This is a genomic window from Microbispora rosea (assembly GCF_044460045.1).
GTDB classification, from domain to species: domain Bacteria; phylum Actinomycetota; class Actinomycetes; order Streptosporangiales; family Streptosporangiaceae; genus Microbispora; species Microbispora rosea.
This window is the reverse complement of record NZ_JBITJO010000003.1, coordinates 890,992-1,000,947: the sequence shown is the minus strand read 5'-3', so window position 1 is coordinate 1,000,947 and position 109,956 is coordinate 890,992. Positions and strand designations below refer to the sequence as shown.

At 72.2% G+C, this 109,956-nt stretch carries 111 protein-coding genes (1 of these 111 only partly in view); 68 read left to right on the top strand and 43 right to left on the bottom strand.

What is annotated here, in order from left to right; translation table 11 throughout:
* Positions 1-47 precede the first annotated feature (47 nt).
* The 7 genes from ACIBK1_RS16855 (at position 48) to ACIBK1_RS16825 (ending at position 6,642) form a co-directional block, all read left to right on the top strand.
* Positions 48-977, top strand: a complete 930-nt coding sequence (locus ACIBK1_RS16855) for an RNA polymerase sigma-70 factor (protein ID WP_396735845.1) — start codon at positions 48-50, stop codon at positions 975-977.
* A gap of 276 nt (positions 978-1,253) precedes the next feature.
* Positions 1,254-2,663, top strand: coding sequence for an MFS transporter (locus ACIBK1_RS16850; protein ID WP_396735842.1), 1,410 nt, complete (start codon positions 1,254-1,256; stop codon positions 2,661-2,663).
* 102 nt (positions 2,664-2,765) lie between these two features.
* The gene (locus ACIBK1_RS16845; protein ID WP_036406584.1) at positions 2,766-3,320 is read left to right on the top strand and encodes an RNA polymerase sigma factor; all 555 of its coding nucleotides are present in this window, start codon (positions 2,766-2,768) and stop codon (positions 3,318-3,320) included.
* Positions 3,317-4,237, top strand: coding sequence for an anti-sigma factor family protein (locus tag ACIBK1_RS16840; RefSeq protein WP_396735838.1), 921 nt, complete (start codon positions 3,317-3,319; stop codon positions 4,235-4,237). Before ACIBK1_RS16845 ends, ACIBK1_RS16840 begins: the two co-directional genes overlap by 4 nt.
* Positions 4,238-4,268: 31 nt before the next feature.
* Positions 4,269-4,958: a hypothetical protein gene (locus ACIBK1_RS16835; RefSeq protein ID WP_030508141.1), complete on the top strand. Its 690-nt coding sequence runs from the start codon at positions 4,269-4,271 to the stop codon at positions 4,956-4,958.
* Entirely contained in the window at positions 4,955-5,755 is an 801-nt protein-coding gene (locus ACIBK1_RS16830; protein WP_396735835.1) for a hypothetical protein, read from the top strand. Before ACIBK1_RS16835 ends, ACIBK1_RS16830 begins: the two co-directional genes overlap by 4 nt.
* Before the next feature lie 20 nt (positions 5,756-5,775).
* Positions 5,776-6,642 (top strand): ABC transporter ATP-binding protein, encoded by an 867-nt coding sequence (locus ACIBK1_RS16825; protein WP_396735832.1) that lies wholly within the window; start codon positions 5,776-5,778, stop codon positions 6,640-6,642.
* 384 nt (positions 6,643-7,026) lie between these two features.
* Here ACIBK1_RS16825 and ACIBK1_RS16820 read toward each other — a convergent pair whose 3' ends face one another.
* Positions 7,027-7,452 carry a VOC family protein gene (locus tag ACIBK1_RS16820; RefSeq protein ID WP_197042623.1) on the bottom strand — a complete coding sequence of 142 codons (426 nt, stop codon included), beginning with the start codon at positions 7,450-7,452 and terminating at the stop codon, positions 7,027-7,029.
* A gap of 281 nt (positions 7,453-7,733) precedes the next feature.
* On the opposite strand from ACIBK1_RS16820, the gene ACIBK1_RS16815 reads away from it, so the two are divergent.
* Positions 7,734-8,303 (top strand): HIT family protein, encoded by a 570-nt coding sequence (locus ACIBK1_RS16815; RefSeq protein ID WP_396735829.1) that lies wholly within the window; start codon positions 7,734-7,736, stop codon positions 8,301-8,303.
* A gap of 66 nt (positions 8,304-8,369) precedes the next feature.
* Here ACIBK1_RS16815 and ACIBK1_RS16810 read toward each other — a convergent pair whose 3' ends face one another.
* On the bottom strand, positions 8,370-9,101 hold the full coding sequence (locus ACIBK1_RS16810) for a dienelactone hydrolase family protein (protein WP_396735827.1): 732 nt from the start codon (positions 9,099-9,101) through the stop codon (positions 8,370-8,372).
* Positions 9,102-9,613: 512 nt separating this feature from the next.
* Here ACIBK1_RS16810 and ACIBK1_RS16805 point away from each other — a divergent pair.
* Positions 9,614-10,969 (top strand): nitroreductase/quinone reductase family protein, encoded by a 1,356-nt coding sequence (locus ACIBK1_RS16805; protein ID WP_396735824.1) that lies wholly within the window; start codon positions 9,614-9,616, stop codon positions 10,967-10,969.
* A gap of 121 nt (positions 10,970-11,090) precedes the next feature.
* Here ACIBK1_RS16805 and ACIBK1_RS16800 read toward each other — a convergent pair whose 3' ends face one another.
* Entirely contained in the window at positions 11,091-11,567 is a 477-nt protein-coding gene (locus ACIBK1_RS16800) for a MarR family winged helix-turn-helix transcriptional regulator (protein ID WP_396735821.1), read from the bottom strand.
* 41 nt (positions 11,568-11,608) lie between these two features.
* Here ACIBK1_RS16800 and ACIBK1_RS16795 point away from each other — a divergent pair, with 41 nt between their 5' ends.
* Positions 11,609-12,568: an alpha/beta hydrolase gene (locus ACIBK1_RS16795; RefSeq protein WP_396735818.1), complete on the top strand. Its 960-nt coding sequence runs from the start codon at positions 11,609-11,611 to the stop codon at positions 12,566-12,568.
* A 35-nt stretch (positions 12,569-12,603) separates the two neighbouring features.
* On the opposite strand, the gene ACIBK1_RS16790 is transcribed toward ACIBK1_RS16795, so the two are convergent.
* Positions 12,604-13,839 (bottom strand): MFS transporter, encoded by a 1,236-nt coding sequence (locus ACIBK1_RS16790; RefSeq protein WP_396735815.1) that lies wholly within the window; start codon positions 13,837-13,839, stop codon positions 12,604-12,606.
* A gap of 196 nt (positions 13,840-14,035) precedes the next feature.
* On the opposite strand from ACIBK1_RS16790, the gene ACIBK1_RS16785 reads away from it, so the two are divergent.
* Positions 14,036-14,923: a LysR family transcriptional regulator gene (locus ACIBK1_RS16785; protein WP_396735812.1), complete on the top strand. Its 888-nt coding sequence runs from the start codon at positions 14,036-14,038 to the stop codon at positions 14,921-14,923.
* A gap of 57 nt (positions 14,924-14,980) precedes the next feature.
* Complete coding sequence (locus ACIBK1_RS16780; protein ID WP_396735809.1) at positions 14,981-15,748, top strand: group II truncated hemoglobin; 768 nt, start codon at positions 14,981-14,983, stop codon at positions 15,746-15,748.
* A 13-nt stretch (positions 15,749-15,761) separates the two neighbouring features.
* Here the strand turns inward: ACIBK1_RS16780 and ACIBK1_RS16775 are convergent, their stop codons facing one another.
* Both ACIBK1_RS16775 and ACIBK1_RS16770 read right to left on the bottom strand, forming a co-directional pair.
* A complete protein-coding gene (locus ACIBK1_RS16775; RefSeq protein WP_030508129.1) occupies positions 15,762-16,181 on the bottom strand; it encodes an ester cyclase in 420 nt (139 codons plus the stop codon).
* A 220-nt stretch (positions 16,182-16,401) separates the two neighbouring features.
* Positions 16,402-17,094: an SDR family oxidoreductase gene (locus tag ACIBK1_RS16770; RefSeq protein WP_156080913.1), complete on the bottom strand. Its 693-nt coding sequence runs from the start codon at positions 17,092-17,094 to the stop codon at positions 16,402-16,404.
* 167 nt (positions 17,095-17,261) lie between these two features.
* On the opposite strand from ACIBK1_RS16770, the gene ACIBK1_RS16765 reads away from it, so the two are divergent.
* The 5 genes from ACIBK1_RS16765 (at position 17,262) to ACIBK1_RS16745 (ending at position 22,028) form a co-directional block, all read left to right on the top strand.
* Entirely contained in the window at positions 17,262-18,191 is a 930-nt protein-coding gene (locus ACIBK1_RS16765) for a helix-turn-helix transcriptional regulator (RefSeq protein WP_036406581.1), read from the top strand.
* Positions 18,188-19,021, top strand: coding sequence for a phosphotransferase enzyme family protein (locus ACIBK1_RS16760; RefSeq protein WP_396735805.1), 834 nt, complete (start codon positions 18,188-18,190; stop codon positions 19,019-19,021). Before ACIBK1_RS16765 ends, ACIBK1_RS16760 begins: the two co-directional genes overlap by 4 nt.
* A gap of 276 nt (positions 19,022-19,297) precedes the next feature.
* The gene (locus ACIBK1_RS16755; RefSeq protein ID WP_396735802.1) at positions 19,298-20,245 is read left to right on the top strand and encodes a DUF2218 domain-containing protein; all 948 of its coding nucleotides are present in this window, start codon (positions 19,298-19,300) and stop codon (positions 20,243-20,245) included.
* A 152-nt stretch (positions 20,246-20,397) separates the two neighbouring features.
* On the top strand, positions 20,398-20,862 hold the full coding sequence (locus ACIBK1_RS16750) for a ribosomal protein L7/L12 (protein WP_051761737.1): 465 nt from the start codon (positions 20,398-20,400) through the stop codon (positions 20,860-20,862).
* 53 nt (positions 20,863-20,915) lie between these two features.
* Entirely contained in the window at positions 20,916-22,028 is a 1,113-nt protein-coding gene (locus ACIBK1_RS16745; protein ID WP_051761750.1) for a tyrosine-type recombinase/integrase, read from the top strand.
* Between the two features lie 8 nt (positions 22,029-22,036).
* Here ACIBK1_RS16745 and ACIBK1_RS16740 read toward each other — a convergent pair whose 3' ends face one another.
* Positions 22,037-22,591 (bottom strand): GyrI-like domain-containing protein, encoded by a 555-nt coding sequence (locus ACIBK1_RS16740; RefSeq protein ID WP_396735798.1) that lies wholly within the window; start codon positions 22,589-22,591, stop codon positions 22,037-22,039.
* A complete protein-coding gene (locus ACIBK1_RS16735) occupies positions 22,588-23,445 on the bottom strand; it encodes a MerR family transcriptional regulator (RefSeq protein WP_231513887.1) in 858 nt (285 codons plus the stop codon). Before ACIBK1_RS16735 ends, ACIBK1_RS16740 begins: the two co-directional genes overlap by 4 nt.
* 112 nt (positions 23,446-23,557) lie before the next feature.
* Here ACIBK1_RS16735 and ACIBK1_RS16730 point away from each other — a divergent pair, with 112 nt between their 5' ends.
* From ACIBK1_RS16730 to ACIBK1_RS16720, 3 genes are all read left to right on the top strand, one after another.
* Positions 23,558-23,965, top strand: coding sequence for a YciI family protein (locus tag ACIBK1_RS16730; protein WP_030508120.1), 408 nt, complete (start codon positions 23,558-23,560; stop codon positions 23,963-23,965).
* On the top strand, positions 23,962-25,107 hold the full coding sequence (locus ACIBK1_RS16725) for an RNA polymerase sigma factor (protein WP_396735793.1): 1,146 nt from the start codon (positions 23,962-23,964) through the stop codon (positions 25,105-25,107). Before ACIBK1_RS16730 ends, ACIBK1_RS16725 begins: the two co-directional genes overlap by 4 nt.
* 108 nt (positions 25,108-25,215) lie before the next feature.
* Positions 25,216-25,974 (top strand): MerR family transcriptional regulator, encoded by a 759-nt coding sequence (locus ACIBK1_RS16720; RefSeq protein WP_396735790.1) that lies wholly within the window; start codon positions 25,216-25,218, stop codon positions 25,972-25,974.
* Between the two features lie 82 nt (positions 25,975-26,056).
* Here ACIBK1_RS16720 and ACIBK1_RS16715 read toward each other — a convergent pair whose 3' ends face one another.
* Together ACIBK1_RS16715 and ACIBK1_RS16710 are read right to left on the bottom strand one after the other, a co-directional pair.
* The gene (locus ACIBK1_RS16715; RefSeq protein WP_363536269.1) at positions 26,057-26,503 is read right to left on the bottom strand and encodes an SRPBCC family protein; all 447 of its coding nucleotides are present in this window, start codon (positions 26,501-26,503) and stop codon (positions 26,057-26,059) included.
* On the bottom strand, positions 26,500-27,033 hold the full coding sequence (locus tag ACIBK1_RS16710; protein ID WP_396735787.1) for an ArsR/SmtB family transcription factor: 534 nt from the start codon (positions 27,031-27,033) through the stop codon (positions 26,500-26,502). The genes ACIBK1_RS16715 and ACIBK1_RS16710 overlap by 4 nt, the downstream gene beginning before the upstream one ends.
* Before the next feature lie 97 nt (positions 27,034-27,130).
* Here ACIBK1_RS16710 and ACIBK1_RS16705 point away from each other — a divergent pair, with 97 nt between their 5' ends.
* Positions 27,131-27,868, top strand: a complete 738-nt coding sequence (locus ACIBK1_RS16705; protein ID WP_396735784.1) for an HAD family hydrolase — start codon at positions 27,131-27,133, stop codon at positions 27,866-27,868.
* Between the two features lie 16 nt (positions 27,869-27,884).
* Here ACIBK1_RS16705 and ACIBK1_RS16700 read toward each other — a convergent pair whose 3' ends face one another.
* From ACIBK1_RS16700 to ACIBK1_RS16675, 6 genes are all read right to left on the bottom strand, one after another.
* Positions 27,885-28,679, bottom strand: a complete 795-nt coding sequence (locus tag ACIBK1_RS16700) for a GNAT family N-acetyltransferase (protein WP_396735781.1) — start codon at positions 28,677-28,679, stop codon at positions 27,885-27,887.
* An 8-nt stretch (positions 28,680-28,687) separates the two neighbouring features.
* The gene (gene purB, locus ACIBK1_RS16695; RefSeq protein WP_396735778.1) at positions 28,688-30,115 is read right to left on the bottom strand and encodes an adenylosuccinate lyase; all 1,428 of its coding nucleotides are present in this window, start codon (positions 30,113-30,115) and stop codon (positions 28,688-28,690) included.
* Positions 30,116-30,262: 147 nt separating this feature from the next.
* A complete protein-coding gene (locus ACIBK1_RS16690) occupies positions 30,263-31,300 on the bottom strand; it encodes an RNA polymerase subunit sigma-70 (protein ID WP_396735775.1) in 1,038 nt (345 codons plus the stop codon).
* 71 nt (positions 31,301-31,371) lie between these two features.
* Complete coding sequence (locus ACIBK1_RS16685) at positions 31,372-32,700, bottom strand: MFS transporter (protein WP_396735772.1); 1,329 nt, start codon at positions 32,698-32,700, stop codon at positions 31,372-31,374.
* Positions 32,697-33,326, bottom strand: a complete 630-nt coding sequence (locus ACIBK1_RS16680) for an ArsR/SmtB family transcription factor (RefSeq protein ID WP_030508110.1) — start codon at positions 33,324-33,326, stop codon at positions 32,697-32,699. The genes ACIBK1_RS16685 and ACIBK1_RS16680 overlap by 4 nt, the downstream gene beginning before the upstream one ends.
* 84 nt (positions 33,327-33,410) lie before the next feature.
* Positions 33,411-36,692: an efflux RND transporter permease subunit gene (locus tag ACIBK1_RS16675; RefSeq protein WP_396735769.1), complete on the bottom strand. Its 3,282-nt coding sequence runs from the start codon at positions 36,690-36,692 to the stop codon at positions 33,411-33,413.
* Positions 36,693-36,803: 111 nt separating this feature from the next.
* Here ACIBK1_RS16675 and ACIBK1_RS16670 point away from each other — a divergent pair, with 111 nt between their 5' ends.
* From ACIBK1_RS16670 to ACIBK1_RS16660, 3 genes are all read left to right on the top strand, one after another.
* Positions 36,804-37,373 carry a MarR family winged helix-turn-helix transcriptional regulator gene (locus ACIBK1_RS16670; RefSeq protein WP_396735766.1) on the top strand — a complete coding sequence of 190 codons (570 nt, stop codon included), beginning with the start codon at positions 36,804-36,806 and terminating at the stop codon, positions 37,371-37,373.
* 45 nt (positions 37,374-37,418) lie between these two features.
* Positions 37,419-38,192 (top strand): SDR family NAD(P)-dependent oxidoreductase, encoded by a 774-nt coding sequence (locus tag ACIBK1_RS16665; RefSeq protein ID WP_396735763.1) that lies wholly within the window; start codon positions 37,419-37,421, stop codon positions 38,190-38,192.
* 193 nt (positions 38,193-38,385) lie between these two features.
* Positions 38,386-38,844, top strand: coding sequence for a hypothetical protein (locus tag ACIBK1_RS16660; RefSeq protein WP_396735760.1), 459 nt, complete (start codon positions 38,386-38,388; stop codon positions 38,842-38,844).
* A 245-nt stretch (positions 38,845-39,089) separates the two neighbouring features.
* Here ACIBK1_RS16660 and ACIBK1_RS16655 read toward each other — a convergent pair whose 3' ends face one another.
* The gene (locus tag ACIBK1_RS16655; protein ID WP_076434223.1) at positions 39,090-39,701 is read right to left on the bottom strand and encodes a TetR/AcrR family transcriptional regulator; all 612 of its coding nucleotides are present in this window, start codon (positions 39,699-39,701) and stop codon (positions 39,090-39,092) included.
* A 144-nt stretch (positions 39,702-39,845) separates the two neighbouring features.
* On the opposite strand from ACIBK1_RS16655, the gene ACIBK1_RS16650 reads away from it, so the two are divergent.
* Positions 39,846-40,580 carry an SDR family NAD(P)-dependent oxidoreductase gene (locus ACIBK1_RS16650; RefSeq protein WP_076434222.1) on the top strand — a complete coding sequence of 245 codons (735 nt, stop codon included), beginning with the start codon at positions 39,846-39,848 and terminating at the stop codon, positions 40,578-40,580.
* Positions 40,581-40,613: 33 nt separating this feature from the next.
* A complete protein-coding gene (locus tag ACIBK1_RS16645) occupies positions 40,614-41,237 on the top strand; it encodes an NADPH-dependent F420 reductase (RefSeq protein ID WP_396735757.1) in 624 nt (207 codons plus the stop codon).
* Positions 41,238-41,380: 143 nt separating this feature from the next.
* Here the strand turns inward: ACIBK1_RS16645 and ACIBK1_RS16640 are convergent, their stop codons facing one another.
* Entirely contained in the window at positions 41,381-41,683 is a 303-nt protein-coding gene (locus ACIBK1_RS16640; RefSeq protein WP_396735754.1) for a hypothetical protein, read from the bottom strand.
* Between the two features lie 374 nt (positions 41,684-42,057).
* Positions 42,058-42,516, bottom strand: coding sequence for a MarR family winged helix-turn-helix transcriptional regulator (locus ACIBK1_RS16635; RefSeq protein ID WP_357318054.1), 459 nt, complete (start codon positions 42,514-42,516; stop codon positions 42,058-42,060).
* A gap of 85 nt (positions 42,517-42,601) precedes the next feature.
* Here ACIBK1_RS16635 and ACIBK1_RS16630 point away from each other — a divergent pair, with 85 nt between their 5' ends.
* Positions 42,602-42,982, top strand: coding sequence for an ester cyclase (locus ACIBK1_RS16630; RefSeq protein ID WP_030508101.1), 381 nt, complete (start codon positions 42,602-42,604; stop codon positions 42,980-42,982).
* Between the two features lie 18 nt (positions 42,983-43,000).
* Here ACIBK1_RS16630 and ACIBK1_RS16625 read toward each other — a convergent pair whose 3' ends face one another.
* The 3 genes from ACIBK1_RS16625 to ACIBK1_RS16615 form a co-directional block, all read right to left on the bottom strand.
* The gene (locus ACIBK1_RS16625) at positions 43,001-43,744 is read right to left on the bottom strand and encodes a hypothetical protein (protein WP_030508100.1); all 744 of its coding nucleotides are present in this window, start codon (positions 43,742-43,744) and stop codon (positions 43,001-43,003) included.
* 164 nt (positions 43,745-43,908) lie between these two features.
* Entirely contained in the window at positions 43,909-44,868 is a 960-nt protein-coding gene (locus ACIBK1_RS16620) for a zinc-binding alcohol dehydrogenase family protein (RefSeq protein ID WP_396735750.1), read from the bottom strand.
* Positions 44,865-45,149: a hypothetical protein gene (locus tag ACIBK1_RS16615; RefSeq protein ID WP_156080912.1), complete on the bottom strand. Its 285-nt coding sequence runs from the start codon at positions 45,147-45,149 to the stop codon at positions 44,865-44,867. Before ACIBK1_RS16615 ends, ACIBK1_RS16620 begins: the two co-directional genes overlap by 4 nt.
* Positions 45,150-45,231: 82 nt before the next feature.
* On the opposite strand from ACIBK1_RS16615, the gene ACIBK1_RS16610 reads away from it, so the two are divergent.
* The 4 genes from ACIBK1_RS16610 to ACIBK1_RS16595 all read left to right on the top strand — a co-directional run bounded on the left by ACIBK1_RS16610 (position 45,232) and on the right by ACIBK1_RS16595 (position 49,496).
* Positions 45,232-45,864, top strand: coding sequence for a TetR/AcrR family transcriptional regulator C-terminal domain-containing protein (locus ACIBK1_RS16610; RefSeq protein WP_396735746.1), 633 nt, complete (start codon positions 45,232-45,234; stop codon positions 45,862-45,864).
* Positions 45,865-46,020: 156 nt separating this feature from the next.
* Positions 46,021-48,081 carry a cellulose binding domain-containing protein gene (locus tag ACIBK1_RS16605; protein WP_396735743.1) on the top strand — a complete coding sequence of 687 codons (2,061 nt, stop codon included), beginning with the start codon at positions 46,021-46,023 and terminating at the stop codon, positions 48,079-48,081.
* A 60-nt stretch (positions 48,082-48,141) separates the two neighbouring features.
* Positions 48,142-48,519 carry a MerR family transcriptional regulator gene (locus tag ACIBK1_RS16600; protein WP_030508096.1) on the top strand — a complete coding sequence of 126 codons (378 nt, stop codon included), beginning with the start codon at positions 48,142-48,144 and terminating at the stop codon, positions 48,517-48,519.
* A complete protein-coding gene (locus ACIBK1_RS16595) occupies positions 48,516-49,496 on the top strand; it encodes an aldo/keto reductase (RefSeq protein WP_396735740.1) in 981 nt (326 codons plus the stop codon). Before ACIBK1_RS16600 ends, ACIBK1_RS16595 begins: the two co-directional genes overlap by 4 nt.
* A gap of 205 nt (positions 49,497-49,701) precedes the next feature.
* On the opposite strand, the gene ACIBK1_RS16590 is transcribed toward ACIBK1_RS16595, so the two are convergent.
* Positions 49,702-50,529 carry an SCO6745 family protein gene (locus tag ACIBK1_RS16590; protein ID WP_396735737.1) on the bottom strand — a complete coding sequence of 276 codons (828 nt, stop codon included), beginning with the start codon at positions 50,527-50,529 and terminating at the stop codon, positions 49,702-49,704.
* 259 nt (positions 50,530-50,788) lie between these two features.
* On the opposite strand from ACIBK1_RS16590, the gene ACIBK1_RS16585 reads away from it, so the two are divergent.
* Complete coding sequence (locus tag ACIBK1_RS16585; protein ID WP_396735734.1) at positions 50,789-52,144, top strand: FAD-binding oxidoreductase; 1,356 nt, start codon at positions 50,789-50,791, stop codon at positions 52,142-52,144.
* 9 nt (positions 52,145-52,153) lie between these two features.
* Here the strand turns inward: ACIBK1_RS16585 and pdxR are convergent, their stop codons facing one another.
* The 3 genes from pdxR to ACIBK1_RS16570 form a co-directional block, all read right to left on the bottom strand.
* Entirely contained in the window at positions 52,154-53,629 is a 1,476-nt protein-coding gene (gene pdxR / locus ACIBK1_RS16580; RefSeq protein WP_396735731.1) for a MocR-like pyridoxine biosynthesis transcription factor PdxR, read from the bottom strand.
* Positions 53,630-53,773: 144 nt separating this feature from the next.
* Entirely contained in the window at positions 53,774-54,517 is a 744-nt protein-coding gene (locus ACIBK1_RS16575) for an alpha/beta fold hydrolase (RefSeq protein ID WP_396735728.1), read from the bottom strand.
* Positions 54,514-55,104: a LysE family translocator gene (locus ACIBK1_RS16570; RefSeq protein ID WP_396735725.1), complete on the bottom strand. Its 591-nt coding sequence runs from the start codon at positions 55,102-55,104 to the stop codon at positions 54,514-54,516. The genes ACIBK1_RS16575 and ACIBK1_RS16570 overlap by 4 nt, the downstream gene beginning before the upstream one ends.
* 255 nt (positions 55,105-55,359) lie before the next feature.
* Between ACIBK1_RS16570 and ACIBK1_RS16565 the strand changes: the two genes are divergently transcribed.
* The 3 genes from ACIBK1_RS16565 (at position 55,360) to helR (ending at position 59,135) form a co-directional block, all read left to right on the top strand.
* Positions 55,360-55,824, top strand: a complete 465-nt coding sequence (locus tag ACIBK1_RS16565; RefSeq protein ID WP_076434208.1) for a GbsR/MarR family transcriptional regulator — start codon at positions 55,360-55,362, stop codon at positions 55,822-55,824.
* 9 nt (positions 55,825-55,833) lie between these two features.
* Positions 55,834-56,646 (top strand): class I SAM-dependent methyltransferase, encoded by an 813-nt coding sequence (locus ACIBK1_RS16560; RefSeq protein WP_030508088.1) that lies wholly within the window; start codon positions 55,834-55,836, stop codon positions 56,644-56,646.
* Positions 56,647-56,987: 341 nt separating this feature from the next.
* Complete coding sequence (gene helR, locus ACIBK1_RS16555; RefSeq protein ID WP_396735720.1) at positions 56,988-59,135, top strand: RNA polymerase recycling motor ATPase HelR; 2,148 nt, start codon at positions 56,988-56,990, stop codon at positions 59,133-59,135.
* A 42-nt stretch (positions 59,136-59,177) separates the two neighbouring features.
* Here the strand turns inward: helR and ACIBK1_RS16550 are convergent, their stop codons facing one another.
* Complete coding sequence (locus ACIBK1_RS16550; RefSeq protein WP_030508086.1) at positions 59,178-59,921, bottom strand: SDR family NAD(P)-dependent oxidoreductase; 744 nt, start codon at positions 59,919-59,921, stop codon at positions 59,178-59,180.
* 196 nt (positions 59,922-60,117) lie between these two features.
* Here ACIBK1_RS16550 and ACIBK1_RS16545 point away from each other — a divergent pair, with 196 nt between their 5' ends.
* On the top strand, positions 60,118-61,047 hold the full coding sequence (locus ACIBK1_RS16545) for an RNA polymerase sigma-70 factor (RefSeq protein ID WP_396736005.1): 930 nt from the start codon (positions 60,118-60,120) through the stop codon (positions 61,045-61,047).
* A gap of 8 nt (positions 61,048-61,055) precedes the next feature.
* On the opposite strand, the gene ACIBK1_RS16540 is transcribed toward ACIBK1_RS16545, so the two are convergent.
* Positions 61,056-62,063: a helix-turn-helix transcriptional regulator gene (locus tag ACIBK1_RS16540; protein WP_396723301.1), complete on the bottom strand. Its 1,008-nt coding sequence runs from the start codon at positions 62,061-62,063 to the stop codon at positions 61,056-61,058.
* A gap of 70 nt (positions 62,064-62,133) precedes the next feature.
* Between ACIBK1_RS16540 and ACIBK1_RS16535 the strand changes: the two genes are divergently transcribed.
* The 3 genes from ACIBK1_RS16535 (at position 62,134) to ACIBK1_RS16525 (ending at position 64,856) form a co-directional block, all read left to right on the top strand.
* The gene (locus ACIBK1_RS16535; RefSeq protein ID WP_030508083.1) at positions 62,134-62,913 is read left to right on the top strand and encodes a DeoR/GlpR family DNA-binding transcription regulator; all 780 of its coding nucleotides are present in this window, start codon (positions 62,134-62,136) and stop codon (positions 62,911-62,913) included.
* 397 nt (positions 62,914-63,310) lie between these two features.
* Positions 63,311-64,531, top strand: coding sequence for an MFS transporter (locus ACIBK1_RS16530; protein WP_396735717.1), 1,221 nt, complete (start codon positions 63,311-63,313; stop codon positions 64,529-64,531).
* A 64-nt stretch (positions 64,532-64,595) separates the two neighbouring features.
* Entirely contained in the window at positions 64,596-64,856 is a 261-nt protein-coding gene (locus ACIBK1_RS16525; protein WP_030508081.1) for a GntR family transcriptional regulator, read from the top strand.
* Between the two features lie 27 nt (positions 64,857-64,883).
* Here the strand turns inward: ACIBK1_RS16525 and ACIBK1_RS16520 are convergent, their stop codons facing one another.
* From ACIBK1_RS16520 to ACIBK1_RS16510, 3 genes are read right to left on the bottom strand one after another with little or no spacing between them, the layout of a single operon-like run.
* Positions 64,884-65,489, bottom strand: a complete 606-nt coding sequence (locus ACIBK1_RS16520) for a GNAT family N-acetyltransferase (protein WP_051761729.1) — start codon at positions 65,487-65,489, stop codon at positions 64,884-64,886.
* Entirely contained in the window at positions 65,486-66,958 is a 1,473-nt protein-coding gene (locus ACIBK1_RS16515) for an APC family permease (protein WP_357325824.1), read from the bottom strand. The genes ACIBK1_RS16520 and ACIBK1_RS16515 overlap by 4 nt, the downstream gene beginning before the upstream one ends.
* Positions 66,959-66,988: 30 nt before the next feature.
* On the bottom strand, positions 66,989-67,630 hold the full coding sequence (locus ACIBK1_RS16510; RefSeq protein WP_197042612.1) for a GOLPH3/VPS74 family protein: 642 nt from the start codon (positions 67,628-67,630) through the stop codon (positions 66,989-66,991).
* Between the two features lie 515 nt (positions 67,631-68,145).
* Here ACIBK1_RS16510 and ACIBK1_RS16505 point away from each other — a divergent pair.
* Both ACIBK1_RS16505 and ACIBK1_RS16500 read left to right on the top strand, forming a co-directional pair.
* Positions 68,146-68,685: a hypothetical protein gene (locus tag ACIBK1_RS16505; protein ID WP_063754610.1), complete on the top strand. Its 540-nt coding sequence runs from the start codon at positions 68,146-68,148 to the stop codon at positions 68,683-68,685.
* 60 nt (positions 68,686-68,745) lie between these two features.
* The gene (locus tag ACIBK1_RS16500) at positions 68,746-68,946 is read left to right on the top strand and encodes a DUF3072 domain-containing protein (protein WP_396735712.1); all 201 of its coding nucleotides are present in this window, start codon (positions 68,746-68,748) and stop codon (positions 68,944-68,946) included.
* Between the two features lie 218 nt (positions 68,947-69,164).
* Here ACIBK1_RS16500 and ACIBK1_RS16495 read toward each other — a convergent pair whose 3' ends face one another.
* Positions 69,165-70,028: an SDR family oxidoreductase gene (locus tag ACIBK1_RS16495; RefSeq protein WP_396735709.1), complete on the bottom strand. Its 864-nt coding sequence runs from the start codon at positions 70,026-70,028 to the stop codon at positions 69,165-69,167.
* A 135-nt stretch (positions 70,029-70,163) separates the two neighbouring features.
* Here ACIBK1_RS16495 and ACIBK1_RS16490 point away from each other — a divergent pair, with 135 nt between their 5' ends.
* From ACIBK1_RS16490 to ACIBK1_RS16445, 10 genes are all read left to right on the top strand, one after another.
* Positions 70,164-71,753, top strand: coding sequence for a pentapeptide repeat-containing protein (locus ACIBK1_RS16490; RefSeq protein WP_396735706.1), 1,590 nt, complete (start codon positions 70,164-70,166; stop codon positions 71,751-71,753).
* A gap of 82 nt (positions 71,754-71,835) precedes the next feature.
* Positions 71,836-72,720, top strand: coding sequence for an ABC transporter substrate-binding protein (locus ACIBK1_RS16485; RefSeq protein WP_030508073.1), 885 nt, complete (start codon positions 71,836-71,838; stop codon positions 72,718-72,720).
* A complete protein-coding gene (locus ACIBK1_RS16480; protein ID WP_357327687.1) occupies positions 72,711-73,664 on the top strand; it encodes an amino acid ABC transporter permease in 954 nt (317 codons plus the stop codon). Before ACIBK1_RS16485 ends, ACIBK1_RS16480 begins: the two co-directional genes overlap by 10 nt.
* Before the next feature lie 17 nt (positions 73,665-73,681).
* Positions 73,682-74,434 carry an amino acid ABC transporter ATP-binding protein gene (locus ACIBK1_RS16475; protein WP_076434325.1) on the top strand — a complete coding sequence of 251 codons (753 nt, stop codon included), beginning with the start codon at positions 73,682-73,684 and terminating at the stop codon, positions 74,432-74,434.
* Entirely contained in the window at positions 74,431-76,056 is a 1,626-nt protein-coding gene (locus ACIBK1_RS16470) for an amidohydrolase family protein (protein ID WP_396735703.1), read from the top strand. The genes ACIBK1_RS16475 and ACIBK1_RS16470 overlap by 4 nt, the downstream gene beginning before the upstream one ends.
* 13 nt (positions 76,057-76,069) lie before the next feature.
* Positions 76,070-76,915, top strand: coding sequence for a serine hydrolase (locus ACIBK1_RS16465; RefSeq protein WP_396735700.1), 846 nt, complete (start codon positions 76,070-76,072; stop codon positions 76,913-76,915).
* Positions 76,916-77,020: 105 nt separating this feature from the next.
* On the top strand, positions 77,021-78,274 hold the full coding sequence (locus ACIBK1_RS16460; protein WP_396735697.1) for an NAD(P)/FAD-dependent oxidoreductase: 1,254 nt from the start codon (positions 77,021-77,023) through the stop codon (positions 78,272-78,274).
* Between the two features lie 91 nt (positions 78,275-78,365).
* A complete protein-coding gene (locus ACIBK1_RS16455; protein ID WP_030508067.1) occupies positions 78,366-79,316 on the top strand; it encodes a sigma-70 family RNA polymerase sigma factor in 951 nt (316 codons plus the stop codon).
* An 81-nt stretch (positions 79,317-79,397) separates the two neighbouring features.
* Entirely contained in the window at positions 79,398-80,309 is a 912-nt protein-coding gene (locus ACIBK1_RS16450) for a LysR family transcriptional regulator (RefSeq protein ID WP_030508066.1), read from the top strand.
* Between the two features lie 43 nt (positions 80,310-80,352).
* The gene (locus tag ACIBK1_RS16445; RefSeq protein ID WP_396735693.1) at positions 80,353-81,504 is read left to right on the top strand and encodes an NAD(P)/FAD-dependent oxidoreductase; all 1,152 of its coding nucleotides are present in this window, start codon (positions 80,353-80,355) and stop codon (positions 81,502-81,504) included.
* A gap of 82 nt (positions 81,505-81,586) precedes the next feature.
* Here ACIBK1_RS16445 and ACIBK1_RS16440 read toward each other — a convergent pair whose 3' ends face one another.
* Positions 81,587-82,054, bottom strand: a complete 468-nt coding sequence (locus ACIBK1_RS16440) for an SPW repeat protein (protein ID WP_051761727.1) — start codon at positions 82,052-82,054, stop codon at positions 81,587-81,589.
* 229 nt (positions 82,055-82,283) lie between these two features.
* Between ACIBK1_RS16440 and ACIBK1_RS16435 the strand changes: the two genes are divergently transcribed.
* Positions 82,284-83,201 carry a DMT family transporter gene (locus tag ACIBK1_RS16435; protein ID WP_051761726.1) on the top strand — a complete coding sequence of 306 codons (918 nt, stop codon included), beginning with the start codon at positions 82,284-82,286 and terminating at the stop codon, positions 83,199-83,201.
* On the opposite strand, the gene ACIBK1_RS16430 is transcribed toward ACIBK1_RS16435, so the two are convergent.
* Positions 83,113-84,237: an MGDG synthase family glycosyltransferase gene (locus tag ACIBK1_RS16430; protein ID WP_051761725.1), complete on the bottom strand. Its 1,125-nt coding sequence runs from the start codon at positions 84,235-84,237 to the stop codon at positions 83,113-83,115. The two genes, ACIBK1_RS16435 and ACIBK1_RS16430, sit on opposite strands and share 89 nt — an antisense overlap.
* Before the next feature lie 47 nt (positions 84,238-84,284).
* Between ACIBK1_RS16430 and ACIBK1_RS16425 the strand changes: the two genes are divergently transcribed.
* From ACIBK1_RS16425 to hpnH, 7 genes are all read left to right on the top strand, one after another.
* Positions 84,285-85,055 carry a polysaccharide deacetylase family protein gene (locus ACIBK1_RS16425; RefSeq protein WP_030508061.1) on the top strand — a complete coding sequence of 257 codons (771 nt, stop codon included), beginning with the start codon at positions 84,285-84,287 and terminating at the stop codon, positions 85,053-85,055.
* 172 nt (positions 85,056-85,227) lie between these two features.
* Entirely contained in the window at positions 85,228-86,079 is an 852-nt protein-coding gene (gene hpnC / locus ACIBK1_RS16420; protein ID WP_051761724.1) for a squalene synthase HpnC, read from the top strand.
* 139 nt (positions 86,080-86,218) lie between these two features.
* Entirely contained in the window at positions 86,219-87,100 is an 882-nt protein-coding gene (locus ACIBK1_RS16415) for a phytoene/squalene synthase family protein (RefSeq protein WP_231513891.1), read from the top strand.
* The gene (hpnE, locus tag ACIBK1_RS16410) at positions 87,097-88,479 is read left to right on the top strand and encodes a hydroxysqualene dehydroxylase HpnE (protein ID WP_396735687.1); all 1,383 of its coding nucleotides are present in this window, start codon (positions 87,097-87,099) and stop codon (positions 88,477-88,479) included. Before ACIBK1_RS16415 ends, hpnE begins: the two co-directional genes overlap by 4 nt.
* Positions 88,476-90,434: a squalene--hopene cyclase gene (gene shc, locus ACIBK1_RS16405; RefSeq protein WP_396735684.1), complete on the top strand. Its 1,959-nt coding sequence runs from the start codon at positions 88,476-88,478 to the stop codon at positions 90,432-90,434. Before hpnE ends, shc begins: the two co-directional genes overlap by 4 nt.
* The gene (gene ispH / locus ACIBK1_RS16400) at positions 90,431-91,993 is read left to right on the top strand and encodes a 4-hydroxy-3-methylbut-2-enyl diphosphate reductase (RefSeq protein ID WP_231513882.1); all 1,563 of its coding nucleotides are present in this window, start codon (positions 90,431-90,433) and stop codon (positions 91,991-91,993) included. Before shc ends, ispH begins: the two co-directional genes overlap by 4 nt.
* Positions 91,993-92,997, top strand: a complete 1,005-nt coding sequence (gene hpnH / locus ACIBK1_RS16395) for an adenosyl-hopene transferase HpnH (RefSeq protein ID WP_030508055.1) — start codon at positions 91,993-91,995, stop codon at positions 92,995-92,997. Before ispH ends, hpnH begins: the two co-directional genes overlap by 1 nt.
* Positions 92,998-93,014: 17 nt before the next feature.
* Here the strand turns inward: hpnH and ACIBK1_RS16390 are convergent, their stop codons facing one another.
* Positions 93,015-93,779 carry an SDR family NAD(P)-dependent oxidoreductase gene (locus ACIBK1_RS16390; protein WP_030508054.1) on the bottom strand — a complete coding sequence of 255 codons (765 nt, stop codon included), beginning with the start codon at positions 93,777-93,779 and terminating at the stop codon, positions 93,015-93,017.
* Positions 93,780-93,878: 99 nt separating this feature from the next.
* On the opposite strand from ACIBK1_RS16390, the gene ACIBK1_RS16385 reads away from it, so the two are divergent.
* Both ACIBK1_RS16385 and ACIBK1_RS16380 read left to right on the top strand, forming a co-directional pair.
* A complete protein-coding gene (locus ACIBK1_RS16385) occupies positions 93,879-94,112 on the top strand; it encodes a ribbon-helix-helix domain-containing protein (RefSeq protein WP_030508053.1) in 234 nt (77 codons plus the stop codon).
* Positions 94,109-94,558, top strand: a complete 450-nt coding sequence (locus ACIBK1_RS16380) for a hypothetical protein (protein ID WP_030508052.1) — start codon at positions 94,109-94,111, stop codon at positions 94,556-94,558. The genes ACIBK1_RS16385 and ACIBK1_RS16380 overlap by 4 nt, the downstream gene beginning before the upstream one ends.
* Here ACIBK1_RS16380 and ACIBK1_RS16375 read toward each other — a convergent pair.
* Genes ACIBK1_RS16375 through ACIBK1_RS16360 form a run of 4 tightly spaced genes read right to left on the bottom strand, consistent with a single transcriptional unit; the run spans position 94,555 to position 97,652 of the window.
* On the bottom strand, positions 94,555-95,151 hold the full coding sequence (locus ACIBK1_RS16375; RefSeq protein WP_030508051.1) for a response regulator: 597 nt from the start codon (positions 95,149-95,151) through the stop codon (positions 94,555-94,557). The two genes, ACIBK1_RS16380 and ACIBK1_RS16375, sit on opposite strands and share 4 nt — an antisense overlap.
* Positions 95,151-96,248 carry a sensor histidine kinase gene (locus ACIBK1_RS16370; protein ID WP_030508050.1) on the bottom strand — a complete coding sequence of 366 codons (1,098 nt, stop codon included), beginning with the start codon at positions 96,246-96,248 and terminating at the stop codon, positions 95,151-95,153. The genes ACIBK1_RS16375 and ACIBK1_RS16370 overlap by 1 nt, the downstream gene beginning before the upstream one ends.
* Before the next feature lie 4 nt (positions 96,249-96,252).
* Complete coding sequence (locus ACIBK1_RS16365) at positions 96,253-96,942, bottom strand: ABC transporter permease (RefSeq protein ID WP_030508049.1); 690 nt, start codon at positions 96,940-96,942, stop codon at positions 96,253-96,255.
* A complete protein-coding gene (locus tag ACIBK1_RS16360) occupies positions 96,939-97,652 on the bottom strand; it encodes an ABC transporter ATP-binding protein (RefSeq protein ID WP_030508048.1) in 714 nt (237 codons plus the stop codon). The genes ACIBK1_RS16365 and ACIBK1_RS16360 overlap by 4 nt, the downstream gene beginning before the upstream one ends.
* Before the next feature lie 133 nt (positions 97,653-97,785).
* On the opposite strand from ACIBK1_RS16360, the gene ligD reads away from it, so the two are divergent.
* On the top strand, positions 97,786-98,754 hold the full coding sequence (ligD, locus tag ACIBK1_RS16355) for a non-homologous end-joining DNA ligase (protein ID WP_030508047.1): 969 nt from the start codon (positions 97,786-97,788) through the stop codon (positions 98,752-98,754).
* Between the two features lie 20 nt (positions 98,755-98,774).
* Here the strand turns inward: ligD and ACIBK1_RS16350 are convergent, their stop codons facing one another.
* Positions 98,775-99,800: a hypothetical protein gene (locus tag ACIBK1_RS16350; protein ID WP_156080911.1), complete on the bottom strand. Its 1,026-nt coding sequence runs from the start codon at positions 99,798-99,800 to the stop codon at positions 98,775-98,777.
* Positions 99,787-100,020 carry a hypothetical protein gene (locus tag ACIBK1_RS16345; protein WP_030508045.1) on the bottom strand — a complete coding sequence of 78 codons (234 nt, stop codon included), beginning with the start codon at positions 100,018-100,020 and terminating at the stop codon, positions 99,787-99,789. Before ACIBK1_RS16345 ends, ACIBK1_RS16350 begins: the two co-directional genes overlap by 14 nt.
* A gap of 180 nt (positions 100,021-100,200) precedes the next feature.
* Here ACIBK1_RS16345 and ACIBK1_RS16340 point away from each other — a divergent pair, with 180 nt between their 5' ends.
* Positions 100,201-101,394 carry a sensor histidine kinase gene (locus ACIBK1_RS16340; protein WP_396735674.1) on the top strand — a complete coding sequence of 398 codons (1,194 nt, stop codon included), beginning with the start codon at positions 100,201-100,203 and terminating at the stop codon, positions 101,392-101,394.
* The gene (locus tag ACIBK1_RS16335) at positions 101,391-102,086 is read left to right on the top strand and encodes a response regulator (protein ID WP_396735671.1); all 696 of its coding nucleotides are present in this window, start codon (positions 101,391-101,393) and stop codon (positions 102,084-102,086) included. Before ACIBK1_RS16340 ends, ACIBK1_RS16335 begins: the two co-directional genes overlap by 4 nt.
* 68 nt (positions 102,087-102,154) lie before the next feature.
* Here the strand turns inward: ACIBK1_RS16335 and ACIBK1_RS16330 are convergent, their stop codons facing one another.
* Complete coding sequence (locus tag ACIBK1_RS16330; protein ID WP_396735668.1) at positions 102,155-103,243, bottom strand: enolase C-terminal domain-like protein; 1,089 nt, start codon at positions 103,241-103,243, stop codon at positions 102,155-102,157.
* Positions 103,244-103,346: 103 nt separating this feature from the next.
* Between ACIBK1_RS16330 and ACIBK1_RS16325 the strand changes: the two genes are divergently transcribed.
* From ACIBK1_RS16325 to ACIBK1_RS16315, 3 genes are read left to right on the top strand one after another with little or no spacing between them, the layout of a single operon-like run.
* Positions 103,347-105,113: a thiamine pyrophosphate-dependent enzyme gene (locus ACIBK1_RS16325; protein ID WP_396735665.1), complete on the top strand. Its 1,767-nt coding sequence runs from the start codon at positions 103,347-103,349 to the stop codon at positions 105,111-105,113.
* Between the two features lie 4 nt (positions 105,114-105,117).
* Positions 105,118-108,120: an FAD-binding and (Fe-S)-binding domain-containing protein gene (locus ACIBK1_RS16320; RefSeq protein WP_396735662.1), complete on the top strand. Its 3,003-nt coding sequence runs from the start codon at positions 105,118-105,120 to the stop codon at positions 108,118-108,120.
* Positions 108,117-108,584 carry a MarR family winged helix-turn-helix transcriptional regulator gene (locus tag ACIBK1_RS16315; RefSeq protein ID WP_396735659.1) on the top strand — a complete coding sequence of 156 codons (468 nt, stop codon included), beginning with the start codon at positions 108,117-108,119 and terminating at the stop codon, positions 108,582-108,584. The genes ACIBK1_RS16320 and ACIBK1_RS16315 overlap by 4 nt, the downstream gene beginning before the upstream one ends.
* Before the next feature lie 19 nt (positions 108,585-108,603).
* Here ACIBK1_RS16315 and ACIBK1_RS16310 read toward each other — a convergent pair whose 3' ends face one another.
* On the bottom strand, positions 108,604-109,644 hold the full coding sequence (locus ACIBK1_RS16310; protein ID WP_030508038.1) for a family 2 encapsulin nanocompartment cargo protein polyprenyl transferase: 1,041 nt from the start codon (positions 109,642-109,644) through the stop codon (positions 108,604-108,606).
* Positions 109,645-109,870: 226 nt separating this feature from the next.
* On the opposite strand from ACIBK1_RS16310, the gene ACIBK1_RS16305 reads away from it, so the two are divergent.
* A protein-coding gene (locus tag ACIBK1_RS16305; protein ID WP_030508037.1) for an aldo/keto reductase crosses the window boundary here: on the top strand, positions 109,871-109,956 show its 5' portion. It continues 850 nt past the right edge of the window; only the first 86 of its 936 coding nucleotides appear in the window; the start codon lies at positions 109,871-109,873; the stop codon falls past the right edge of the window.

The following is a 109,956-nucleotide window of genomic DNA, read 5'->3' as shown; positions in this document are numbered from 1 at the left end:
GATCGTATGCAGGCAACGGTCGAGAACCAGCAGACAGGAACCGGTCAATGAGCGAGAGACCACCGGACGCGCCCGGACCGTACGCCCGCGGCGGCCGGACGCAGCCCGCCGTGGACCCGGCCACCGAGGCGTTCGTCGCCCATCGCAATCTGCTGTTCACCGTGGCCTACGAGATGCTCGGCTCGGCCGCCGACGCCGAGGACGTGCTGCAGGAGACCTGGCTGCTGTGGGCGGGCGTCGACCTCGACGCCGTACGGGACCAGCGCGCCTACCTCGTGCGCATCACCACCCGCCAGGCCCTGAAACGACTCCGCACACTCGGCCGCCGCAGGGAGTCCTACGTCGGGCCGTGGCTGCCCGAGCCGTTGCTGACCGCGCCGGATGTGGCCGAGGACGTCGAGCTGGCCGAGAGCGTGTCCATGGCGATGCTGCTGGTGCTGGAGACGCTGTCGCCGACCGAGCGGGCGGTGTTCGTGCTGCGCGAGGTGTTCGACCTGGACTACGACGAGATTGCCGTAGGCGTCGGCAAGAACGAGGCAGCCGTCCGCCAGATCGCCCACCGCGCACGCTCACACGTCGCCGCCCGCCGCCCCCGCGACGCCGTCTCCCCGGACCAGACCCGCAACGCCCTCCACGCATTCCGGCAGGCGGTCGAGACCGGCGACCTCCAACACCTGCTCGACATCCTCGCCCCCGACATCGTCTTCCTGGCAGACGGCGGCGGACTCAAGCAGGCCGCCCTGACCCCCATCGTGGGAGCCGACCACGTGGCCCACGTGCTGAGCAGGATCAATCCCACGGCCTCGCTGGAGCCCGCACACGTCAACGGCCACCCCGCACTGATCGCCCGGGTCGACGGCCACGTCGACACCGTCATCACCGTACGCATCGACGACGGCCTCGTCACCGGCCTCTACGCCGTACGCAACCCCGAGAAGCTGTCACGCATGGAGCAGGAGACCACGGTGACCCGCTGAACCCGGCGCTCCGCCCACCCTCGGCGGCCGTTTCCCGCAATTTCGCCACTGGACAAATCCCGCTCGATATGGCCACGCACCGGCGAGCACGGAGACATTCATCTCATTGCACGGAGCGCCATTTCATGGCCTCCCCATCGTCACCCCGTCTGACCTGCGACGAGACACATCGGAAGCAATTTTCCCGGCTTTTCGAGCGCCCACGGCAGGCCATTAGGGTGCCCAGTCATGGAATCGACCGAACAACCGCGCCGAGAAGGTATCCACGTAAAAGCGTTGCTCACCCTGACCTGCACAGGCCAGTTCATGGTGCTGCTCGACAACACGATCGTCGGCGCCGCCCTGCCCGACATGCAGCAGCGGCTCCACACCGGACTGACCGGCCTGCAGTGGATCGTCGACGCCTACGTGCTGCTGGTCGCCATGCTGCTGCTGTCGGGCGGCGTCTTCGCCGACCGGTTCGGCCGCAAGCGGGTGTTCCTGGCCGGGGTGGCGGTGTTCACGGCCGCCTCGGTGGTGTGTTCGCTCGCACCCTCGATCGGCTGGCTGATCACCGGGCGGGTGCTGCAGGGCGCCGGGGCCGCGGCGCTGAGCCCCGCCTCGCTGGCGCTGCTCGCCGCCGCGTATCCCGCCCCGAGGGAGCGCGTCAGAGCGATCGGGTTGTGGGCCGGGCTCAGCGGCATCGGCCTGGCCGCCGGACCGCTGGCGGGCGGAATCCTGGTGGAGGCCTTCGGCTGGCCCGCCATCTTCCTGGTCAACGTGCCCATCGGGGCGGTCCTGCTGCTGGCCGGGCTGCGCGTGCTGGGGGAGTCCCGCAACCCGAGCGCGCCGCCGATCGACGTCCCCGGCACGGTCCTGTCCGTCGCCGCCGTGGGCACCGTGACCTACGGCCTGATCGAGGGCGGTTCCCGAGGCTGGACCTCCCCGGTGATCCTGGGCGGCTTCGCCGCCGGACTGGTGCTCCTCGCCGCGTTCGTCGTCGTCGAGAGTCATGTGCCGACGCCCATGCTGCCGCTGCGGCTGTTCCGCCGGCGACTGTTCACGGCGTCCAACACCGCGATGGTCGTGGTCGGGTTCGCACTCATGGGGTCGTCGTTCTTCTTCTCCCAGTTCTTCGTCTACGTCCAGGGCACCTCGATCCTGGTCGCCGGGCTGCGGACCCTGCCCACCTCACTGGCCATGGTGATCGTCAGCCCGTACGCGGGCCGCCTCGCGGCCAGGTACGGCTTCCGGGCCGTCGCCGCCGTCGGCCTGGCGCTGGCCGGGCTGGGACTGCTCGCGCTGGGCTTCGTCCACGCCGACACCGGCTACGGGAACGTGTGGTGGCGGCTGGCCGTCGTCGGCACCGGATTCGCACTCACCATGTCACCGCTGACCGGGGCCGCCATCCAGGCGGTCAGCCCACAGGAGGGCGGCCTCGCCTCGGGCGTCAGCAGCACCACCCGCCAGATCGGCGCGGTGCTCGGCGTGGCCGTGCTCGGGGCGATCGTCCACACCCGGGAGTCCGGCGGCGCCTCCTTCGAATCCGGCCTCAACAGCGCCTTCCTCACGGCCGGTGCCGTGACGCTGGCCTGCGCCGTGTTCACCGGCCTGTGGCTGACCGCCTCCGTCCGGTCCGAACAACCAGCAGACCAGGTAGTCAGTGAGCCGCCGCTCACAGCCCCTCCCAGCCGTCTCACGTCATGAGCCACCCCGTGTAGGCACCCGCACCCGAAGCAACCGGACATGGTGAGGGGTATCACACCGACTAGCGCCGAACCCCGCGGCCCGGCACAGTACCCACACACGATGGACGACACGGACCTCCCGCTGCTGCGCCTGGTCGCCGCAGGAGACGAGCACGCCTTCGAACTGCTCTACACCCGGCACGCCCACGCCCTGCTCGCCTACGCCGAAGGACTGCTCCGCGACCGCGGCGCCGCAGAGGAGGCCCTCCAGGAAACCTTCATCGCCCTCTGGCGCTCGGCCCGAACCTACGAAGGCCGCTCCACCGTCCGCACCTGGCTGTACGGCATCTGCCGCCGCCAAGCGCTCAAACGCATGAACGGCGGCCGCCCCGCCCCCCGCCCCCTCGACGAGGCCGCCCACCTCCCATCCACAGAACCCGACCCCGAAGTCGTGACCCTCGCCCGCGCCGACACCGCCGCCGTCGCCGCCGCGCTCACCGCACTGCCCGCCACCCACCGCGAAGTCCTCACCCTCGCTCTGTCCGCCGGACTGTCCCACGCCGAGATCTCCCAAATCCTGGACATCCCCGTCGGCACGGTCAAAAGCCGGCTGTTCACCGCACGCGCCGCCCTGGCCAGAGCCTTGCCCGTCGAGGTCGAGGGGAGACCACGATGACCCACCCCACCCACCAACTGCCCGCCTACGCCGCAGGCCACCTCACCGGCGACGACGCCGCCGCCGTCACCGCCCACCTGGCCGGCTGCCCCGCCTGCGCCACCCAGGCCCGCGCATGGCACGCCACCGCCACCGCCGTACACGACACCACCGCACGCGTCGCCCCACCATCCCCGGACATCCTCACCGCCATCCGCCGCCGCCTCACAACCACCCCCGACGCCACGCGGCCCGTCCCCACCTACCGGCGCGACATCGGCACCCGGCCCCTCCACCGCGCACTCGGCATCCTCACCCGCCAGCGAACCCTCATCCGATGGCCCGTCTGGGCACTCGCCGCCGCACTCATCGCCGGCGGCGCCATCCTGGCCGCGCTCGCCCCCACCAGGCACGCCGCACAGATCCTCGCCATGACCGTGCCACTCGCGGCAGCGCTCGCCGTCGCCGGAGCCTGCGGAACCGACAACGACCCGCCCGCAGAACTCGCCGCCGCCCTGCCCACCCCACCCCGCGTGGTCCTGCTCGCCCGGCTCACCCTCGTGCTCACCGCCACCGTCACCGCCGGCCTGCTCGCCACCCTCGCGCTGACCGCACTCACCCCCGGCGGGGGAGCGGCCGGACTGGTCACCGCCTGGTTCGGCCCCCTCGTCCCCCTGTCGGCGACCAGCTTCGCCCTCTCCGTCCTCTACCGGCCCTCCGCCGGCGTCACCACCGCCCTCGCACTCTGGCTGGCCCGCGCCCTGTCGACCGGCCAGACCGCCCCGACCGGCCTCAGCCCGGCCGTACTCCGCCTCGTCGACCCCCTATGGACACCCGGCCCCGCCGTACTGACCGCGGCCGCCGCCGTCGTGGCCACCACATTCCTGCTCAGCCCGCGCCTGCCCCGATCCCGGCACGCCCGACACATCTGGCGATGAACCTTCACACCCCAGCCGGTACCAACCCCCCGTGAAGCACCTACCCCTGTGGCGGCACGAACTGCGCCGCGCCGGCTGGACCGCGTGCGCGGCCCCCGCCGCCGCACTCGCCGCCACCCTCGCCCTCACCGCGACCGCCGCGGCCTTCGGCACCACACGCCCCCAACTCGAACGCATCCTGCTCACCGGACTCGAAGCACTCATCCCGCTGTCCGCCGGCATGGCCGCCGTCGCCGTCGTCTCCCGCGACCCCAGCCGCGAACTCCAGCTCACCCTGCCCACCCCGTACACCACGACCCTCGGCCGCCGCCTGGCCGTCCTCGGCATCCTCAGCGCCGCCCTGTCCATCGCCCTCTCCGCCGCACTCGCCGTCGGCGGCTGGTGGAACGGGCCCGGCCTGCCGTACGCGCCCCTCGTCTGGGCCGCCCCACTCCTGTGGCTCACCGGGCTCGCCCTCCTGATCGCCGCACTCGGACGCAGCGTCGTACTCGCCACCACGACCGTCGCCGCCGTATGGCTCGGCGAACAACTGTTCGCCACGTCCTTCGCCACCACCCCCGGGCTCCGCCCGTTCTTCCTGTTCATGACCACCCGCATCGGCGTCCCCGCCGACTGGAACGCCAACCGCGCGGCGCTGGCCACCTCTGGGGCACTGCTCGCGGCCCTCGCCCTGATCCTGCTGCGCCGCCCCGAACGCCTGCTCACCGAGGAGGAGACATGACCACCGTGCGACAGACGTGGGCGGTGACCCGCTACGAGTTCCGCATGCAGATCCGCAAACGATCCCTGTGGATCACCACCGCCACCCTCGCCGTCGTCCTCACCCTCACCCAGGGCGACCGCGGACCACGCCACCTGCCCCTCGGCACCCCACCCCGCGAGGTGATGGCGGGCTGGGCCCTGCTGATGTCCATCCTCCTGCCGATCGGCTTCGGAATGGTGCTCGCCGACCGCCTCACCCGCGACCGCCGCCTCGGCCTGGCGTCCCTGCTCGAAAGCCTCCCGACCGGCCGGGGCGCGCTCGCCGCCGGCAAGTACCTCGGCGGCCTGACCTCCACCGCGGTCCCCGCCGCGCTGGTCCTCCTCACCGCCGCCGCCGGCGAGACCGCCCACCGGCACGACCCCGCCCTGTTCGCCTGGGCGGCCGTCGCCTTCGCCGTGATCACCCTCCCCGGGCTGGCCTTCGTGGCCGCCTTCGCCCTCGTCTGCCCGTTGTTGACGACCGCCCCGCTGTTCCGGGTGCTGTTCGTCGGCTACTGGTTCTGGGGCAACATGCTCAACCCCGACCTGTTCCCCTCACTGACCGGGACCCTGCTGACCCCCCTCGGCGACTACCCGGCGAGCTGGCTGATGGGGGAGCGGGCCCTGTACGCGGGCACCGACGGCTGGCTGGAGTTCCTGCGCCCCGAGCCCGGCGGCGCGACGGCCGTCGTCGCCATCGCCCTGCTCCTCCTGCTCAGCCTCCCACCCCTCGCCCTGGCCCCACCGCTGCTGCGCCGCAGAAACCTGTCCGCCTGACCTCCAGAAAGACACCTCGCATGGACATCCAGATCTCCGGGCTGCGCCGCACCTTCGGCAAGGTCACCGCCCTCGACGGACTCGACCTCACCGTCCCCGGCGGCATGTACGGCCTGCTCGGCACCAACGGCGCGGGCAAGACCACGCTCATGCGCGTGCTCGCCGGAGTCCTGCCGCCCACCGCCGGCACCGTACGCGTCGGCGGCCACGACCTCACCACCAGGACCGGCCGCCTGGCCGTACAACGCCGGCTCGGCTACCTGCCTCAGGACCTCGGTCTCTACCCCGATCTGTCGGCCCGGGAGTTCCTCGACTACGTCGGCCTGCTCAAGGGGCTCGACGACACCGCCGCGCGCCGCCGCCAGATCGGGGAGCTGCTCGACATGGTCGGCCTGGCCGACGCCGCCACCCGCAAGCTGCGTGGCTTCTCCGGCGGCATGCGCCGCCGCGTCGGCATCGCGCAGGCCCTGCTCGGTGACCCCGCGCTCGTCGTGGTCGACGAACCCACCGCCGGGCTCGACCCCGAGGAACGCATCCGCTTCCGCACGCTCCTGGCCTCCATCGCCGCCGGCCGCACCGTGCTGCTCAGCACCCACATCGTCGAGGACGTCGCCCAGACCTGCCGCGACACGGCCGTGATGGCCCGCGGCAGGGTCGTCTTCAACGGCCAGGTCGCCGACATCGTCCAGCGGGCCGAAGGCGTGACCTGGGAACTGGTCGGCCAGGGACCGCCCGCCACCGGCGTCGTCGTCTCCGCCGTGAGCCGCTCTGACGGCACCCACTACCGTCTCGTCAGCTCCTCCCGGCCCGACCCCCGCGCCGTACCGGTCCAGCCCTCGCTGGAGGAGGGGTACGTCGCGCTCATGCACGCGGGCACGAACGGCTGAACAGCGGGGGAGAGGCGCCCGATTACCGAGGGTAATCGGGCGATCGGCCACACACGCGGGCGGGGGATCCGCTGATCTGCCGCCGAGCGCACCGTACGGTCCCGGTGCCTTCACGCGCCACACCCGCCGGTCCGTCGCCCGCGTACGACCGGTCCGGTCCCGAGTCGCTCAATGTCGAGTGCGCGAGCACCGAGGCAGGCTCGCACTCGGAGGGAGCCGTCCGGTCCTACACGGGCAACGGACCGGCGGGAGGAGTGGTCGAAACTAGCCAACTTGACATAATGTTCATTATCGAGCAATGGCGGAAGGTGCTGAGAGGGGGTGGTCGGCAGGTATTCGTAACGCCCTTCAATGTGCGCATACGCCGTCTCCACGACGAGACCGTCAGCCGACCTCCTCGGCCAGCGCGACGACGATTCCCTCGGGCCCACGGATGTAGCAGAGCCGGTACGCGTCCTCGTACTGCACCACCTCGCCGACGAGTTCGGCGCCGTGGGTGCGCAGGCGCGCGATGACCTCGTCCATGTCGTCGACGGCGAACATGATGCGGCGAATGCCCAGCGTGTTCGCCGGGGCGTCCTCCGGCACGCCGCCGATCGCCGCCGGCGTGTGGTACTTCGCCAGCTCGATCCGCCCGTGGCCGTCCGGGGTCCGCATCATCGCGATGTCGACTCGCTGGTCGTCGAGCCCGACGAGGCGTGCCGCCCAAGGGCCCTCGATCAGCGCCTTTCCCTCCAGCTCCATGCCGAGTTCCACGAAGAACGCAACGGCGGCCTCCAGGTCGTCGACCACGATGCCGACGTTGTCCATCCGCTGAATCGTCATGGTGATCCTCCTTTGTCGCGGCCCGTCATGGCCGCCCGCAGACCTGGGACGGAGCCGGTGCCGCATTCTCGACACCCGGGTCCCAGGATCTCGCCTGTGGCCGTCACCGCCGGGCGTCCACCCTTCCTCAGGTATGACAAAAGCCCCTATTCATTCCCATACCGGACAGAAGGTGAATTCTGTCTTGTATAAGACGCAATGTCCGCTCTTTCCGTCGGTGACCGGACATTCGCCAATCAGCCTTAGCGCCACCTACGGTGGCGGCCATGAGCGTGCATCCCTCCGATGAGGACCTTCCCGCCCTGGCTCGCGAAGGTGATTTGTCGCCCCGGCGGAAAGAGCCGTTCGATCTCGCCGGGTACGTTCGCCGCACCAAAGGCGGCCCCTGCTTCATCTGCGCCATCCTGGCGGGCGCTCCCGGCTACGACCTTGAGCAGATCGTTTTCGAGGACGAGTACCACGTCGCTTTCCTGGACCGCTACCCCACGATTCCCGGCAAGGTCCTGGTGGCGCCCAAAGCCCACGTCGAGCATGTCGTACGGGACCTTGGCGAAGACGCCTACCTCCGGCTGATGCGTACGGTTCGCCGAATCGCCCTGGCGGTCGAGGCGGTCGTCCCCTCCGAACGCACCTACCTGTTCTCCCTGGGCAGTCAGCAGGGCAACGCCCACCTGCACTGGCATGTCGCTCCCCTGCCTCCAGGAACTCCTTACGAGCAGCAGCAGTACCACGCTCTGATGACCGAGAACGGCGTGATCCCCTGGTCGGCGCAGCAGGCCGTCGAGCTCGCCGACCGGCTCCGCACGGCCCTGTCTGTGGTCGGCGACGACAGATGACCGGAGAGCCGCACGTCGTGCTCCCCCGCACGCCGGCCCGGCTCACCCGTGGCGTGGCCGACGGCCTCAACCGAGGTGCCGCTGGAAGAACCGCAGCGAGCTGTCGGCCTCGAACGCGGGGAGCTCCCCGTGCCTGCCGGGGTTGGCGTGCAGCGTCTTGCCGGCTGAGGCCAATGCGTCGAACAGCGCCAGCCCCTGGGCCCTCGGCACCCGTTCGTCGTCCCACTGCAGCAGGAACCGCACCGGGACGGTGATCCGCGCGGCGGCCTCGGCCGATGCCAGGGCCCCGCCCAGGCCCAGCACCGCCGCGCGGACCCGGGGTTCGGCGGCGACGAAGGGAACGCCGAGACCGCACCCCAGCGACACGCCCCAGTAGCCCACCGGCCCGGTGCCGACGTGCTCGAGTCGCTGGAGTTCCCGCAGCACCGCCCGCCATTCCGGGACGGTCTGGCGAGCCACGAGTGCCTGGAAAGCGGCGATCAGCGGAGCCGGCTCCTCCCCTGCCGTGACACGGGCCTGGTTCTCGGTCGCGATCGTGTCGTACCTCTCGTCCTTGGGGCGGTCGCCGTGGCCGGGGACGTCCACGGCGGCGACCGCGAAGCCTCCCCCGGTGACGAAGCGGCGCGCGCGGGCCACGACGTCGGGGTCCTTCTTGTGCCGGCCGCCACCGTGGCCCATCAGGATGAGAGGACGGGCGCCTGCGGCGTTTTCCGGTGTCCAGAGCACACCGGGGATCTCACCGAGGACGAAGAGTTGTTCGGTGACGCCGTCGGACGACGCCTGGGAAATGAAGCGCACAGCGTTTCACGCCTTTCGGATGCCTGCCTGCTGCGGGCACTCCCCTAGGCCATGTGAGGGAGGGAGTCCCGACCTGTCACAGCGTTGATCGGTCTCACCTCCTCGGTTCGCGGCGGCGCGCGGTGACGGCGAACGTATCACGGACCGCGCAGGACGGGCCCGCCCCCGCGATGTCACAAATGGGTACAGATGCGGTGTTGCCGCATTCCTGAGGTGGCGATAGCGTGAGCGCCGTGACTGCCGGGTCGGCCATGGGCCACAAGCGAGTGAGGCACCCGGCCACAGCGTGAGGGCCGGGCGGGCGCGAGGCCCGCCGCGATTTCGACCTCGTGATCTGAAATTCTTCCTCCCGCGTATCGGCGCGGCCCGCGGTGTCGGCGAAATCGCCGTCATGCCGCCCCTTTGCCGCCGCGCGCGTTTCCGCCATTCCTTCGCAACCGCCTGCCCTTATGTGGCGAGGCGGTCGATTCGCCATGCCCTGACCGAGCAAGCCCCGATCAAGAAAGCAGAGAATGCCGTACGACTTCAATGAGCAGATCATCCAGGAGTTCCGCGCCAATCGGGGAAAGGTGGGCGGCCCTTTCGAGGGGGCCAGGCTGCTCCTCCTGACCACCACCGGCGCCCGTTCGGGAGTCCGTCGCACGGTTCCCCTGGGCTACCTGAATGATGAGGGGGGCCGCATGCTGGTCATCGCCTCGGCCGGCGGCGCGCCGCACCACCCGGCCTGGTATCACAATCTGCGTGCCGATCCCCGCGTCACCGTGGAGACCGGGGTCTTCACGATCGAGGCCGAGGCCGCCGTTCTGGAGGGCGAGGAACGCGAGCGGCTGTTCGCCCGCGCCGTGGAGGCCGACTCCGGATGGGCGGACTATGAGGCGCGGTCCGGCCGCGTCCTGCCGGTCGTCGCGTTGACTCCGCACTCCGTGTCCTTCCCGGACCTGCCGGAAGGCGCCTCTCCCCCGCTGCACGCGGATCGTCTGGACGCCACGCTGGTCCCGGCCACCTCAGACGATCGTGCGGCCGTGATGGCCGCGATCAGGTCCCTGCTCGCCGGTGCTCCGGCGCTCGGCGCCGACGTGACACCCGCGCTTGCTCACACCGGAGGCGTTCCTGGAGTGTGGGTGAGCGCCGCGGGAGGGTCGGCCACCGGTGACGGCGTCACCCTGTATGTGCACGGAGGCGGTTTCGAGCACGCCCAGCCGGCGCTGGAGCCGCTCATGGCCTGCCGCCTGTCCGAGGCCACCCGGCGTCCCGCGTTCAAGGTGGACCAGCGTCTGGCCCCTGCCCATCCCTATCCCGCCGCCCTGGACGACGTCGTGGCCGTGTATCGGAGCCTGCTGGAGCAGGGGGCTCCGTCCGATCGCGTCATCGTGTGCGGCGAGTCGTCGGGCGGCACGCTCGTCCTGTCGGCGTTGCTTGCGCTCAAGGAAGCGGGCGATCCCCTGCCCGGTGCTGCCGTGGCGATTTCCCCGCTGACCGATCTGACCCTGTCCAGCCGCTCCCTGGACGTCGACGACGGCCGGGATGTGATCAGTCGCCGGGTCGCCGAGCACGTCACCGCTCAGTATCTGGCCGGAGCTCCTGCCGATCAGGCTCCTCAGTCTCCGCTGCACGGCGACCTGAGTGGCCTGCCCCCGCTCCTGCTCGTGGCCGGGACCGCGGAGGTGCTGCTGGACGACACGCGGCGTTTCGCGGCAGCCGCCTCGGCCGCCGGTGCCGAGGTGACCCTCGACCTGTACGAGGACATGCCGCACGCCTTCCACGCGAGCGTGATGGCACAGGATCCGCCTGCCGTCGCCATGACGTTCCTGCGCCGCCTCGCGGACTGGGTGGCTGAATCCCGGGCGAGGGGCCGGAGGCGGTGCTGATGCATCCGTAGACGCCTCTGATCGCGCGAGCGGAGCAACCGGCTGAGCGTCCCGTCCCGAGGGAGACGACCGGGCTTCGCGGTTGATCGGGCGGTCGCCTCGGGGCTCACGTCTCTCGCGGTCAGCCTGTGGGCGTGCCGACCTGGTCGCGTTCGAGCAGGGAGCGCAGCGTGGAGACGACCTGCCGGGTGGCCGCCCCAGGGGGACCGTCGAGTGCGTCTCCGATCAGCTCGGCCAGTGCGTCGGTGACGGTCGCCTCCGCCGCGTCGACGAGTTGCGAGCCGTCGTCGGTCAGGGCCAGCAGGGAGGATCGGCGATCGGCCGGGTTCGGCCGGCGGACGGCCCATCCGTGCTTTTCGAGGCGGTCGATTCCCTTGCTGGTCGCGCCGATGCCGATGGCGAAATCGGCGGCGAGGTCCGCCACGCGGGATCCGGGGTGGTCGCGCAGGTAGCGCAGCGCCTCGAACTGGGAGGTGACGATGCCGTGCCGTTCACGCAGACGGTCGTTGAGGGCGTTGTACAGGCGCGTCTCGCATCGGACGAGATCGGCGAAGAAGCTCTGGAGGCCGGCCGCCTCCCCGCTCGATTTAGATGCCATGGCATATAGTGTACTGGAATCTACTTACGGCGGGAGTACGTATGAGCAAGGAACAGCGCGCCCGAGTCGACGCGTTGCTGCGACAGCCACGGCCCGAGGGCCCCCGGTCGGTCGAGGCGCTCCGAGCGGGCTTCGAGGCGCTGATGACGCAGATGATCGTGCCTGACGCCCTTCGCCTGACGCGGACGACGCTCGGCGGCCGGCCCGCTCTGCATGTCGAGCCGGACAACGGGCGCCGCGCCGGGACGATCCTGTACTTCCACGGCGGCGGCTGGGTTTACGGATCCCCCGAGACCGCCCTGTCGCTGACGGGAAACCTGGTGGCCAGGACCGGCTTCGAGGCCTACTCGGTGGACTACCGGCTTGCCCCCGAGCATCCGTTCCCCGCCGCGATCGAAGACACCGTGGGCGCCTATCGCGCTCTTCTCGACAGCGGCGTGGACCCGTCGGCCGTCGCGTTCGCCGGGGAGTCCGCCGGCGGCGGCCTCGCGGTCACCACCTGTCTCGCCGCGCGCGACGCTGGTCTTCCGCTGCCCGCCGCGGTCGTGGCGTTCTCCCCGGGGCTGGATGCCACGCGGACGGGCGAGAGCATGGACACAAAGGAAGGCGTGGACCCGATTTTCACCCGCGAGGCCGTCGAACGCACCGGGGTCATGTATCTCGCCGGGGCCGACCCGCACCAGCCTCTCCTCAGCCCGGCCGTCCTCGCCGATCTGACGGGTTTCCCTCCGATGCTGCTCCAGGTGGGCACCAACGAGCTCCTGCTGGACGACTCCACCCGCTTGGCCGCGCGCGCCCGGGCGGCCGGAGTGGATGTCATCCTGGACGTCACCGCCGGCGTGCCGCACGTGTTCCAGTCGTTCGCCGGCGTGCTGGACGAGGCGGACGAGGCGCTGGACCGCGCGGCTGTCTTTCTCGGCCAGCGGGTCGGCGGGCGCGTTCGCGCCGGGAGAGCGGCGCGCGCGTCCTCCCCCGCCGAGAACCGCTCGGCCGAGTGGTGATCGGTCTCGCCGGGGGTTTCCCGCGCCTCGGCTGCTCACGCCCGGTCGGCCGGCTGCGTGCGGGTGGGTGCCGGCGTATCGCCGGGGAGGGCGTGTGAGGTCTGCCGGCGGGTGCCGACGGTGAGGAGCAGCGAGGCCGCTGTCAGCGTCACACCGAACCAGACGACGCTCGTGACGCCCAGGTGATCGGCGAACAGCCCGCCGAACAGCGCGCCGAGTGCGATGGACGTGTTGTACGCCATGGTGTTGAGTGACATCGCGGCTTCGAAGGTGTCGGGTGCGGCGGCCTGCGTCATGGTGATCTGGGAGAGCTGGACGACGCCGAAGGAAACGCCCCAGACAGCAAGCGCGATGATCGATCCGGCCTCCCCGTGAGCGATCGTGAGCAGCAGCAGCAAGGACGTCACGAGTCCCGCGCAGCCGACGACGAAGCTGCCCCTGGGGTTTCTGGTCACCGTGTGTCCGGCGACGAAGTTTCCTGCCGCGCCTCCCGCGCCGTAAGCCATCAGCGCCGCGGTGATGAAGAAGGGTGTGGCGGCCGCGCTGTGCTCCAGGTAGGGGCGTACGAACGTGTACGCGCCGAAGTGGCCGAGCACGAAGAGCACGACGGTGAACAGCACCAGGCGCAGCGGCACGTTCTTCAGCGGGAGGCCGAAGACTTCCCGCACCGAGACCGCGTTCGTCGACGGCAGCGACGGGATGACGGTGACGACCGCGAGGAACACCAGCACGCTGAGGCCGGCCCAGATCAGGAAGGTGGTTCGCCAGCCGGTGAGGCTTTCCAGGAGTGTTCCCAGTGGTATGCCGACGACCGCGGCGATCGAGATGCCGGACATCACGATCGCGGCCGCCCTGCTCGCGTGGCGTTCCGCGACGAGGCGCATCGCCATGCTCACGCCGATGGCCCAGAACACCCCGCTGGCGAAGCCCATGATGAGCCGTGTCGTCAGGACCAGTGGATAGTTCGGGGAGATCGCGGTGATCGTGTTTCCCAGGGTCAGTATCGCCAGCAGCGTGGACAGCAGGACGCGGCGGTTGACGCGCCTGGTCCATGCCACGATGAAGGGCACGCCGAGCCCTGCCGAGACGCCGTACAGGGTGACCATCAGCCCGGCGGCGCCTACGGATATGCGCAGGCTGGTGCTCATCGGGGTGAGCAGGCCGACGGGCATCAGCTCGGTCGTGAGGAAGACGAAGAGGCTGGCGGTAATCGCCGCGACGCCGAGCCATGACCTTACGGTCGCATGCGGGTGTGTGCCGTGAGTGATCATTGGTGTTCTTTCCGGTGGTTGATCGTCCGCCGACGGCATGCGGGCTCGGCCGGCGGAAGGAGCCGGCGGCGGAGGGCGTGGTGGGGGACGTGGTGGAGGGCGTGGTCGAGCCGTCGTCATCAAGGGTGCGCGATCAACGATTGATGAGTCCAACACATACTTTTCATCGATATCGATCGTGGTTCATCATGGGTGAGTGGAGCTGCAGCAGCTGAGGTATGTCGTGGCGGTCGCAGAGACCAGGAACTTCACCCGGGCGGCCGAGCGCTGCCGTGTGGTGCAGTCGGCGCTCAGTCATCAGGTCGCCGCTCTGGAGCGGGAGCTGGGCGCGCGGCTGTTCGAGCGGACCAGCCGGCGGGTGCGGCTGACGCCGGCCGGGGAGGCGTTCCTCGCCGCGGCCCGGGAGTGTCTGGAGGCCGCGGATCGCGCGCGGGCCGAGGTCGCGGCCTCCGCCGGGGAGATCCGGGGACGGCTCGCCGTCGGCGCCATCCCCACGGTGACGGCCGTCAACCTGCCGGTCGCCTTGCGGGACTATCGCCGGCGTTATCCGGGGGTGCACATCACGCTCACCGCGGCGGGTAGCGATGAGCTGATCGAGCGGGTCCGGCAGGGTGGTGTCGACGTCGCGTTTCTCGGCCTGCCGGCGCGTGCGGAACCCAAGGGCGTCCAGAGCCGCCGCCTCGGCGGGGGCGAACTGGTCGCGGTGGTCGCGCCCGATTATCACCGGACGGAGACCGAGGTGGACCTGCGGGGGCTGGCGGACGAGCCGTTCATCGACTTCCGTGTCGGTGCGGCCGGTCGGGCGCAGTCGGACGAGGCGTTCGCGGCGGCAGGGGTGCGGCGGGAGGTGCCCTTCGAGGTGTCGTCCGCCGATCTCATGGTCGATTTGGTGCGGCAGGGCCTCGGCGTGGGCATGCTTCCCGCCGCCTATGCGCCGCGCTTCGCCGACCTGCGTGTCATTCGTCTTCGCGATGCTCCCACGCGGGTGGAGCACCTGATCTGGGACAACCGGCGGTCTCCGGCGGCCACGGCATTTCTTGAGCTGATTCACGCCGATCATGCCGACCCGGCGACCATTACATGATTACAATGCAATCATGATCCTATTTTCGAGAGGCGCAGCCCCCGGGACGGTGCTCACGTGATCGTCGAGTACATCCGCTACCGGATCGACCGGCAGGACGCGGATGCGTTCGAAGCCGCCTACGAGCGTGCCGCGGTGTCCTTGGCGGCCGCGCCCCAGTGCGTGGACTACGAGCTGTCCCGGTGCGTGGACGAGCCCGAGTCGTACATCCTGCGCATCACGTGGACCTCGGCCGAGGATCACCTGCAGGGTTTCCGGGGTGGCGAGCACTTCGGGGCGTTCTTCTCCGCGATCAAGCCGTACGTCCGGCAGATCGAGGAGATGCGGCACTACGAGCGCACCGCGGTGCGCGGCACCGGATCCTCCGTGCCGAGCCTGTACGACTGGGCGGGCGGCATCGAGGCGTTCGAGCGGCTCACCGAGACGTTCTACGAGCAGGTTCTCAAGGACGACCTGATCGGTCCTCTGTTCGCCCACATGGACCCGGGACACCCGAAGTATGTCGCGATGTGGCTGGCGGAGGTCTTCGGCGGGCCGTCCCGCTACACCGACGAGCGGGGCGGCTACCACCACATGCTGGTCCAGCACCTCGGCAAGGCCATCAGCGAACCTCAGCGCCGCCGCTGGGTCGAGCTCCTCATGAACGCCGCCGACGTGGTCGGCCTGCCCGCCGACCCCGAGTTCCGTGCCGCCTTCGCGAGTTACATCGAGTGGGGCACCCGCCTCGCCTTCGCCAACTCCCAGCCCGGTGCCCGTCCCCCGCAGCAGGCTCCGGTCCCCCGCTGGGGCTGGGGTGTGGCGCCGCCCTACTCCCCCACGTCGTGATCTCGGCGGCGGGTCACCCGATCGGCTCGCCGAGCTGGGACAACAGCTCCAGCTGGTCGAAGTAGAGGCGCATGCTGACGATCAACCCGTTCTCGATCGCGCAGATGTAGCAGCATCGGAGGTTGAGGGGGCGGCCCGTCGGCGGGATGACCCTGCCGGCTGGTCCCAGGTATGGCCCCTTGTGGGTGCCGATGAGCACGAGCTCGTCGACCGTCGTGTCGTCGATGTCGAGCGACTCCAGGAGCACCGTGTGCACGTCGGGGAAGGCCGCCCAGAACTCCTCCAGGTAGGAGCCCAGCTCCTCGCGGCCCTCGGCCACGCCTTCGGGGGTGAGGAACGTCCCGTCAGGGCTGACCGTGCCGAGCAGCGCGTCAATGTCATGCGCATTGAACGCTTCGTTGTATCTGTCGCGCACGCGGCGGGCTTCGCCCACGATGTCGGCCCTCCCCTATCGATGAATGCCCTCCGTACGCGGCGGTGTGTCCCTCGCGCCGCAGTTTTTTGCCGAGGTCTGTTCATGGCCGCCTGCTGGGGTCGTCCTCGTCCCGTACGGTGAAGCCGCCGCCACCGTCGAAGATCACCGTTCTGCGGGGTTGTGCGGGGGTCATACCTCATCGTCAGAGTGAGGGGCGTGGCGTGACAACCGGGCATGGTCAGACGGGCTGGCCCATGGGCCGGACGGTCAGGGTGTTGAGGTCAACGCCTGCCGGCTGGTCGAGGGCGAAACGGATGGCCTCGGCGATAGGCTGGGGAGGCAGGGCGAAGGGAGGAACGCCGGCGCCTTGCCAGAACGCGGTGTCGATCATGCCGGGGTTGACAAGAGTGACACCGACGCCGCGGGTCGTGGCGTGCAGGCGCAGGTTCTCGGCGAGTCCGGTGACAGCCCACTTGGTGGCCGAGTAGAGATTGCCGGGAGAGTTCTTCAGCCCGGCGACGCTGCCGACGAGCACCAGCCGTCCGCCAGTGGCCTCAAGGTGGGGCAGGGCGGCATGGGCCAGCAGGGCGGGGCCGAGGACGTTGGTGAGCACCATCGGCGCCCACGACGCCGGGTCACCGGCCCCGATGGAGTCACCGGTCATGAATCCGGCGTTGGCCACTGCGGCGTCAAGGGCACCGAAATGCTCCACGGTGCGGGTCACGACCGACTCGGTGGCGGGCCAGTCCGCCGCGTCCGCGACCAGACCCAGCAGCCGGTCGGGGTGGCCGGCCTCGTCGAGGAAAGCCTTCAGTTTACTCTCGTCGCGTCCGGTGACCGCCACACGGTGGCCGCGGTCGAGGAGCAGTCGCGCGGTGTGGGCGCCGATACCGCTGGTCGCGCCGGTGATCAGTACGGTCTTGCTGGACATGGTCATGCTCCTGAGGTGTGAAGGGGGACGGCGGACGGCGCTGAAGGAGCGCCGCTCACGTCCGCCGACTCCATGGAACCGGCGCCGTCTAAGGCGGGCAAGGTCGCGTTTATGGGGGGTATAAACACAACCTCTCTACCGGCCGCACCATGGGTACTGTTGAACGGATGGAACCTCTGTCCGGAAAACACACCGGTGATCCCACCGACAACCGCTCGGACATCCGCGACTTCCTGACCAGCCGGCGCGCCAAGCTCGCCCCGGAGCGGGTCGGCCTGCCCGCCAGCGGACGCCGACGGGTTCCTGGACTACGGCGCGAGGAGGTCGCGGCCCTCGCCGGCGTGAGCACCGAGTGGTACACGCGGCTGGAGAAGGGCCACATCGGCGGTGTCTCCGAGAGCGTGCTGGAAGCGGTCGCGCAGGCGTTGCTCCTCAATGAGGACGAGCGCACCTACCTGCTCGATCTGGCCAGAGCGGCTCGCCCCGCCCGCCGCAGGTCGCCGCGCCGCAAGGACGTCAAGATCCCGTCTGCCGTCCAATGGATGGTGGACTCCATGACCATGGCCCCCGCCTTCGTGCGCGACGGCCGTTTGGACGTCGTCGCGAGCAACGCGCTGTGCAGGGCCCTGTACTCACCGATGTTCGACAGCGACACCACCGGCGACCGGGGCTGCGCCAATTTCGCCCGTTACTTCTTCCTCGACCCCGGCTCCGCTGACTTCTTCGTCGACTGGGAGGAAGGCGCCAGGGCCACGGTCGCAGTGCTCCGCGCCGAAGCCGGACGTGAACCTCACGACCGGGCCCTGCGTGAGCTCGTCGGCGAGCTGTCCACGCTCAGCCCCGACTTCCGCACCATGTGGGCCAGTCACGACGTCCGAGTCCGTCACGAAGGCGTCAAGCGGCTGGACCATCCCGACGTCGGCCGTCTGGAGATGACCTTCCGCTCCCTGAACCTGCCCCTGCCTCAACAGGCCGTCCACGACCTCATCATCTACACGGCCGAGCCGGGCACCCCCTCGGAGGACCGTCTCAAACTCCTCGCCAGTTGGACAGCACCGCAGACCTCCCTCACGGAACAGATCCGTTCAGGCGGGTGAGCGTGGCCGTTCCGGAGCGCGGGGAGGAGGAACTGACCGGGGGCGGGGTCAACCGCGTCGTCCGGGTCGGGGGCACGGTGCGCCGGCCGGCCCGCAGGTGGACGCCGGCGGTGCACGCCCTGCTGGACCATCTGGCGGAGGTGGGGTTCGGCGGCGCGCCCAGGGCGTACGGGTGCGATGGCGAGGGCCGGGAGGTGCTGGATTTCGTCCCGGGTGAGGTGCCGGACTATCCGCTGCCCGCGTACGTGATGACGGATGAGGCGCTGGCCGGGGCCGGGGTGTTGCTGCGGGGCTACCACGACGCGACGGTGGGCTTCGCGCCGCCGGAGGCCGCCGAGTGGTATTTCCCGCCGCGCGCTCCGGCGGAAGTGGTCTGCCACGGTGACGTGGCGCCGTACAACTGCGTCTTCCGGGAGGGGCGGCCGGTGGCGTTCATCGATTTCGACACCGCGCATCCGGGGCCGCGGGTGTGGGATGTGGCCTATGCCGCCTACCGGTTCGTGCCGTTGCATGATCCCGGCCGTGACGAGAGTGCTCCCGGGGTGGAGGAGCAGGCGCGTCGGCTGCGGGTGTTCGCCGGCGCGTACCGGCTCGGTGTGGAGGACGGGCAGGCGCTGACGCGGACGGCGCGGGCGCGGCTGGGGCATCTGGTGGCGCATATGCGTGCGGAGGCGGCGGCGGGTCATGCGGCGTTCGCCGCTCATGTCGCCGAGGGGCACGATCTGCTCTATCTCACCGACAGCGCGCATATCGCGCGTCATGAGGCGGTGTTGCTGGCGGCGCTTTCGCCGGAGGGGCGGGGCGGCGGGGCGGGGATGTCGGCGGGGTAGAGCGAGAGCGGCAGCCCGTACGGCTCGCCGCGGGGGGGCGGGGCGTGCTCGGCCTGGCCGGGCCGGGAGCATCGCCGGAAGCCGCGGCTGACCAGGGCGAGGGTCTGTTCGGTGCCGCCGCGTACGTGCCGGGTGCCGGCGAGGCGGACGATGCCGGCTTCGCGCAGGACGCGGACGTGGTGGCCGACGGTGCCCTTGGCGGCCTGCAGTGCCGCAGAATTGCCGGGCCGGAAGCGTTGGAAATCTCGACGCTTGATGCGTCACGTGGAGGAAGCCATGCCTCATTCGACGGCGTACGTCGTCACCGACAGACCCGAGCGCTACATCAAGCAGCTCGTTTCCCACATGGGTCACAAGGCGGAGGCCGCGCTCGGCGGCGACGGCCGGGCGGTCATCGAGTTGTCGTCCGGGCGTTGCGTGCTGCGGCCCCGCGGCGGATTGGAGCTGATCGCGACCGCCGCCGACGCGGAGTCGTTGCTCGGCGTGCGGGATGTCGTCACCCGTCACCTGCTGCGGTTCGCCGCCCAGGAGGAGCTGGTGGTCGACTGGTCGCCGCCGGTCGCGGGCGACGCGGCGTGGACGGTGTCCCCCGTCGTGGACGACTACCTGCTCACGCACTGCTCCCCCGCGGACGAGGTGCTGAACGACCTGGTGGTCAGGACGCGGGAGGAGACGGGCGGCGCGGCCGGGATGCAGGTCTCGCACGACGAGGGCGCCCTGCTGACGATGCTGGTGCGGATGTCGGGCGCCCGACTGGCCGTGGAGGTGGGGGTGTTCACCGGCTACTCCTCCATCTGCATCGCCCGGGGGCTGCCGCCGGACGGGCGGCTGCTGGCGTGCGACGTGAGCACGGAGTGGACGTCGATCGCCAGGAACTACTGGGAGCGCGCCGGTGTGGCCGACCGCGTGGACCTGCGGATCGGGCCGGCGCTGGAGACGCTGCGCGCGCTTCCCGCCGAGCCGGTCATCGGTTTCGCCTTCATCGACGCCGACAAGCAGAGCTATCCGGACTACTACGAGGAGGTGGTCACGCGGCTCAGTCCGGGCGGGCTGGTCGTGCTGGACAACGTGTTCCAGGGCGGGCGCGTGTTCGACCCGGCCTTCCAGGAGGGCGCGCAGGTGGCCATACGGCGTCTGAACGAGACGATCGCGCGGGACAGCCGGGTCGAGTCGGTGATGCTGCCGGTGCGTGACGGCGTCACGATCGCCCGGCGGGTGGGCTGACCCACGACGCTCCCGGGTCGCCCCCGGACCAGGCACACGCGGCGATCGGGACGCCCGGCGCAAGCTGCCGCCCAGGCCCGCCCAGCGCGGTGATCGACCTTCCCGGCCGGCAAGGGCTGGCTGTTGCATGGGGCGGGGCTTACGATGATCACATGTTCGGCTTGGGCACGGTCGAGGTGTTGGTCCTCGCCGTCATCGTGATCGCGCTCGTCGGTGTGGGTCTCGCGGCGGTGCGAGCCGGCGCCCGCCCCGCCGGGCCGCTGGCGTGGCGCAGCCCCGGCCTGCTGCCGCCGGTCTCGGCCGACCTGCAGCACCGGGTCCGGGAGCTGTACGCCGAGAACAAGAAGATCGAGGCGATCAAGCTGATCCGTGAGCAGACCGGGCTGGGCCTGAAGGAGGCCAAGGACCTGGCCGAGGCCCTGGTCGCCGGGCGGCCGCTGCCGGTGGCTCCGGGCCACGCGCGGCCTGATCTGGCGTCGCGGGTGCGGGAGCTCAAGGCGGCCGGGCGCGGCGAGCAGGCGGTGTTCCTGGTGCGCGGCGAGACGGGCATGGGCCAGGCGGAGGCCGAGCGGTTCGTCGAGGCGATCGACGTCGCCGACGCCGCCGGCGAGGCGTAGGAAAGACGCCGCCGCGGCGTTTGCTGTCGGTGCGGCTCGGTACGGTGTCGATCATGCTGCCCGTACAGGTGAACAGGCTGACCGTGCAGGAGGCCGGGGACCGCTATGTGGAGCTGGTCCGGGCCAAGACCGTGACCGGTGCGCTGTCACCCGCCACCGCCGAGGTGTACGCGCGGGACGTGGCCACGTTCGTACGGCTGGCCGGGCCGGGCCGGGTGCTGGACGACCTGACCGGTGAGGACGTCGACGCGGTGCTGCTGGCCTTCGCGCGCAAGCCGGACGAGCGCAGGAGGAACGGCCAGGGGAAGGACACCGCGAAAGGCACGGGGCAGAGCGCGGGGGTAAGCACAGGGCAGAGCGCGGCGTCGCAGGCGAGGTTCCGCCGGTCGGTGTCGGCGTTGTTCCGGCATGCGACGTCGGCGGGGTGGGTGCATCTGGATCCGATGGCGGCCTCGTCGGTGCGGGCGCGCGAGCGCGGCGGACTGCGGCCGGAGCGCCGGGCGCTGACGCGGGAGCAGGCCGAGGGCCTGATCGAGGCGGCGGGTTCGCCCGCCGCGCCGGCCGCGGAGGCGGCCGGTTCCGGCGCGCCGCGCCGCAGGCGGGCCGACCAGCGGACGGAGGTGCGTGACGCGCTGGTGGTGCTGCTGCTGACCACGCTGGGCCCGCGGGTGTCGGAGCTGGTGCGGGCCAACGTGGAGGACTTCTACACCAACGACGGGGTGCGTTACTGGCGGATCTTCGGCAAGGGCGGGCGGACCCGGGACGTTCCGCTGCCCGACGCCGTGGCCTCCGCGCTCGACGCGTACCTGGCGGTGCGGGCGGGCGGGGACGGTGAGAAGGCGCTGCTGCTGTCGTGGCGGGGCAGGCGGCTGGCACGGGGCGATGTGCAGGCGGTCATCGACCGGGTGCAGCGGCAGGTGGATCCCGGGCGGCGCCGGGCGGTGACGCCGCACGGGTTACGGCACACGACGGCGACGCACCTGCTGGCGGACGGCACGGACATGGACGCGGTGCGGCGGGTGCTGGGCCACAGCGACCTGTCGACGCTCGGCCGTTACCGGGACGACCTGCCCGGGGAGCTGGAGGTGGCGATGGGGTCGCATCCGCTGCTGCGCCGCCGGCGCGGCCGGGCCGGGCGGGACGACCAGGCCGGGCCGGACGCCTAGCGGGGTGTTCAGACGTCGCGCACGGGCTGGCGCAGGATGGTGCGCAGATCCGCGGGGTCGCTCTCCTGGACGCCGCTGAGGTAGATCTCGTGGTGGAGCCCGGCCGGGCGGAGACCGTGGGCGCGCATGAACTCGTCCATGAGCGCGAGCGACTTCGGTTCCTCGGCGAAGGAGCCGTGGTGGGTCATCTGGACGCACCGCCCGTCGGTGAAGGTGACGAGCTGGACGGCGTCGACGCCCGGGGCGGGGCGGGCGGCCTCGCGGGCCTGCTCGGCGAGGGCGGGGTCGAGGGTGGCGGGCAGGCGCAGGAACAGGTGCCAGTGCCATTCGTCCCTGGGGACGTCGAGGGGATGGCGGGTGGTGTCCTCGACCCACCAGCGGCCTTCGAGCACGGGCATGGGCAGTGCGGCGAGTTCGGTGAGGGGTCCCGCGACGGCGTACAGGGCGGTGATGGCTGCCATGTGCGCGGGTCCGCCGGGTGCGCCGCGCCCGGTGCCGCCGAGTCCGGTGACGGGGCCGAAGTCGGCGAGTTCGGGGGTGTCTGCGGCGGAATACCAGTTCATCGTTCGTCCTCCAGTCGAATCATCAGGTGGGTGACCAGCCGTTCGGGCGGGGTGGTCGCGGGGTCGGAGACGTAGGCCTCGCGGAGGGGGCCGGTGGGGGCGTGCCCGCGTTCGGCGCACCAGGTGAGCAGGGCGTGGGCGGTGAGCGCGATCTGGTCGTAGGGGCCGACGTGGGCGGCGACGGCGAACGTGCCGCCGGGCAGGATCTCGGGGGCGGCGCCGGGCACCTGCGGCAGGCCGGTGCCGGTGAGGGCGACCGCGACAGGGACGGACTCGCCGTAGTCGAGCGGGAACAGCCCGACGAGGGCGGGTGCGGGAGGCGCGGCGGCCAGCAGGCGGGCGACGCACGCGGAGGTGGCGCGGCCGATGTCCTCGGGGGTGGCCGCCAGGTCGCGGACGACGATCGCGGGGCGCGGCGGTTCGGTGACGAGGGTGACCTCGGCGCCGGGCAGGCCGGTGGCGAGGATGCGTTCGAGGCTCTTGAGGGTGCGCCTGCGGCGGGCGAGTTCGGCCTCCAGGTCGTCCCTGACCCGGGCGAGCGCGGACGCGGCGAAGCCCCCTCCCGGGGTGTCCCGTCCCCCGTCGCCGCCGCCGGACAACACGTCCGCGATGACGGGAAGAGGGACGTCGAGGGAGCGCAGCAGGCCGATGACGAGCGCGTCGCGGGCCTGTGCGGTCCGGTAGTAGCGGTAGCCGCTGGCGGGGTCGATCCAGGCGGGTTCGAGCAGCCCCAGCGCGGCGTAGTGGCGCAGTTGCTTGACGCTGAGCCGGGCGAGGCGGGCGAACTGCCCGATCGGCAGGAGACCGTCGTTCACGCGCCCCAGCATGGCCTCTCCCCCGGTGGGAGAGTCCATCGCGGGATTTTTCTGAGAAGTTGTCGTGCCGGGTGTCGAGAATGTGGTGCCGGCTCCGTCCCAGGGACACGAGCGGCGGCGACGGGCCGCGCGACGACGAAGGAGAACCACGATGAAATACCTGATCCTGAAGCACTACCGAGGTGGCCCGGCCCCCGTCGTCGACTGCGGGTCGATGGACAAGTGGACGCCGGAGGAGGTCGACGCGCACGTGCAGTTCATGCGCGACTTCGCGGCCCGGCTGGAGGAGACCGGTGAGTTCGTCGAAGGCCAGGCGCTGTCACCCGAGGGCGCGTTCGTGCGGTACGACGGCGAGGGGCGCCCACCGGTGACCGACGGCCCGTTCGCCGAGACCAAGGACCTCATCGCCGGCTGGATGGTCATCGACGTGGACTCGTGGGACCGCGCGGTCCAGCTGGCCGGGGAGCTGTCGGCCGCTCCCGGGCCCGGCGGCGACCCGATCCACGAGTGGCTCGAGGTCCGGCCGTTCCTCACCGAGCCGCCCACGGTCACCGAGTGAACGAGTCGCTGCTGCGGGAGCTCGTACCCGCGGTGATCGGTGTCCTCGTCCGGCGCGGAGCCGGCTTCGCGTCGGCCGAGGACGCCGTGCAGGAGGCCCTGATCCGGGCCCTGGACACCTGGCCCGGCGATCCGCCGCGCGATCCGAAGGCCTGGCTGGTCGCGGCCGCCTGGCGCAAATTCCTCGACGCCGCCCGCGCCGAGGCGTCGCGGCGGGGGCGGGAACTGGCCGTGGAGGCCGAGCCTCCCGCCGGTCCCTCACCCGCGACGGACGACACACTGCGGCTGTACTTCCTGTGCGCGCACCCCACCCTGCCGCAGAGCTCGGCCGTCGCCCTGACGCTGCGCGCGGTCGGCGGCCTGACCACGCGGCAGATCGCGGCCGCCTACCTCGTCCCCGAGGCGACCATGGCGCAGCGGATCAGCCGGGCCAAACGGCGGATCGCCGGGCTGCCGCTCGACCAGCCCGGCGACCTCGGGACGGTGCTGCGGGTGCTCTACCTCGTCTTCAACGAGGGGTACGGCGGAGACGTCGACCTGGCGGGCGAGGCGATCCGCCTGACCCGCCAGCTCGCCGCCTTGACCGACGAGCCCGAGGTCGCCGGGCTGCTCGCGCTCATGCTGCTGCACCATGCGCGCCGCGCGTCCCGCACCGGCCCGGGAGGCCGCCTGGTGCCCCTCGCCGAGCAGGACCGATCGCGCTGGGACACGCGCCTGATCGCCGAGGGGGTGGCGATCCTGCAGGCCGCCCTGGCCCGCGACCGGCTGGGTGAATACCAGGCGCAGGCCGCGATCGCCGCCCTGCACGCCGACGCCCGCAGCGCCTGCGAGACGGACTGGGTGCAGATCGTGGAGTGGTACGACGAGCTGCTGCTCCTGACCGGCAGCCCGGTGGTGCGGCTCAACCGCGCCGTGGCGGTCGGCGAGGCCGACGGGCCGCGGGCCGGCCTGGCGGCGCTGGCCGGCGTGGATCCCGGCCTGCCCCGCTACGCCGCGGTGACGGCATACCTGCACGAACGCGCGAGCGATCTCCATCTGGCCGCCGAGCTGTACGCCGAGGCCGCCCGCGCCGCCACCAGCATGCCGGAACGCGACCACCTCACTAGAGAGGCCGCACGGGTGCGGCAACTGCTTGCGCCGTGAGCGCGCCGCAGTGCTGCCGCCGGGGACGTCCAGGCATCGGGGAGGCGACCGGATTGACCCTCACGTAGCGGGAGGCCGCAGGCTTGGACCCGGAAGGGAGGAGAACCCATGGGCTACTCGGTCGGCCAGGTCGCCCGCTTCGCGGGGATCACCGTGCGGACGCTGCACCACTACGACGAGATCGGGCTGCTGCGGCCCAGCGAGCGGTCGGCCGCCGGATACCGGCGCTACAGCGAGCCGGACCTCGACCGGCTGCAGCAGGTGCTGTTCTACCGGGAGCTCGGGTTCTCCCTGGAGGAGATCGCCGTCATCCTCGACGAGCCGGGCTCCGACCCGGTGACCCACCTGCGCCGCCAGCACGAGTTGCTGCGACGCAGGATCGGGCGGCTGGAGGCGATGGCGGCGGCGGTCAAACATGCCATGGAGGCGAGGAAGATGGGGATTCCCCTCACGCCGGAGGAGCGGTTCGAAGTGTTCGGCGACTTCGACCCCGCGCAGTTCGCCGAGGAGGCGGAGGAACGCTGGGGCGGCACCGACGCGTTCGAGCAGACCCGCCGCCGGACGGCCCGCTACACCAGGGACGACTGGCGGGCCATCACGGCGGAGGCCGGCGAGGTGCTGCAGGCGTTCGCGGCGGCTTTCGCCGAGGGGGCGCCCGCGGACGGCGAGCGGGCGATGGACATGGCCGAACGGCACCGGGCGCACATCACCCGCTGGTTCTACGACTGCACCTACGAGATCCACAAGGGTCTCGGGGAGATGTACGTGGACGACCCGCGCTTCGCGGCCAACTACGAGCGGGTCGCCGAGGGCCTGAGCCACTACGTGCGCGAGGCGATCCACGCCAACGCGGCGCGCCACGCCTGACTGACCCCGGACCGCTGACCCGGAGTGCCCGGTCAGCGGTGTCCGGTCAGCGGTGTCGAGCCGGGGTCCGCTGAGGGAGGGGTCACAGCACGGCGGCCAGCGAACCGGTCATCAGGCGGCGCCACCCGCCGTCCATGATGGAGCGGGCCCGCCGCTGCATCTCGTTGCCGGGGTCGAAGCCCTCATGGGTGAGGAACAGCCGGGTGCCCCGGCCTTCGGGTTCGAGCGTCCACGTGATCGTCCAGTCGGCGCCGCCGGGGCTGGCGGGGTCGGCGTCGCGCCAGCCCAGACGGAGCATGCGTTCGGGCTCGAAGGCCAGCACCTCGGCCTGGACCGTGCCGGAGAACCCGGTGCCGGGCATGGCCGTCCCGCGCATGGTGTAGCGGTGTCCCACGCTGAGGCGGAAGTCGCCCGGCATGAACCACCGCGCGAGCAGGTCCGGGTCGGTCAGGGCCTGCCAGACGCGGGCGGGCGGGTGCGCCAGGTATTCGTCCAGGCGCAGCACGGTCGGGTCGTCGGCGTCGTTCATTGCTTCTCCTCGTCCGGGTCCTCCGGCTGGCCGCCGCCGTCGTGCGGGCGGCCTCCGGCGCCGGTTTCGCCGGTGGTTGTGATGCCTGTCGTTTCTGTGCCTGTCGTTTCTGTGCTTGTCGCTTCGGTGTCCGCGGTCGCGCTGTCGTCGAGCAGGTGGCGCAGGGCGGACAGCTTGTCGCGCCAGAACCGCTCGTAGGGGTCCAGCCAGTCGCGGACCCGCACGAGCGGAACGGGCTCCAGGCTGTAGAGCCGGCGCCTGCCGTCTCTGCGTTCGCTGACCAGGCCCGCCTCACGCAGCACCCGCAGGTGCTCGGAGAAGCTGGGCCGGGCCATGGAGAAGCAGGAGGCCAGCTCCTGCACGGACCGGGGGCCGCGCTCGCGGAGCAGGCGGAGCACCTCGCGCCGCACCGGGCTGGCGAGCGCGGCGAAGATCTCGTCTTCCGCCGACGGCGCCGACCATGACGCGGGAGACGCGGAAGACGCGGAAGACGACGGTGACTGCCGCCGTACGGCGGGGGTAACGTCCACGCCACCATAATAGGTAGGAAACTTCCTACCTGTCATCAGTGAGGGCTTCACTGACAGGAAACGCGCCCGAAACACGATCCAGTCAAGATGAGGACTCGTGATCAGGGCCATTCTGTTCGACCTCGACGAGACCCTTTTCGATCATCGCCGGGCGGTCGCGCACGCCGCGACCCGCTGGACCGAGTCGGTCTGCCCCGGGCATGAGCTGTTGCCGGAGGCGCCGGCGCTGTGGCTCGACCTGGAGGACAAGCACGTGCCCGCGTGGCAGGCCGGGGAGTGCTCGTTCGCCGAGCAGCGGCGCCGGCGGCTGCGCGAGTTCTGCCGGCGGCTCGGACTGCCCGAGCCCCCGGACCCGGACGCGGCCTTCGCCGGCTTCCTGACCCACTACGAGTCGGCCTGGGCCGCCTTCGCCGACGTGCACGAGGCGCTGGACGCGCTGGCGGCCCCCGACGACGCACCCGTGCTGGGCGTGCTCACCAACGGCGTGGCCGTGCAGCAGGAGGCCAAACTGCGCAGCATCGGGCTGATGGACCGCATGGAAGTGGTGCTTACGCCCGACACGCTCGGCGCGTTCAAGCCCGCCCCGCAGTGTTACCACAAGGCGGCGGCGAAGCTCGGCCTGCGCCCTCAGGAGGTGCTCATGGTCGGCGACAACCTCCTGTTCGACGCGGTCGCCCCCGCCCGGGCGGGGATGCACGGGGTGTGGCTCGACCGCTACCGCGCCGATCCCGGCGTCTCCTCCCCCGCCGTGGCGAGGATCACCACGCTGCGCGACCTGCCCGACGTGCTGGCCGCGCTGAGTCCGCGCCTGCTCGGCCCGTCACGCGCCGCCTGAACCGCCCAAGGTCCGTTCAAGCAGGCAGGCCCGCCGCGGCGACGCGACGGCGGGCGAAGCCGAGCCGTTCGTAGACGCCGACGGCCGCCCGGTTCCAGTCGTCCACCATCAGCGCCGCGCGGCCGTGTTCGGCGATCAGCGCGGAGGCCACGAACCGGCACACCCGCTCCCCCAGCCCGCGTCCCCGCGCCGGCGCGGCGGTCGCGACCCCGGCGAGCAGGCCCACCGTCGGCGCGGACCACGCGTCGGCCGCGACCGCCAGCAGGGCGCCCGAGCCGTCCCGTACGCCGGCCCACCGGCGTACACGCGGCAGGCCCGGCACGGCGTAGGAGCCGGGGTTGGCGGCGGCGAGCAGCGCCGCCACCTCCGTGGCGGCGGAGTCCGCCAGCCAGGACGCCGCACCCTCCAGACCTGTCACCCCCGTGCCCGTCGCTTCTGCGCTCGACGCCTCCGGGCTCGTCACCTCCCCGCGGGGTGGGGCGAGCTTTTCCGTGCCCATCCAGGAGAAGTGCCCGGCCAGTTCCAGTTCGGGCGCGGCCTCGACGACCCGTTCGATCAGCTGTGCGTCGCCGAGGGGCCGGTACGACGGCCCGCACTCGGCCAGGGCGTGCCGCACGAGCGCGACGACCTGGGCGGCCGTGCCCCGCACGACCAGGCGGTCACGCCGCGACGCCTCGGGGCTGGCCACCGCCACCGCGTCCCCGCACGCCCAGGCGCGTACGCCGGGCCGCATGCCCTGCGCCGCCCACACCACGAGGTCGTCGTCGCCCGAGGCGGCGACGACCTCGGCCTCGCTCACCAGTTCACGCACGCGCGTCCCTACAGGATCGCGCCCGGGGCGTAGGCGGCGTCGCCGGGATGGCGAGCGGTGATCTCGCCGACCCGCTCGGTCACGGCGGCGACCTGACCCGCGGCCGCGCCGGCGAAGGAGGCCCGGTCGGCCAGCAGCGCGTCGAGCTCGGCCCGGCCGAGCGGGAAGCGGTCGTCGGCGGCCAGGCGGTCGAGCAGCTCGTTGCCGGCGCCGCGCGAGCGCATGGCCAGCGCCGAGGCGACCGCGTGCTCCTTGATGATCTCGTGAGCGGTCTCGCGGCCGACCCCGGCCCGCACGGCCGCCATGAGCATCTTGGTCGTGGCGAGGAACGGCAGGTAGCGGCCCAGCTCGGCCTCGATGACCGCCGGGAACGCGCCGAACTCGTCCAGCACGGTCAGCATGGTCTCCACCAGGCCGTCGAAGGCGAAGAACGCGTCGGGCAGGGCGACCCGGCGGACGACCGAGCAGGACACGTCGCCCTCGTTCCACTGGTCGCCGGCGAGCTCCCCGGCCATCGAGGCGTACCCGCGCAGGATCACGGTGAGGCCGTTGACCCGCTCGCAGGAGCGGGTGTTCATCTTGTGCGGCATCGCCGACGAGCCGACCTGGCCCTCCTTGAAGCCCTCGGTGACCAGCTCGTGCCCGGCCATCAGGCGGATGGTCTTGGCCAGGGAGGACGGGGCGGCGGCCAGCTGCACCAGCGCGGTCAGCACGTCGTAGTCGAGCGAACGCGGGTAGACCTGGCCGACGCTGGTGAATCGGCGGGAGAACCCCAGGTGCGCGGCGACGCGGTCCTCCAGCGCGGCCAGCCGGTCCTCGCCGCCGAGCAGGTCGAGCATGTCCTGCGCGGTGCCGACCGGGCCCTTGATCCCGCGCAGCGGGTAGCGCTCCAGCAGGTCCTCAAGCCGCTCGTAGGCCACCAGCAGCTCGTCGGCGGCGGTCGCGAAGCGCTTGCCGAGCGTGGTCGCCTGCGCGGCGACGTTGTGCGAGCGGCCCGCCATGACGGTCGAGGAGTGCTCGGCGGCCAGGCGGCCCAGGCGGGCCAGCAGCGCCACGACCCGCGCGCGCACCAGCAGCAGGCTGTCGCGGATCTGCAGCTGCTCGACGTTCTCGGTCAGGTCGCGGGAGGTCATGCCCTTGTGGACGTGCTCGTGCCCGGCCAGGGCGTTGAACTCCTCGATGCGGGCCTTCACGTCGTGCCGCGTGACCTTCTCCCGCTCGGCGATGGAGGCCAGGTCGACCTGCTCGGCGACCTTCTCGTAGTCGGCGATCGCCTGCTCGGGCACCTCGATCCCGAGGTCGGCCTGGGCCTTCAGCACGGCGAGCCAGAGCCTGCGCTCCAGCACCACCTTGTGCTCGGGAGACCACAGGCGGGCCAGCTCCGGCGAAGCGTAACGGGCGGCCAGGACATTCGGGATACGCGGCTTGGCATTCACGTTGGCCCAGTCTATTGAGCCCGCTCCCGCCGGCTGTCCGCAGGTGCCGCGCACACTCACGGGACTCCCACCGCGCGCGTCTCACAGGTCTCACGGCGGGGCTCGCACAGTGCGGTTCTCAGCAGTGCGGTCTCAACAGTGGGGTTCTCACAGCGCAGGGGCCAGCCCGAACGCCGCGAACAGCTCCGGCCCGAACGAGGTGATCTCCGCGACCAGCCCGCCTTCCACCCGCACAAGCGTGAGGGCGAACGCGCGATACGCGGCGTCGCCGGGCCGGCGTGCGTACGACGCGACGGCCGGCTGCCGGTTGGCGCCGACCGGCAGCATCCGGAACCGCCCCTGGAAGCCGGGCGAGGCGGGATCGAAGCTGTCGGCCAGCGGCGCCGTGATCGCCTCGCGCCCCTCGAACCAGAACGGGTAGGGCGGCATCGACGAGCGGGCGTCGCCCGCCAGCAGCGCGGCGACGGCGGCGGCGTCGGCCGCCTCGTAGGCCGCCATCAGGCGCCTGAGCACGTCGCGTTCCGCGGCCGCCGCGGTGGCGCGCGGCCAGTCGGCCCTGCGCGCGGGCAGGTGGCGCCGCATCGTCGTGCGAGCCCGCTGCAGCGCGCTGTTGACCGCCGGCAGGCTCGTGCCGAGCAGGTCGGCGATCTCCCCGCCGGGCCGGGCGAGGACGTCGCGCAGGATCAGCGCGGCCCGCTGCCGCGGCGGCAGGTGCTGCAACGCGGCCAGGAACGCCAGCTCGATCGTCTCCCGGTCGACCACCTCGCCGCCGGGCCCGTCCTCCTCCAGCAGACGGTCGGGGAACGGCTGCAGCCAGGGGATGTCGGTCCTGGGCCCGGCCGCGGCCCGGCCGGGCTCGCTGGCGGGCTCCAGGTGATGCGGCAGCACCCGGCGCGGCAGCCGTTCGAGGGCGTCCAGGCAGGCGTTGGTGGCGATGCGGTAGAGCCACGCGCGGAACGTCGCCCGCCCCGCGAAGCCGGCGCGCCCGCGCCAGGCCCGCAGGAACGTCTCCTGAACCTGGTCCTCGGCGTCATCGAGCGAGCCGAGCATGCGGTAGCAGTGCACCCGCAGCTCCCCTCGGTAGCGCTCGCACAGCTCGCTGAACGCCGCCGCGTCGCCGGCCGCCGCGGCGGCCGCCTCCTGCGGCTCCTCCTCCACAAGCGTCTCCTTCGCCTTTTCCTTCACAGCGCGGGCATGGCCGCCGTACGGATGTGACGGCCGGGCGGGGGAAAACTCATCGGTCCCGGGCCACCGTCTCACGCGACGGGCTCGGCCGCCCGCGACTCGTGAGCGCCCCGGCCGCGCAGGCGGTCCATCTCCCGCCACTGCGGCAGCAGCGCGGCCAGGTTGGTGGTCAGGAAGTACGCCGCGCCGGCCACCAGCAGCACCGGCGCGAGACCGGACCACGCCACCGCCGCCCCCGCGATCAGCCCGCCCAGAGGGATGCCCGCCCACGCCATCGCGTCGCCCAGCGCGTTGACCCGGCCGCGCAGGGCGTGCGGCACCCGCTCGAAGGCGATCGCCCCCAGGATCGGATTGAGGAAGCCCCCACCGGCCCCGCTCACCGCGAACACCGCCAGCACCGCCCACATCGGCGCGCCGGAGGCCAGCACCAGGAACCGCGGCGCACCGGCCAGCAGGAACCCGGCGAAGAACACGACCCGGCGCGGCATCCGATGCGCCACGGCCGCGGCGACCAGGCTCCCCGCGACCGCCGTGGCGCTCCACACGCCGTTGCTCAATCCGATCGCGGTCGGGCCGTTGCCGGACCGCTCGGCCCACACGGGCAGCAGGACGGTGCCGAACGCCGCGTCCAGCAGGTTGGTGATCCCGACCATGACGATGATGGTGAGCAGCAGCGGCTCGCCGCGCAGGAAGGCGAAGCCCTCACCGAAACGCCGCCAGTAGCCGGAGCCGGACGCGGCCGGGGCTTGGTCCGCCGGGTGACCCATGCCGCGCGGCAGGGCGAACGCGATGATCAGCGACCCGAGGGCGAAGCACACGGCGTTGAGGACCAGACCGGTCAGCGGTCCCAGCAGCGCCACCATGAAGCCCCCGGCCGCCGGGCCGAGGGTCGAGGCCAGCCGCTCGGTCACGCCGGACAGGCCGGTGGCCCGCTCCAGCGGCACCCGGGCGCGCTCGGCGGCCTCCGGGACCATGATCTCCTTGGCCAGGTCGCCCGGGCCGCGCACGGCTCCGATCACCGCGACCAGGGCCAGCAGCACCGGGAAGGACAGCAGGCCCGCGGCGTGCAGCAGGGGAATCGCGCCGGCCGCGGCCGCGCTGACCGCGTCGGTGCTCCAGGACACGACCCGGGGTCCCGTCCGGTCCACCAGCGGCCCGGCCAGCGCCTTGACCACCACGTACGGAGTCATCTCGCAGAAGGCCACCAGCCCGGTCTGGGTGGCGCTGCCGGTCGTGACCAGCACGAACCACGGCAGCGCGACGGCCGACACCCGGGTGCCGGTCAGCGCGACCGCCATGGCCGCGAGCAGCCCGCCCAGCGGCCGCAGCCTCCGGGCGCGGGAGGAACCGCCGGTGATCGCGCCCTTGCCCGTGTCGTTGTCCGTGTCCTCGCCGGTCATGGGGTGTCGTCTTCCGGGGCGGCGGGCGCGTCCAGTTCGGGCAGGATCTGCACGATCACCGACACCCGTTCGGCGTCCTCGGGGGCGCCGGCCGCCTCCGGGCTGTCGCGGCGGTGGCGCGCGATGACCGCCCACAGCTCCTCCCGCAGGGCGGTGGCCTCCTGCGGGGTCAGCCGCAGCGCCCAGTCGCTCATGTCGCACGCGGCGCGCCACTCGCGCGGCATCGTCTGGAGCTCGTTGATCGCCCGCTGGGTGCGCATGGTGTAGGTGGCGGCGACCGACTGCAGGTAGGCCACCGTCGCCTCGGGTTCCTGCTCGGCCAGGTCCAGGTCGTCGAGGAAGGTCGACTGGTGGGCCGCGCGCCACCATCGCTCCCGCGCGTTCCCGCGCGTGGTGTCCTCCTGGACGAAGCCCGCGGCGGCGAGCCGGCGCAGGTGGTAGCTGGCCGCCCCGGAGTTGATGTTCAGCAGCTCGGCGAGCCGGGTGGCCGTCGACGGGCCGTGCTTGCGCAGCAGGCCCACCACCTGCACGCGCACCGGATGCGCGAGGGCGCGAAGCCCCTTCGCGTCGAGGACGACCGCGTCCTCCGTGAGCGGGCTCTGGGGCATGTCGCCGTGATCGGTCATGGCCCCACCATAAACCGCAAACAGTTCTTCGCGAAGACTCCTTCGCGAAGAACTGTTTGCGGTTATGCCTTTGTGACGGCCGGGTCACTTGGCCGGTTCGAGGGCCTCCTTGCCGTACACGGTGAGGTCGTCGTCGCCCGCCGCCGGCGGCTTCGGCGTACGGCGCATGCGCTCCTTGAGCCGCTCCACCATCGTGTAGAGCGTCGGCACCAGCACCAGCGTCAGCAGCGTCGAGGAGATCAGGCCGCCGATCACGACGATGGCCAGCGGCTGGGAGATGAACCCGCCCGACCCGGTCACGCCCAGCGCCATCGGGGTGAGCGCGCAGATCGTCGCGATCGCGGTCATCAGGATCGGGCGAAGCCGCCGCCGGCCGCCCTCCATGACCGCCTCCACCACGCCCAGCCCCTGCTCGCGATACTGGTTGATCAGGTCGATCAGCACGATCGCGTTGGTGACGACGATGCCGATCAGCATCAGCATGCCGATCAGCGCGGGCACACCGAGCGCCGTGTCGGTGGCCAGCAGCAGCCCGATCGCCCCGGTCGCCGCGAACGGGATCGACACCAGCAGAATCAGCGGCTGCACCAGGCTCCGGAACGTCGCCACCATGATCATGAAGACGATCGCCACCGCGAGCAGCATGGCCAGCCCCAGGTCGGCGAACGCGTCCTGCTGCTCGGAGCTCGCACCGCCGATCTCGTACGTCACCCCGGCCGGCAGCGTCAGCGTCTTCAGCGTGTCGGTGACCTTCGCGGTGATCGCACCGAGGTTGGACGCGTCGGCGGTGCCCGACACCGTCGCGGTGCGGTCGCCGTCCTGCCGGCTGATCTGGGTCGGGCCGTCGGCCTTCACCACGTCGGCCACGTCGCCGAGCTTCACCATGCCCGTCGCCGTGGGGATCGCGAGCTTCCTGATCGCCGCGATGTCCTCCGGCGCGTCACCGCCGGTGCGCAGGATCACGTCACTGGACCGGCCGTCGACGTCGATCGAGCCGACGGGCGCGCCGCGGAACGCCTGCGCGACCAGCTGCCCGATCCCGGCCTCGGTCAGGCCCCTGGCGGCGGCCTTCTCCCGGTCCACGTGCACCTCGACCCGCGGGACGCTGTCTTCGAGGTTGGAGGCGACGTCCCGCAGCCCGTCGATCCCGGCCATGGCGTCGCGCACCGCGGTGGCCGCCGTCTTCAGCGCGGCCTCGTCCGAGCCCTGCACGATGACCTGCACCTGGTCGGAGTTGAACCCGCCGCCGCTGCCGCCGACCGTGACGTCGCCGATGCCCTTCAGGCCCTCCAGCCTCTGCCGCAGCCGGTCCTCCAGGGCGGACGTCTCCACGCCCTCCTTCAGCGTGACGGAGAACGACGCGCGATCGGAGCTGCCGCCCACCCCGCCGAGGAAGCGGTTCCCGCCGCCGACCGTCACCTGGTAGGACTTCACGCCCCCGTCGGCCGCGAGCACCTCCTCGACCTTCTTGGCCGCCGCGTCGGTGGTCGCCAGGTCGGTCCCGACCGGCATCCGCTGGCTGATCTGCGTGGTGTCGTTGCCCGAGTTGTCGAGGAAGTTCGTCTTCAGGTTGGGCGCCAGCGCCATCGTGGCGGCGAACACCACCACCCCGATCAGCACCGTGACCAGGCGCCGCCGCGTCGCGAACCGCAGCACCGGCAGATAGATCCGCTGCAGCGGGCTGCGCAGCTCCCTGCGCTCGGCGTCCTCGCGTGCGGCCTGCGCCTCCTGCGGAGTGAGCGACGGCGCCTTGAGGAACCAGTACGCCAGCACCGGGATGACGGTCAGCGCCACCAGCAGCGACGCGAGCAGCGCCACGGTCACCGTGATGGCGAACGGGCTGAACAACTGCCCCACCATCCCGCCGACGAAGGCGATCGGCAGGAACACCGCGACCGTCGTGAGCGTCGAGGCGGTCACCGCGCCGGACACCTCGCGCACCGCGCCGAGGATCGCCCGCCGCTTCTCCTCGCCGTAGGCGAGATGGCGCTTGATGTTCTCCAGCACCACGATCGAGTCGTCGACCACCCGGCCCACGGCGATCGTCAGCGCCCCCAGCGTCAGCAGGTTCAGCGAGTAGTCGCCGATCCACAGCGCGATCAGCGCGATCACCACCGACAGGGGGATCGACACGGCCGTGACCAGGGTCGAACGGACCGACAGCAGGAACACCAGGATCACGAGCACGGCGAACGCCAGGCCCAGCAGGCCCTCGGTGGTGAGGTCCTCGATGGACCGCTCGACGTACGGCGCCTGGTCGAACACCACGGTCAGCTCAGCCGTGTCGCCGAGTGCACGCTTCAGGTCCGGCAGCGCGTCGTTCACCTTGTGGGAGATCTGCACGGCGTTGCCGTCGGGCACCATCGTGATCGACACGCCGAGGCTCGCAGTGCCGTTGGTGCGGGTGAGCGTGGTCGCCGAGGCGTCCACGACCTTGACGTCGGCCACGTCGCCGAGCTTGACCGGCTTCGGCCGGGCCGCGGCCGCACGGGCCTGCGCCGTCGCCGCGCTCGCCGACGCCTTCGGCCCGGCGGCGCCGCCCTGTGCCGCGCCCTGGCCAGCGGCCCGTCCTGCGCTCGCGCCGCCGCTCTGGCCGCCCGCGGCGCCCTGGCCCGCCGCGGGCGCGGCGGGGGTCAGGTAGAGGTTCTCGAGGTCCTTCACCGTACGCACCGGGTCGCCGATCTGCACGGTCAGCGACTTGCCGTCCTCGGTCAGCGTGCCGGCCGGGATCGACACCCCGTTGGCCCGCAGGAGATCGGGGATGGCCGCGGCCGACAACCCCAGCAGGGCGAGCTTTCCCTGGTCGGGGGTGATGACGACCTGCTGCTCGCTGGCGCCGCTGACGGTGACGTCCCGGACGCCCTCGATCGACTGCAGCTCCGGCACCATGATCTTCTCGATCTTGTCGACCATGGCGTGCTGGTCGCCGCCGTCGCCCACCGCGATCGCCATCACCGGGATGTCGTCGGTGCTGCCCGCGACCACCTGCGGATCGACGTCGGCCGGGAGCTGCGCCTTGATCCGGCTCACGGCCTGCTGCATCTTCCCGATCATCTGGTCGATGTCGGTGCCGAAGTCGTAGGCCACCTGCACCTGCGACATCCCCTCGCGGGAAGTGGAGGTGATGTCGGTGACGCCGGCGATACCCTGGAACGCGCTCTCGATCGGCTTGGTGACCTGCTCCTCCACGATCTCGGGAGCGGCGCCCGGATAACTCGCCACCGTGAACGCCGCCGGGAACTCCAGCGACGGGAAAAGCTGTTGCTTCAACGAGGGGATCGCGAACAAACCGACACCCGCGAGCACCAACGCGATCATGATCACGAGGGTGCGGTTGCCAAGGCTCAGCCTGGCCAAGGAGGTCATCCGAGCTCCTGACATCGGGGGAAAGTGTTTGCCCAAGCCTAACACTTCGCCTTGTCCGAACATTCAGCGGTCGCATTAACGGCTGGTAACCTCTTGACCTGAGAGGTGACAGTGAACGACAGCCCAGCCGAGCGCCGCACCGGAACCGGCGCGGCGGCCGCCCCCCGCCCGCAGGACGACCCCGCCACCCCCACGGAGATCGGGGAGGACCCCGAGCGCGGGTGCCTCATCACCCGCCTTGCGGAGTTGCAGCGCAGCATGGGCCGGTTCTTCGCCCGCGACCGGTCGATGCCGCTGCTGGCCTCCACCCTCACGATGCAGCAGCTCAAGGTCGTCATGTTCCTGTCGTTCGCCGGGTCCACCTCCGGGCAGGAACTCGCCCGCCACCTCGGCGTCGGCCTGGCCACCGTCACCGGCATCGTCGACCGCGTGGTGGCCCAGGGCCTGGCCAGCCGGCACGAGGACCCCCACGACCGCCGCGTACGCCGCGTCGAGCTCACCGAGGCCGGGCGGCGGCTCACCAGCGAGATCATCGAAGCCGGCACCGGAGGCTACATCCGCCTCCTGCGGCGCCTCGACACCGAGACCCTGCGCACCATGGAGACGGTGATGCGCAAGATCGAGGACGTGATGCGCGAGATGCACACCGAAGACCCCGGCCCGCCGGGCCCGCCCGCCTGACCCGTCTCCCGGGCCCGCCCCGGCCTGCTGCTACCTTCCGGCGATATGCCGACCTACATCGAGGAACTCTTCTCGCTCACCGGCCGGGTCGCCCTGGTCACCGGAGGCAGCTCCGGAATCGGATACGCCATCGCCGAGGCGCTCGGACGCGCCGGCGCCGCCGTGGTCCTGGTCGCCCGGCGGCGCAGGGAGCTCGCCGAGGCGGTCGGCGGACTCGAAGACCACGGCGTGCGCGCGGCCGCGATCAGCGCCGACCTCGGCGACCGCGCCGACGTCGCCCGCGTGTGCGAGGAGGCGGGCGACGTCTTCGGCGAGATCGACATCCTCGTCAACGACGCCGCCAACAACATCAGAAGACCCATGGCCGAGCTGACCGCCGACGACTACGACCAGACCATCGCCGTCAACCTCACCGCGCCGTTCCTGCTCGGGCAGCACTTCGGACCTCGCATGGCCGCCCGGGGCCGGGGCCGCATCATCAACATCGGTTCCCAGCAGTCCATCAGCGCCTTCGGCGACAGCGGCGTCTACGGCGCGGCCAAGGCAGCCGTCTGCGGGCTGACCCGCTCCCAGGCCGAGGCGTGGTCGGCGCACGGGGTCACCAGCAACACGATCATCCCTGGGTTCGTCCTGACCCCCCTGACCGCGCCCGCCCAGGCCGTCCCCGGACGGGTGGAGCACATGGCCACCCGGTCCATGACCGGCCGCAACGGCGCCCCCGACGACTTCCGCGGCGTGGCCGTCTTCCTCGCCTCCGGCGCCTCGTCGTACGTCACCGGCCAAACCCTCTGCGTCGACGGCGGCTTCAGCGTCCACTAGGAAGCGCCCGGCGGGCGGCGCGACCGGCTCCCCGGTCCACTCGCGGGTTTCCGGGGTCGTGGCCGACAGCTGATCGCCACTTGGCTCCGCGCCGCAGCTACGCAGGTCCAGGCCGGGTATGAGGGTCACGTCCCGGCGGAACCGGACGAGCGACAGCGAACGCCGGGTCAGGAACAGGAAGGCCGTTACCGAGATGTCCCGCTCCCGCACGCGCGACCCGCGCGAGACCAAGGTCCTCGCGTCGGGCCTCCCCGCCCGGCGGCTGTTCGCGGCCGCGCTCGTGATCACCGCGGCGGGGGTCGCGCTCGCGCAGCCGGCGAGTGCCCGCGTCACCCCGCATCATTCGCGCGCGGAGCACATCGCCCTGCGCAACCCCGGTCCGGGCGGAGACGGCGGGCAGATGGTCGGACGACGGCGTACGGGCAGCGGCCAGTTGATCAAGGGAGGGCGCGCGGGCGGCGGTCAGGGGCAGTCCGGCGCGGGCCGTCACAACCAGAACCTGACCGGCGTCATCAGCCCCACCTTCGTCCGGGGACAGGCACAGCAGGCCATCACCGACCACGGCGTGTTCGAGGTGGAGTCCTCCTTCTGCGGATCCGCACCGGACGTGTGCCTGATCGGGCAGAACATGTCGACCCGCCACGGGTCGTGACGCAACGAGACCATAACCGGGACATGCCTTTGGCGAGCAACCTCGGCTCGCCGCGGCCTGGGGACGCCACGCGTAGGCGGCACCGGCTCCCGCGCCGACCCTAACGTGGCGGTCAGGGACGGCTTCGACATCCGCGACGAGGACGTCGCTCGCCTCTCCCTGTTCGCGCGGCACCACATCACCATGCCGGGGCGGGTGCAGCCGCACGAACGGCAGCGCGTCCAGCCCGGCCGCGGAGTGCCAAGTCAACCTGACTCTTCCTCTCGCCGTCGGTCATCGCCGGCCGCGGCGGGGATGGCGTTGTCGATGAGGACGGCGGCGATGGCGGCGGCGGTGGGGAAGGCGTCGGCGTTGAGGACCCGGGTGCGGGCCGCGGCGCCGTCGATGAGCAGCGCGAGCTGCTCGCCGAGCTGTTCGGGGTCGGCGGCACCGGCTTCGCGGGCGGTGTCGGCGAGCCGCGCGGCGACGGCTTTCTTGTAGTCGCGTGCGTACTGGGATGCGGGGTGCTGGGGGTCGTGAAGTTCGACGGCGGCGGCGATGTAGGGGCACAGCGGCGTGGTGGGGGGGATGTCGAAGGCGGCGAGGAGCCGTTCGCGGGGCGTGAGGTCGGTGCGGTCGAACACGCCGGACAGAACGGAGGGGTCGAACCGGCGCAGGTATTCGGCGACGAGTTCGTCCTTGCCGGTGAAGTGCTGGTAGGCCGTGCGCTTGGACACCTGGGCCGCCGCGCAGAGCTCGTTCATGCCGGTGCGGTTGATGCCCTGCTCGCGGAACAGCTGTTGGGACGCGCTGAGGATGCGCTCGCGGGCGCCCCGGCCGCGGCGGCGCCCCTGGGGGCCCTTCTCCACTTCCGTCATGGGCCCATGGTACCCGGGCTGGGTAACGGCCGGTGTACATAGTTTGCGTCCCGGCCACCCGCCCCGTACGGTAAGCACACAGATCGGTGTACTTAACATCGTCACCCCGGGTGCACACGGCACCACCGACCCAAGGGAGCGACTATGGGAAAGCTCGACGGCAAGGTCGCGGTCATCACTGGCGCCACCACCGGCATGGCGCTGGCCGGCGCGAAGCTGTTCGTCGACGAGGGAGCGCACGTCTTCATCACCGGCCGCCGCCAGGACGCCCTGGACGAGGCCGTGAAGCAGATCGGCCGCAACGTCACCGGCGTCCAGGGCGACGCCGCCGACCTGGACGACCTGGACCGCCTGTACGACACCGTCAAGCGGGAGAAGGGCAGCCTCGACGTGCTGTGGGCCAGCGCAGGCGGCGGCGAGCCCGCCCCGCTCGGCGAGATCACCGAGGCCCAGTTCGACACCTGGTTCGGGCTCAACGCCCGCGGCACCCTGTTCACCGTCCAGAAGGCCCTCCCGCTATTCAACGACGGCGGCTCCATCCTCATGACCGGCTCCAACGCCTCCCTCGGCGGCTTCCCCGGCTGGAGCGTCTACGCCGGCAGCAAGGCCGTCCAGCAGGCGTGGGCCCGCGTCTGGCTCAACGAGCTCAAGGACCGCCGCATCCGCGTCAACGTCCTGACCCCCGGCCAGGTCGCCACCGCCAAGCAGGAAGAACTCTTCGACGAGGCCACCAAGCGCCAGTTCGAGTCCCTCATCCCCCGCGGCCAGATGGGCCGGCCCGAGGAAATCGCCACCGCCGCCCTCTTCCTCGCCTCCGACGACTCCAGCTACGTCAACGGCATGGAACTCGTCGCCGACGGCGGCACCACCGCCATCTGAACCACGCAACCCACACCCAGGGCAGGACATCTCATGAGCAACATCAGCATCATCGGCACCGGGAACATGGCCCGCACCATCGGCGCGCGGGCGATGGCGGGCGGCAACACCGTCGAGATCATGGGCCGCGATCAGTCCAAGGCCGCCGGCCTGGCCAAGGCTCTCGGCGACGGCGCCACGACCGGAGAATGGGGCGCCACCCCGGCCGGGGACCTCGTCATCGTGGCCCTGTTGTACAACGGCGTCGTGCCGGCCGTCGCCCACTACGGAGACGCTCTCGCGGGCAAGGTCATCGTCGACATCAGCAATCCCTTCAATTCCACGTTCGACGGGCTGGCGCACCGCGAGGAGACCTCGATCGCGCAGGAAGCCGCCAAGGTGGCCCCGGCCGGCGCCAGCGTGGTGAAGGCGTTCAACACCGTCTTCCGCCATGTCCTGGAGAAGGGTCGGCCCGACGTCTTCATCGCCGGCGATGATGCGCAGGCCAAGGCAAGTGTGGAAGCGTTCATCGAGAGCCTCGGGCTGCGCCCGCTGGACGTCGGCGGCCTGAAAATGGCGCACTGGCTGGAAGGAGCGGGCGTGGTCACGGTGGGCCTCGCCAACCACGGGGTGGGGAACGTGGACTTCGCCCTCAGCATCACCGAACTTCCCGTCTGAACAAACGACTGACGGGTGCCCGCCGCCACATCACGGCGACTGACAGTAAGCGGCGCCCAGGCCATGCGAGGCAGGCCTGCCTCCTGGTGATGTCGAGCCTGCTGGGACATCCCTCCGGTCCTGTCGCGGGCTGTTCCAGGCCCTCAGCGTCGGCTGTCTCCCGGCGCGAGCAGGCTGGTGACCTCGGCGATCGACTCCGCCGACGGGTGGAGGTACTTCCGTACGTTCTCCGGCTTCTTGTGCCGGGACTTCGCCATGAGCATCACAAGGCCGGCCCCGGCCTTGCCGAGGTGGGTCAGGCTGGCGTGCCGGCATTCGCGCAGGTCCCAGCCCGCGCCCGGCACGCCGCCGACGGCTGTGTACGCGTCGAGGAGGGCGCGGGCCTGCCCGTACGACAGCCGGGCCAAGCCGGTGTCCTCCGATCGTGCGACGGTCTCGTACAACATTCGCCACAGCGTCTTCTCCCGAAAGTGGACGTCGCGGCGAGCGATCAGCCGGTCAACGGCCGTCTTCGAGCGCGCCGGGGCCTGCGAGTCCGGCGGAGGCATCCGCTTCACTCAGGCCGGAACTGCCGGGCCGTCCTAGCCGCGCTCGGCATACCAGCCCAGCCACGACGACACCGCCGCCCTGCGGGCGACCCAAACCGGGACAGGCCTTCGGCGAGCAACCCCGGCTCGCCGAAGGCCGGAGACGCTGCGTCCTCAACGTCGGGTGCGGTACGGGCAACCTCCCCGCCCTGCTTCGCCGCGCGGCGGCGCGACCGTCACGGGACTCGAACCCGACCCCGCGACCGCCCGTCGCTGCCGTACTCGACGCGGTCCTATTCGGCGCGCATGCGTGCGACCTCGGACTGGAAGACCTCCTGCGTCCGGCTCAGGAAGGTGGCGATCAGCTCCAACTGCTCGTCCGTGTAGTCGTCCATGGCACCCCGCCAAGCCTGGACGAACGGCCGGAACACCGGTGCGACGTCCTGCGCCGCCCGCTGCACCTGGAGCGTGACCGTGACCTTGCGGCGGTCGGAGTCGTCGCGTTCGCGCCGTACGTAGCCGGCCGCCTCCAGCCGGTCGATCACCCCGGTGACGGACGCGGTCGTGATGCCCGCGCGCCTGGCCATCTCGCCGGCCGTCATCGGGCCATCGCTGAGCAGGTTGAGGCAGTGCAGGTCGGTCGTGTTCACGCCGATCCGTTCGGCCGCGGCCTGGCTCATGGAGACCGACCACGCGCCATTCCGGCGCAGTGCGTCGAGCAGCCGGGCCATGAGGTCGGCGCGTCTTGACACAACCACACTTACTCCTTAGCCTTCCAAGTATCTAGATAAACTAGAGATATGGCTCTCTAGTTGTTAGAGTACCCGGGAGGATGTTGTGATCAAAGACGTGGTCAAGCGCTTCTATGACGAGGTGCTCAATGCCGGCGACCTCGACGTTGCCGACGAGATCGTCGGCCCGGAGTTCGCGCCCCGCGGCGGCTCCGTCCGTGGCCCCGAGGCGCTGAAGCAGACCGCCCGCTACCTCCGCAACGCGATCCCCGACCTGCGCTTCGACATCGAAGACCTGATCGCGGAAGGCGACCGAGTAGCCACCAGGTGGACCTTGCGCGGCACGCACGAGGGCGACTTCTTCGGCTTCCCCGCCACCGGCCGCCCGCTGGAGGTGCGCGCCTGCGTCGTCTTCCGGCTGGAGGACGGCAAGGTGGCCGAGATCTGGCCGGTCATCGACTCCAGCTCGCTCCCGCGCGCGGCATGACGCCTGCGGCGCCAGCCGTCACCCCGGCACTACGGCGACCGATTCGGCGGAGAGCGTGACCTCGACGGTGATGTACGGATTGTCCGGCTGTGGGAGCTGAAGCCCACGCGTGAACTCCTCCACATCGTCCGGCATCACCTTCGGCTGGACGACGACCTTGACGCGGCCGGTCTCGTCGTCCGGGTGCGCCGTCATCGTGGCCACCTCGGGTCGGGACCTGAGCCAGGAGACGACCGTGTCCTGCGCCCGACGGAGCTCCGCGGCCGAGAATCCCTTGCCGCCGATCAGAGTGACCTCCAAGGGGAGAGTCCTGGCCAGCTCGATCGCGCGAGGCGGGATGGAACCCTTGAAGCCGACGCGCAGCCCCCGCTGCTCGTCGACGTATCCGACGCCGGAGATCTCGTCGGGAAACTCCGCATTGAGCTGGTCGATCACCCGGCTGTTGGACGACTGCGAGCCGAAGCGGTCGATGGCCTCCTCATAGGAGATGCCCTCCGATCTGGCGACGGTCCCGAGGTCGACCAGCTCGGCGTAGGGAATGCCGTCGATCATCACGTCCGGGTCGGTCACCGCAGGGTCGTACCCCTCGAAGTCCGTCCGCCTGGGCGACGAGGTGGCGGCCACCCGGGCCGCGTACCGCTTGACCACCTCCTCCAGGGGCCGGCCCGACGCCGCCGCCTCTCGCTTGAGCCGCTCCAGGGTGGGCCGGTGCACTTCGGGCTGATCGGCCCGCGGCAACACGATCGTCTCGGTCCCGGCCACAGTGGACAACGGATCAGCACCAGACTGGCCGCAGGCGCACAACGACATGAGCACCGCGACGACGGCCAAACGCGATCTCTTCATACCTGAGGGACGCGCCACCGGCCCGAAGGGTTCATGACGCCCTGTCGATCACTACTGATGCGTACGTGGACGGGGGCAGGTCACGGCATCACGACGAGTCGCCTGCCTTTGAGGTCGGTTCGCTGCCAGGCGGTCTCGATGTCGCTCAACGGGACCTTCTCCACGTCGAAGGTGAGCTCGCCGGACCGCGTCCACGCCACGATCCGCTGGTACACCTCGTCCATGGTCCGCGGGTCGAGCCCCTTGGCCGCGCCGTAGATCTCCACGCCGGACGTACGCAGGCTCGACGCGGCGAGGGTGAGTCCGGCGCCGGCCGACTCGCCGATCTGGACCACGCGGGTCGGCTTGCCGAACGCGAACGACCGCGGCACCAGCGCGCGCAGCAGGATCTCGCTGGGCCTGCCCCACAGGTAGTCGAGGACGACGTCGTAGCCGTCCCCCCTGGCGTCGAGGTAGGCCTGCGCCAGCGCCTCGTCGGAGACCGCGGTGTTGATCACCGTGTCGGCCCCGAGGGCCTGCACCTCGCGCAACTGGTCGTCGTCGCGGCCGGTGGCGACGATCCGGCCGGCCCCCAGCAGCCGGGCCACCTTGACCGCGAGCCGCCCGGCGACCCCGGTGGCGCCCTGCACCAGCACCGTCTCCCCGGGGACGAACCCCGCGGCCGCTTTCATCGACATCGCGGTGACGGCCGAGGCCATCACACTCGCCACGGCCGGGTCGACGCCCTCGGGGATCGGCACATAGGAGCCCTGGGGCACCACGGTCTTCTCTGCGAGCGCGCCGTAGGGCGGGCGGATACCGCCGAACCCGACGAGCGTGCCGTCCGGGAGGGCGCCGACGCCGTCGAAGGCAGGGATCACCGGAAACCGGCCTATGTACTTCTCGCCGGCATAGTGCGTGCCCGCCGCGATCGCCTTGTCGACGTTTTCGACGGCGACCGCCTTGACGTCGATGATCACCTCGCCGTCGGCGGCCACCGGATCGGGGAAGTCCTCATAGCGCGGGATGCCGCCGGCTTCGTGGAGCACCGCCGCCTTCATCCCAGCTCCTGCCCGAATAAGCGGGCGATCCGGGTCTGCCACGAGGCCAGCACGCGAGGCGGACGGGCCGGAGAGTGGTTCAACCCGTGATGGAGCGAGCGGTGGTGCGCACGGCGATTCGCACGGTGGTGCGTGAGCGAGTGCTGCCACCCCTGAGCGTGGCGGGCCTGGCCCTGATGCCCGGCCGAGTGCCCGGCCGGCTGCTCGGCGTGCGCGGGAACCCCCGGAATGCGGTGGGTCGCCCGGTGCAGCAGATCGCGGAGCGAGTGCCGATGTCTCATCGTTGCCTCCTCTGACACGAGTGTTCTCTATCACTGATAGGGAACCCTATCACTGCTAGAGTTCGCAAGGGAGGTGCCGGAATTGGCTCTGGACAAGCAGCGGATCGTCACCGAGGCGGTCGCGCTACTGGACGCGGAAGGTCTCGACGGCGTGACCACGCGCAAACTGGCCGCCCGGCTCGGCGTACAGTCGCCGACCCTCTACTGGCACTTCCCGAACAAGGCCGCGCTGGTCACCGCGATCGCCGAGGCGATTCTCGAGCAGCAGTTCCCCGAGCTGGAGCCGCCCGCGCCGGAGGAGCGCTGGCACGAATGGCTGATCGACCTGGCCGGGCGGCTGCGCCAAGCGCTGCTGGCCCACCCGGACGGAGCCCGGATCATCGCGGTCTCCCAGCTGTCCCTCACGATGGCCGCCATCTCCGAGCTGGCGATGAGCACACTCGTCGGGCGGGGCATCGCCCTGCGGCAGGCTCGCCTGATCGTCTTGACGGTGCTGCGCTTCACCGTCGGCTACGTCCTGGAGGAACAGGCCGGCCGCCCCGGCGCCGACGCCCTCGACGGCTTCGACATGGCCGCCTACGCCGCGGCGTACCCCACCGTGATGGCCGGCGTGACCGAGTACTTCCAGCCTGGCCGCACCGTCGACGATCTGTTCCGCGATTGCCTGGAACAGATCATCCATGGTCCTGCGGCGCAACCCGGCCCCGCGTCCTGACCGCCCATCCCGGCACGCTGCGGCATCGTGCGTGAAAGTTGCACGACCCGCCTAACTCCGCCGCAGCTCAAGCCCCCACCAGGGGTCTTCCACTTGACCGTTTCAGTACGTCCTGATCACGATCGCACGGGCAAGATCCTCCAGAAAAGGGACGTAATGAGCACCCTGCGCATCGCCAGGCCGGCCATCGCACTCCTCACGGGCGCAGCGGTCGCCGCCCAGGTCCTCACCGGCGTACCCGCCGCGACCGCCGACACCGCTCCCGTCAACGTCACCGTCAACACCCGCGCGGGCCTGGCCGCCGCGTCCGACACCGCCGTCGGCACCAACCACGCGATCTGGGACGGCAACCTCGGCACGAACGAGACCGCCGACCTCCTCAAGGCCGCCGGCGTGAAGATGCTGCGCTACCCGGGCGGGTCGTACGCCGACATCTACCACTGGAAGACCCACACCGCGCCCGGCGGCTACGTCGCCCCCGGCACCGACTTCGACACCTTCATCAGCGGAGCCAAGCGCACCGGCGCCCAGCCGATCGTCATCGCCAACTACGGCACCGGCACCGCCCAGGAGGCCGCCGACTGGGTCGAGTACGCCAACGTCACCAAGAAGTACGGCGTGAAGTACTGGGAGATCGGCAACGAGAACTACGGCAACGGCCACTACGGCGCCGACTGGGAAGCCGACGACCACGCCGACAAGAGCCCCGCCGAGTACGCCAGAAACCTCGTGCAGTACTCCGACGCCATGAAGGCCGTCGACCCCACCATCAAGATCGGTGCGGTTCTCACCACCCCCGCCAACTGGCCCGACGGCATCGTCGCCGAGGGCGACCAGGCCACGTGGAACGACACCGTCCTGTCGATCGCCGCCTCGAAGATCGACTTCGTCATCCTGCACTGGTATCCACCGTACAACGACGTGGCCGACGTCCTCACCAAGACCGCCCACATCCCCGACATGATCTACCTGGTCCGCAAGCAGATCGCCAAGCACGCCGGCGCCCGCGCCGGCGACATCGGCATCGCGGTCACCGAGATCAACAGCGGGATCGCGCCGAACACCCAGCCCGGCGCGCTGTTCGCCGCCGACGCCTACGCCGGCTTCATGGAACAGGGCGTGTTCACCGTCGACTGGTGGAACGTCCACAACGGCGCCGGCACCATCAGCACCGTCGCCGGCCACACCGACTACGGCGACTTCGGCATGCTGTCCAGCGGCACATGCTCGGGCGACACCTGCGAACCCCCGCTCAACACGCCCTTCGCCCCCTACCACGCGCTCACCATGGTCAGCGCGTTCGCCCGCCCCGGCGACCGGTTCGTCCGCGCCGCCACCGACGAGCCGCTGGTCGTCGCGCACGCCGCCCGCCGCCCCAACGGCGACCTCGCCGTCCTGCTGATCAACCGCGACCCGGACGGCGAACACCAGGTGGAGATCGACTACGCCGGGTTCACCCCCGCCGCCGGAGCGCCCACCGTGCAGACCCTCACCAACGGCGCCACCTCCGTCAGCACCGGCCAGGCCGGCACCGCCACCACCCAGACCCTCCCGCCGTACTCGCTGACCACGCTGGTACTGCACCCGGCCACCGCCACCACGGGCTCCCCCGCGGCCCCCGGACAGCCCACCGCGAGCGGCGTCACCGACAAGACCGCGACGATCTCCTGGCCCGCCGCCGCGCCCGGCGCGAGCCCCGTCGCCAAATATGAGATTCACCGCCAGAACGGCGCCGTCACCGAACAGCTCGGCGAGACCTCCGGCACCTCCTTCACGGTCCACAACCTCGTCCCCGGCACCCGCTACACGGTCAACGTCGTCGCCCGCGACACCGTCGGCCGCGTCTCCTGGGCCTCCGCGCCGCTCACCTTCACCACCGGCACCCCCGACAAGAGCTCCTGCTCGGTACGCCTGACGGACACCAGCGACTGGGGCAACGGGTTCGTCGCCACCGTGGACATCACCAACACCGGGACGGCCGCCGTCGACGGCTGGACGCTCCACTTCACCTGGCCCACCGGATGGCAGACCGTCAGCAGCGGATGGAGCGCCAACTGGACGCAGAGCGGAACCTCGGTGAACGTCACCAGCACCCCGGACAACGGCAAGCTCGCCCCCGGCGCCGCCACCTCCATCGGCTTCGTCGGCGCCTACAGCGGCCCCAACGTGCTGCCGACCGCCTTCACCCTGAACGGCGCCCTCTGCACCGCACAATGAGCCGCGTGCCATGATCGCGGATTTGACTTGGAGCGCGCTCCAACTCGCAGACTGGTCCCCATGGACGAGGGCATGACCATCGCGCAGGTAGCGCAGCGTACCGGCCTCACCGCTCACACGCTGCGCTACTACGAGCGCACCGGACTCATGCTGGAGCCGCCGCCACGCGGCGACAACGGCCACCGGCGCTACACCGAGCGGGACGCCGACTGGATCGCGCTGCTCACCCGCCTGCGGGCGAGCGGCATGCCCATCGCCGCCATGCGCCGGTACGCCGAACTCGCCCGCAGGGGCCGGGACAGCTACGTGGCCCGCAAGGAGCTGCTCGAGGCCCACCGGGCCGACGTGATCGCCAAGATCGAGCAGCTCCGAAGCGATCTCGAGATCGTCGACTACAAGATCGATCTCTACAGCCGCAGAATCAGGGGAGAAGAATGAAGCAGCACACGCTCGGCCAGGGCCTGCGCACCTCGGCGCTCGGCCTGGGCTGCATGGGGATGAGCGACTTCTACGGTCCGGGCGACGAGTCCGAATCGATCCGCACCCTTCATCGCGCGCTCGATCTGGGGATCACCCTCCTCGACACCTCCGACGCGTACGGGCCGTTCACCAACGAGAGGCTCGTCGGCAAGGCCGTCGCCGACCGGCGCGACCAGGTGGTTCTGGCGACCAAGTTCGGCCTCGAGCGCCTGCCCGACGGCACCCGCCTGGGCGTCAACGGCCGCCCCGACTACGTGCGCCGCTGCTGCGACGCCTCGCTGGAACGGCTCGGGATCGACCACATCGACCTGTACTACCAGCACCGCGTCGACCCCGACGTCCCCGTCGAGGAGACCTGGGGCGCCATGAAGGAGCTGGTCGAGGCCGGGAAGGTCCGCCACCTCGGCATCTCCGAGGCCGCGCCCGCCACCGTCCGCCGCGCGCACGCCGTCCACCCCATCACCGCGGGACAGTACGAATACTCCCTGTTCACCCGGGACATCGAGAACGAACTGCTGCCCACGCTCCGGGAGCTCGGCATCGGCCTGGTGGCCTACAGCCCCCTCGGGCGCGGCCTGCTGACCGGTGCGATCGCGGACACCGGCGAGCTGGCCGGCGACGACTTCCGTCATCACAACCCCCGCTGGCAGGGCGACAACTTCGCCGCCAACCAGGCCCTGGCGGCCAAGGTCGGCGAGATCGCCGCCACGCTCGGCGCGACCCCGGCCCAGGCGGCCCTCGCCTGGGTGCTGACCAGGGGCGGGGACGACGTCGTGCCGATTCCCGGCACCAGGCGGGTCACCCGGCTGGAGGAGAACGTCGCGGCCCTGGACATCACGTTCGAGCCGGAGCACCTCGACGCGCTCGACTCCCTCGCCGGTCAGGTCGCCGGCGACCGGTACAACCCGGCCGGAATGAGCACCGTCAACCACTGACCACCAACCTGGCACCGGACCCCGGCACGGACCTCGTGCCGGGGTCCCCTGTCGTAGGTAGGGGTTTTCGAGTTGATCTTGATCTGGAACTACCGGACGCCTTTACATTGTAGATCAGGAGAGGAACTCACTCAGCAGACGGGTGACCTCACACTCCAGGCTTGGCAGGTGACCGGGCCGGGGGTCGTCGCCCTCATGCGGCCGCTCAGCCGTCGACGGCCTGCGCCGCGGCGGCGATCGGTTCGAGCCCCGCGATCAGCTCGTCGAGCTCGTCCGCACTGAGCACGCCGTACGCCGGGGCCGCCAGCTCGTCGGTGAGCGCCTCGATCCGCTCCTTGGTCGTGCGGCCGGCGTCGGTGAACCCGCCGGCGGCGTCCACGAGGCCGCGGCTCCGCAGCCCATCGACGACGGCGGCCAGTTGCGCCGTGGGCAGGTGGTGGATCCGGCCGAACTCCTCCGGCTTCATGCCGAGGGAGAGAGCGAGCAGGACATGGGCCTCGGTGCCGCCGATGCCGTGGGCGACAAGGGCCGCGTTGTGGCCGTCCCCGCGGTGCTCCCGCAGCAGCGTCGCCGCGTGCCACAGCCTGGCCACCGGCTCCCTGGGCACCGCCAGCGCCCGCAGCCCGGCGTACAGGGCTCGGCCCTCGATCGGCGCGCTGACCGCTGCCCGGGTGGCGATGTCGGCGATCCGCACCAGACCGGGAAGGTCCGCGTGCTCCCCCATCATCTGCCGCAGCGCGGCGGCGCTGGCCCGCTCGCGCACGGCGATGGCCTCCTCCGGGCTGGTCTTCCCCCACACCCATGGGATGTGGCGCGCCACCTCGCCGGGGGCGAAGTTATAGAAGACCGCGTGCACCACCTCGGCCGGTGCCGGCCCCAGCGGCGCGGCCCGGCCCGCGAAGTATCCGTCCCAGTAGTTGCGCATGCCGAGGGCCAGGAACGCCTCGTTCACCACCTCGGAGAAGGTGACGGTGGCGATCGGCTCGACGAGTTCGAACATGCGGTGGACCTTGGCCCGCGGGTGCAGCAGCATCGGGCGGCATCTCCCTTGGTCGTGACAGCTGATCGTGCCAGCTGATCGTGACGGTGCCCTCGTGGCGACCGCTCACCTTGGCTACGAACAGCGTGGCCCGGATACGACAACTCCGGCCGAAAAACTCCGGTCGATTCCGCCGGGCAGCGCCGGCGTGTCGTCCGGACCGGGTCGCCGCCCGGTTGCCGAAAATTGGTCCTCAATAGGCCCGCAGGATCGGACCTTATCGAGCGTACCGATTCCTGCCAGGGTGAGGAGCATGACGACGACGACAACGCGTTTCGACGGCCAGGTGCTCAGGCCTGGCGACGCCGGCTACGACACCGCCCGCACGGTCTGGAACGCCATGATCGACCGGCGCCCACGAATGATCGTCCGTGCGGCGAGCGTCGCCGACGTGGTCGCCGCCGTGCGGATCGCCCGCGAGCTGGACCTCGAGATCGGCGTCCGCTGCGGCGGCCACAACGCCGCCGGCTTCGCCGTCCCCGACGGCGGTCTCATGATCGACCTGACGCCCATGGGCGGCGTGCGGGTCGACCCGGCCCGTCGCCTGGCCCGGGTGCAGGGCGGCGCGCTGCTCGGCGCGCTGGACCGGGCGTCCCAGGCGTACGGCCTGGCCACCACCGCCGGCAACGTCTCACACACCGGCGTCGGCGGGCTCACGCTCGGCGGCGGCATGGGCTGGCTGGCCCGCCAGTACGGCCTGGCCTGCGACAACGTCGTCTCCTACACGGTGGTCACCGCCGAGGGCGACGTGGTCACCGCCAGCCGCACCGAGAACCCCGATCTGTTCTGGGGCCTGCGCGGCGGCGGCGGCAACTTCGGCATCGTCACCGACTTCGAGTTCCGGTTGCATCACACCGGCACGCGGACGCTGGTCGCCGAGTTCGACTTCCGCGCCGAGGACGCCGTCCCGGTCATCGAGGGCTGGCGCGACCTGAACGCCGTCGCGCCCCGGCAGGCGACGTTCACCGCCGGCGTCGCAGGCACTCCCGCCGGCCCGATCGCCACGCTGGGGTTCGTATGGGTCGGCGACCCGGCCGAGGGCCGCCGGCTGCTCCCCGCGATGGCCGCGCTCGGACGCCCGGTCGCCTCCCGCGTCACCACGCCGTCCTACCTCGAACTACAGCGACGCGACGACTCCACCGGCGGCCACGCCTACCGCCGCTATTCCAACGGGCACTACCTGCGGAGCTTCCCCACCGCGGCGATCGAGGCCTTCTTGCTGCGCGGCCGCCCCGACCTGAGCGCGAGTCCGGAGCTGCCGAACGTCGGCCTGCAGGCGCACGGCGGCGCGATCGCCGATGTCCCGGATGCGGACGCGGCGTTCAGCCACCGCGGCACGATGTTCGAGTTCGGCGCCGGCGCCCGCTGGACCGACCCGGCTGAGGACGACGCCAGGATGGGTGCCGCCCGCGCCGCCGGCGCCTCGCTCGAGCCGTACGCCAGCGGAATCTACGTCAACTCGTTGACGGCCGACGAGCTGGCCGACGGGCGGCGCGGCGTGCGGCGGGCGTACTCGGCGGCGAAGCTGGCCCGGCTGACCGCGCTGAAGACCGCCTACGACCCGGCGAACGTGTTCCACCTAAACCAGAACATCCGTCCGGCACAGTGACGGGCCGCGTCAGGATCCCCGCACCTCACGGATGGCCGTCGCCAGCATCGCGACCCCCTCGGCGATGGCGCTCTCGCTGAGGATGGCGTAGCCGAAGATCAGGCCACCGGGCCCGGCGCCGGCGATCCGGAACGGCCCGACGCCCTGGATGCCGAGCCCGTGCCGGGCGGCTGCCGCCACCACCGCCGCCTCGTCGAGGTCGGGCGGGAGCCAGGCGACCACGTGCTGCCCGGCGGCGATCCCGGCCGGCCGCAGATCCGGCAGATGAGTGCGCAGCGCGTCCAGCAGCGCATCACGCCGGCGCCGGTACACCGGGCGCATCCGGCGCAGGTGACGGTCGAACTCGCCGCGGGTGAGGAAGTCGGCGAACGTCAGCTGGTCGATGACCGACGAACCACGGTCGGCGAGCAGTTTCGCCGCGGCGACGTCGGCGACCAGCTGGGGAGGCACCACCATCCAGCCGAGCCGCAACCCCGGCGCGAGCGTCTTGCTGGCCGTGCCGCAGTAGACGACGTGCTCGGGAGCCAGGCCCTGCATGGCGCCCACCGGAGACCGGTCGTAACGGTACTCCGCGTCATAGTCGTCCTCGATCACGATCGCGCCGCGGCGCCTCGCCCAGCGGATCACCTCGGCCCTGGCCGTCGCCGACAGCACCCCGCCGGTCGGCCACTGGTGCGACGGCGTGAGGACCAGCGCGTCGGCGTCGGCCAGGTCGAGGGCGTCGACCCGAACGCCGTCCGGACCCACCGGGATGCCGACCACGTCCAGTCCCGCGGCTGCGGCGAGCACCCGGGCATCGTCGCGGGACGACGGGTCCTCCAGGGCGATCCGCCTGGCCCCGCGCCGCGCGAGCACCTGGATCAGCAGCGCGACGCCCTGCCCGTAGCCGTTGCAGACGACCACGTTGCCGGGGACGGCCAGCGTGCCGCGCACCCGGTTCAGGTAGTCGCACAGGGCCTGACGCAGTTCCGGCACGCCCCGCCCGTCGAGGTAGGCGAACCGGTCGTTGGGTGTGGTGGTGAGCACGGTGCGAACCGAGCGCAGCCAGGCGGCCCGCGGGAACTGCGACACGTCGGTGCGCCCGTACCCGAAGTCGATCCTGAAGCCGACGCTACGGGCGGCCTGCTGCGCCGTCGAGCCGGCCGTCGAAGCCGCCATTGAGGTCGCCGTCGAAGCCGCGGAGCCCGCGCCGGCGACCGTCTGCGGCATCGTCTCGGCGACCTGGGTGTAACCGCCCGATCGGCTGGCGAGGTAGCCCTCGGCCACGAGCTGCTGGTAGGCCTCCACGACCACCCCGCGGGAAACCCCGAGCCCGGCCGCGAGGGTGCGGGTGGGGGGCAGCGACGCACCCGCACGCAACCGACCGGCCCGGATGCTCGCGCGGATGGACGCCTCGATCTGCCGGTGCAGCGGCACCCCGGCGTCCCGGTCCAGCTCGATGAGCAGGTCCTCGGCCAGCCCGGAGTTGATCCTCGATCGCCCCACAGGATCGGACCTTACCGGGCGTGTGCCGGGTGCAGGCTCCTGGTCATCTCAGGTCTCCCCTGCGGATTTGTCGTCACGTGCGCACGGCGGGGTGCAGCGCGGGGGCTCGGTTGCTCCACCGACCGAGCGCCTTTACAAAGTAGATCAGGACAGGAACTCGTTCAGCAGACGGGTGACCTCTGCGGGGCGCTCCAGGCTCGGCAGGTGACCGGCCCAGTCGAGTTCGAGCAGCGTCGCGTCCGGCAGCTCCTCCGCGATGTGCCGCCCGCTCTCCCGGAAGTACGGCAGGTCCTGCCCACCGGTGACCACCAGCGTGGGCGCCGTGATGACCGTCAGGTCGATCGGGTCCCTGCGCCGCTCGATCTCGGGGTCGGCCGCCAGCTGCACCTCGAAGGCGTGCCGCTGCATCGCCGCCACCCGCGCTCTGACCGGCTCGTCCGCCTCGGGACCCAGCCATGTGCGCACGTTGAGGTCCACCGCTCCCCCGACGTCGCCGGCCTCGATCAGCCGGTCCTCCTCCGCCCCGAAGGCTTCGAGGTCGGGAGTCGGCGGCAGGCCGCAGCCGGCGTTCAGCAGCACGAGCCGCGAGACGAGATCGGGATGCCCGGTCGCGAGCTCCAGCGCCACCCGCCCGCCGTACGACGATCCGACGAGCCCGACCCGGCGCAGCCCGAGCGCCGCGAGCAGGTCCGCGACGTCGCCGGCGTCCGAGTAGGGCCCGTCCGCGACGCACGGTGTGCGCCCGTGCCCCCGGAAGTCGAGCCGGATGACGCGGAACCGCTCGCCCAGCGGCTCCCACTGGGGATCCCACATGCCCGAGTCGGCGACGCTGGAGTGCAGCAGGACGACGGGCTCGCCGGAGCCCCGTTCCTCGTGCCGGACGGTCATCGGGCCTCCAATGCGACGCGGACGCCGAGGGCGACCAGGACCGTCCCCGACACCTGTTCCAGGCGGCGGCGGACCGCGGGCCTGCCGAGCACGGCACCGGCCCGGCCGATCAGCCAGATCACCCCGGCGTACCAGATGACGTCCACGACCACCCAGATCACCGCGAGCATGGTCAGCGTCAACGGCACATGGGCGCCCTGGGGCACGAACTGCGGCAGGAACGACATCGCGAAAACAGCGGCCTTCGGGTTGGCTCCGCAGGTGGCGAGCCCCAGACCGTACGAGCGGCGCCATCCGCCGCGCACCTCTCCCCCACCGTACGGCACGGGCGGGTCGAGCGCCGCAGGCGCGCGCCTGGCCTTCCACAACGACTGCACGCCCATCACGATCAGCAGCGCCGCGCCCACCGCCTTCATCGCGCCGTAGGCGACCTCCGAGGCCAGGACCAGCGCGGACAGCCCGAATACGGCGGCCATCGCCCAAAGGAGGATGCCCGTCTCGTTGCCGAGGAGAGCCGCCACACCGGACGAGCGCCCGGCCCTGAGCGTCTGTCTCAGGATCACCGCGGTGCTGACACCCGGGATCATCGCGAGCAGGAAACACGAACCGACAAAAGCGATCCAAATCACGCGGTCATCGTCCCGGCGGGGGTCCGAGCGCCGCAACCGCTTTCCCGGCCGCGGCTCGGCCTCTGCCCTGCGCAGCCTTCGGATCGACATTGCTATATATTTCAGTCAGAGCTGAAATGACTAGCGAGCAATCACCACCCGACGCCCGCCTACGAGCCGGTGGCCGCCATGACACAGTGAACCGGCACACGATCAAGAACGGAGGACGCGGTGATGAGCACTGAGGAACAGCAGGACCGGCTGCTTCGCTGGGTGGAGCGGGTGGCGGCCTTCTGCGTCGAGGAGTGGGGGCTGCCGCCCATCACCGGACGCGTCCTCGGCTGGCTCATGATCTGCGATCCGGCCGAGCAGTCCGCCGGCCAGATCGCGGAGGTCATCCAGGCCAGCAGAGCCTCGCTCACCTCGAACATGCGCTTCCTCACGGCCATCGGCCTGGTCAAGAAGGTGAGGAGGCCCGGTGATCGCATCTCCTACTACCGCATCGAAGACGACGCCTGGCAGAAGGTCATCCAGCGCAAGCTCGAAAGCCTGAGCGCGTTCGGCGAGATCGCCGACGAAGGGCTCGACATCGTGGGCGGCGAGGGGCGCGAGGGGCACCGCACCGAGCGCATCAAGGCCGCCCACGACTCCCTGACGTGGCTGCAGAACCTCGCGGCCCGCCATCCGCTACGCCGTTAAGGAATCCCCATGCACCTCCGGCAACCCGAACTCGGGCTGGTCCAGGAAACCCTGCTGCTCACTCTCCACGCCAGAGCCCTGGACGCCGGGCGGCCCAGCCCGATCCTCGGCGACACGCTCTCAGCCGACCTGGCCGGCACCATCGACTACGACTTCGGCAAGCTGAAGGTCAAGCCCAACCTCGTCGTCACCACGGCACTGCGCGCCAAGATGCTCGACGACGTCGTCCGCGCCTACGTCGCCGCTCATCCCGGATGCGTGGTGCTCGATCTGGGCTGCGGCCTGGACCCGAGAGTGTTCCGCTGTGATCCCCCGCCCGGCGTCGACTGGTACGACATCGATTTCCCGGAAGTGGTGCACCTGCGGGCCGAATGGCTGCCCTGCCGTTCCCACCTGGTCGGAGCCGACCTCACTGGCTCCGGCTGGCTCACCGCGATCCCCGGCGACCGGCCGGCGATGATCGTCGCGGAAGGGCTGTTCCCCTTCATGCCCGGCGACTCCTTCCAGGCGCTGACCCGCGCGCTGGCCGGTCACTTCCCTTCGGGCGAGCTCGCGCTCAACGGCTACACCCGCTTCGCCGCCTGGGCCATGAAGTATCACCCGACCATCAAGGCACTCGGCATCAAAGCCGCCCAGGGCTTCGACGACCCGCACGAACCCGAGTCCTGGCGCGCCGGCCTCGAACTGGTCGAGGAGCAGTTCCTCACCCGCGCACCGGAAATCGCCCGGTTCCCGCAACCCCTACGCGCGCTGACCCGTCTCACCGCCCGCAGCACGGCCTTGTCCCGGCAAGGGGCACGCATTCTCCGCTACCGGTTCTGAGCCCATCGCGAGTCTCGCCCGCCCGACGAGCGCCCCAGATGCCGAGGACGCGGTCCAGGAGGTATGGCGGTGACCGGCCCGGCAGGCCGACCGCCGATACGAGGAGACGAAAAGGAGACCGCCCGCTCCTTTCCACTTTCAACGTATAGCGCCCAGGGGGGCTTGCGGCAAGACCCCCGTCGTGCCGCACAATCGTCCGCCGGAAGCAGCGCCTGCGACAACGGGGGACGCGACGTGCGCGTTGCCGTCGACGCATGGGCCGCGCGGGGACTTCGTCACGCCGGTTCGGGGCGCCTTGATGCGTGAAACGGTCGCAAGCGACCCAGATCGGAGCTGATGACGTGAACCCGCTGCCCACCAGCGCGTTCGACCTTCCCGACCGCCTTTCCCACAAGGCCGATCCGAAGTTGATCGCCGCCGACGAGCGGCACTTCGCGGCCATCGCCGAAAGCCTCGAACAGTCGATCGCCGACCTGGCCGGTCGCCTCGACGCCGAGCTGAGGGCGCCCGGCGGCGCAGGCCGGCAGGCGCTGGACCGGGACCTGGAGGTCCATCGGCTGACCGCCCGCCTGCGCGTCCTGCGCCGCTTCGGCCTCGACCTGTGCCTCGGACACATGGTCGGCGAGGACGATCCCGAGCCCGTGTACATCGGACGGCTCGGCCTCACCGACAGCGCCGGTCGCCGGCTGCTGCTCGACTGGCGCTCCCCCGCGGCCGAGCCGTTCTTCGGCGCCACCCACGCCAACCCGATGGGCCTGGCCAGCCGCCGCAGGTATCGCTGGACCCGCGGCCGGATCAGCGACTACTGGGACGAGGTGTTCACCCCGGACGGCTTCGACGGGCACGCCGCGCTCGACGACCAGTCCGCGTTCATCGCCAGCCTGGGCGGCAGCCGGTCGCCGCGGATGCGCGACGTGCTCGGCACCATCCAGGCCGACCAGGACGCCGTCATCCGCGCGGGATCCGAAGGCGCTCTCGTCGTCGACGGAGGTCCGGGCACGGGGAAGACCGTCGTCGCCCTGCACCGCTCCGCCTACCTCCTCTACTCCGACCCTCGCCTCGGTCACCGCCGGGGCGGCGTGCTGTTCGTCGGCCCGCACCAGCCCTACCTGGCGTACGTCGCCGACGTCCTGCCCAGCCTCGGGGAGGAGGGCGTGCAGACCTGCACCCTGCGGGACCTCGTCCCGCAGGGTGCGGCCGCGACCGTCGAGAAGGACCCGGACGTGGCCCGCCTGAAGTCGTCCGCGGACCTGGTGAAGGCCATCGAACCGGCCGTCAGGTTCTATGAGAACCCGCCCGCCGCGCCGATGACGGTCACGACCCCCTGGTCCGACATCTCGCTGAGCGCCGACGACTGGGCCGAGGCGTTCGACGCACCGGACCCGGGCACTCCCCACAACGAGGCGCGCGACCAGATCTGGGATGAACTGCTCACCATCCTGGTGGACAAGTACGACGGCGACGCACCGGCCGAGCTGGTCCGCAAGTCGCTGCTGCGCGACAGGGAACTGCTCACGACCTTCAACCGCGCGTGGCCGCTGATCGAGCCGGACGACCTCGTCGGAGACCTGTGGTCGGTGCCCGCCTACCTGCGGATGTGCGCACCCTGGCTCAGCCCCGACGAGGTGCGGAAGCTGCAGCGCGCGGACGCCCAGGCCTGGACGGTGTCCGACCTGCCGCTCCTGGACGCGGCGCGGCAGCGGCTCGGCGACCCGGAGGCGTCCCGGCGCAGGCGTCGCCGTGACGCCGCCGTCGCGGCTCGGCGCGAGGACATGGACCGGGTCGTCGAGGACCTGATCGAGGCCGACGACTCCGAGATGCTCGTGATGTCGATGCTGCGCGGACAGGACCTGCAGCGGGCCCTGGTCGACGACACCGCGCTGCCCGCCGCCGACCCGGACCGGCTCGCCGGCCCGTTCGCGCACATCGTCGTCGACGAGGCGCAGGAGCTCACCGACGCGGAGTGGCAGATGCTGCTGCTGCGCTGCCCGTCCCGGAGCTTCACCATCGTCGGGGACCGCGCCCAGGCGAGGCACGGGTTCACCGAGTCGTGGCACGAACGGCTCAAGCGGATCGGGCTCGACCGGGTCACCCTGGCCTCCCTGAGCATCAACTACCGGACGCCGGAAGAGGTCATGGCGGAGGCCGAGCCGGTCATCCGGGCGGTGCTCCCGGACGCCAACGTGCCGGCCTCCATCCGCAGCGGCGGCGTCCCCGTCGTACACAGCTCCGTTTCGGATCTGAGCGCCACCCTCGACACCTGGCTCGCCGAGCACGCCGAGGGGACCGCCTGCGTCATCGGCGACCCCTCGTTCGAGGAGACCTCCCGCGTCCGGTCGCTGACCCCCGAGCTGTCGAAGGGGCTCGAGTTCGACCTGGTCGTCCTCATCGACCCGGAGAGGTTCGGCGAAGGGATCGAAGGAGCGGTCGACCGCTATGTCGCCATGACCAGGGCGACCCAGCGACTCGTCATCCTCACCAGCTCCTGACGCCGGCCGTCCGTCCCCTGCCGGAGAAGGCGGTCACCGATGTCACCACCCGACGGGGCCGAGGCGGTCGGTGAAGATTCCCGTCGGCCCGTCGGGGCCGATCATCGCGAGTCCGACGATCGAGTCGGTGCCCTCGGTGACCGTCAGCTGACCGGTGTGGTTGTTCATGTCGGTGGCGGCGAACGTGTGATTCGCGACTTCTCCGGGAGTGGTGGCGTTGAACTTGATCTGCGGAAGCGCCTGGGCGTACCGGACGGTGATCATGTTCAGTGCCGCCTTCGACGAGGTGTAGGCGAGCTCGTGCATCTTCGCGACGGGCTGGTCCGGATCGGTCACGACCGCGAAGGATCCGGCGGCGCTGGACACCATCACCACCCGAGGATTGTGCGCCGCCCGCAGCAGGGGAAGGAACGCGTTCGTGACCCTGATCGGTCCGTAGACGTTGGTGTCGTAGACGGAGTGGATCTCGTCCACCGTCGTCTCCGCGGGTGGGGTGACCCTTCCCGGCGCGCCGGCGTTGTTGATCAGCACGTCCAGGCGGTCGGTGTGCCCGCGGACGAGCCGTACGGCGCCGGCCACCGACTCGTCCGAGGTCACGTCCAGCGGGACCACGACCACACGGACGCCGTCGGCGGCAAGCTTGTCCGCCGCCGCCCGTCCCCGGCTCTCGTCGCGCGAACCGAGGAAGACCGTCCACCCCTCTGTCCCGAGCCGGCGGGCCGCTTCGAGGCCGAGTCCCTTGTTGCCTCCGGTGATCAGCACCGAGGTCTGCTCCGAGTTCGTCATTCGTCCTCACTCCGTGGAGTCGCATGCCGCCCGGATTGTCCGCGCGGCGTCCTGACGAACACGAGATGCCGTCGCCCCGCCGCCTGTGACAGCACGGTTGTGTGACGTACGCCACCTGCCGCCGCGGTCACAGAAGCCCGAGGATTGGCATCTTGTGCGTGTGGCACAGTCGAGAGCGATCGGGCAGGAGCCGGTGATGGGCGAGGGACAGGTGGGCGCGGCCGAGCCGTTCGACCATGGGATATCCGTGGACCCGGCCACCGAGGCGTACGTCGCCCACCGCAAGCTTCTGTTCACCGTGGCCTACGAGATGCTCGGCTCGGCCGCCGACGCCGAGGACGTGCTGCAGGAGACCTGGCTGCGCTGGGCGGGGGTCGACCTCGGCACGGTGCGGGATCAGCGTGCGTACCTTGTGCGGATCGTCACCCGGCAGGCGCTGATGCGGCTGCGCGCGCTCGGGCGGCGCAAGGAGTCGTACGTCGGGCCGTGGTTGCCCGAGCCGTTGCTGACCGCGCCGGACGTGGCCGAGGACGTGGAGCTCGCCGAGAGCGTGTCCATGGCGATGCTGCTGATGCTGGAGACGCTGTCGCCGACCGAGCGGGCGGTGTTCGTGCTGCGCGAGGTGTTCGACCTGGACTACGACGAGATCGCCGAAGCCGTCGGCAAGAACCAGGCCGCCGTCCGCCAGATCGCCCACCGCGCACGCTCACACGTCGCCGCCCGCCGCCCCCGCGACGTCGTCTCCCGGAGCGAGACCCGTGACGCGCTGGACGCCTTCCAGCGGGCGGTCGAGACCGGCGATCTGCAACGCCTGCTCGACATCCTCGCCCCCGACGTCGTCCTCCTGAGCGACGGCGGCGGAGTCAAGAAGGCCCTGGCCCACCCCATCGTGGGGGCCGGCAAGGTGGCTCGTCTCCTCGCGGCCGGTCTGGACAGGTTCGGCGGCAAGGTATGGATCGAGCCGGTGCAGGTCAACGGCCATCCGGGCCTCGTCATGCGGATCGACGGGGAGGTCGACGGCGTCGTGGCGATGCAGATCGAGGACGGCCTCGTCACCGGGATCTACTTCGTCCGCAATCCCGCCAAGCTGACGCATGTCGAACGCGAGACCGCACTGAGCCGCTGAGCTCCGCTTCAGGGACCATGGGCGGCGGCGCCGGAGTCGTCCTCCGGCGCCGTGCCGTACAGGCGGGACAGGTCCGCGACGGCCTCGGCCATCAGCGCGCGCAGCTCGGCCGGCTCCAGCACCTCGACGAGCACGCCCATGCGCAGGAACAGCCACCTGGCGTGCGTGACGGACTCGATCGGCAGCGTCAGCCGGGTCCAGCCGCCGGGCTCAGGCGACCCGTCGGCAAGCGCCTTGTCGACGACGTCCTGCCCGACGGTGAATCGGAACAGGTCCTCCGCGCCCGGCGCGAGCCGCACCACCGCCTCGGCCGTGTACATGCGTGAGGCGAACTCCGCGGCGAACTCGCGCCAGAACGCGGCGAGGTCGAAGTCCTGCGGCCGTTCGAAGCGCTCCGAGAGCACCTCGGCCTCGATGATCCGGCCCACCCGATAGGTCCGCACCGTCCCCGAGCAGGCGGCGGCGAGATACCAGGAACCCCCCTTGAGCACCAGCCCGTAGGGATGCAGCAGCCGTTCCACCTCCGTCGGCCCCCACCGGCGGTAGCGCAGGCGGAGCACCCGCTCATCCCACACCGCCTCCGCGACCTCCGTGAGGAACGGCGCCTCGTCGGCGCCGCGGTACCAGCCCGGCACGTCGAGGTGGAACCTCTCCCGCATCCTGGCGGCATGAGAGCGCGGCTCGGGCGGCAGCGCGGCCAGCAGCTTCAACTCCGCCGCCGCGGCGAAGTCGGCGAGCCCGAGCTCGGCGGCGGGGCCGGGCAGACCGGCCAGGAACAGGGAGGACGCCTCCTCCACGGTCAGTCCGTTGAGGCGGGTACGGTAGCCGTCGAGCAGCCGATATCCGCCGAGCGGCCCGCGATCGGCGTAGACCGGCACGCCGGCGGCAGACAGGGCCTCGACGTCCCTGTATACGGTGCGGACCGACACCTCCAGCTCGTCGGCGATTTCCGTGGCGGTCATCCTGCCGCGGGTTTGCAATAGGAGCAGCAGGGACAGCAACCGGCTCGCGCGCATGCGTTCAGTCTGCCACCTTTACAAAGTAGATTTATTTGCTTTCGAACATGTGCTGTGTTCAAATGAACGCATGGAAAGTGCCGACCGGATCCGGGCCATCATGAACGCGCTGCGGACGTCCGACAGCGTCTCCGTGGCCGAACTGGCGCTGGCGTACGGCGTCTCGGAGATGACCATCCGGCGCGACCTGGACGAACTCGCCCAGCAGGGGGTGGTGCGGCGCGTCCGCGGCGGCGCCCTGAGCCTGCTGTTGCGTGGCGAGGAGCCGCCGTTCGGCGTGCGCGAGCGGGAGGCGCTCGACGCCAAGCGCCGCATCGGCGCCGAGGTCGCCGGGCTGCTGGCCGACGGCGAGGCCGTGCTGCTCGACGGCGGCACGACCGCGCTCGAAGTCGCCCGGGCCGTGCACGAGCGCCGCCTGACCATCCTGCCGCTGGCACTGCAGGCAGCCCAGGAGCTGGCGGGCGCGCCCCGCATCCGCCTCGTCCTGCCCGGCGGGGAGGTGCGGCACGGAGAGATGAACTTCGTGGGGCCGCTCACAGAAACGTCGATCAAGGCCCTCCGGTTCGACACCGCGGTGATCGGCTGCTGCGGCCTGTCGGCCGAACACGGCCTGACCGCGCACGACCTGCCCGAGGTGGCCATCAAGCAGGCCGCGATCGCCTCGGCCCGCCGCGTCGTCGTCGCGTGCGACTCGGGTAAGTTCACCCGTACGGCGTTCGGCGCCGTCTGCGGACTCGACCGGCTCGACGTGGTCGTGACCGACGAGAACATCCCTCGGGATCAGCACGACGCTCTCACCGCCGCGGGCGTCGCCGTACGCACCGTCCCCGCCTCCGTTCCGGTCGGCTGAGCATCGCCTCCGCTCTGCGGGAACCGGCGCCGCAGCATGCCGACATCCGGAGGCCTACCCGCGCCGCACCCACATCGGCCCCGCATCGGCATCCGGAGACCTACCGCCCCCGCCCCAGCCCCAGCCCCAGCCCGGCATCGGCCCCGCCCCCGCATCGGCCCCCGGTGGGCCGCGGATCGGCCCCCGGCCGGCGCCTGATCGGGGGGTACGCGAGGCGGGAACACACCCTCAGCGCCCTCAACCCAGCAGCCCTCCCCTCCCGAGTCCCCCTGGAGCCCCGGATCCGGGCCGTCCCTGAGCCTGACGCCTCCCGCGTCGGAGGCGCGAACACCTCCATTGATCGTTCGCACAGCCTGCCCGCACAGCAGGTGCGCACTGCCGCCCCGAGGAGCACCACATGGCCTTGTCCGCCCCCGCCCGCCCGGCGCTTCTGCGCGCTCGCGTGGCCGTCTACGGACTGTTCCTGCTGTCCGGCATGGCCATGGGCACGTGGACCAGCCGGATCCCCGCCATCAAGGCGGCCCTGCGGCTGAGCGACGGCGCGCTCAGCCTGGGGCTGCTCGGCATCGCGGCCGGCGCCATCACCGGCATGCAGGTCGTCGGCAGGTTGGTGGACCGCTACGGCAGCTACCGGACCATGCTGCCGGTGGCCATCGCCCAGGGCCTGGTCCTCGTGCTTCCCGCCTACATGCCGAACCTGCCGGCGCTCGCGCTCTCCCTGTTCGTGTTCGGCGCGGTCTGCGGCACGCTCGACGTCGCGATGAACGCCAACGCCGTGGTGGTGGAGCGGGCGTCCGGAAAGTCGATCATGTCGTCCTTTCACGCGGTGTTCAGCGTCGGAGGGTTCGTGGGGGCATCCGCCGGCGGCATGTTCGCCCACGCCGGGGCGAGCCCCGGCGTCACCTTCGCGGCGATGGGCGCGGTGATCCTGCTCATCGCCCTGCTGAGCGCCCGCTGGGCGACGCGCGACGACCCGGCGCGGGAGGCCGCGCGGGCGGGCTCCCCCGAGGCGCGACCCGCACGCCGGCGCGTCGGCGGCACCGTGCTGCTTCTCGGCGTCCTCGCGTTCTGCTGCATGATCGGCGAAGGCGCCGCGGCCGACTGGGGCTCGGTCTACCTTCGCGACAACCTGGGATCCTCCCCCGGCTTCGCCGCGGCGGCGTACGCCGCATTCTCGATCATGATGACGGCGGGCCGGTTCGCCGGGGACCGCCTCGCCGCCTGGCTGGGGCAGGTCACCCTGGTGCGCTGCTGCGGCCTGCTGGCCGGGGCAGGTCTCGCGGCCGGGATCCTCGTCGGCGAGCCGGTCGCCGGGGTCGCCGGATTCGGGCTGTTCGGTGCGGGCCTTTCGTGCATCATCCCGCAGGTGTTCTCGGCCGCCGGGCACCGCGACCCGGCCCAGTCCGGCCGTGCGCTCGCCGCCGTGGCGAGCCTCGGCTACACCGGTTTCCTGGCCGGTCCCGTTCTCATCGGCGGCCTGGCCGAGGCCGTCACCCTTCCGCACGCGCTGCTGGTGCCCGCCGTGCTCGCGCTGTTCGTGGCCCTCACCGCTCCGGCGCTGCGCTCGCCCCGTCCCGCCCCCGCGACAGATCGCCATGCGGAGCCCGCCCGCGACTGAGGCGTGCGCCGCGTCGGCGCGAGAGCGAAGGGTTGGATCGGGTGGAGCCGGGCAGTGGTGGGGCGTGGCCGTCACCAACGATCCCGGGGAACCGGTCCCCGCGCACCGGCGGCTCGCGGCGATGCTCCGCGAGGAGATCGTCCACGGCCGGATCGAGCCCGATCGGCCTCTGCCGCCGGAGGAGTTGCTCGTGCGCGAGCACGGGTTCGCCCCCGAGGACGTACGCCGCGCCGTCGAGGTGCTCAGCGGCGAGGGCCTCGTGTACACGGTGGAGGGGCAAGGGGCGTACGTGTCCACCCGGGCCGAGGAGACGGGCGGCGGCTGACCGGTCGGCCGCCGCCCGTCCCCACCGTTACGGCTGTCCGGCCTGCGCGGCCGGGCGGGGCTCACGCCACATGGGGTACATGACCGGGCCGCCGGGCAGCCTGACCAGCTCGGGCATGTCGACGTAGCCGTGGCGGAGGTAGAGCCGCCGGCTCGCCTCGCTGCTCGCCTCCAGGTAGGCCGGGATGCCTTCGGCGTCGAGCCTGCGGTGATGCTCGCGCAGCAGCAGGGTGCCGAGGCCGCGGCCGGTCCTTCCTCGTTCCAGCGCGATGAACGCCAGGTAGTGGTGCGGCTCCTGGGGGTGGAGCTTCTCCGTCACTTCGCCGAAGAGGCGGTAGCGTGCGGCGTTCTCGCCCGTGAACGACGCGATCGCCTCCTGCTCCCCCGGGATCTCGGGAAACGGCGCGGCGAACCAGACCGCCACACCGGCCAGCTCGCCCGACTCGTGGACGCCGTAGACGTCGCCGTGGTCGAGCGCGTGCCCGGCCCACATGGTGAAGAACCGCCGCTGCATCGGCAGCCGGTCGTCGGCCCGGGGAATGAGCCACCTGGTGATCTCGTCGGTGTGGAAGGTTTCGGCGATGAGCCCCCCGGCCGCGGCCGCGTCCGTCATCCGGGTGATCTCGATCGTCACTTGGCACTCCCCTTGACGGCCTGGGCGCCCAGGCCGATGTTGGCGTACACCTCGGGCCTGATCGACTTCAGCACCCGGCCCCAGACGAGGCCGAGGACGATCGCGACGACGAAGATGCCGGGCAGGATCCAGCGGAGGATCGAGTCGGGCTCGACCCCGAGGACCGTGTCGAAGTTGACCAGGGTGAGCCCGATGATCACGCAGAGCGCCAGGATCGCCAGAGCCGGGGCGATGCGGGTGCGCCAGGTCGTCTCCCCCCGCGGGTCACGGGAGAAGAACACGATCACCGAGATCGAGGTGACGGTGAGCAGGGTCAGCAGCCCGAGACCGCCGAACGTGCCGAAGATGAAGAACATCTTGGTGACCGGGTCGAGGCCGGAGAACGCGTACACGGCGATCACGATCAGTCCGAGCACCGTCTGCAGCAGCGACCCGGAGATCGGGGCGGCGGTGCGGGCCGAGGTGCGGCCGAAGATCGAGGGCAGGACGTTCTCCCGGCCCAGGGCGAAGATGTAGCGGGCCGTGGTGTTGTGGAAGGCGATCATGCAGGCGATGCTGCTGGTCACGAACAGCACCGAGCCGATCGTCGAGACGGCGGTGCCCAGGTGGAGGGCGGCCTGGTTGAAGATGAGCTCGGTCCCCTGGTCCGAGGCGGCCTTGACGATCCCGCCCGGCCCGGTCGGCACCGTCTGCGCCCAGGCGGAGAACGCGTACAGCACGGCGATGATCGCGATGCCCAGATAGGTGGCGATCGGCACGGTCCGGTGGCGGTCCTTGGACTCCTCGGCGAAGACCACCGACGACTCGATGCCGGCGAACCCCGCGACGACGGTGGCGAGCGCGGCGCCCACACCGGGCACGAACAGGGCGCCGGGGGTGAAGCCCTCGAAACTGATGCCTTCCGGCGCGACATGGGTCAGGTCGCCGAGGTCGAACAGCAACACGATGGCGATCTCACTGACGAGCAGGACGGACAGGATCTTCCCGTTGACATCCACCCGCAACAGGCCGAGCACGCCGGTCAGCGCCCACGCCACGAGCGCGATCACCCACCACGGGGGCGAGGCGCCGAACCAGTCCACCAGCAGCGGCTCGGCCGCCGACCCGATGATTCCGTAGAGGCCGAGTTGCAGCGCGTTGTACGCCAGCAGCGCCACCCAGGCGGTCGCGACTCCCTGGGTCCGGCCGAGCCCCTGGGCGGCATAGGCATAAAAGGCGCCCGCGTTCACCACGTGCCTGGCCATCGTCACGTATCCGACGGCGAAGAGCGCGAAAACAGCGCCCAGCATCAGGAATGCGAACGGGACACCGATGACGCCCGTCACCGTGTACGCGGTGGGGACCGAACCCGCGACGACCATCAGGGGCGCCGCCGCGGAGATGACGAAGAACACGATGGACGGCACGCCGAGCCGGTCCTCGGCCAGTGCGGCGGTGACGGCGCTGGGCCGTTGCTGTGTGAGGGACACCTGGAACTCCGTGGTGAGGGGGGTTGGAGGTCAGCGGCGGCTGATGACGGCCTTGCCGACGGCGACCTTGGTCTGGGCGATGAGCCTCCGCAGAGCCATGGGGAGCATGGCGGTCGCGGCGGCCACGAACCGGGAATCGTGCTCGGACAGGACCCGCTGGGCGCAGCCGGCCGCGTCCAGGAGCCCCAGGAGGACGCAGTCCCGCTCCACCGGCGGCTTGCGCCTCTGGATGGTGAGGTTCAGGCGGGCGAGCGGCCACGCCGCCGTGTTCATGTCCGCGGGAGCCGGAGGCTGCTGCTTCAGCAAATGCCTGACCGGCGGCTTGAGCAGCTTCGCGGCGATCATTCTGGCGGCGACGTCGGCGTAGATCGTCCGGGCGAAGAAGAGGAGCCACGTGCCGACCGGGTGATGCGGTTCGGCGATGACGTGCCCGAGCACCGCACGGGTGAGCGGGTCATCGGCGGCCTCCCGGGCCGTGGCGTAGAGGCGTTCCGGGCTCGCCGCGAAGTCGAGCGCCACACGCTCGGCGAGCATCAGTTCACCGAGGACCCCGCCGGCCAGCGCCAGCCCCGTGAGCCGGGAATGAAGCAACGGATGCCCCGTCACATTGTCGTGCAGGACAAAGTACAGGTCATCGACAAGGGACGGGCTCGAAAGATCGCTTTCAGCCACGGTCGGCGATGATATAGGCGAAATGTTCCACCTGTCATCGCGCAAATTTACGCTCTGGCGATCTGCGCGCGAATAGGAGAATTGTGCCAACCGGAACGGACTTTTCGGCTAATGCAATTACGGTCCACCTGGAATAGGGTCACGACGGGCGATGAAAGTCGGCGGGAGGCCCCCACGGCGAACGCCGGCGATCGGGCCGGGAGCACGACGGCGGCCCCTCTCCCGCGACGAGCGCGCCGGGCCTCTCATCGGAGGAGGGCGTTGGCCAGGATCGTGAGCAGGATCGACGCGACGATCGAGATGATGATCATCAGGAGGCAGCCGGCCGCTCCCCCGAGTGGCCGAATCTTGATGTTTCCGGGCATGACGTCCTCCCCCGTTGCCGCTCCCTGTGCACCTACCCCCAGAGCACCTGTCCTGTTCGTCTGTCCCAGAGCCCCCCAGGGCGCCTGCCCCTGGCCATCCCGCCGAACCGGGCCCGGTTTGTCCGTTTTTCCATCGGGCATCGACGGCCTATGACCATCCAGGACGACAGGGGCGCGGCGGCGCTGGCCCGCGCCCATGGGCTCTTCAACATCGCGGGCGGGCTGTGGCCGCTGCTACACCTGCCGAGCTTCGAGAAGGTGTTCGGCGCGAAGACCGACCGGTGGCTGGAGCGCACCGTCGCCGGGCTGCTCGTGGGGATCGGATGGACGCAGATCCGGGCCGCGTCCACTCCCGGCGGCGCCGACCACGCGCGCCGTCTCGGCATGGCCACGGCGGCGACGCTGCTCGCCGTCGACGTGGCCTACGTGCCCACCGGCCGCATCCGGCCCACCTATCTGCTCGACGCGGCCGCCGAGGCCATGTGGTTGCGCGCCTGGCGGGCCCGCGCCGTACGGCCTGAGCCTGCGTCCACCCGGGCCGGCGCGGCGTTCGCCGCGGCGGCGGCGCTGGCCGCCGGATGCGTCACGGGCGGTGTGCTGGCCGCGCGACTGCTGCGGCGGCGACAGGAGGAACCGAGCGAGTCCGAGCTCACCCGGGCCCGATACATGCGTCACCCCGCGGCGCGGTGAACGCAGGTTACGGACCGGGGCGGCGGGTAGAGCGAACGGCAGTTCGACAATGGAGGAGTCATGGACCGAGGACCTGTGGAGAAGGACCCCGAGGAGTGGGCGACCGGGGACGAGCCGATGACCGCGCCGCAGGAGTCCTACCTGCGCACGCTGGCGAGGGAGACCGGGCGGGACGTGCCGGAAGGGCTCAGCAAGGCCGAGGCCTCCAAGCTGATCGACGAGCTGCAGGACCAGAGCCGCCGCCTGAACGAGAACAGGTGAAAACGGGCGAAGAAGCCCGGGGCCGCCCGGGCAAGACCTCGGGCGGCCTTATGACATCGGCCTGTGAGATCGGCCTGTGAGATCGGCCTGTGAGATCGGCCTGTGAGATCGGCTTACGACCGTCGACCCGACACCGTCGACCCGGCACCGTCGACCCGACACGATCGCGGCAGGACGTCGGCCGGCGTCCTCGTCGGGCACCCTGATGCGGCGCCCTCTCATCCGGGCAGCGTCTCGCCGCCGATCGGGGCGAGGACCTCGCCCGTGTAGTAAGACGACAGCCGGTTGGCGGCGAAGAACACATACGAGGGAGCGATCTCGTCCGGGTCGGCCGGCCGGCCCATCGGCGCCTGTTGACCGAACTTCTCCACCTTCTCCGCGGGGAACGTCGACGGGATGAGTGGCGTCCAGACCGGGCCAGGGGCCACGGCGTTGATCCTGATCCCCCGCTCGACCAGCACCTGCGCCATGGAGTAGGTGAACGCGTTGATCGCGCCCTTGGTGGCGGAGTAGTCGATCAGGGTCTTGTTGCCGCGCAGCCCGTTGATCGACGAGGTGTTGACGATCGAGCCGCCCTCGGACATGTGCCGCAGCGCGGCCTTGGTCACCCGGAAGTAGCTGTGGATGTTGACCGCGAAGGTGCGCTCCCACTGTTCGTCAGACAGCTCTTCCAGTGACTGCACCGGCGACTGCGTGGCCACGTTGTTCACGAGCACGTCGATCCCGCCGAGCTCGCGGACCGTGAGTTCCACGACCTCCTCGCAGTGGCGGGGATCGGCGAGGTCGCCCGGGATGACCACACAGCGGCGGCCCTCCTGCTCCACCAGCTTCCTGGTGTGCTCGGCGTCGTCGTGTTCGGTCAGGTACGCGATCGCGACGTCGGCCCCCTCCTTGGCGAACGCCACGGCCACGGCCCGTCCGATGCCGGAGTCGCCGCCGGTGACGAGTGCGCGCTTGCCCGCCAGCAGGTCGCGTCCGGTGTAGTCGCGCATCTCGTCCCTGGGCTCGGGCGTCATCTCGCCGGTCCGGCCGGGGTACGGCTGCGTCTGCGGTGGCGGTGTGGAGTTCGGCTGCTCAGACATGCACGTCGGTTACCCCTGCCCGTCCAGGGCAAACGGCCGGCGCGCCGCGCGGCGGCGGTTCCCTGACGGATACACACTGTTACCTATCCATCACGCTTTAACATCTCTAGACAGGACATCGGGTATGACGTTGCCATGACACCCCCGGCGCGGATCGCTCCGCTCGACGTGGTCTGGAGAACGTGCGACGCCGTGCCCGAGTGCCTCGGCGTCGCCCACGAGCCGTACGGCAGGTGCCTGGCGCACCTCTCGCCGGGCGAGGCGGGCACGTTCCTGCGAGCCCTGACGCCCGGCCAGGCCCTCGATCTGCGCGGCACCCTCCTGTCGGAGGATTTGCTCGCTCGGGTCCTCGACGGGGTGGAGCGCCGGGCCGGCAGGGCGAGGTTCGACCGCGCGGTCTTCACCGGCCCGGCCCGCTTCGGCGAGGTCGTCTTCGCCGGTGACGCGACCTTCGACAATGCCAGGTTCGACCGCCTCGCCTCGTTCTACGGCGCCCGGTTCCTCCGCAACGCCTCCTTCCGCGAGGCCCGGTTCCACCGCGAGTTCTCCCTGCACGACGCGCGGGTGTGCGGCCATGCGGCGTTCGACCACATCACGGTGCGTGGCGACGCCCTGTTCGGCGCGGCGCGGTTCGGTGCCCCGTCGGCCGCGGCCCCGGGGACCGCCTCGCTCCAGAAGGCGTTTCAGAAGGCGTCGTTCCAGAAAGCGCAGTTCCACGGATTCGCCGTGTTCGACGCGGCCGTCTTCCACGGGGACGCCGGCTTCCGCGGCGCCCGGTTCCACCGGGCCGTCTCCTTCCGCGGCTCGGACTGCGGAGCGAGCGCCGAGTTCCAGGGCGCCCGCTTCGAGGGGGCGGCCTACCTCGGCCCGATGCGGATCGTGCGGCGCCTGTCACTCGCGGGCGTACGGGCCTGCGCGCCGCTGCACATCGACACCGGCGGGTGCCGTGTGGTGCTTCGCGCGGCGGCCGTCCTGGGGCGGCTCGCCGCACGGCTGTCCGACGCCGAGGTCGACCTGCGCGACGCGACGCTCGCCGGGCTGTCCGCCGTCACGCGGCGCTCCGGCCGGCTGCGCGTGACCTCGCTCGACGGCCTCGACGCGGACGCGCTCACGCTGACCGGGGCGGACCTGCGGGCGTGCGGCCTCGGCGGGCTGCGCCGCCCCGAGGGCCTGAGCCTGCGGGAGTGCGTGTTCGCCGCGCCTCCGGGCGGGCTCGGGCTGCGCCTGGGATGGCCGCCCGTACGGTGGTGGAGCCGCCGCAGGGTCATCGCCGACGAGCACCTGTGGCGGGGGTGGGCGGCGCAGAGCGCGGACGAGCCCGCCGCAGGTCCGGCCGGCGAGCGCGCGCCCGACCCGGCGCGCCTGGCGGTTCTGTACGAGGGGCTGCGGCCGGGCGTCGACGACACGCGCGTCGCGGCCGACTTCGCGTTCGGCGCCATGGAGATGCGGCGACTGGGCAGCCCGCGCGGCCGGATGAGGCTGCTGCTGTCGCTCTACTGGCTCGCCTGCGGGTACGGCCTGCGCGCGGGGCGGGCCGTCGGATGGCTCGCGCTGGTGACGGCCGTCGTCGCGGGCGCGGCGTGCTGGGCCGCCGGGGCGCGCCCGCCGGGCAAGCCCGCCGTCCAGCGTGCCCGGGTCGGGTCGTACGGCCCGTGGCGTCCTTCTCCCACCCTGCGCACGGACTCGGAGGCTGAGGACGGGGAGCATCGAAGACTTCGATGCTGAGGACCACAAGCGTTCACGATTGTTACGGCCGTTACCTCCTGTCGCCAGCATAAGCTCAATCGTTCGCGAAACAGGAGGTTCCATGACAAAGCGCCTATATGTGGCCATAGTCGGCGCGCTGGTCGTGTCGGCGCTCGCCGGCGGCTGCGGGCGTTCGTCGTCGGGGACCGCCGCGGGCGACAACGCGGCGGCGACGACGGGCAAGACCGCGAAGGACCTGGTTCCCGAGGACGTGCGCAAGACGGGCACCCTGCGGGTCGCCACGTCGGAGGGCTACCCGCCGATGGAGATGTACAAGAAGGGCACCCAGGAGCTCACCGGTGTCGACCCCGACCTCGGCGCCGCCATCGCGGCCAAGCTCGGGCTGAAGTTCTCCATCACCAACGCGGCCTTCGACGGGCTCATCCCCGGCCTCCAAGGCGGGCGCTGGGACATCGTGATGTCCTCGATGAGCGACACCGAGGAGCGGCGCGCGGCGGTCGACTTCGTCGACTACTTCAACGCCGGCGGCGCCATCATGGTGAAGAAGGGCAACCCGGAGGGCATCAAGAACCTCGATGACCTGTGCGGACGCACGGTGGTGCTGGCCAAGGGCAGCTCCAACCTCGCCATCGGCGAGAAGCAGAACGACAAGTGCGCCACGAAGATGAAGATCATGCAGAGTGAGGACGCGCCCACCGGCCTGCTCTCGATCGACTCCGGGCGCGCGGTGGCCACGATCGTCGACTACCCCGTCGCCGTCATGTACGCCAAGGACACCGGCAAGTACGACGTGCTGCCCGAGCAGTACGAGGCCGGCCCGTGGGGCATCGCGATCGACAAGCGCAAGACGGCGCTGCGCGACGCGGTCGCCAAGGCGATGGAGGAGCTCCAGGCCGACGGCGGCTACACGTCCGTGCTGGACGAGTACGGCGTGACGGCCAACGCCGTCGACGGCGTGCTGGTCAACACCCAGCCGTGGAAGTGACCCGAGAGGAAGCGGCCGGCGTCGAGCTGCCGATCGAGGCCGTGCGTCCCGTACGGCCCGGCCGGTGGCTGGGCGCGGCCGTCGCCCTCCTTTTCCTCGTCTGGCTGGCCTACACGATCATCGTCAACGAGAACCTGCACTGGGACGTCATCGTCGCCTACCTGGCCGACGGCAGGATCCTCGGCGGTCTGTGGGTCACGATCCAGCTCACCGTGCTGTCCATGGCCATCGGCCTGGCACTGGGCGTGCTGGCCGCCGTCATGCAGCTGTCGGACAACCCCGTGCTGCGCGGCACCTCCGCTCTCTACACGTGGTTCTTCCGCGGCACGCCGCTGCTGGTGCAGCTCATCTTCTGGTTCAACATCGGGCTGGTCTTCCCCACCTTCGCGATCGGCGTGCCGTTCGGCGGGCCCAAGCTGATCGAGTGGCAGGCGAACGCGGTCATCACGCCGTTCACCGCCGCACTGCTCGGCCTGGCCATCAACGAGGGCGCGTACATGGCGGAGATCGTCCGCGCGGGCATCCGCTCGGTCGACCCGGGCCAGCGGGAGGCGGCCGAGTCGCTCGGCATGTCGCACCGGCAGGTGCTGCGCCGGGTGGTGCTGCCGCAGGCCATGCGCGTGATCATTCCGCCGACCGGCAACCAGTTCATCTCGATGCTGAAGACCACCTCGATGGTCTCCGTGATCGCCGGGGCCGAGCTGCTCACCGTCGCGCAGCGCATCTACCTCGGCAACTTCGAGGTCATCGCGATGCTCGTGGTCGCCTCGATCTGGTATCTCGTCCTCACCACGATCGCCAGCGTCGGCCAGCACTTCGTCGAGAAGCGGTTCGAACGCGGCCATGTGCGGCTGTCCTCCCGGGTGCGCCGCAACCTGTCGCCGCTGCCGTCCAAGGAGCCGCTGCCGTCCAAGGCGCCCCTGTCACCCGAGGAGCCGTCGTGAGCACCCCTGATCAGCCGATGGTGCGCATTCGCTCCGTCCGCAAGCGCTTCGGGTCGCTCGAGGTGCTCAAGGGCATCGACCTCGACGTCCCCGCCGGAGAGGTGGTGTGCGTCGTGGGCCCGTCGGGGTCGGGCAAGTCGACGCTGCTGCGCTGCGTCAACCGCCTGGAGAGCATCGACTCGGGGCGGATCTGGGTGAACGGCGAGCTGATGGGCTACGCCGAGCGCGACGGCCGGCTGCACGCGCTGCGCCCCCACGAGCTGTCCCGGCAGCGGCGCGGCATCGGCATGGTGTTCCAGCGCTTCCACCTGTTCCCCCACCGCACCGCGATCGAGAACGTGATGGAGGGGCCGGTCACCGTGCTGGGCACGTCCGCCGCCCAGGCCAGGCGGCAGGCGCAGGAGCTGCTCGATCGGGTCGGCCTGGCCGACCGGGGGCACCACTACCCGGCTCAGCTGTCCGGCGGCCAGCAGCAGCGGGTGGCCATCGCCCGCAGCCTGGCGATGCGGCCCAGCCTGATGCTGTTCGACGAGCCGACCAGCGCGCTCGACCCCGAGCTCGTGCAGGAGGTGCTGGCCGTCATGCGGGACCTCGCGGCGACCGGCATGACCATGATGGTCGTCACCCACGAGATGAACTTCGCCCGCGAGGTCGGCGACCAGCTCGTGTTCATGGACGACGGCGTCATCGTCGAGCGCGGCGACCCGCGCGAGGTGCTCGCCGCGCCCCGCCACGAGCGGCTGCGCGCCTTCCTCGGGCAGGTCCAGTGAGCGGTCTCGATCTGCCCAGCGGTTTCGACCTGGTGATCCGGGGCGGCCTGCTGGTGGACGGCACCGGCCGCCCCGGCAGGCCCGCCGACGTCGGGGTCGCCGCCGGGCGGCTGACCGTGCTGCCTCCGGGCGCGGCCCCGGCCAAGGGCGTGGCCGAGGTGATCGACGCGCGCGGACACGTGGTCGCCCCCGGCTTCGTCGACGTGCACACGCACTCCGACGGCGTCACGCTGCTCGGCGCGTCCGGCGGCGGCTCGACGCTGGTGCGGGCCTCGGTGCTGCAGGGCGTGACCACCGAGATCTGCGGCAACTGCGGGTCCAGCCTGTTCCCCGCCCTGCCGGAACGGTTGCCCGCCATGCGGGCCGAGACGCGGATCACCTTCGGCGGCGACGTCGGCGCGTACGCCGACTTCGCGGGCTTCGCCGCCGCGCACGCCGGAGTGCCCCGGGCCAACCACCTGGCCTCACTCGTCGGCCACGGCACGCTCCGGGCGGGCGTGCTCGGGCCCGTCGACCGGCCCGCCCGGCCCGACGAGCTGCGCACGATGTGCGCGTTGCTCGACGCCTCCCTGGCGCAGGGCGCGGCCGGGCTGTCCACCGGCCTGATCTACACCCCGGGCTCGTACGCGGGCACCGACGAGGTGGTGGCGCTGGCGGCGGTGGCCGCCCGGCACGGCAAGCCGTACGTCACCCACCTGCGGGACGAGATGTCGCGCGTCGAGGAGGCGCTGGAGGAGGCGATCGAGATCTCCCGGCGCAGCGGCGCGGCGCTGCACGTCTCGCATCACAAGACCGCGGGCCGCTACGCCTGGGGCCGCACCGAGCGCACGCTGCCGCGCATCGCCGCGCTGCGCGCCGAGGGCATGGACGTCACCTGCGACGTTTACCCCTACACGGCGGGCAGCACGGTGCTGGCCGCCATGCTGCCGCCCTGGGCGAACGACGGCGGCCTGGCGGCGCTGACCGCTCGGCTCGGCGACCCCGCGCAGCGCGACCGGATGCGCCGCTCCATCGCGGAGGGCGTGCCCGGCTGGGAGAACACGGTCGGCAACGGCGGCTGGGACCGGATCTCGGTCGCGTGCGCGCCCCGCCACCCGCAGACCGAGGGCAGGACCATCGCCGACCTCGCGGCCTCGGCGGGCGCCGACCCCCTCGACGTGGCCGCCGATCTGCTCGTGGCCGAGGCCGGCGAGGTGACGATCATCAGTCACTCGATGGTCGAGGAGGACGTGCGGCGGGTGCTGGCCGCGCCGTACGCGATGATCGGCTCTGACGGCGTGCCGAAGCCGGGCGGGCGTCCGCACCCGCGCTGGGCCGGGACGTTCCCGCGGGTGCTCGGCCGGTACGTCCGGGAGCTGGGGCTGCTGCGGCTGGAGGAGGCGGTGCACAAGATGACCGGGATGGCCGCGGCGCGCTTCGGGCTGACCGGGCGCGGCGTGATCCGCGACGGCGCGCACGCCGACCTGGTGGTCTTCGACCCCGCGACGGTGGCCGACCGGGCGACGTTCGCCGAGCCGCTGCTGCCGCCCGCCGGGATCGGCGCGGTCGTCGCGGGCGGCGTGGTCGTGGTGCGCGACGGCGAGGAGACCGGCGCCCGGCCGGGAAAGGTGCTGGCCCTGTGAGAGAGACGACGTGATGAACGGAGAGGTCACCGGCGTGGGCGGGTCCGACTCCCGCGCGACGGACTCCCGCGCGCTGGAGGAGGTGGCGGCCGCCTGCCCGGGCACACTGGCCGTCTGCGTTCCCGGGGTGCTCGGCCTGAACGAGGACGTGGTGCTGCCGCTGGCCAGCACCGCCAAGGTGCTGCTGCTCGCGGCGCTCGCGGAGGACGTCGCGGCGGGCGTCGTGGACCCGGACGAGCGCGTGACGCTGCTCGAGGAGGACTACGCGGGCGGGTCGGGCCTGCTGACCGGCCTTTCGGCCCGCGATTGGACGACCGGCGACCTCGCGCTGCTCACCGCCGCCGTCAGCGACAACACCGCGACCAACGCGCTGGTGCGGCGGCTCGGGCTCGGCCGGGTGGACGCGGCCGCCGCCGCGCTCGGGCTGGCCAGGACCCGGATCCACGACAAGATCCGCGAGCCCCGGCTTCCCGAGCATCCACCGGCCTTCGCCTTGGGAACGGCGCGCGAGCTGGCGGGCCTGATGCGGTCGCTGGCGCACGGGCGCGAGCCGTGGCAGCGGCTGCTGCTCGGCTGGATGGCGCACAACACCGACCGCGCGCTGGTGCCCGCGCTGCTCCCGCACGAGCCCGAGGACCGCGACCCGCCGGCGGTCCTGCCGTACGCCGCCGGAGTCTGGGTGGCGAACAAGACCGGCACGGACGCCGGGACACGGGCCGACGTGGGCGTCATGGCCGGGGCGCGGTGGGAGGGCTACGCCGTGCTCGCGCACGGACCCGCGGGCCGCGAGCACGGCCTGGTCGAGGCGATCCGCCAGGCGGGCCTCGCCATAGCGGACACCGTCCTCCGGCCCGGGTGACGCTGCCGCCGCTGTGTGACCCAGGCCACATGAAAGTTCCTGTCAGCAATCGGGGCGCTGTTCCGCTCAATTCCTCGGAAGCAGGCGAACCGACAGGAGCATCACATGAAGCACCGCATCGTCGTCCTCGGCGCCGGTTATGCCGGGGCCTACGTGGCCGGGACCCTGGCCCGCCGGCTGTCCCCGGCGGACACCGAGATCACCGTGGTCAACGCCGTGCCGGACTTCGTCCAGCGAATGCGGCTCCACCAGCTGGCGGCCGGCCGGGACGTCGAGGCTCCGAAGCTCGTCGACGTCTTCGCGGGCACGGGGATACGGCTGCGGGTGGCCCGCGTCACCGTCGTCGACCCCGAGCGGCAGACCGTCGCCGTGGCCGACGACGGCGGTGGCGGCGAACTCGGCTACGACACGCTTGTGTACGCGCTCGGCAGCCACGGCGCCGCCCGCGCCGTCCCCGGCGCGGCCGAGCACGCCTTCGACATCGCCGCCAGGCCCTCGGCGCTGCGCCTGCGCGAGCGCCTGGACAGCATGGACAGCATGATCAGCCCGAGCGGACGGGGCGATGGCGGGCGTGTGGTGGTCGTCGGTGACGGGTTGACGGGCATCGAGACCGCCACCGAGATCGCCGAATCCCGGCCCGGCCTGTCGGTGGCGCTGGTCGCCCGCGGCGAGCTGGGCGCCCGGCTCTCCGCCGGGGCCCGTAGCCACCTGCGCCAGGCCTGCGACCGGCTGGGCATCACCGTCCTGGAGCACACCAGCGTCGAAGCCGTCGAAGCGACGCGGGTGCTGTGCGCCGACGGCACCGCCCTGGCGTCCGGCGCGACCGTGTGGGCGGCCGGGTTCGCGGTCAGCCCCATCGCCGCCGTCGCCGGGCTGGAGGTCACCGGGGACGGTCAGATCGTCGTCGATCGCACCATGCGGTCGGTCTCGCACCTGAACGTCTACGCCGTCGGTGACAGCGCCTACGCCATCGGCGACAACGGCCGGCCGATGCCGATGTCCTGCGCTTCGGCCGGTCTTATCGGCCGGCAGGCCGTCGAGGCGATCGTGGGGCGCCTGACCGGCCGCGCGATCGCGAACACCAGGCTGATCTATACGCTGAACCACATCAGCCTCGGACGGCGAGACGGGATCCTGCAGATGATCGGCGACGAGGGGCAGGCGAAGCCGAAGTATCTGAGCGGCCGGAAGGTCGCGAGGGTCAAGGCGGGCATACTCGCGATGTCGCTGTGGGCCACCTCGCACCCGACCTTCGGCATGCCCGGCCGCAAGCGCCACCTGGCTGGCGGCCCGCGCACCCGCCCCACCGCGACCGTCGCGGACACGGCCGCACAGCAGGCCACGCACCTGACGCTCTGACCCTCACAGCACCCGCCGGCTCAGCAGGTGCCATCGATCGGATTGCCGCCCCCCCGTTCACCTCTGAAACACCCGCTGGAGGGTGATCCGCGTGGACAGCACCGAGACGGAACGCTTCGACACCAGCCTGTTCGAGGCCAGCCGGAACCGGCTGGCCTCACTGGCCTACCGGCTGCTGGGCTCCGCCGCCGACGCCGAGGACGCCGTGCAGGATGCGTTCCTGCACTGGCAGGCCGCGGACCGGCAACGGATCAAGGTGCCGGAAGCATGGCTGACCAAGGTCGTCACCAACCTGTGCCTGGACCGGCTCCGCTCGGCACGGACCCGCCGCGAACGCACCGCCGGCGCCTGGCTGCCCGAGCCACTCCTCGACGGCGACCCGATGCTCGGCCCGGCCGACTCGTTCGAGCAGCGCGAATCGGTCTCCCTGGCCGTGCTGACGCTCATGGAGCGCCTGTCGCCCCTCGAGCGAGCCGTCTACGTCCTGCGCGAAGCGTTCTCCCACAGCCACGCCGAGATCGCGGAGACTCTCGACATCACCGAGTCCGCGAGCCAGCAGCACCTCCACCGGGCCCGGCGCCGGATCACCGCCGCGCGCCGCGGCGGCGAAGTGGACCCGGCGTCCGCCCGCAGGGTCGTCGAGGAATTCCTCGCCGCCGCCGCCTCGGGCCGCACCGCACGGCTGGTGGCGCTGCTCACCGACGACGCGACCCTGATCTCCGACGGCGCCGGCCTGGCCGAGAAGCTGCTGTGGTATGACACTCCGCAGCGCATCGCCGCCGTCGTACGAGCCGGCTTCAAACCCACACCCGCGAAGCGGCGCTTCGCCGGCGGCACGCCCGCCATCTACTACGCGCGCGTCAACGGCGCCCCCGCCGTTCTCTTCGTGATCGTCGACCGGGTTGTCGTCGCCGTGACGTTCGACATCACAGGCGACAAGATCGCAACCGTTCGCGGCGTCGCCGCCCCCGCCCTTCTCGTCCGCCTCACCGAAGCCTGGCGGCAGCACGAACCGGACCCGCCGCTCATCAGCCAGTGGTGACCCGGTGCCGCCCGGCGATCGCCCGGGATTCTCCGCGATGCATATGACCAGGTCTGATACCGGGTCGCCGATACTGGGGAAATGCTCAGCAGCCACCGCCTCAAGGTGCTCCTGGAGGTCTTCAGAACCGGGAGCATCGCCGGAGCCGCCAAGTCCCTGCGGCTGTCCCCCTCCGCCGTCTCCCACCAGCTCGCCCGGCTGGAGGAGGAGGCGGGGGTCGGGCTGGTGGAGCGGGCCGCGCACAGCCTGCGGCTGACCGCGGCGGGCCGCCGCCTCGCCGGGCGGGCCCAGGAGGTGCTCGACCTCATCGAATCCGCCGAGAAGGACCTGCTCGCGCAGGCGCGGGCAGACGCCGGGCAGCTGCGCATCGGGTTCTTCGCCTCGGCCGGCTACCGCCTGCTGCCGATGGCGCTGTCGTCGTTCACCGCGCGCCACCCGGGCGTCGAACTCGATCTGGTGCTCGGGCAGCCGCACGAGCTGCTGCCCGACGTGGAACGCGGCGAGCTCGACGTGCTGGTCGTGTTCGAGCACGCGCTGGATCCCTGGAAGGCGCCGAAGGGCGTCGAGGTCGTCCACCTGTTCGACGAGCCGCAGCTCCTCGTCATGCCGCTCGGCCATCCCGCGGGACACCGGCCCCGTGTGCGGCTGACCGACCTGGCCGACGAACCGTGGATCACCACCTTCGGCACCGAGACTCCGGTTTCGGTGCTGGAGCGGGCCGGCGCCCTGGAAGGGATCACGCCCTCCATCCGCTGCCGCAGCGACCACTACGAGGTGACACTCGGCCTGGTCCGGGCCGGGCTCGGCGTGGCCCTCGTGCCGAGCCTCGGCGTGCAGGGCGCGGCGGGCATCCAGGTGTGCCAGGTGGAGGGGCCCAAGCTCTACCGGCGGATCGGCGCCGCGCTGCGCCCGACCAACCCCAATCCCGCGCTGCGCGCGTTCGTCGACTACCTCAGGGACGCCTCGGCCCGCCTCAGCGTCACCCTTCGGTAGGTTGAACGGTGCGGCGAATCCGGGCGAACGGGGGTCGAGGGACATGCGGTGCACGGTAGTCGGAGCCGGCGCCTGGGGACTGTCCGCCGCGGCCGAACTGTCCGCGCGGGGCCACCGGGTCACGCTGGTGGAGCGCCACGGGATCGGCAACGCGCTGTCCTCCTCCCGAGGGCCCACGCGGTTGTGGCGCCTGGCCGACCCGGACCCGCTGAAGATCCGGCTGTCCCTGCGTGCCCGTGACGCCATGCAGCGGCTGGAGCGCCAGACGGAGGCGACGCTGCACCTGCGCCGGGGGCTGCTGTGGCGGGACACGGAGTCGCCGGCCCGTCTGGTGGCCGCGCTGCGTGCCTCGGGCGTGCCCTTCACCGAGGTGGAGGCGGCCGACGTCGGCCGGTTCTTCCCGGGCCTGGCGGGCGACGGCCGCGGCGCGGTGTTCCAGGCAGACGCCGGAGTGGTGCTCGCCAAGGCTTATCTGGCCACTCAGGCGGAGCGGTTCCGGGCGCACGGCGGACGCCTGCTCGCCGGGGAGGTCGTCGCCGTGGAGGCCACCCGGCAGCCGGCGGTTCGCCTGGCCGACGGCACCATACTGACCGGTGACGCGGTCGTAGTCGCCGCGGGCCCCGGCACCGGCCCGCTGCTCCCCTCTCTGGGCGTGCCGCTCACGCTGAGGCCGTACCTCGAACAGGTGGTCCACTACGCGGGCATCGAGTCGTCCGCTCGGGTGCCCGGCCTGATCGACGGGCCCGTCCCGGACGGTCCGGCCGTGTACGCCATGCCCACCCCGGGCATCGGCTGCAAAGCAGGGCTGAACGTGCCGCTGCGGCCGCTCGAACCAGGTGACGACGACCGCACTCCGGACCCGGGACGGACGGCCGAGCTGACCCGCCGTATGGCGGCCATGTTCCCAGGCGTGACACCGACGGTCGTGGACGAGCAGGTGTGCAGCTGGACCGATTCGCCGGACGGCCGCTTCGTCATCGACAGGGTCGGCCGCGCGACGGTGCTGGCCTGCGGCGACAGCGGCGATGGATTCAAGTACGCCGCGCTCGTCGGCGACGTGCTCGCCGACCTCGCGGAGGGCCGGCCACCGGACGAGGACATCTCGGTCCTCTCGCTCGCGCGCCTGCGCGCGAGCGTGGACGACCCCGGCCGGGCGCCGACCGCGCTCGGTCAGGCGTCCGTTCCGGATACCTGACCGCCTCAGCGTGACCCTTCGCTGAGACGAGCGAGCGCGCGACGCCCGGCCCACCGGGCGGCAGGCCGGGCGCCCCTGTCCGTCACCAGTTGCCGAGCCTGTGCGCGCTCCGCTCGCCCCGCTCGTGCCGGCGGAACACCTGCGCCATCGCCAGTGCGGCGGCTCCCAGCGCCACGGTCACGATGCCGATCGCGACGTTGTTCCAAATGGTCGTCGCCGTGGCCTCACGTCCCGCGCGCAGCACAAACGGCGAGACGATCGCCCACACGCCGAGCAGCGGGAGAAGCCAGCCCATGCCGTAGGTGCGTCCGTAGGCGGACGCGAGCCCCAGAGCGAGGGCGCTGATCACGAGGCCGGTGATCAGGTTGTTGACGGTCATGCCCCGGAATCCGAAGAACCCGACGATCCACGGCGAGAGGGCCAGATACAGGCCGGCCAGGAAGGCTAGCCCCTCCAACACCTGGGCGGGGGCCGTCGAGCCCGCCCGATCGTACGTCTGGCGCAGTTCACTGACGTCGGGATGACGCTCGAGGCCGGTGGGTCCAACCATGTCTGGTTCCGCCTTTCCTGCTGCGTGCGTTTCTGTCGACGGCCATACCCCCTAAAATCCCGGCATTCTCGATTTCGCTTAATATTCCCGTATTTATTCAGCAATTGACGGATAAATACGTTTGGGAGCGTTCAAGGCGACATGCGGCGGGAATGGCCGGGGAGGCTACCGGTAGGGCCTCGACGGGAGGCCCCGCGAGGAGAAGCCGGAGACGAGGCGCTGGGGGGTCATGATCGCTGTAGTCCTGGCGTTGCTCGCCGCGGCGGCCAACGCCGTCGCGTCCGTACTGCAGCGCCGGGCCGCCCGCAGCGCCCCGGCCGACGAGGCGTTCCGGCCCGGCCTGATCTGGGACCTCGTACGGCGGCCCACCTGGCTCGGCGGCATCGGCGCGCTCATCGCGGGCTTCCTGCTGCAGGCGGCCGCCCTGACGTCCGGAGGGCTCGCGCTCGTCCAGCCCCTGCTGGTCGCGGAACTGCCGATCACGATGCTCGTGGCGGGCTGGATGTTCCGGGTTCGCGTCACCCCCCGGACGTGGCTGGCCGTGGGCGCGCTGACGGCCGGCCTGACCGGGTTCCTCGCGGCGGCGTCACCCACCCCCGGCCACCGGCTTCCCGGCCTGCTGAGCTGGGTGATCTCGGCGGGTGTGACCGCCGGGCTCCTCGCCTGCTGCGTGGCCGCCGCGATCGCCTGCGGCGGGGCCGCCCGTGCGGTGCTGCTCGGGGTCGCCGCCGGCCTCGGCTTCGCCTACACCGCCGTCCTCATGAAGCGCACGGTGGAGGAACTGCCGGGGGGCCTGCAGACGCTGGCCGGCTCCTGGTCGCTGTGGGCCATGGTGGCGGCCGGTCTGTGCAGCCTGTTCCTGCTGCAGAACGCCCTGCACAGCGGTCCGCTCGTCGCCGTGCAGCCCGCGCTGACCGTGACCGACCCCGTGGCGAGCACGGCGTACGGCGTGGCGATGTTCGGCGAGGACATCCGCACCGGCCCATGGGTGCTGCCCGAACTGACGGGCATGGCCCTCATCCTGTACGGCAGCGTGCTGCTGTCGAGGTACGCCCCCCTCAGGGAGCAGGCTCGTATGGCAGGGGCACACCATCACCACGGAGCAGGAGGTCCGGGAGAAGAAGGGACTCGGCCGGCGCCGTGGTGAACAGGGCGGCCGCCCGCGCGGTGAGCGCGGCCCGTCCGGGCAGGCCGGGTTCGAGCCGGTCGAGCGCCCGCAGCAGGTCGGCGCGGCGGCGCGCGTGGACGCTGACCCCGGCCTGCGCCATCGCGAGCACGCCGTCCCTGCCGTGCCCCGCGATGGGCCGGTGGGTGACGACGGGGACCCCCGCCGCGAACGCCTCCCGGCAGGTCAGCCCGCCCGCGTTGTCCACCAGCGCGTACGCGGAGGCGAGCAGGTCCGCCACGTCGTCGCGCCAGCCGAGAGCGACCCCCGCTCCGCCGAGCAGGTGTTCGAGGCGGCGGCGCAGCCGCTCGTTGCGCCCGCACAGCACCACGGGCGTGTACCGGCCCGAGCGGGCCAGGAGCCGAGCGGTCGCCGCGACCCCGCCGACCCCCCAGGACCCCGCGCAGACGAGCACGATCCGGTCGCCGTCCCGCAGGCCGACGCGGGCCCGGACGTCCGCCGCCCCATCGGCGCGGGCGAACCCGGGGCGCACGATCGGAGCGCAGCGGAAGGCCGGGCGGCCGACGGCGGCCGTCACCGCGAGGGCCGTGGACGTGTCCGGGCACAGGTAGCGGTCGTTGCCGGCGTGCAGCCAGAGGCGGTGCACGGCGAAGTCGGTCAGCACGACCACGCTCGGCACGGCCAGCCGCCCCCGCTCGCGCAGGTGCCCGGCGGCCTGCGCGGCCACGTGGAAGACCGGCACCACCACGGAGGGCCGCACACGGCGCACCACCCGGGCCAGCCCGGCCGCGGCCAGGACCGTCAGCGGCGAGGTGGAGGGGGCCCGGCGGGAGACGAAGAACACCCGGTAGACCAGCGCGTACAGCCACGGCGCCCGCAGCATGACCGCCCGGTACCACCACCGCAGGAGCGCGCCCAGCCGCAGCGGCAGCAGGGCGAGCACGTCCACGACCTCCGCGCGCGTGCCGGCGGCGGCCAGGCGGCGGGCCAGTTCCGCGGCCACCGCGTCGTGGCCCGCTCCCATCGAGGCGCTGACGATCAATGCCCTGTTCCTCATGACCCTCCTTCCCGGGTGGGGGGCGGCGTGGCGGACACTGGAAGGCGATGGGACCTCACGCGCTCGTCGCCGCCGGACTGGCCCTGCTCCACGCCGGGCCGGGGGCCACCTGGCTGCCTCCGGTCCGCCGCCTGCTGCCGTCCCTCGCGGGCGAAGGCGATCCCGGGCATGTGGCGCTCACCTTCGACGACGGGCCCGATCCACGGTCCACCCCGCTGTTCCTCGACGAGCTGGACCGGCTCGGATGCCGGGCGACCTTCTTCCTCCTCGGCGAGATGCTCGGCCGCCATCCCGAGGTCGGGCGGAGCATCGCACGGGCCGGGCACGAGGTGGCCGTGCACGGCTGGCGGCACGACAACGCCCTGCTCACCCGGCCGGGCAGGGTCGCGGCCGAGATGGGCAGGGCCGCGCGCCTCGTCGCCGCCGTCACCGGCACACGCCCCACGTGGTATCGCCCGCCGTACGGGGTGCTGAGCGCCGAGGCGCTGCTCGCGGCCCGGTGGCACGGCCTGCGGCCGGTGCTGTGGACGGCGTGGGGCGAGGACTGGACGCACCGGGCCACGCCCGGCTCGGTGCTGCGCACCCTGGAGCCCGGCCTGCGCGGCGGGGCGACGCTGCTGCTGCACGACTGCGACCACACCTCCGCCCCGGGTTCCTGGCACTCGGCGCTGGGCGCGCTCGCCGCCGTGGTCGCGCGCTGCCGCGCCGCCGGACTGCGAGTCGGACCGCTCGGCGCCCACGGCGTGGGTGTACCCGGTGGCGCGCGGCCCCACCGGCTCCCGGCCTCGGCAAGCTTTTACCTGCGGCCGGAAGCATAAAAACGCGGAAAAACGGTCGCTGGGTCTCGACGTCCTTCTCGATTAGGTTTTTGCCCTTTTTTCCGGACACCGTCCGTTCGAGCACGCCGCTTTTCCCACGGGGTTGCCCACGTAAAAGCGCCCGCCCGATCTGTCGGGTTTTGTGGTGAATGGCGGTGGAGATTCTTCAGGCATGTCCGCAGCGGACGTACGCGACGCCGCGCACCGGGAGAACTTCCCGGTGGCCTCCCGCCTGCTTCCGCGCGCGTACCGCCGCGACCTGATAGCGGTGTACGGCTTCGCCCGCTACGTGGACGACGTCGGCGACGAAGGGGACCCCGCCGGGCGGCCCGCCCTGCTCGACGCGGTGGAGGCCGACCTCGGCCGCCTGTACGCCGGAGGGAGCCCGCGGCTGCCCGCCGTACGCGCGCTGGGGCCGCTGGTCGCCGGGCGGGGCGTGCCGCGGACGCCCTTCCTCCACCTCGTGGAGGCCAACCGGCGCGACCAGGTGGTGCGGCGCTACGACACCTTCGCGCAGCTGCTGGCCTACTGCGAGCTGTCCGCCAACCCGGTCGGCCGGATCGTCCTGCACGTCTTCGGCGTGGCCACCCCGGAGCGGGCGCGGCTGTCGGACCGCATCTGCTCGGCGCTGCAGGTGATCGAGCACTGCCAGGACGTGGGCGAGGACCACGCCCGCGGCCGCGTCTACCTCCCCGGCGAGGACCTGCGCAGGTTCGGCTGCCGCGAGGCCGACCTGGACGCCCCGCGCACCTCCCCGCGGCTGCGCCGGGCCGTGGCGCTGCAGGCCCGCCGCGCCGCCACCCTGCTCGACGAGGGCATGCCGCTGCTGGAGACGCTGAGCGGGTTCGCGCGTACCGCGGTCGCCGGGTACGTCGCGGGCGGCCGGGCGGCTCTCGCGGCGCTGGAGCGAGGCCGGCACGACGTCCTCGGCGGGGCGGTCCGCGCGCGCCGCCGCGCGGTGCTGAGCGAGTGGATGCGCGTGCTGAAGGAGGTGAACGGTGACGGTTCCCGGCGCGATTCCTGATCCTGTTCCCGATCGCCCGCCCGGCCCCGCTCCGCATCGCGCGGGGGACGACCCGCCCGTTCCCGCGCCGCGCCCCCTCACGCCCATTCCCGCGCCGGCGTCCGTACCTGCGCCCGTGCCGGTGACTATGCCTGTTCCTGTGCCTGTGCCTGTGGCCTACCGGTACTGCGAGCGCGTCGTCCGCACCCGCGCGCGCAACTTCTCCTACGGCATCCGCCTGCTCGCCCCGCCCAAGCGCCGCGCGCTCAGCGCGCTCTACGCCTTCGCCCGGCGGATCGACGACATCGGCGACGCGGCCGGGCCGGTGGACGCGCGGCTGTCGGCACTGGAGAAGGCCCGTACGGGACTGGGGGCCGCGCGGCCGGACCCCGCCGACCCCGTCCTCGTGGCCCTGCGCGACACCGCCGTGCGCTTCCCCGTCCCGCTGGAGGCGTTCGAGGAGCTGATCGACGGATGCGCCGACGACGTCGCGGGGGCGTGCTACCAGTCCTACGAGGACCTGGTCGGCTACTGCCGTGAGGTCGCCGGGTCGATCGGGCGGCTGTCCCTCGGCGTGTTCGGCCTCGCCGGCGGGGCGGCACGCGGTGACGCAGCCCTGCGACGGGCGGCGCGGCTCGCGGACTCCCTGGGGGTGGCGCTCCAGCTCACCAACGTGCTCAGGGACCTGCGCGAGGACCGCTGCGCGGGCCGGGTGTACCTGCCCGCCGACGACCTGCGCAGGTTCGGCTGCACGCTCGACCTGGACGCGTCGGGGGCGTTCACCGATCCGCCTGAGCGGCTGGCGCGGCTCGTCCGGTACGAGGCGGGCCGGGCCCTCGGCTGGTACGCCGAGGGGATGCGGCTGATCCCGCTGCTCGACCGGCGCAGCGCGGCCTGCACCGCGGCGATGGCGGGCATCTACCGGCGGCTGCTCGCGCGCATCGCCGCCGACCCCGGCCGGGCGCTGGCCGGGCGCGTGTCGCTGACGCCGTGGGCGAAGGCGATGGTCGCGGCGCGGGCGATCGCGGGAGCGGCCAAATGAACGGCCCGATGAACGGCCCGGCGAACGGCCCGGCGAGCGTCCCGCCCGTCGCGGTGGTGGGGGGCGGCCTCGCCGGCATCACCGCGGCCCTCGCGCTCGCCGAGGCCGGATGGCCGGTGACCCTCTACGAGGCGAGGCCCCGGCTCGGCGGCGCCACCCACTCCTTCGCCCGGGGCGGCCTGACGGCCGACAACGGGCAGCACGTCTTCCTGCGCTGCTGCACGGCCTACCGCGGGCTGCTGGACCGGCTGGGCGGCGCCGGGCGGGTGCGCCTGCAGGAACGCTTCGACGTGCGCGTGCTCACCCCGCACGGCGGGCGGGGACGGCTGCGCCGGGCCGCGCTGCCCGGGCCGTTCCACCTGCTGCCCGCACTCGCGGGCTACCGCCTGCTGTCCCCCGCCGACCGGCTGCGCGCGGTGCGCGGCGCGCTCGCGCTGCGCGGGCTCGACCCCGCCGAGCCCGCCCTCGACCAGGCCGCGCTCGGCGGCTGGCTCGCCGAAAACGGCCAGCGGGAGGCCGCGAGGCACGCGCTGTGGGACCTGTTCGCGGTGGCCGCGCTCAACATCCCGTCCGACGAGGCGGCGCTGGGCCCGGCGGCGATGGTCTTCAGGACGGCCCTGCTCGGCCGTGCCGACGCCGCCGACATCGGGGTGCCGTCCGTCCCGCTCGGCGAGCTGCACGGCGGCGCCGCCCTTTCCGCGATCACCCGGCTGGGCGGCGAGGTCCGGCTGGCGGCGAAGGTCGACAGAGTGCTGCCGGGCCTGCCGGGCCTGAGTGGACCTTCCATCGTCGTGGGCGGCGCGCGGATCGGCGCGTCGGCCGTCGTCGTCGCCACCCCGCACGGCCAGGCCGCGCGGCTCGTGCCGGCGGAGGCCGCGCCGGACCGGGACGCCTGGGCGGGCCTCGGGGCGAGCCCGATCGTCAACGTGCACGTCGTCTACGACCGGCCCGTCACCCGGCTGCCGTTCGCCGCCGTCGTCGGCTCGCCGGTGCAGTGGATCTTCGACAGGACCGCCTCCGGCGGGCTCACCCGGGGCCAGTACCTGACGGTCTCGGTGTCGGCGGCGCGGCACTGGATCGACGTGCCCACGGCCGTGATGCGTGAGGTGTTCCTGCCCGAGCTGGAGCGGCTGCTCCCGGCCGCGCGGACGGCGCGGGTCGTGGACCTGTTCATCACCAGGGAGCGGCGGGCGACCTTCCGCCAGGTCCCGGGCAGCGGCGGGTTGCGCCCCGGCGCGGCCACCCGATGGCCCGGGCTGTTCCTCGCCGGCGCGTGGACCGACACGGGCTGGCCCGACACCATGGAGGGTGCCGTGCGCAGCGGACTCCAGGCGGCCCGCCTCGCCAGGCGGCATCTCGAACGGGAGCAGGCGCGGTGACCGGCCTCACCACGGGCGTCACCACGGGCGTCACCACCGAGGTGGCCACAGAGGTCGCCACCGGAGTCGCCACCGGCGCCGCCCGCGCCGCGACCGCACTGGAGGCGGCGCGCGACCACCTGCTGGGCCTGCAGGCGCCCGAGGGCTGGTGGAAGGGCGAGCTGCAGACCAACGTGACGATGGACGCCGAGGACCTCCTGCTGCGCGAGTTCCTGGGCGTGCGGACCGCGGAGGAGACCGCGGAGGCCGCCCGATGGATCAGGTCACAGCAGCGCCCGGACGGCGCGGTTGCCGGAACCTGGGCGAACTTCCACGACGGTCCGGCCGACCTGTCCACCACCGTCGAGGCGTACGTCGCGCTGCGCCTCGCGGGCGACCCGCCGTCGGCCCCGCACATGCGCGCCGCGGCGGCGTACGTGCGCGGAGCCGGCGGCATCGAGTCGGCCCGGGTCTTCACCCGGATCTGGCTCGCCCTGTTCGGGCAGTGGCGGTGGGAGGACCTGCCGGTCATCCCACCGGAGATCATGTTCCTGCCGCCGTGGTGCCCGCTGAACGTGTACGACTGGGCGTGCTGGGCGCGGCAGACCATCGTCCCGCTCACGATCGTGACGGCGCACCGGCCGGTCCGGCCGCTGCCGTTCGGCCTGCCGGAACTGCGCACGGGAAGGCCCGCGCCGCGAGCCCCGCGGACCGGCTGGGACGCGGCGTTCGCGGCACTCGACCGCGCCCTGCACCGCTACGAACGGCGCCCGATCGCGGGCCTCCGCCGCGCCGCGCTGAGGCGGGCCGCCGAGTGGGTCGTGGCCCGGCAGGAGGCCGACGGCTCGTGGGGCGGCATCCAGCCCCCCTGGGTCTACTCGCTGATCGCCTTGCACCTGAGCGGGTACGGCGTCGACCACCCCGTCATGCGCGCCGGCCTCGCCGGACTCGACAGGTTCACCGTCCGGGAGGACGGCACGCGCAGGCTGGAGGCGTGCCAGTCGCCGGTCTGGGACACCGCGCTCGCGATGACCGCCCTCCTGGACGCGGGCCTGCCCCGCGACCACGCCGCGCTGGCCCGGGCGGGCGAGTGGCTGCTGCGCGAGGAGATCAGGGGACCGGGCGACTGGACGGTGCGGCGCCCCGGGCTCGCGCCGGGCGGCTGGGCCTTCGAGTTCGACAACGACGGCTACCCCGACGTCGACGACACGGCCGAGGTGATCCTCGCGCTGCGCCGGTTGGGGCGGCCCGACGCCCGGCCCGCCCTTGAGCGGGGGCTGCGCTGGATGGCCGGGATGGTCTCCCGTGACGGCGGATTCGCCGCCTTCGACGCCGACAACACCCGGGAACTGTGCCTGCGGCTGCCGTTCTGCGACTTCGGCGCGGTCATCGACCCGCCGTCGGCCGACGTGACCGCGCACGTGGTCGAGGCGCTCGCGGCCGAGGGGATGGCCCGCTCCCCCGTCGTACGGCGGGCGGTGGTGTGGCTGCTGCGGGCGCAGGAGCCCGACGGCTCGTGGTTCGGCCGGTGGGGGGCCAACCACGTGTACGGCACCGGGGCGGTGCTGCCCGCCCTCGTCGTGGCCGGGGTGCGGCCGGACGCCCCCTGCGTACGGCGGGCCGTGGCGTGGCTGGAGGCGCACCAGCACCCCTGCGGCGGCTGGGGCGAGGACATGCGCTCCTACCGCGACCCCGCCTGGGTCGGGCGGGGCGAGCCGACCGCCTCGCAGACGGCCTGGGCTCTCATCGGCCTGCTCGCGGCCGGTGAGCGGGGCCCTTCCGTGGACAGGGGCGTGGCCTGGCTGGCCGGCAGCCAGCGCCCCGACGGCACCTGGGACGAGCCGCACTACACCGGGACGGGCTTCCCCGGCGACTTCTACATCAACTACCACCTCTACCGCCTCGTCTTCCCGGTCAGCGCGCTCGGCCGCTACCTGCGCCTGCACGAGACGGCCGGACCGGAGGCGACGCCATGACCGATCGCGTGACCGATCCCATGACCGATCTGATCGTGTGCACCGCGCTGGGGATGGAGGCCAGGGCCGTCGCCCGCGGCCTGCGGTCCCGGCCGGATTTCGGAGGCGACCACCCACGCGTCCAGGTCGTCCGGATGGGCATGGGGCCCGGCCGGGCGGCGCGCGCGGCCGGCCTCCTCCCGCCCGCCGCCGCCCTCGCCGTCACCGGCTTCGGCGGGGCGCTCCACGACGGCCTGCGCCCCGGGGACGTGCTCGTCGCCACCGAGGTGCGCTCCGGCGACCGGGTCTGGCCGTGCCCGTCGGCTCCGCTGCTCGCCGGAGAGCTCCTCCGCGCCGGGCTGCCCGCACGCACCGGCCCGCTCGTCACCTCCCCGCACGTCGTGACGGGCCGCGGCCGCCACGCCCTCGCCCGCGAGGGCGCGTACGCCGTCGACATGGAGAGCGCCCCGCTGGCCGCCGCCGCCGGGACACGGCCGTTCGCAGCGGTGCGGGTCATCGTGGACACTCCCGACGCCCCCCTGCTGAACCTCGCCACGATGGGCGGCGCGGTCGCCGCGCGGCGCACGCTCGCCCGGATCGGCCCGGTCCTGGCGCGCTGGGCGGCCGCGACCGGCCCGCGGCGGGTCCTGCTGGCCTCGCCCCGCTCGTTCTGCGCCGGGGTCGAACGGGCCATCGAGATCGTGGAGCGCGCGCTCGACCGGTTCGGCGCGCCCGTGTACGTGCGCAAGCAGATCGTGCACAACATCCACGTCGTACGCGACCTGGAGCGGCGCGGCGCGGTGTTCGTCGACGACCTGGCCGAGGTGCCGGAGGGCGCGGTCACGGTCTTCTCCGCACACGGGGTCGCGCCCGCCGTACGCGAGGAGGCGGGGCGGCGCGGGCTGCGCGTCGTCGACGCGACGTGCCCGCTGGTCGCGAAGGTCCACGCGGAGGCCCGCAGGTTCGCCGCGCGGGGCGACCTCGTCGTGCTCGTCGGCCACGCCGGGCACGAGGAGGTCGAGGGCGTGCTCGGGGAGGTGCCCGGCGCGGGCGTGCTGGTCGAGGACGAAGCGGGAGTGGCGGCCGTGGTGGAGAACGTGCCGCGGGGGCGCGGGGTCGCCTACCTGACCCAGACCACGCTGGCGGCCGACGAGGCGGGGCGGGTCGCGGCGGCGATACGGCGGCGCTTCCCGGACGCCGAGGGGCCGCGCGGCGACGACATCTGCTACGCGACGACCAACCGGCAGCACGCGGTGCGGGCCGTCGCCGCGGAGGCCGACCTGGTGCTGGTCGTCGGCTCGGCCAACTCGTCCAACGCCCTGCGCCTCACCGAGGTCGCCGCGCGGTCCGGTCACGACGGGGCCCCGCTCGCCCGCCTGGTCGACGGCCCCGGCGACATCGCGCTCGACTGGCTGCGCGGCGCGCGGACGGTCGGGCTGACCGCCGGGGCGTCCACCCCCGGCGCGATGGTGGACGCCGTCGTGGCCGCCCTCGGCGGGCTCGGCCCGCTGGAGGTGGAGGAACGGCGGGTGACCGAGGAGAACGTCGAGTTCACATTGCCGAAGGAGGTGCGGCCCTGATGCCGATGCCCGTACGCCAGAGTCTGCGCGTCGGCGCGTACATCCTGGCCCAGCGGCTGCGCCGGCGGGAGAGGTTCCCGCTGCTGGTCGAGCTTGAGCCGTTGTTCGCGTGCAACCTGAAGTGCGCGGGCTGCGGGAAGATTCAGCACCCGGCCGGTGTGCTGAAGCAGCGCATGCCGGTCGAGCAGGCGGTGGCCGCCGTCGAGGAGTGCGGCGCCCCGATGGTGTCGATCGCGGGCGGGGAACCGCTCATGCACCCCCAGATCGGGGAGATGGTCGAGGAACTGGTGGCGCGCAAGAAGTACGTCTTCCTCTGCACCAACGCGCTGCTGATCCCACGCAAGATCGACAGGTTCACGCCCTCGCCGTACTTCGCCTGGGCGGTCCACATCGACGGCCTCCGCGAGCGGCACGACGCGTCGGTGTGCAAGGAGGGCGTGTTCGACGAGGCGGTCGCGGCGGTGCGCGAGTGCCGGCGGCGCGGCTTCCGCGTCACCACCAACACCACGTTCTTCGCCGGGGACAGCCCGCGCACCGTGATCGAGGTGCTCGACTTCCTCAACGACGACCTGGGCGTCGACCAGATGATGATCTCGCCCGGGTACGCGTACGAGAAGGCGCCCGACCAGGACTGCTTCCTCGGGGTGCGGCAGACGCGCGAGCTGTTCCGCGCCGCGTTCGCGGGCGGCAACCGCAGGCGCTGGCGGTTCAACCACTCGCCGTTGTTCCTGGACTTCCTGGAGGGGAAGGCCGACTTCCCCTGCACGGCCTGGGCGATCCCGTCGTATTCGGTGTTCGGCTGGCAGCGGCCCTGCTACCTGATGGCCGACGGGTACGCGCAGAGCTACCGGGAGCTGGCCGAGGAGACCGACTGGAGCGCCTACGGCCGGGGGCGGGACCCGCGCTGCGCCAACTGCATGGCGCACTGCGGCTACGAGCCGACGGCGGTCTTCGCCACCCTCGGCTCGCTGCGCGAGTCGCTGCGCGCGCTGCGCGGCACCTGAGTCTCAGGGGCCGAGTCTCAGGGGCGGCCGAAGCGGCGGGCCAGGACGCGGAACGCGCCGGGCGCGGCCCCGTGCAGGCGGGCGGGCAGCCGCAGCCAGGCGGGGACGTACACCTCGGCGCGGTCGCGCTCGACGGCCACCGCGATGGCGCGGGCCACCCGCTCGGGCGGGACGGGCGCGGGCCTGCGCCGTGTGTACGGCCTGCCGCGCCGGGCGAAGAACGGCGTGTCGACGACCCCGGGCACCACGGCCGTCACGCCGACGCCGTTCCCGTCGACGGCGTTCCCGTCAACCGCGGGCAGCTCGTAGCGCAGGCTCTCGGCGAAGGCGAGCAGGCCCGCCTTGGTCGCGGCGTACACCGCCTCCTCCCGCACGCCCACCACGCCGGCGATCGAGGCGACGTAGACGAGGTGACCCCGGCCGCGCTCCAGCATCCCGGGCAGCAGCAGCCGGGTGAGCTGCACGTGGGCCGTCAGGTTGACCGCGATCATGCGTTCGGCCGTGCCGCCGGACATCCGCGTGAGCGGCCCGCTCCAGCCCTCGCCCGCGCACGCCACCAGCACGTCCACCCGCCCGGCGCGTACGGCGAGGTCGGCCGAGGGGTCGGACAGGTCGGCGGGCAGCATCTCGCCGCCGGTCCGTGCGGCGACGTCCGCGAGCGCCTCCTGGTCGCGCCCGGACAGCACCAGCCGCGCGCCGCGCGCCGACAACTCCAGCGCCGTGGCGGCGCCGATGCCCGACGACGCCCCCGTGACGAGCACCCGTGCCCCCGCCAGCCGCATCCGCCCCACCCCCTCGGCCCCCCTCGTCCCAAGGGTGTACCCCCGTGGTTTCCGCGAACCGGTGGACCACCAGGGGTATGACTGGGTAGCCTCCCGAGTATGACCAAGAAGATTACGATCTCTTTGCCGGACGAACTGGCCGACGAGGCGCAGGCGTCCGGCAACGCCTCGGCCTACATCGCCGCGGCGCTGCGGGAGCGGCGGCGCATCCAGGGCGACCTGGCCATCATGGCCGATTTATGGGGGCCGGGCTGGCAGGACGGCATCACCGATGACGAGAGCGCCCGCGCGGCGCGCCTGATGACGGGCGACGCCAAGGCGGACGCCGCGTGACCGACCCCGTCCCACCGGCCGGCGTCCTGTCCGGCCACGTGCTGGACCTCGACGCCGTCGTCCACCTGATCGAGGGCAAGAGCATGTACGGCAGGGCCGTCGTGCGGCAGTCCTCGGCCCACGGCGTCACCCTCCTCGTCCCCGCGCTCGCCGTCCAGGTGCTGTCGCTCGGCCCCATCCAGCCCCGGCTCGAACGCTTCCTGCGCATGTCGATGGTGGTCACCGGCGCACTCTCCCCCGGCGACGCCGTCGAAGGCGGGCCGTACGCGCAGGCGATCATGACGAGCCTGCGGCGTCACCGGCCGTCCGCCGCCGACGCGCTCCTGCCCGACGTCCTGGTGGCCGCCCACGCGGCCGTCCACGCCACCCGCCGCAACTGGCGGATCATCACCGCCACCCCCTACCTGTACGAGGGCCTCGGCGTCCGCCTGGAGATCCTTCCCTAGAGGAGCCCTCGCTCCATGGCCACGACGACGGCCGCGGCCCTGCTGTCGACACCGAGCTTGGCGAAGACGTGCTTGAGATGCGTCTTCACCGTCGTCTCGCTGATCAGCAGGGCCCGGGCGATCTCCTTGTTCGCCGAGCCCCGCGCCACCAGGCGCAGCACCTCCAGCTCGCGCGGGCTCGGCTCCTGGGCCGCGGGCCTGTTCATCAGCGCGGACGCGACCGACGGCGCCAGGACCGCGCCGCCGGCGGCGGCAGTGCGGACCGCTCTGTGCAGCTCCTCGCGTGGGGCGTCCTTCAGCAGGTAGCCCGCCACCCCGGCGGCCATGGCCCGGGCCACGTCCGCGTCCGTGTCGTAGGTGGTGAGCACGACCACCTTGATCTCCGGATGGTCGGCCCGGAGTCGCTGGATCGCCCCGACGCCGTCCAGGCCGGGCATGCGAAGGTCCATCAGCACCACATGCGGCCGGGTCCTCCTGGCCATGGCCAGCGCCTCGAACCCGTCGGACGCCTCCGCCACCACCTCGATGTCCGCCACGTGGTCGAACATCCCGCGCAGCCCGTCGCGGACCACCGGGTGGTCGTCGACGATCATCAGTTTGAGGGGATCCGCAGGCACAGCGCCGTCCCCTCTCCCGGTGCGGACTCCACGGTCAGCGTCCCCCCGACGCCGCCGGCCCGCTCCCGCATGGCGGCCAGCCCATACCCCGCGCCGGGCGCGTCCGGGTCGAACCCCACCCCGTCGTCGAACACGTCGAGCGTCACCTCGTCGTCCATGTACGTCAGCGTGATCGCGACCCTGCCCGCCCGGGCGTGCCTGGCCGCGTTCGACAGTCCTTCCTGCGCCGCCCGCAGCAGCGTCGTCTGCACCTCACCCGGCAGTGGCCGGGGCGTCCCCTCCACCGACACGGTCGCCGCAACCCCCGACGTCCGCGACCACCGGGCGGCCACCTCCGCGAGCGCCGCCTCCGGGCCCGCGCCGGCGAGAGGGCCCGGCCGCAGCGCGTCGACCGAGCGCCGCGCCTCCCGCAGGTTGTCGCGCGCCAGCTCTTTGGCCAGCGCGACCCTCTTCCGTACGGCGCCCAGGTCGGGCATCGCCTGCTCGGCCGCCTCCAGCTGGGTGATGATCCCGCTCAACCCCTGCGCGAGGGTGTCGTGGATCTCCCTGGCCAGCCTCGCCCGCTCCTCCAGCACCCCGACCGTCCGGTTCTGCGCGCTCTGCCGGGACACGTAGTCGACGAACAGCCCGATCGCCACGACGAGGCCGGAACTCCCGACGAGCCGCCACAAGGCGCCGGGATCGTCCAGATAGCCCCTGGCGGCGAACGTGCTGAGGACCGTCGCCACCGCCCCCGCGTACGACCAGGGGCTCGGCAGCATCAGATACGGCTGGGGCATCAGCCCGAAGACGACCACGTCGAACGATCGGTCGAGCGACACCAGCGCGATGTAGAGCGCGCAGACGACCGCCAGGTGGAACGCCATCGGGTTGAGCCGCCCGAGCAGACGCGGCCGCCGTGCGACGAAGAAGCCGTGCCAGCCGGCCATGAGCGCGACGATTCCCAGCGTCAGCGGGCCTGGGACCCTGCTCTCGCCCGTGCCCTCGCCGGACGAGAGGATCAGCCCGAGCGCCAGGCAGGCGTAGTACAACAGGTGGAAGGCGCGCAGCCAGCGCGCCTCCCAGACGTTCACGTCCTCACTCCCATCGGAACAGCGCGGCGCCGGCGGCCGTGGCCGCCACGATTATCCCCGCGAGGATCAGCAGGGGAAAGACCGCGGCGGTGCCGGACCAGGCGTCCCCCAGGGCCTCCACGGCCGGGGTCAGGGGCAGGAAGTCGCCGATCTGACGCAGCGAGCCGGGCAGGACCTTCCTGGGCACGGCCGCGCCCGACAGGAAGATCATGGGGAACATGACCAGCATGCCGATCAGGCTCGCGCCCCTGGTGTTGCGCACGACCGCGGCGATCACGAAGCCCAGCGCGCAGACCATCACCGAGCAGAGCAGGAAGGCGGCGGCCAGCAGGACGACGTTCCCGGGGGGCTGCGCGCCGAACACCGCGATCGTCACGACCACCAGCAGCGCCGAGCCCGCGAGTCCCGCGGCGACCTGGGCCACGAGCTGGGCGCCGAGCAGCAGAACCGGGGAGATCGGCGTGGTGGCCAGCCGCTTGAGCACCTTGCGCTCGCGGTAGGAGGCCAGCAGGCCCGGCAGCGCGCCCATCCCGCCGATGGCGGCGATCATCGCGAGGTAGCCGGGGACCGCCCCGCTGTCGCCGCGCTTGAGCACCAGCAGCATGAGGGGGAAGGCCACCATGAAGAACAGCGAGGCGGGATCGCGCGCCAGCAGCCTGAGCTCGGCCGCCGCCAGAGCCGTGAACGCCCTCATCGGTCCGCTCCTTCCAGGGCGAGGTAGGCCTCTTCCAGCGAGGCGGTTCCGGTCCGGGCGACGAGCTCGCCCGTGGTGCCCGTCGCCGCCACCCGGCCGCGGGCGAGGACGGCGACCCGGTCACAGAGCGCCTCTATCTCGTCGAAGTAGTGGCTGACCAGCACCACGGTGGTGCCCGCCGCCTTCAGGTCGCCGATCAGCCGCCACGTCTCGCGGCGCGCGATCGGGTCCAGGCCCGTGGTCAGCTCGTCGAGCACGACGACCTCGGGGTCGCCGACCAGGGCGAGCGCGAGCATCAGCCGCTGCCTCTGCCCTCCGGACAGGTCGCCGAAGGCCTTTCTCGCCAGCGGCCGCAGGCCCCAGCGGTCCATCACCCCCCGCCAGTCGGCCGCGTCGCAGTAGAGGGCGCCGAACAGACGCAGCGCCTCGGCCACCTTGAGCCGCTCCGGCAGCGAGCTGTCCTGGAGTTGCACGCCCAGGCGCTGGGCCAGGGCTCGCCGCCTGCGCGCCGGATCCTCGCCGAGCACCCGTACCCAGCCTGCGTCGCCACGCCTGAGCCCGATCAGGCACTCGACGGTCGTGGTCTTGCCGGCGCCGTTGTGACCGATGATCCCGAACGTCTCACCGGCCCGGACCGTGAACGTCACCCCGTCCACGGCGACGGTGTCCCCGTACGACTTGCGGAGGTCTGTCACCTCGATGGCTTCCATGCCTCAAGGTTCGCGGCGAGGCCGATCACGCGGCATCACCCGGCACGTCGCCCTCCATCCCTCTTTCGGAGGATGGGATGCGCGTCGCCGCAGGTCAGGGGTACTGCAGGGCAGGCCGGGGTACCAGCAGGGCATGGCCGCCCTTCCGGCGTACACACCGATGACAGCCCGGCTCGGGCGGCTGCCCGAGCCGGAGGGCGACTACGCGCACGAGATGAAGTGGGACGGCGTCCGCGCCCTCGGCTACGTCGAGGACGACACGCTGCGGCTGGTGTCCCGGAACGGCAAGGACGTCACCGCCGCCTATCCCGAGCTCGCCGGCCTCGCCGGCGCCACGGGCGGGCACGCCGTGGTGCTCGACGGGGAGATCGTCGCATTCGACCAGCAGGGCAGGCCGTCGTTCGAGGCGCTGCAGCCGCGCATGCACCAGCGCAACCAACTCAAGATCAGGCAACTCCTGGTCACCACGCCCGTGACGTACCTGCTGTTCGACGTGCTGCACGTCGACGCCGCGACCACGATCGCGATGCCCTACACCGAGCGGCGGCGCCGCCTGGAGGACCTCGTCCACGCGGGGCGCCACTGGGCCATCCCGCCCTACTACGCCGACGGCGGCGAGCACGCGCTGGCCGACTCGCGGCGGCTGGGGCTGGAGGGCGTCGTGGCCAAGCGGCTCACCTCGCCCTACCGCCCCGGCCGCCGCTCGCCCGACTGGGTGAAGGTCAAGAACGTCCGTACGCAGGAGGTCGTCGTCGGCGGGTGGCGGGCCGGGGAGGGCCGCCGGGCGAACACCGTCGGCTCGCTGCTCGTGGGCGTCAACGACGGCAGCGGACGGCTGCGGTACGCCGGGAGCGTCGGCACCGGCTTCACCGACGAGGCGCTGCGGCGGCTCGGCGAGCGCCTGGCGCCGCTGCGGCGGGACACGCCCCCCTTCGACGGCATCACCCGGGAGGAGGCCAGGGGCGGCCGCTGGGTGGACCCGGTCCTGGTCGGCGAGGTGCAGTTCGCCGAGTGGACGGGCGAGGGGCGGCTGCGCCACCCCTCGTGGCGGGGCCTGCGCGACGACAAGGACCCCGGCGAGGTCGTCCGCGAAGAAGGCTGAACGCGCCGGGTCACGCCGGGTCACGCGGCGCCCCGGCGCCGCGCCGCCAGGACGCCGAGCAGCACCGCACCCGCGACGAACGCGACGTTGTGCGCATACTTGGCGACCGTCGGGACCTCTCCCAGCGGTACCGCGAAGAAGCCGACCACCGCGCGCGCGGTCAGGGCTCCGGCGGCGAGCGCGGCGGCGTGACGAATCGTCCACTCCGGCGAGCGGGCGAGGCGGACGGCGGCCGCGCCGCACAATGCCATCACCGCGAGCCCGGCCGCGACCCCGGCCCAGGTCGACGGCAGGAAGTCGAAGACCAGGCCCGCGACCAGGCCGCCCGCCGCCACGGCGAACGGCCGGGGCGCGGCACCGTCCCGTACGGCACCGTTCCGCACGACACCGTTCCGCACGGCACCGTTCCGCACGACGGGGTCCCGTGATCGCCGGCTCAGCGCGAAGAGGACGAGCAGCGCGACGGCGGCCAGCGATCCCCCGATCTGGGCGGCCGCGGCGTGCTCGTCCTCGGTCCGCAGGTGGTCGCGCAGGACCAGCGCCGCAGCCGCGAGGTACAGCGCCGCGGCCGTGACCAGTCCGGGCGTCCGCAGCCAGGGCGTGCGCGACAGCCGCGGGTTCAGCCCCTCCGTCAGCGCGATCGGCACCCCGAAGCTCCAGACCGCGTGGCCCGCGACGAAGGACAGCGTGGTGTGGGCCGCCAGTCCGAGCGGCGCGACGTACGTCGGGCGGACCATCTCCTCCCAGTAGGGGATGTCCCGATAGCCCTCGCTGAACATGGACTGGTCGACGACGCCGGCCTGCAGCACGCCGAAGGCCGCCGCGAGGGCGAGGATGCCCGGCCAGGACATGCCCAGGCGGCGGGCCGTCTCACGGATGAGCAGCGCGGGCGCGCCGTACAGCGGGCCGAAGATCAGCAGGCCCGCGGCGAGCGCGAGCGGGTCGCCCGTGCTGTCGTCGTAACCCGTGGCGTACTCGGCGCACATCGGCGCCAGCACCAGGAGCCCGGCCGCCATGGCGAGACGCCGTGGATCACGCGTCTTCATCCCGCCTCCACGCGGCGGCGAGGACGACGGCGCCGACGACCGCGACGAGCAGGTTGGCGTAGATCTCGTAGCCGGCGAGGAAGGACAGCCGCGGGATGACCTGGCGGTTGAAGACGTTCAGTATCGCGCCCCAGAACGGCTGCACGGCCAGGTGGTCGATGGTCCCGCTGATGCCCGCGGCGACCAGGAACGCCCCGGCGAGCCGGATGACTTCACGCATGGCCCCGACGCTAGGGACCGGCGGACCCGCCGGGGATCGGGCGTCGGCATGCTCCCGTCCGGCGAAGGTCTCCTGCGTACGGCGTCGGCGCCGACCGAAGTCGGACGGCCCCCGACTTAGGTATGGTCTCGCCGCACGGCGGTGAAGACGCCCTCCGCCGGGTCGTACGCTGCGGGGGATATGGATTCCCCCGCCGCCCCCCGGCACCGGCGAAGCCGGCGCGACTGGCTCGTGGACACGGCGATGTTCGTGCTCGCCGTCGCCTTCGGCTTCTACACGTCGGTGGAGCGTCTGCACGCCGCGCCCCTGCCGCCGGCGTGGCTGTTCACCCTCGACCAAGTCGTGAGCATGCTCGGCTGCGCGGCGTTGTGGCTGCGCCGCAGGTGGCCGGTCGGGCTCGCGGTGACGCTCGTCGCGCTGTCGGCCGTCTTCGAGATGATCGGGGGCCCGATGCTGGCCGCGCTCTTCTCCGTCGCGGTTCACCGCCGCCCGCGGACCTCGGGCACGGTGTTCGCGCTCAGCGTCCTCGCCGCGGTCGTCTTCACATTTCTGCGCCCCGACCCGGACATGCCGCCGCTCGCGCTGCTGACGCTGGGCCTGGCCCTTCAGGGCGCGGCGGTCGGCTGGGGGCTGTTCGTCCACCACCGGCGGCGGCTGGTGCTGGCCCAGCGCGACCGCGCGGCCCGGATGGAGACCGAGGCGAGGCTGCGGGCCGAGCAGGTGCAGCACCAGGTGCGCGACGCGATCGCCCGTGAGATCCACGACGTGCTCGGCCACCGGCTGTCGCTGCTCAGCGTGCACGCGGGGGCGCTGGAGTTCAACCCCGGCGCCGACCCCGCCGACGTCGCCCGCGCGGCGCGGGTGATCAGGCAGAGCGCCCACCAGGCCCTGCAGGACCTGCGCGAGGTGATCGGCGTGCTGCGCGCCCCGACCGGCGAGCCGTCCGCGCCGGAGCGGCCCGGCCTGCCCACCCTGGCCGACCTGGAACAGCTCGTCGCGGAGTCGGGCCGGGCCGGCATGCGGGTGGACCTGTGCGACGACCTCGGCGCGCGCGAGTCGATCCCGGACCGGACGGGCCGCACCGCCTACCGCGTCGTGCAGGAGGCCCTCACCAACGCGCGCAAGCACGCGCAGGGAGCCGAGGTCCGCGTACGGGTGACAGGGGCGCCCGGCGAGGGCCTGACGGTCGAGGTGGTCAACGACGTCCCCGCCGCCGTCGCAGCGGACGCCGCCGGTGGGGGCCACGGCCTCGCCGGCCTGGCCGAGCGCGTCACGCTGGCAGGGGGACGGCTGGAGCACGGGCCCGTGCGCCGCGACGGCGACGGGGGCCCGGGTGGCTGGCGCGTGCGGGCCTGGCTACCGTGGCCTGCATGATCGCGTCAGAAGCCGCGCCGATCGGCGTTCTCATCGCCGACGACGATCCCCTGGTCCGGGCCGGGCTGGAGATGATGCTCGGCGGCGCCCCGGACATCCGCGTCCTCGCCCAGGCCGGGGACGGCGCCGAGGTGCTGCCGCTGGCCGGCCGGCACCGCCCCGACGTGGTGCTGATGGACATCCGGATGCCGGTGATGGACGGCCTGGCCGCCACCGAGGCGCTGCGCGCCCGCGACGGCGCGCCCGAGGTGATCGTGCTGACCACCTTCGACGCCGACGAGCACGTGCTGCGGGCCCTGCGCGCGGGGGCCGCCGGGTTCCTGCTGAAGGACACCCCGCCGGGCGAGATCGTGGAGGCCATCCGCCGGGTGGCCGCCGGCCACCCTGTCCTGTCCCCGGCGGTGACCCGGCGGCTCATCGCCCGGGTCGCCGAGGACGGACAGGACCGGCGCAGGGCCCGCGCCCGGGAGCGCCTGGCGCTGCTCAACGAGCGGGAACGGGAGATCGCGCTGGCGGTCGGCCAGGGCAGGCCGAACGCCGAGATCGGCGCCCTGCTGCACCTCAGCGTCCCCACCGTCAAGACGCACGTGTCGAACGTCCTCGCCAAGCTGGGGCTCAACAACCGCGTCCAGATCGCCCTGCTCGTCCACGACGCCGGGCTGCTCGACGACCCGTTCGGCGCGGACGGCTGACGCGGCCGTCGCGGCGGCGCCGCTGTTTCCCGGCCTGCCCGGCGGACACCTCGGCACCGCCTTTCGCGCTAGGCGACGCGGTAGGGCTCGGCCACGTCGGCGCGCAGCGTCAGGCCGTGACCGGGCGCGTCCGGCGGGCGTACGGCGCCTCCCGTGGGGTCGGCCGCGCCGTCGAACAGGTCGCCCTCGATGCGCACGTGGTCGTGGAACCACTCCATGTGGCGCAGGTTCGGGGTCGCCGCGGCGACGGGCGCGTGCAGGTTGGGCGCGCAGTGCGCCGACACCTCGAGCCCGTGCCCGGCGGCGATCGCCGCCGCGCCGGACCAGCCCGTGTAGCCGCCGCAGCGGGTCGCGTCGATCTGCAGGCAGTCGACCGCGCCCGCCGCGCACATGCGGGTGAAGTAGACGAGGTCGCCGCCGTACTCGCCGGCCGCGATGTCGGCCTCGGACCGCTCGCGCACCAGGCGCAGCCCGGCCAGGTCGTCGGAGGACACCGGCTCCTCGAACCACCGCACGTCGTGGTCGCGCATCCGGCGTTCCAGCCGCACGGCCTGTTTCGCGCCGTAGCCGCCGTTGGCGTCCACATACAGCTCGGCGGCGTCCCCGATGACCCGGCGAGCGAGCGCGACGCGGTGCAGGTCGCGGGCGGGCGCGGTGCCCGCGGACTCCCCGATCTTGATCTTGACGCGGGGGATGCCCTGCTCGTGCACCCAGTGCGCGAGCTGCGCCGTCGTGACGTCGTCGTCGTACGTGGTGAACCCGCCCGAGCCGTACACGGGCACGGACGGCCCGGCCAGGCCGAACAGGCGGGCGAGCGGCACGCCGAGCAGCCGGGCCTTGAGGTCCCAGAGCGCGACGTCGACCGCGGAGATCGCATATCCCGCGACGCCCGTGCGGCCCGCGTTGCGCACCCGGCGGACCATCGCGGTCCACAGGCCCGGCACGTCCATCGGGTCGCCGCCGCGCACCACGGGCGCGAGCAGGTCTGTGACGACCGTCGCGGCGGCAGCCGGCGCGTAGGTCCAGCCGAGCCCGGCCGTCTCGCCGGCGTCCGCGTGGACCACCACCATCGTGGTCGCGTCCCAGCTCAGCGTGCCGTCGGCCTCCGGGCGGTCGGTCGGCACGCGGTAGCCCGACACGTGGAGGTCCCTGATCACGCGCGTCTCCCTACCCGGGCGTGACCCCACGACTCTGGATCGGAGGAAAGATTTTCCATGCGGTGAGTGTTCGGCTTCCCATTCCAGGGGCAGCGCGGCACATATGACGGAAATCGCCTCAGAAGTACTCATCAGGCGGCTCGCCGACTGGGGTGTCGACACCGTCTTCGGGCTTCCCGGTGACGGCATCAACGGCATCATGGAAGGGCTGCGCCGCCAATCCGACCGTGTCCGGTTCGTGTTGGTGCATCACGAGGAGGCGGCCGCGTTCATGGCGGCCGCGCATGCGAAGGCCACCGGTCGCATCGGGGTGTGCCTGGCCACCTCGGGCCCCGGCGGGATCCACCTGCTCAACGGCCTGTACGACGCCAAGCTCGACCACCAGCCGGTGCTGGCCATCACGGGCATGCAGGAGACCAGCGTGCTCGGCACCGGCTACCAGCAGGAGGTCCACCTCGACCGGCTGTACGAGGACGTGGCCGAATACAACCTCGTGGTGGACAACCCGGCCCAGCTGCCCGGGGTGGTGGACATCGCGATCCGCACGGCGTACGCGCGCCGCGGGGTCGCCCACCTGTGCCTGCCCAACGACGTCCAGGTGGCCCCCGCCGACGCCGACCCCTACCAGCACGTCGCCCCCGCGCGGCCGCCCGCGACCGCCCCCGTCTACCTGTCCCCGCCCGGCGTGCCGCGCCAGGAGGACCTGAGGGCGGCCGCCGAGGTGCTCAACGCGGCCCGGCGGCCCGCGATCCTGGCCGGCGCCGGCGCCCTGCACGCCCGCGAGGAGGTGCTGGCCGTCGCCGAGACGCTGGGCGCCCCCGTGATCAAGACGCTCCCCGGCAAGGCGGTCATCCCCGACGACTCGCCGTACGCGGTGGGCGGGATCGGCCTGCTCGGCACGAAGCCGGGCGAGGAGCTGGTCGAGGACTGCGACACCCTGCTGATGGTCGGCACCAACTTCCCCTACACCAAGCACCTGCCCGAGCCCGGCAAGGTCCGCGTCGTGCAGATCGACGCCGACCCCGCCCGCGCGGGCGTGCGCATGCCGACCGAGGTCCCGATGATCGGGGACGCCAAGGAGGGGCTTGCCGCGCTGCTGCCGCTGCTGCACCGCATCGGCGACCGGGCACACCTGGAGAAGTACCAGAAGGCCATGGCCGAATGGCGGGAGAACATGGCCGCCCTGGAGAACCCGGAGCGCGCCCCGATCGCCCCGCAGTACCTGATCGGCTGCGTGGACCGGGCCGCCTCCGACGACGCCATCCTCACCTGCGACTCCGGCACGATCGCGACGTGGGCGGCCCGGCACTGGACGATCCGCGGCGGCCGGGAGTTCTACCTGTCGGGCAACCTCGCCACGATGGCCCCCGGCCTGCCGTACGCGATCGCGGCGCAGCTCGCCCACCCCGACCGGCAGGTGATCGCGTTCATCGGCGACGGCGGCTTCGCGATGCTGATGGCCGAGTTCCTCACCGCGGCCCGTCTCGGCCTGCCGATCACCGTGGTGGTGAACAACAACGGCTCGCTCGGCCAGATCCTGTGGGAGCAGATGGTGCTGGGGTACCCCGAGCACGGGGTCAGGTTCGGCGCGCCGTCCTCCGACTTCTCCGCCTGGGCCCGCTCCTGCGGCGGCTACGGCCGCAAGGTCACCGACCCCGCCGAGGTGGACGAGGCCGTACGGCAGGCCCTGGCCCATCCCGGGCCGGCGCTGGTGGACGTGGACGTCGACCCGAACGAGCCGCCCATGCCGGGCAAGGTCGCCCGCGATCAGGCGGTCAAGTTCGCCGAGGCGTTCCTGAAGGGACAGCCGCACAAGGCGGCCATCGCGACGACGCTGTTCAAGGACAAGATCTCTCAACTGGGGCGGTGACGCCATGACGGACCAGGTGATCGTTCCCTCGCCCGTGACGACCCGGCCGGGGCGCCCGTACGTGCGGGTGCGCGACCTGGAGCGGGACCTCGCCGCCCGGGTGGACGGCGAGGTCAGGTTCGACCCGGGCAGCCGGGGCGCCTACTCCACGGACGGATCGAACTACCGGCAGGTGCCGCTCGGGGTGGTGGTGCCGCGCACGGTGGACGCGGCGGCCGAGGCGATCGCCGTCTGCCGGGAGCACGGCGCGCCCGTCACCTCACGGGGCGGGGGGACGAGCCTGGCCGGTCAGACCTGCAACACCGCGGTGGTGATCGACTGGTCGAAGTACTGCCACCGGCTCGTGTCGGTGGACGCCGCGGCGCGCACCTGCGTGGTCGAGCCCGGAATCGTGCTCGACGTGCTGAACCGGCTGCTGGCCGACACCGGCCTGATGTTCGGGCCGCGTCCGTCCACCCACTCCCAGTGCACGCTCGGCGGCATGATCGGCAACAACTCCTGCGGCTCGACCGCCCAGGCGTACGGCAAGACCGCCGACAACGTCGCGCGGCTGGAGATCCTCACCTACGACGGCCAGCGGATGTGGGTGGGGCCGACCAGCCAGGAGCAGTTCGACCGGATCGTCGCCGAAGGCGGGCCGCGGGCGCGGATCTACCGCGAGCTGCGGGCGATCGTGGACGAACACGCCGACGAGATCCGCCGCCGGTTCCCCGACATCCCCCGGCGGGTGTCGGGCTACAACCTCGACCAGCTCCTGCCCGAGGCCGGGTTCGACCTGGCAAGGGCGCTGGTCGGGTCGGAGGGCACGCTGGTCACCGTGCTGCGGGCCGAGCTGCGCCTGGTGCCCGCGCCCAAGGCCGAGTGCCTTGTCCTGCTCGGCTACCACGACATCGGCGTGGCCGCCGACGCCGTGCCGCGCATCGCCCGCCACGGCCCGCTCCAGCTCGAAGGGGTGGACGACAAGCTCGTGGACTTCGAGCGGCGCAAGCACATGCATCCCGACGCCCTCAAGCGGCTGCCGGAGGGCGGCGGCTGGCTCATGGTCTCCTTCGGCGCGGGCTCGCAGAAGGAGGCGGACGCCAAGGCCCATGACCTGCTGAAGGAGCTGAAGGGCGGCGAGCACGCGCCGCACATCTCCTTCCTCGACGACGCGAAGATCGAAAAAGAGCTGTGGGAGGTCCGCGAGTCCGGTCTGGGCGCCACCGCCCGCGTGCCCGGCATGGCCGAGACATGGGAGGGGTTCGAGGACTCGGCCGTCCCGCCGGACAAGCTCGGCGGCTACCTGCGCGACCTGCGCCGCCTGTTCGAGGAGTTCGGCTACGGCGACGCCTCCCTGTACGGGCACTTCGGGCAGGGCTGCGTGCACACCCGCATCCCGTTCGACCTGGTGACGGCCGAGGGGGTGGCGGCCTTCCGCGCCTTCCTCGAGCGGGCCGCCGACCTCGTCGTCTCCTACGGCGGCTCGCTGTCGGGCGAGCACGGCGACGGGCAGGCCAGGGGCGAGCTGCTGCCCAAGATGTTCGGGCCCGCGGTCATGACCGCCTTCGAGCAGGTCAAGGCCGTCTTCGACCCCGGCGACCGGATGAACCCGGGCAAGATCGTCTCACCGTACCGGCTGGACGAGAACCTGCGGCTCGGCCCCGAGTGGACGCCCGCCGACCCGCCCGTCCACTTCGGCTACCCGGACGACGAGGGCAGCTTCCAGCGGGCCGTGATGCGGTGCGTGGGAGTCGGCCAATGCCGCGAGCACACCGGCGGGGTGATGTGCCCGTCCTACCGGGCCACCGGCGAGGAGGAGCACTCCACCCGCGGGCGCTCCCGGCTGCTGTTCGAGATGCTGAACGGCCACGCCGACTCCGTGGTGCGGGACGGCTGGCGTTCCGCCGCCGTGAAGGACGCGCTCGATTTGTGCTTGGCCTGCAAGGGCTGCAGGCACGACTGCCCGATGCAGGTCGACATGGCGACGTACAAGGCCGAGTTCCTCGCCCACCACTACGCCCGCAGGATCCGCCCGATGGACCACTACGCCATGGGCTGGCTGCCGGTGTGGGCCCGCGTGGCCGCGCTCGCCCCGGGGGTGGTCAACGCGCTGGCGCACGCGCCCGTGCTGTCCGGGCTCGCCAAGCGCCTGGCGGGGCTCGAACCGGCCCGGCCGGTCCCGGACTTCGCGCCGCTCCGCTTCAGCGACTGGTATCGGCACCGGGGGCCGCGCGGCGGGGGCGAGCGGGGACCCGTGGTGCTGTGGCCCGACACGTTCACCGACAACTTCCACCCCCATATCGGCCGCGCCGCCGTCTGGGTGCTGGAGTCGGCGGGTTACCGCGTGCTGATCCCGCCGCGCACGCTGTGCTGCGGCCTGACGTGGATATCGACCGGCCAGCTCGGCGTGGCGCGGCGGGTGCTGCGCCGCACCGTGCGAACCCTCGCCCCGGCGCTGCGCCGCGGCATCCCGATCGTCGGGCTGGAGCCGAGCTGCACGGCGGTGTTCCGCGCCGACGCGCCCGAGCTGTTCGCCCACGACCGGGACTTCACCCGGCTGGGCGAGCAGACCAGGACCCTCGCCGAGCTGCTGAGCGCGACCGACGGCTGGGGGCCGCCCCGGATCGACCGGGACGCCGTCGCCCAGCCGCACTGCCACCACCACTCGGTGCTCGGCTTCGACACCGACCGGGCTCTGCTGTCCCGGGCCGGTGTGCGGGTGGAGACGGTGGGCGGCTGCTGCGGCCTCGCCGGGAACTTCGGCTTCACCGCCGGCCACCTGGAGGTGTCGACGACCTGCGCGGAGCACGAGATCCTGCCGGCCATCCGCGCCGCCGATCCCCGCACGGTCGTCCTCGCCGACGGCTTCAGCTGCCGTACGCAGATCGAGCAGGCGGGAGTGGGCCGCCAGGCGATCCACCTCGCGGAGTTGCTGGCGGCCGGGGTGCGGGGCACGCCGCTGGGCGACCACCCCGAGTGGCGGGCCGCGCGCAGGCCCGGCCCGGCGCGGGTGCTGGGGACCCGATGAGCGCCGAGATCATGGAGGAGACGGACCCCGCCCTGGACGAGGACGCGTGGTCCGTGGAGGACGCCTCGCTCGCCCTGGTGGAGATGACCCTCAACGCGATGACGCGCAGCTCCGAGCTCTCGGTCACCCAGTTGCGGGTGCTGCTCGCGGTCGACCGGCACGGCCCGGTGAACCTGAGCGGGCTCGCCGCCCTGCTGGGCATGTCGGTATCGGCCACGGGCCGTCTGGTGGCCCGCCTGCACACCGCCGGGCTGCTGACCCGCCTGCTGTCCCCGCACAGCCGCCGTGAGGTCAGCATCGACGTCACCGAGACCGGCAGGAGGTCGCTGGAGCGGATCCGTGCGGCCCGCCGCGGGCACATCGCCGCCGCGCTGCGCCACCTGCCGCCGGACAGCCGCCGTACGCTCGCGCGGACGCTGCGCGAGCTCACCGCGGCGGCCGGTGCGCACGAAACGGACGGTTAGCCGACGGTCGGCAGGCGGGTCAGCGGTCGCGGTCGGCGGCCAGGCGGGCCAGGGCCTCGAGACCCGCCGCCGGCCCGGGCGCCAGCTCCGCCGACCGCAGCGCCTCCAGCGCCTCGGACAGCAGATCGTCCACCCTGGCGAGGCTCCACGCCCGCCCGCCGGCCTCCTCAACCAGCCGCGCGGCCCGTGGGAGGTCGGCCGGCGCGAGCGGGCGGCGGTACAACGCGGCGAGCGCGCCGCCGGCCGGCGTGCCCGACGTCAGCGCGGCGACGACCGGCAGGGACTTCTTCCGGTTGCGCAGATCCGAGTGGACCGGCTTGCCGGTGACGGCCGGGTCGCCCCAGATGCCCAGCAGGTCGTCGACGATCTGGAACGCCAGCCCCACGCGCTCGCCGAACACCCGCAGGAAGGACACCTGCTCGGTGGTGGCGCCCCCCGGAAGACCGGCGGCCTGCAGCGCGCCGAGGGCGCAGGCGCAGCCGAACAGCGCGCCCGTCTTGCCCTCCGCCATGCGCATGCACTCCCCCAGGCTCACGTCCGCCCGCTCCTCGAAGCCGAGGTCGGCGCTCTGGCCGTCCAGCAGCGACTGGACGCACCGGGCCAGCGTCCGCACGCCGGCGGCGGGGCGGCCGCTCCCGGCGAGCACGGCGAAGGCCAGCGTCAGCAGGGAGTCTCCGGCCAGGATCGCCTCGGAGCGCCCGAAGACGTTCCACACCGTGGGGCGGTGGCGGCGGACCGCGTCACCGTCCATCACGTCGTCGTGGATGAGAGAGAAGTTGTGCACCAGCTCGACCGCGACGGCCGCCGGCAGTGCCGCGTCCGCGTCTCCCCCGGCGCCCTCCGCCGCCAGGAGCGTGAACGCGGGCCGCAGGGCCTTGCCGCCGTCCGCCCGCAGCGGCCGCTCCCGCGCGTCCCACCATCCGAAGTGGTATCCCGCCATGCGGCGCATCGGCGGAGGCAGGGTGTCGACCGCATGGCGCAGGGCGGGCTCCACCAGGTCGCGCGTCCGGGCGAGCACCTCCGCCGCGGTGCGCACTCCCTCTGCAACCGGTTCCGTCACGCTCCCACCACCTCGGGCTCGAGTGGACCCACAGGCCGGCTGGACTTGTCGGCATACCCCGGCCGCCTCCGCACCACACGTGCTTCCCGCTCACCATCGGGGCGCTCACACCCGCCGTCTTCCCTCGTCGCTCGGAGTCGCTCGTCCCTCGCTCCCCACTCGCTCCTCAGTCCAGACCGGCGGCGCGCCCCTCCGGATCGCTCGACATCCCCTAACGTGGTGCCCCATGCGGAAGTGGCTGCAGGAGATGGGTCTCGGGCTCGCCGCCGTCGGGCGCCCCGCGTACATCACGCTCGGCCGGGACGAGGATTT

Excerpts from the sequence above, each read along its gene's own strand:
- ACIBK1_RS16855 (WP_396735845.1), top strand. The coding sequence starts at position 48 with ATGAGCGAGAGACCACCGGACGCGCCCGGACCGTACGCCCGCGGCGGC.
- ACIBK1_RS16845 (WP_036406584.1), top strand. The coding sequence starts at position 2,766 with ATGGACGACACGGACCTCCCGCTGCTGCGCCTGGTCGCCGCAGGAGAC.
- ACIBK1_RS16840 (WP_396735838.1), top strand. The coding sequence starts at position 3,317 with ATGACCCACCCCACCCACCAACTGCCCGCCTACGCCGCAGGCCACCTC.
- ACIBK1_RS16830 (WP_396735835.1), top strand. The coding sequence starts at position 4,955 with ATGACCACCGTGCGACAGACGTGGGCGGTGACCCGCTACGAGTTCCGC.
- ACIBK1_RS16825 (WP_396735832.1), top strand. The coding sequence starts at position 5,776 with ATGGACATCCAGATCTCCGGGCTGCGCCGCACCTTCGGCAAGGTCACC.
- ACIBK1_RS16820 (WP_197042623.1), bottom strand. The coding sequence starts at position 7,452 with ATGGACAACGTCGGCATCGTGGTCGACGACCTGGAGGCCGCCGTTGCG.
- ACIBK1_RS16815 (WP_396735829.1), top strand. The coding sequence starts at position 7,734 with ATGAGCGTGCATCCCTCCGATGAGGACCTTCCCGCCCTGGCTCGCGAA.
- ACIBK1_RS16805 (WP_396735824.1), top strand. The coding sequence starts at position 9,614 with ATGCCGTACGACTTCAATGAGCAGATCATCCAGGAGTTCCGCGCCAAT.
- ACIBK1_RS16800 (WP_396735821.1), bottom strand. The coding sequence starts at position 11,567 with ATGGCATCTAAATCGAGCGGGGAGGCGGCCGGCCTCCAGAGCTTCTTC.
- ACIBK1_RS16795 (WP_396735818.1), top strand. The coding sequence starts at position 11,609 with ATGAGCAAGGAACAGCGCGCCCGAGTCGACGCGTTGCTGCGACAGCCA.
- ACIBK1_RS16790 (WP_396735815.1), bottom strand. The coding sequence starts at position 13,839 with ATGATCACTCACGGCACACACCCGCATGCGACCGTAAGGTCATGGCTC.
- ACIBK1_RS16770 (WP_156080913.1), bottom strand. The coding sequence starts at position 17,094 with ATGTCCAGCAAGACCGTACTGATCACCGGCGCGACCAGCGGTATCGGC.
- ACIBK1_RS16765 (WP_036406581.1), top strand. The coding sequence starts at position 17,262 with ATGGAACCTCTGTCCGGAAAACACACCGGTGATCCCACCGACAACCGC.
- ACIBK1_RS16755 (WP_396735802.1), top strand. The coding sequence starts at position 19,298 with ATGCCTCATTCGACGGCGTACGTCGTCACCGACAGACCCGAGCGCTAC.
- ACIBK1_RS16750 (WP_051761737.1), top strand. The coding sequence starts at position 20,398 with ATGTTCGGCTTGGGCACGGTCGAGGTGTTGGTCCTCGCCGTCATCGTG.
- ACIBK1_RS16745 (WP_051761750.1), top strand. The coding sequence starts at position 20,916 with ATGCTGCCCGTACAGGTGAACAGGCTGACCGTGCAGGAGGCCGGGGAC.
- ACIBK1_RS16740 (WP_396735798.1), bottom strand. The coding sequence starts at position 22,591 with ATGAACTGGTATTCCGCCGCAGACACCCCCGAACTCGCCGACTTCGGC.
- ACIBK1_RS16735 (WP_231513887.1), bottom strand. The coding sequence starts at position 23,445 with ATGGACTCTCCCACCGGGGGAGAGGCCATGCTGGGGCGCGTGAACGAC.
- ACIBK1_RS16730 (WP_030508120.1), top strand. The coding sequence starts at position 23,558 with ATGAAATACCTGATCCTGAAGCACTACCGAGGTGGCCCGGCCCCCGTC.
- ACIBK1_RS16720 (WP_396735790.1), top strand. The coding sequence starts at position 25,216 with ATGGGCTACTCGGTCGGCCAGGTCGCCCGCTTCGCGGGGATCACCGTG.
- ACIBK1_RS16715 (WP_363536269.1), bottom strand. The coding sequence starts at position 26,503 with ATGAACGACGCCGACGACCCGACCGTGCTGCGCCTGGACGAATACCTG.
- ACIBK1_RS16685 (WP_396735772.1), bottom strand. The coding sequence starts at position 32,700 with ATGACCGGCGAGGACACGGACAACGACACGGGCAAGGGCGCGATCACC.
- ACIBK1_RS16680 (WP_030508110.1), bottom strand. The coding sequence starts at position 33,326 with ATGACCGATCACGGCGACATGCCCCAGAGCCCGCTCACGGAGGACGCG.
- ACIBK1_RS16675 (WP_396735769.1), bottom strand. The coding sequence starts at position 36,692 with ATGACCTCCTTGGCCAGGCTGAGCCTTGGCAACCGCACCCTCGTGATC.
- ACIBK1_RS16665 (WP_396735763.1), top strand. The coding sequence starts at position 37,419 with ATGCCGACCTACATCGAGGAACTCTTCTCGCTCACCGGCCGGGTCGCC.
- ACIBK1_RS16660 (WP_396735760.1), top strand. The coding sequence starts at position 38,386 with ATGTCCCGCTCCCGCACGCGCGACCCGCGCGAGACCAAGGTCCTCGCG.
- ACIBK1_RS16655 (WP_076434223.1), bottom strand. The coding sequence starts at position 39,701 with ATGACGGAAGTGGAGAAGGGCCCCCAGGGGCGCCGCCGCGGCCGGGGC.
- ACIBK1_RS16650 (WP_076434222.1), top strand. The coding sequence starts at position 39,846 with ATGGGAAAGCTCGACGGCAAGGTCGCGGTCATCACTGGCGCCACCACC.
- ACIBK1_RS16645 (WP_396735757.1), top strand. The coding sequence starts at position 40,614 with ATGAGCAACATCAGCATCATCGGCACCGGGAACATGGCCCGCACCATC.
- ACIBK1_RS16640 (WP_396735754.1), bottom strand. The coding sequence starts at position 41,683 with ATGTTGTACGAGACCGTCGCACGATCGGAGGACACCGGCTTGGCCCGG.
- ACIBK1_RS16620 (WP_396735750.1), bottom strand. The coding sequence starts at position 44,868 with ATGAAGGCGGCGGTGCTCCACGAAGCCGGCGGCATCCCGCGCTATGAG.
- ACIBK1_RS16615 (WP_156080912.1), bottom strand. The coding sequence starts at position 45,149 with ATGAGACATCGGCACTCGCTCCGCGATCTGCTGCACCGGGCGACCCAC.
- ACIBK1_RS16605 (WP_396735743.1), top strand. The coding sequence starts at position 46,021 with ATGAGCACCCTGCGCATCGCCAGGCCGGCCATCGCACTCCTCACGGGC.
- ACIBK1_RS16600 (WP_030508096.1), top strand. The coding sequence starts at position 48,142 with ATGGACGAGGGCATGACCATCGCGCAGGTAGCGCAGCGTACCGGCCTC.
- ACIBK1_RS16595 (WP_396735740.1), top strand. The coding sequence starts at position 48,516 with ATGAAGCAGCACACGCTCGGCCAGGGCCTGCGCACCTCGGCGCTCGGC.
- ACIBK1_RS16590 (WP_396735737.1), bottom strand. The coding sequence starts at position 50,529 with ATGCTGCTGCACCCGCGGGCCAAGGTCCACCGCATGTTCGAACTCGTC.
- ACIBK1_RS16585 (WP_396735734.1), top strand. The coding sequence starts at position 50,789 with ATGACGACGACGACAACGCGTTTCGACGGCCAGGTGCTCAGGCCTGGC.
- ACIBK1_RS16575 (WP_396735728.1), bottom strand. The coding sequence starts at position 54,517 with ATGACCGTCCGGCACGAGGAACGGGGCTCCGGCGAGCCCGTCGTCCTG.
- ACIBK1_RS16570 (WP_396735725.1), bottom strand. The coding sequence starts at position 55,104 with ATGATCCCGGGTGTCAGCACCGCGGTGATCCTGAGACAGACGCTCAGG.
- ACIBK1_RS16565 (WP_076434208.1), top strand. The coding sequence starts at position 55,360 with ATGAGCACTGAGGAACAGCAGGACCGGCTGCTTCGCTGGGTGGAGCGG.
- ACIBK1_RS16560 (WP_030508088.1), top strand. The coding sequence starts at position 55,834 with ATGCACCTCCGGCAACCCGAACTCGGGCTGGTCCAGGAAACCCTGCTG.
- ACIBK1_RS16550 (WP_030508086.1), bottom strand. The coding sequence starts at position 59,921 with ATGACGAACTCGGAGCAGACCTCGGTGCTGATCACCGGAGGCAACAAG.
- ACIBK1_RS16545 (WP_396736005.1), top strand. The coding sequence starts at position 60,118 with ATGGGCGAGGGACAGGTGGGCGCGGCCGAGCCGTTCGACCATGGGATA.
- ACIBK1_RS16540 (WP_396723301.1), bottom strand. The coding sequence starts at position 62,063 with ATGCGCGCGAGCCGGTTGCTGTCCCTGCTGCTCCTATTGCAAACCCGC.
- ACIBK1_RS16535 (WP_030508083.1), top strand. The coding sequence starts at position 62,134 with ATGGAAAGTGCCGACCGGATCCGGGCCATCATGAACGCGCTGCGGACG.
- ACIBK1_RS16530 (WP_396735717.1), top strand. The coding sequence starts at position 63,311 with ATGGCCTTGTCCGCCCCCGCCCGCCCGGCGCTTCTGCGCGCTCGCGTG.
- ACIBK1_RS16505 (WP_063754610.1), top strand. The coding sequence starts at position 68,146 with ATGACCATCCAGGACGACAGGGGCGCGGCGGCGCTGGCCCGCGCCCAT.
- ACIBK1_RS16500 (WP_396735712.1), top strand. The coding sequence starts at position 68,746 with ATGGACCGAGGACCTGTGGAGAAGGACCCCGAGGAGTGGGCGACCGGG.
- ACIBK1_RS16495 (WP_396735709.1), bottom strand. The coding sequence starts at position 70,028 with ATGTCTGAGCAGCCGAACTCCACACCGCCACCGCAGACGCAGCCGTAC.
- ACIBK1_RS16490 (WP_396735706.1), top strand. The coding sequence starts at position 70,164 with ATGACACCCCCGGCGCGGATCGCTCCGCTCGACGTGGTCTGGAGAACG.
- ACIBK1_RS16485 (WP_030508073.1), top strand. The coding sequence starts at position 71,836 with ATGACAAAGCGCCTATATGTGGCCATAGTCGGCGCGCTGGTCGTGTCG.
- ACIBK1_RS16475 (WP_076434325.1), top strand. The coding sequence starts at position 73,682 with ATGGTGCGCATTCGCTCCGTCCGCAAGCGCTTCGGGTCGCTCGAGGTG.
- ACIBK1_RS16465 (WP_396735700.1), top strand. The coding sequence starts at position 76,070 with ATGAACGGAGAGGTCACCGGCGTGGGCGGGTCCGACTCCCGCGCGACG.
- ACIBK1_RS16460 (WP_396735697.1), top strand. The coding sequence starts at position 77,021 with ATGAAGCACCGCATCGTCGTCCTCGGCGCCGGTTATGCCGGGGCCTAC.
- ACIBK1_RS16450 (WP_030508066.1), top strand. The coding sequence starts at position 79,398 with ATGCTCAGCAGCCACCGCCTCAAGGTGCTCCTGGAGGTCTTCAGAACC.
- ACIBK1_RS16445 (WP_396735693.1), top strand. The coding sequence starts at position 80,353 with ATGCGGTGCACGGTAGTCGGAGCCGGCGCCTGGGGACTGTCCGCCGCG.
- ACIBK1_RS16440 (WP_051761727.1), bottom strand. The coding sequence starts at position 82,054 with ATGGTTGGACCCACCGGCCTCGAGCGTCATCCCGACGTCAGTGAACTG.
- ACIBK1_RS16435 (WP_051761726.1), top strand. The coding sequence starts at position 82,284 with ATGATCGCTGTAGTCCTGGCGTTGCTCGCCGCGGCGGCCAACGCCGTC.
- ACIBK1_RS16430 (WP_051761725.1), bottom strand. The coding sequence starts at position 84,237 with ATGAGGAACAGGGCATTGATCGTCAGCGCCTCGATGGGAGCGGGCCAC.
- ACIBK1_RS16425 (WP_030508061.1), top strand. The coding sequence starts at position 84,285 with ATGGGACCTCACGCGCTCGTCGCCGCCGGACTGGCCCTGCTCCACGCC.
- hpnC (WP_051761724.1), top strand. The coding sequence starts at position 85,228 with ATGTCCGCAGCGGACGTACGCGACGCCGCGCACCGGGAGAACTTCCCG.
- hpnE (WP_396735687.1), top strand. The coding sequence starts at position 87,097 with ATGAACGGCCCGATGAACGGCCCGGCGAACGGCCCGGCGAGCGTCCCG.
- ispH (WP_231513882.1), top strand. The coding sequence starts at position 90,431 with ATGACCGATCGCGTGACCGATCCCATGACCGATCTGATCGTGTGCACC.
- hpnH (WP_030508055.1), top strand. The coding sequence starts at position 91,993 with ATGCCGATGCCCGTACGCCAGAGTCTGCGCGTCGGCGCGTACATCCTG.
- ACIBK1_RS16390 (WP_030508054.1), bottom strand. The coding sequence starts at position 93,779 with ATGCGGCTGGCGGGGGCACGGGTGCTCGTCACGGGGGCGTCGTCGGGC.
- ACIBK1_RS16385 (WP_030508053.1), top strand. The coding sequence starts at position 93,879 with ATGACCAAGAAGATTACGATCTCTTTGCCGGACGAACTGGCCGACGAG.
- ACIBK1_RS16375 (WP_030508051.1), bottom strand. The coding sequence starts at position 95,151 with ATGATCGTCGACGACCACCCGGTGGTCCGCGACGGGCTGCGCGGGATG.
- ACIBK1_RS16365 (WP_030508049.1), bottom strand. The coding sequence starts at position 96,942 with ATGAGGGCGTTCACGGCTCTGGCGGCGGCCGAGCTCAGGCTGCTGGCG.
- ACIBK1_RS16360 (WP_030508048.1), bottom strand. The coding sequence starts at position 97,652 with ATGGAAGCCATCGAGGTGACAGACCTCCGCAAGTCGTACGGGGACACC.
- ligD (WP_030508047.1), top strand. The coding sequence starts at position 97,786 with ATGGCCGCCCTTCCGGCGTACACACCGATGACAGCCCGGCTCGGGCGG.
- ACIBK1_RS16350 (WP_156080911.1), bottom strand. The coding sequence starts at position 99,800 with ATGAAGACGCGTGATCCACGGCGTCTCGCCATGGCGGCCGGGCTCCTG.
- ACIBK1_RS16345 (WP_030508045.1), bottom strand. The coding sequence starts at position 100,020 with ATGCGTGAAGTCATCCGGCTCGCCGGGGCGTTCCTGGTCGCCGCGGGC.
- ACIBK1_RS16340 (WP_396735674.1), top strand. The coding sequence starts at position 100,201 with ATGGATTCCCCCGCCGCCCCCCGGCACCGGCGAAGCCGGCGCGACTGG.
- ACIBK1_RS16335 (WP_396735671.1), top strand. The coding sequence starts at position 101,391 with ATGATCGCGTCAGAAGCCGCGCCGATCGGCGTTCTCATCGCCGACGAC.
- ACIBK1_RS16325 (WP_396735665.1), top strand. The coding sequence starts at position 103,347 with ATGACGGAAATCGCCTCAGAAGTACTCATCAGGCGGCTCGCCGACTGG.
- ACIBK1_RS16320 (WP_396735662.1), top strand. The coding sequence starts at position 105,118 with ATGACGGACCAGGTGATCGTTCCCTCGCCCGTGACGACCCGGCCGGGG.
- ACIBK1_RS16315 (WP_396735659.1), top strand. The coding sequence starts at position 108,117 with ATGAGCGCCGAGATCATGGAGGAGACGGACCCCGCCCTGGACGAGGAC.